The following is a 115,343-nucleotide window of genomic DNA, read 5'->3' on the forward strand; positions in this document are numbered from 1 at the left end:
TCGCGGGCGATGCCGCCGCCGTGGGCGTTGACGGAGACCGGCCCGATACCGCCTCGCGGGTCGCGGCAGGGAGCGACGAGCAGGACGCTGCGGAGGCGGAAGCTCCGGTCATGATCCACTGACCCGGGCCCGCGGCCGGTGCCGCACGGCGTCCTTCTAGCGCGGGTCCGCCCGCCCTCTTCTCCCAGAGGGCGGGCGGACCCGCGTCATGCGGCGGACGGCCTAACACGAACCGAGCGCGGCGAAGGCCTCGTCGAGCAGGCCGATGAGGTCGAGTGCGCCGTCGGAGGCGGTCCAGTGATCCAGGGCGATGTCGAGGCAGTCGAGAGCGGCGGCGGCTTTCACCGTCATGCCGACGGCGACGGAACCCGGGGATCCTCCACGCTCCGCCAGTGCCTGGGCCAGCGCCGGGCGCCAGCCGTGCTGCTTCTCCAGTTGCCGAGCGCACAGCGCGGGCGTGCTGCGGACCAGCTTGGTCGTCGCCAGGGCTGCGTCCGGGTCCTGACGGTACTGCTCGATGACCGTGTCCAAAGCACGGCGCAGCGCGGTCCAGTCGTCCTCGTCGGCGGGCCGGCTGCGCAGCGCGTCGGCAACCTGGGCGCCGTGCGCGTCGAAGACGCTGAGGACGGCCTCCTCCTTGGTACCGAAGTAGCGCAGGAACGTACTGCGGGACACCCCTGCGGCCGAAGCGAGATCGTCCAGGGTGACGTTGTCGAAACCGTTGCGCAGGAACAACTCGAAGGCCACCTGCGCCAGTTCGGCCCGGACGGCGGCCCGCGCGATGTCCCGCGTCCTGGTTCGTCCTGATGCTCGCATCTCGCGATCCTATCCTTCCCGCGGCCTTCGATTGCATCACTGAACTTCAGTAACTAGTCTGAAACTCAGTTTCACAAAAGGCTCTCTATACCGTCAGGATTCCTTGGTCCACGGGCGCCCGGTGTCCGACGCCGGATGCCCGGTTCCCGGTGCCCGTGCTCAGAAAGGCCCCCATGACCGTCTTGCGCAGCGTGGACGTCGACATCCCCACCCCGGACGGATCCGCCGACGCCTACCTGGTCCACCCCGACGACGGCGCCCGCCACCCGGCCGTCCTGCTCTACATGGACGCTTTCGGGCTGCGCCCGCATCTGCGGGCGATGGCGGACCGCCTTGCGTCGGCCGGCTACACCGTCCTGGTGCCCAACGTCTTCCACCGCTACGGGCGAGCACCTGTGGTGGAGCTGCCCGAGTTCATCAACCCCGCCGAACGCCCGGAGATCATCCAGAGCCTCCGCCCGGCAGCGCAGACACTGACCCCCGAGGCCGCCATGCGGGACGCCGGTGCCCACCTGGACTGGCTGGCGGCCTCCCCGCTGACCTCCGACGGCCTGGCCGGCGTGGTCGGCTACTGCATGGAGCGGGCCTGGCGCTGCGCACCGCCGGCTGTCACCGGGACCGGGTTGCCGCGGCGGCCGGCTTTCACGGCGCTCATCTAGCGACCGACGCCCCGGAGAGCCCTCACCTGCTCGCCGACCGCATCACGGCCGAGCTGTACTTCGGCCACGCGGACCAGGACTCCACCAATCCACCCGAACAGATCGACCGCCTGGACAAGGCGCTCACGGCCGCAGGCGTCCGCCACCGCACCGAGGTATACACCGGCGCCCACCACGGCTTCAGCCTGGCCGACACCGCCATGCACAACGCCGAGGCCACAGAACGGCACTGGACGGCCCTGCTGGACCTCTTCGGAAGCGCCCTCCCCGCCGCTTCCATCACGCCGTAGTCCCTGAGCCGGGCCGAGGGTCGCACCCGCGCCCACTCGTCACGATTTCGGCAGTCAAAAGAAACGGAGCCACCAAGCATGTCCACCAAGACCCTCGGCCTCATCGGCAGCGGAATGATCGGCAGTGCTCTGGCCAGACTGGCCGTCGCCGCCGGCCTGGACGTCGTCCTGAGCAACTCCCGGGGCCCCGAGACCCTCGCCGACCTGGTCGCGGAGCTCGGTGACCACGCCCGCGCTGCCACGCCGCAGGAGGCGGCGCGCGCCGGTGACCTCGTGGTGGCGACCATCCCGCTGAAGGCCTACGAGCAGCTGCCCGCCGCCGCTCTGGCCGACAAGACGGTGATCGACACGATGAACTACTACCCGGACCGCGACGGCGCCATCGCCGGCCTGGACACCGGCGACTCGACCTCAAGTGAACTCGTGCAGCGCCACCTCGCCGACTCCCGCGTCGTCAAGGCGTTCAACAACATCGACTTCCGCCGCCTGTCCACCGGCGCCCGCCCCTCCGGCGCCCCCGATCGCAGTGCCCTGCCCCTCGCCGGCGACGACCCGGCAGCCAAAGTGGAGGCGGCACGCTTGCTGGACGCCCTCGGCTACGACGCGGTCGACATCGGCACCCTCACCGACAGCTGGCGCAGCCAGCCGGGCACCCCTGTCTACGTCCAGCCGTACATGGCCGAGCGGCCGGAGGGGCTGAGCCAGGAAGAGGCTGAGCGCTGGTTCTTCCAGACGCCGGGTGTGCCGTTGCCTGCCGATCGGGTGAAGGAGCTGGTCGACGCCGCCACTCGCTGAACCGCAGTTGGTCGAATGGGAATGGGGTCTTTCAGGAGACCTGCCCGGCCCGGTTGGACAGAAGGGGCAAAGGCTGACAAGGGTCGACGGCAGTTGCGGGCTGCGTGGTCAAGGCTCGTCCATGGCGACACCCTGCCGAAGAGCCTGCACGGTCGTCGACATCTTCCCCCGGGCCACGCAGTACAAGGAGACCGCCGGGAGCCGGGGCCCGGTCTGCCACCACTGATGGACGTGGAGGCAGACCGGGGAACGCACGAGGCGTGAATCACTCAGTCCACAAGCTCGGCCTCTCACGGCCGAGATCGAAATGATGACCGTGATATCTCCGGAAGGCTCTGGAAGAACCCTCGGATGTCGGCGACCAGCAGATCGGGCTGCTCCATGGCGGGGAAGTGGCCGCCGCGGTCGAATTCGGACCAGTGTGTGATGGTGTTGGCGGCCTCTGCGAACCGGCGGACGGACAGGCTGAGATCCTTGGGGAAGACCGCGACACCGGTCGGGGTGGGGGAGGGCTCCACCGGCCGCACCCGGGCGGCCAGGGACTCGTAGTACAGGCGGGCTGCGGAGCCGGCCGTGCCGGTGAGCCAGTAGACCATGACGTTGGTGAGCATTTGGTCGCGGTCCACGGCGTCCTCGGGTATGTCGGCGGAGTCTGTCCAGTCCCTGAACTTCTCCACGATCCAGGCCAGTTGTCCGACCGGTGAGTCGTGCAGGGCGTAGGCGAGTGTCTGCGGCCGAGTGGACTGGATGGCTGCGTAGCCGAAGAGCTCACGCTGGTATCGCTGCCCGTGCTGGAGCCGCCGCTGCTCTTCCTCGGTGTAGGGCTCCAGGCCTGGCTGGGGAGGCATGCCGATCATGGTGACGTGTAGGGCCGCGGCATGTTCGGCGTCGATTCGGCCCAGTTCTCGCGTGATGGCCGAGCCCCAGTCACTGCTGTGGGCCCCGTAACGGGTGTAGCCGAGCCGGCTCATCAGCTCTGCCCAGGTCCGGGCGACGCGCTCGACGTTCCAGCCCTTCTCGCGGGTGGGGCCCGAGAAGCCGTAGCCGGGTATGGAGGGGACGACGACCTGGAAGTCCTCGCTCAACGGCTCGATGATGTTGAGGAGTTCGACGAGGGAGCCGGGCCAGCCGTGGGTGGCGATCAGCGGCAGGGCGTCGGGGTTCGCCGAACGAACGTGCAGGAAGTGCACGTTCTGGCCGTCGACTCGGTGGTGAACTGCGGGAAGGAGTTCAGGCGTTTTTCGTGGACGCGCCAGTCGTAGGGGTGCCGCCAGTAGTCTGCCAGCTCTTTGATGTAGTTGAGGGGGATGCCGTACTCCCAGCCGACGCCGGGGAGTTCGTCGGGCCAGCGGGTGCGGTCGAGGCGGTCGTGCAGGTCGTCCAGCTGGGATTGGGGGATGTCGATGCGGAAGGGGGTGATCGCGGTCATGTGGGGGGCCTTTCCTGGTTCGGGCCGGGCGGTGGCGAGGCCGGAGGCGCGACCGCCCGGCGACGGTGGCGGGTGGTGGTCCACAGTCAACGTCCGCGTCCGCTGAAGGCGGTTGCTGCCGAGGTGGCCCGGTGCTGGTCGGCGAGGGCGGGTACCCGGACGCCGACCCCGGTTTGTGGTCTTCCGTGATCCGCCCCGGTATGGCAGCGACGGGGCACATCGGCATCACGCGCTCGAACGCGTGCCCTGGTCGGGGTCGGGTGCCGCAGTCACCGCGTCGTCGGTCTTCTCAGGCAGGTCGAGGCTGCTGCGCAGGTTGACTGGTTTGAGCAGGACGGCGGCGATGACGGCGAGAAGGGCTGCGGCGGCCGCGAGGAGGAAGATGTGTGCTGTCGCGTCGCCGTACGCGAGGCGGATGATCTCCTGCACCGCGGCAGAGTTCGAGTCCGCGCCGGACAGCCCGGCGGAGGCAAGACCGCTTGCGGTTCCGTCCTCGACCTGCCGGGCCAGGATCGCGCCGAGGACGGCGACGCCGATCGTGCCGCCGAGGGAGCGGAAGAACGTCACCGTGGAGCTCGCCGCCCCGACGTCCTTCAGTGGCACGGTGTTCTGCACGGCGAGTACGAAGTTCTGCAGGGTCATGCCGACGCCCATCCCGACACACAGCATCGACACGGCCAGGAGGACCATGGGGGTCTTGTTGTCGATGACGCCGAGGCCCGCGCAGCCGACCGTGAGCAGTGCGGCGCCGGTGATGAGGAACGGCTTGATCTTCCCGCTCCGGCTGATCAGCCGGCCGGCGACGATGGAGGCGATCAGGATGCCGGCCATCATCGGAATGGTCAGCAGGCCGGCTTCGGTGGGGGTGCGGCCGCGGCTGAGCTGGAAGTACTGGCTGAGGAAGACCGAGGCGCCGAACATGGCCGTACCGACGGCCAGGCTGCCGAGAATCGCCAGTGCCGTGGTGTGCTGCCGCACGATGGCGAGCGGGACGATCGGTTCGGTGGCGTGCTTCTCCACCCACGCGGCGGCGGCGAGCAGGGCCAGCCCGCCGGACAGCATGGCGGCGGTCTGCCAGGAGGCCCAGGCAAAGGAGCCGTCGACGAAGGACACCCAGATGAGCAGGACACTGACCCCGGTAGCGATCAGGGTGGCCCCCAGATAGTCGATCCGCACGTTCTCCCGGCGCAGCACAGGAAGGTTCAGCGTCCGCTGGAGCAGGAGGAACGCGACGGCGGAGAGCGGAATGGCGATGAAAAAGCTCCACCGCCAGCCCAGCCACGAGGTGTCGACGATGACACCGCCGAGGAGCGGCCCACCGATGGTCGACGTCGAGGTGGTGCCGCTCAGGTAAGCGCTGTAACGGCCGCGTTCGCGAGGCGGGATGGTGGCGGCGATGGCGATCTGGACGAGCGCCTGGACACCTCCCACGCCGACGCCCTGGAGGGCCCGCGCGGCGATCAGCTGACCGCCCGTCTGGCTGATCCCGCACGCCACGGTACCGAGCACGAAGATGACAATGGAGACCTGGAGAAGGGTCTTCTTGCTGAAGAGGTCGGCGAGTTTGCCCCAGATCGGAGTCGTCGCCGTCGTGGTGAGGAGGGTCGCGGTGACGACCCACGTGTACTGGGTCTGTGTCCCGTGCACGTCTTCGATGATCTTCGGCAGCGCGCTGGAGACCACCGTACTGCTGAGTGTCGAGACGAAGAGCGCGAGGAGCAGGCCACTGAGCACCTTCAGTACCTGACGACGGGACGTGGGGGACGCCTCCGTGAGCGTCGACTCGTTCACTGTGCTCCTCGACGGGTTTCAGATCACCGGTTTGCTGTGTGTCGCGCTCGACGCGTGCAGGGAGGACATCGCAGCCGCGGCGCCGGAGAACAACAGGACGCTCACCTGACGTCAGGGCAGAGGGGTGCGCGGGCGAGGACGGGCGTCGACCTTCGCGCACCCCCGCGGCAGGCAGGCGTGCGGGGAATCAGGAGCGCGCGGCCTGCGCGTTCCCGATGAGCGGGCGGTCCAGCGCGTCGGCCGTGCGTCCGAGGAGCTGCAGGTTGCGGGCGCCGAAGTCGACCAGCAGCGGGTGCCCGGAGATGTACCGCGCCGCATGGGAGTTGAGGAACACGACGGCGTCCGCCATTTCCTCCGGCGTGGCCAGACGCTGGTTCAGGCCGGCACGCGACTCAAGCGATGCGCGTCCGCCGGCCATCACGGCGAAGTCCGACGTCAGACCGGTCTCGGTGCTCGTCGGGAGCACGGCGTTCACCCGGATGCCGCGGCTCCCGAGTGCGGTGGCGCTGTGCGCCATGAACAGGTTGAGCACCCGCTTCGAGAGGGGATAGGCGGCCGGCCCGGGCTGGTCCTTGAGACCGAGTCCCTCGATCGCCGCGACGATGGCGTCCCACCCGTCGACGTGGATCAGTCCTTCGAGTTCTTCCTGGTAGCGCTCCCAGTTGATGCCGCCCGTGGAGGTCACATAGACGATGGCGCCGCCGTCGCCCATCCGCGTCTCCAGGTACGCGTCCGAGATGTACTTGTTGGCGCCGAAGTTGATTAGCAGGGTCGTGTTGTAATCGTGCTGGAGACCCGAGACTCCGGCCACGCCGAAGAACGTGTCAATGTGCTCGGGGAGCTTCGCGAACGCCCGGTCGATGTCGTCGCGTACCGCCAGGTTCGCCTGGATCGCGGAGGCGAGACCTGGCAGCTCGGTCGGGGCGTAGTCGATGGCGTGGACATGCGCGCCCAGTTCGACGAGGCGCTTCGCCGTCGCTCTGCCGATCCCGGAGGCGGCGCCGGTCACGACCGCGGTCTTGCCGGTGTACTGAAGGTAGTCGTCCACGTTTCCGGTTCCTCTCATCCGCGCCTGGTGGCGGGCGCGGATCTGCCGTGTGTGGGGGAGGGGGTGGGTCAGGAAAGGGGGAGTGAAGGAGCAGACCCGATGGTCTTGGTCTCGGTGTAGGCCTCGAAGCCCTCGCGGCCGCCCTCGCGGCCGATGCCGCTGGCTTTGTAACCGCCGAAGGGGGCGTCCCCGCCGGAGAACGAGCCGCCGTTGATCATGAGACTGCCGGCTCGGACGGCGCGTGCGATGCGCAGAGCGCGCTCCGTCGAGGCCGACGCGACGTATCCGGCGAGGCCGTACCGGCTGGCGTTGGCCAGCCGGATCGCCTCTTCGTCGGTGTCGAACGGTGTCACGGTGAGCACCGGTCCGAAGATCTCCTCCTGCGCGATGGTGGAGTCGTTGTCGACGTCGACGAAGAGTGTCGGCTCCACCCAGAAGCCCGCGCGGTCGGGGACGCCGCCGCCGACGGCGAGCCTCGCGCCCTCTTCCCGGCCGATGCGGATGTAGTCGGCGACGCGGTCGCGCTGCCGGGCCGAGATGAGCGGGCCGGCCAGCGTGCCCTGGTCCTGAGGGTCACCCCAGGACACCTGCTGGAACGCCTGTGCAAGGCCGGCGACGACCTGGTCGTAGACCTTGCGGTGCACGAGCAATCGTGTCGGCAGTGCGCACCCCTGGCCCGAGTGTGCGAGCGCTCCGAGCGCCTGCGGGATGGCCTGCGTGAGGTCCGCGTCGTCGAGGATGATCGACGCGCTCTTTCCGCCGAGCTCCAGCATCGTGCGCTTGAAGGTGGGCGCGGCGAGTTCGAGGATGCGTTGCCCCGTGGCCGTGGAGCCGGTGAACGACACCATGTTGACGCGCGGGTCGGTCAGGAGGAGTTCGGCCGTGTCGAGGTTGCTGGTCGGCACCACGTTGACCACGCCGGCCGGGATGTCGGTGCGCTCGGCGACGATCCGGCCGATGCGGGTGGCGTTCCACGGTGTCTCGGGGGCGGGCTTCGCGATGACCGTGTTGCCGGTGGCGAGAGCGCCGGCGAGCTTGACGAGCATGAGCCCGAAGGGGAAGTTCCATGGGGTGATGGCGGCGACGACGCCGACGGGCTCCTTGACCACCCACCGCTCGCTGGGCTCGTTGGTGAACCGGTTGACGGCGTCGTCGAGTCGGCGCACCCACTCGAACCGGTCGATGTGGTCGATGTGCCATCGGAACTTCTGCAGAGGCTCCTCCAGCTGGGCACCATAGGTGAGCATGCGCGGAGCTCCGACCTCCGCGATGAGTTCCTCACGCAGCTCGTCCTTCTCCTCAACCAGCGCGTCGAGGAGCTGGGTCAGGCCGCGCTTGCGGAACTGCCGGTCGACTGCCCAGTCCGTCTCCTCGAACGCGCGCCGGGCCGCGGCGATCGCGTCGAGCATGTCCTCCCGGCCGGCGTCGGCGACCTTGCCCAGAACGGTGCCGTCCGCCGGGTTGAGCACCTCGAACGTGCCGCTGCCCGCAGCGCTACGGAGCTCTCCGTCGATCAGCAGGCGCTCCTCGTGCGGGGACGCTGTCGGCGGCGGACCTGATGGAGTAGTGGACATCGTCTATCTCCTCATGGGGGGGATGAAGTTTGTCGAGGTGCGGCACGAGGCGGCTCGGGAGGCCGAGAGTGGCCAGACGTCGTTGGACGGTGCGTGGGCGAGATACCGGCTTCGAGCCCGGCGTATGTGCTCTGATCAGGCACGAAGCGTCCCCCCGGCCGCCGCGCTCGCATGGATCGGAGGTCAGGACTCCATGGCGGGGACGGCGGTGCTCACGGTGTCGTGCCACGCCGCACCCGTCGCAATCGCCTGCCGCCACTGGCGGATCGCCTTGGGCGGCATTCCGACGGCGAGGGCGCCGGTGACGCGGTCGCCGGTGCGGTACGCGGCGACGAACTTCCGCTCGGCCAGGTCGCCCTCGACGAGGGCGACTTCGGCGTGGTCGCGGAGATAGCCGTAGGCCTGGATCTTCATGTCGTACTGGTCGGACCAGAAGTACGGCACCGGTGCGAAGGATTTGCCCGCCTCGGAGTGCAGCAGGTTGCGGGCGGCGGCCATGCCCTGTTCGGCGGCGGTGGTGCGGTGCTCGATGCGCATCGAAGTACCGAACAACGGGTTGTACCAGCGGGCGACGTCACCGGCCGCGTACACGTTCGGGGCGGCCTTGCAGTACTCGTCGCACATCACGCCGTCCCCGACGGTCAGGCTGCTGCCCGTGAGCCACTCGGTGTTGGGCAGGGAGCCGATGGCGACCAGCACCTCGTCGGCCTCGATCTCGGAGCCGTCCGCGAGCCGCACGCCGTCCTCGGTCACCTCGGTGACGGTGACTCCGCAGCGCAGGTCAACGCCCCGTTCCAGATGGGCGTTCGTCAGGACCTTGCCGACCTCCATGCCGACGGCGTGGGCCAGGGGCACCGGGGCGGGTTCGAGGAGGGTGACCTCGCAGCCGAGTCGCCAAGCGACGGCGGCGGCCTCCGCGCCGAGGAAGCCGGCGCCCACCACGACCAGCCGCCGTCCCGGGGTGAGCCGCTCCCGCAGGGTCAGCGCGTCGTCGAGCGTGCGTAGGACGTGCGCGCCCTCGCCGGGCAGTCGGCGCGGCCGGACCCCGGTGGCGATGACCAGTCCGTCGTACGGGACGGCGGATCCGTCGACCAACTCGACGGTGCGGTCGGCCGGTTGGAGGCCGGTGGCCGCCACGCCGAGCCGCAGGTCGAGGTCGAGCGCGGCCAGCGCGTCGGGGGTGCGCAGCGCCAGCCGCTCGGGCTCCCACTCCGCGGCCAGGATCTGCTTCGACAGGGGCGGGCGGTCGTACGGGGCGAGCGGTTCGTCGCCGACCAGGGTGATGATGCCTTCGTAGGCCTCCCGGCGGAGGGTCTCGGCCGCTGCGAGTCCGGCAGCCGAGGCACCGACGACGACGATCCGCCTCACTGCTCGACCAGCCGAATTGCGGCGGCCGGGCAGACCGAGACGGCCTCCTTGACGTCGTCGAGTCGGTCGTCGCCGACCTGCTCTTCCAGGAGGATGGCGATGCCGTCGTCGTCCTGGTCGAAGACGTCCATCGCGGCGAGCACGCACTGCCCGGAGGCGACGCACTTGTCGGCGTCCAGCTCCACCTTCATGGGATTCCCCTTATTTGCTTCGCTCGTGGTTCTTGGTTCGTTCGCGGGACGGGGAGCCGTCACCAGGAGACGGGCAGTTCGTGCACGCCGTAGATGAACGCGTCGTTCTTGAACTTCACGTCCTCCAGCGCGCAGGCCAGCTTCAGCGTGGGAATGCGCCGGTAGAGGGTGCCGTAGACCACCTGGAGTTCCATGCGGGCCAGCGGCTGGCCCAGGCACTGGTGGACGCCGAAGCCGAAGGCGACGTGGCGGCGGGCGTCGCGGGTGAGGTCGAGCCGGTCCGGGTCGGGGAACACCTCGGGGTCGCGGTTGGCGATCTCGTTGGCCATGATGACGCCGTCGCCGGCCATGACGACCTGCCCGGCGACCTCGATGTCCTCCGTCACCGCTCGGCGCCGTCCCAGGTGGGTGATGTGCAGGTAACGCAGGAGTTCCTCGACCGCGCCGGCGACGAACTTGGGGTCGTCGCTCGCGCGCAGCAGGGCGAGCTGGTCGGGGTTCTGGAGGAGGGCGAGGGTGCCGAGGGCGATCATGTTCGCGGTGGTCTCGTGGCCCGCGATCAGCAGGAGCAGGGCCATCTCGGTGGCCTGCTGGTGGTCGATCTCCCCGGCCGTGACCCGCCCGGCGATGCTGGAGAGCAGGTCGTCCTTCGGCTCGGCGAGCCGCTGGGCGATCTGACCGGCCAGGTATCCGGCCGTCTCCCGGGTCGCCACACCGCGCTCCTCGGGGGTCGCGGTCGTGCGGACCATCGTCTTGGTGTTCTCCTGGAACATCGCGTGGTCGTCGTAGGGCACGCCGAGCAGTTCGCAGATCACCAGGGAGGGGATCGGCAGGGCGAACTCCTCCACGAGGTCCACCGGGCCCGGCCGGCTCAGCATCCCGTCGATCAGGTCGTCGACGATCCTCTGCACGGCAGACCGCAGGGCCTCCACCTTCTTCACGGCGAACGGCGCCGTCACCATCCGGCGCAGCCGGGCGTGTTCGGGGTCGTCCATCATGATGAAACTGAGCTTGCCCTCGCCGCCCTCGGGCGAGGCCTTGGTCGGGTAGCCGGGGCTGTCGGGGTCGGCACTGACCCGCAGGTCGCCGAGAACGGCGCGCTGGTCGGCGTACCGGGTCACGAGCCACGGTTCGCTGCCGTCCCACAGCCGCACCTTCGTCAGGGGCGTCTTTTCCTGGAGGTCCTTCAGGGCAGGCGGCGGGTCGAAGGGGCAGCGGGCCTCCCGGGGCATCGGGAACTCGGGGGGCGAGTCCGGTGCCTCGGGTACGGGTCCGGCCAGGGTGTCGGCCATGGTTCTCCTCGGTGGTGGGGGCTCCACTCGACTGGCGGGAGCGCCGGGGTGAAGTGGTCGAGGCCTCGATGAGCACATGCAAACAGAGCAGGCTGACGCCTTCCGATCAGTTTCCTGACAGAGAGCTGACGTGACTCAGATCACAGCCACGTTGGGCGCCTAAACGGCTTGTTGTGTAAGGGAGTTGTGAGCGCAGGCGCCGTTTGGTGCGGCAGGTCAGTGCTCGGTGTCGACGTAGCCGAGCCAGTAGCCGAACCCTCGGCGTGTGTGAATCAGGCGGGGCGCGTCACGGTCGACCTTGCGCCGCAGCCGGGAGACGAGTTGCTCGATGGAGTTGTCGCCGTGGTGGTCGCCCCAGACGTACCGCCCGATCTGCTCCTTGGAGAGCACCCGGTGCGCGTTGACCAGGAGGTGGCGCAGCAGCCGGTACTCGGCGGGCGTCAGGTCGAGGGGACGGGTGCCGCGGCGCGCCTCGCACAGGGGTGCGTCCAGGACCAGGTCGCGGTAGCTTAGCGCGCCGTCCCGCGGATGCCCGGGGTGCGCGTCCCTCAGCAGGACCTGCACACGGGCCAGCACCTCGGCCACCCGGAAGGGCTTGGTGACGTAGTCCCGCTCCCCCGGGCCCAGTTCGGGCACGAGGTCGTCCAGCGAGTCGTACTCCGTGAGGACGAGCGCCGGTGGGCGATGGGGCACCACGGGCCGCTCCCGGCTGAGGCTCTCCATGTCCGGCAGTGACGTGTCGACGACCATCAGGTCGAACCGTTGCTCCACGAGCCGCTCCAGAGCCTCACCCCCGGTCCCGGCCAGGGTGGTGCGGTATCCCGCTAACTCCAGGGTGGTGGAGAGGAGTTCGGCGACGCCCGGCTCATGGACGATGAGCAGGAAGTGCTGACCGGCTCCCCGGGCGAGTGCCGGTTTCACTCGGGTGCCACTGCCGTGCATGTCTTTCACCCTACCGTTCAGTTTGCCTAACGCAACTAATTCCCGTGGGGGTTCGGGTTCGGGATCAGGGCGTCGGCGTGACCGGTGCCAGCCGCATGTCGACGACGGTGTCGACCACCGGGTGGCGGTGTCGATCAGCCTGTGTCCAGGACCTGACAGGTACCGGCATCCACGCCGACTTAGACGAGGCCACGTATGACACCGCTTCCTGACATTACGTCGGTGGGGTACGCAGGTAAGGGCTCCGACTCCGGAGTGGTTATGAGACCGACGTCAAACTTCGTCGACAGAGCACTCGTGGCGTTCAGGGACGGCCGACCCCAAGGTGTAGCGGACTACACCATCGGTTCGGGAGGCCGGTCCCTCGTGTCGACGAGCGGTCGGCGGGATCGTGGTCCCCAGAGATCACGACAGATCCGCACCTCGCAGTGCACCCCTCCGTCTCCCCCTCCATCGAAGGGCACTTCCATGAAGTCGCCACTTGTCACCGTGCGATCGTTCGTCGCCGACCTGTTGCTCTGGTCGTTCTTCGTGGGTGGCCTCGCCGCGGGTTCCGCGTCCGGCGCCGTTCTCGACGGCACGGCGAAGGAGGTGGTCACCTACGCCGGTATCGCCGTGTCGCTCGTGGCAGGCTGGCGCATCGCGAAGAAGCCGAAGATCAAGGCGTTCTTGTCGACTCCGCCAGTGCTGTAGTTCCTGTTCCTGTTCAACGGCGGTGTGGCCGCGGTGCATTACTTCACGATGGACGGAGCGAAGGGGGCCATGGCCGCTGCCGGGATGGGCCTGGTCTCGCTGGGAGCGGCAGGCGGCCTTGTCGCAAACCGCAGGAAACGGGCCGAGGCCGTGGCCGTGGCCCGGCCCAGGGTGTGACCCGCCGAGCGGCGGTTCGCCAGGACATCCACACGCGCCCTGAAGCGCCGCGCTCGTGACCACGTACGGGTCTTCCCGTATCCACCCGTCCGGTTCTCCGGACCCCCTCCGCATCACACCAGGCCTGAGCAGTGAGCCCGACGACTGAAAGGCAGGACCCCTCCATGACCGCTGACCGCCGACCCCGCCGTAGGACTGCCGTCGCCACCGCCGTAGCCGCCGTCATCCTCACCACAGGACTGGCCACCGGATGCGATGACGTGGACGGCTCGACAGCAGACAGCTCCTGGACTGCCTCCAGAACGCCGGGACGATCGCCGACAGCCTCAAGGCGATCCATGAGGCCGGCCTGGACGCGGCGAAGGATCCCGAGCGGACCGAGGAGTCCATTGACACCATCGAGAAGTACCTCGACAAGATCGACAACGTCGACGGCGGGACGGCCGACGACAAGGTCGGCAAGGCGGTCGACGACCTCAAGGACGCGATCGCGGACTACAACAAGGCCATCCTCGACGGTGACATCACCCCGGATGCCAGCCACATCGATGCCGCGACCGACGCACTGAAGAACGTCTGCACGCCGTAACGCAGCCCGGCCGCATCCCCACACGGCCTGCGGCGCGCCCGGCATGGACGCCGCAGGCGGTGGCTTCTTACGACAGGGCACGAGCCCATAAGCGGTGTACCCGCCGGACGGACGAGCGCGCGTCAGCATCGCGGCAGGTCGCCAGAGGGGTCACCGTCGTGTCGGTTGCCCCTCCCTCACACCCGTCACGTCCTCCAGGGCTGCCCCTCCACAGGCCCGCACCGAAGTGTCCGTTTCCCCTCGGACAGGACTCCCACCGATGATCAACAATCTGCTGAGGCGGTTCGGCGCCGCCGACGCAGCCGTCGCCGCCGCGGCCTTCGCCTGTTCCCTCCCCGGCACCCTGATCACGCTGCCGGGCCAGGCCCCGGAGGTTCCGTGGTGGCCCGGGGCGCTCCTGGCCGGCCTCTCCTGCATCGCGCTGATGTGGCGCCGTACTCGGCCCCGCATCACGGTAGCGGTGACCATCGCCTGCGCCACCGTGATGGCCGCTGTCGGTTACGTTCTCACCGTCATGCTGCTGGGACCGCTCATGGCCGCGCTCCACTCGCTGGCCGTGCGCACCGACCGCAAGACGGCCAACGCCTTCACCTTCACCGGCATAGCGGTACTCCTGCCCACGGCGCTGATCGCCGGCCCTGCCCACGAACCACTGATCCTCAAACTGATCGGCCCGGCCGCCTGGCTGCTGCTGCCCACCTCCCTCGGCACCGCCAGCCGGCTACGCGCGGCGCATCTGGAGGCCGTCCAGGCCCGCGCCGAGCACGCGGAACGCAGCCGGGAGCAGGAAGCGCGGAACCGCGTCACCGAAGAGCGCCTGCGCATCGCCCGCGACCTGCACGACGTCGTCGCCCATCACCTCGTCCTGGCCAACATGCAGGCCGCTGCCGTAGTCCGTGCCTTGGCCTCGCGCCCCGAGGAGGCGAAGAAGATCGCCGCAGAGCTCACCGGCACCACCGCGTCGGCCATGCGAGAACTCAAGGCGACCGTCGGCCTGCTGCGCCACGCGAGCGACCCGGACGAGCCCCCGCCCCCCACCGCCGGTCTCGCCCAGCTCCCCGACCTGGCCGCTTCGTTCCGGCACGCCGGGCTCACCGTCACCCTCACCTCCGAGGGAGAACCACGGCCCCTTCCCGCCGGGACGGACCTCACGGCGTACCGCATCGTGCAGGAGGCACTCACCAACGTCACCAAACACGCCCCCACCGGCACAGCCGAGGTACGGCTCACTTACGCCCACGATCTGCTGTCCATCACCATCACCAACAGTGCAGGCACGGCGTCGGCCGACCGGGCCTTCCCCCACAGTGGCTACGGGCTCATCGGCATGCGCGAGCGCGCCCACGCGGCCGGAGGCCGTCTGCGCGCAGGCCAACGGCCCCGGGGCGGATTCGAAGTCGTCGCGGAACTGCCGTTGCGCCCGATCCCCCTCGAAGAGCCCTCGGCGAAGCAGTACACGGTGCCATGAACCCGGTACGTCAGCGGCCCGCGCGCCCCCGAACGATCACGTCCGTTCCCCCAGGCCGTAGCCTTGCCGCCATGGGCAGAACGATCCGGCAGGCAGCGCGGGCCACGCTCCATCTGCTCGTGGCCGCGGCGCTCGCCTTCGGCCTGTACCTGTTCATCACCGTGCTGCTGATCACAGCCATCGGCACGGTCGCGGTGGTCGGGGCGTGGATGCTGCCCGAGACGGTGCTGCTGATCCGCCGGATCGCCGGAGCCAAACGCGCTCTGACGGCCGCCTGGACGGGCCGGCGGATCCCCGAGGCGTACCAGCCGATCACCGGCACCCTGCGTGAGCGTCTGCGCACCGCCGTCCGTGACCCGGGCACCCTCACCGACCTGCGCTGGATGGCCGCCTCCTACGTCTACGGCGCCCTGCTGTTCCTGGCGCTGCCGCTGTGGCCGCTGGGCCTGGTCGTCGACGGGGTGTGGTGCGGGCTGCTGCGCCGCGAGGCGGTCGTCCTGCCGCTGATCGGCCGCCTCACCGACCTGGAGGCTCGCTGGTCCCAGGCCTTGCTCAAGCCCTCGCCCCAGGCGCTGCTGGCCGCGCGGGTCGAGGAGCTGGCCGCCACGCGGGCGGACGCGATCGCCGCGCACGGGGCCGAGCTGCGCCGTATCGAGCGGGACCTGCACGACGGCGCACAGGCTCGCCTGGTTGCGCTGTCCATGCGGATCGGGCTCGCGCAACGGGCGTACGACCGCGATCCCGAAGCCGCGCGCAAGCTGCTGGCCGACGCTCAGGCCCAGGCCGAGGAGGCGCTGACCGAGCTGAGGCAGGTGGTACGCGGCATCCACCCGCCGATCCTCACCGACCGCGGTCTCGTCGGCGCTGTACGTGCGTTGGCGGCCAGCAGTGGGCTGGGAGTGACCGTGCGGGTGGACGGCGGACTGGAGGAGGGGCCGCGGGCTCCGGCGGCGGTGGAGGCGGCGGCGTACTTTGCCGTCGCCGAAGCGCTCACCAACGCCGCCAAACACAGCGGTTCGCGGCGCGCGACCGTTCAGCTGGAGCGCGTCCCCCGGGGATTGCGGGCCGTCGTCCAGGACGAGGGCCTGGGCGGGGCCGACGAGAAGAGTGGCACTGGACTGCTCGGTATCCGGCGGCGCGTCGCCGCTATGGACGGTGAGGTGACCGTGACCAGCCCCCAGGGGGGACCGACGATGATTGCTGTGGAGCTGCCGTGCGTGTGGTGACCGAGTCGGCGGGGACGAGACCGACGTGGAAATGGACGGGTCTGCCGTGCGAGTGATGATCGCCGAGGACAACGCCTTGCTCAGGGAAGGGCTCGTGCTGCTGCTGACCTCGGCCGGGCACGAGGTCGTGGCCGTGGCCGGCAGCGGGCCGGAGATCCTGCCCGCGCTGCTGCAGCACCGGCCGGACGTGGCCGTTCTGGACGTACGGATGCCCCCCGGCTTCCGCGACGAAGGACTGCGGGCAGCGCTGGATACCCGGCAGAAGATCCCCGGGCTGCCGGTGTTGGTCCTGTCCCAGTACGTCGAGGAGTCGTACGCCGCCGAGCTGCTGGGCGGCGGGGCGAGCGGGGTCGGCTACCTGCTCAAGGACCGGGTGGGCCGGGTCGACGAGTTCCTGGACGCACTGGAGCGGGTCGCCTCCGGCGGTACGGCGCTGGATCCGGAGGTGGTGACCGAGCTGCTGACGCGCCGCCGGGACTCACCGCTGGACTCCCTCACCCCGCGCGAGCGCGAGGTGCTGAAGCTGATGGCGGAGGGGCACGACAACGCCACCATCGCCAAGACGCTGGTCATCACCGAGCGGTCGGTCAGCAAACACATCGGCAACGTCTTCCTGAAGCTGCACCTGCCGCCCAGCGACAGCGGGCACCGCCGGGTGCTCGCTGTGCTGGCCTACCTCAACGACCATCAGCACAAGGGTGCTTGACCGGTCACCAGAGGACATCCAGCACGGCGTCCGCCATCCCGCGTTCGCCGCGCGCGTTGGGGTGCACGGCCGCGGCCGGGCTGCTGGGGACAAGGGGTTCGATCCAGCGGGTGGCCGCGTCCGAGCAGGCATCGCGGCCCTCGGACGGACGGTACGTGTCGACGTACACCGCTCCGGATGCCTGAGCCCGTTCCCGCAACTCGCTGTTGAGCTGCTGCTCCTTTTCCCGCAGGTAGCTCGTGTCGCCGGGCGCGAGGGGCAGTTCGCCGCCGCAGCTGGCGCCGTCGGCGGGCAGGATCGCCGGATAGCCGACGACATAGACCCGCGCCTGGGGCGCGCGCCTGTTGATCTCCGTCAGCGCGCCGGCCAGCCGTTCCCCCGCGGCCTCGATCTTCCGCGCCACCTCGTCGGTGCCGCGGTCGACGTAGTGCCGTTTGCAAGGGGTGTCCTCGGGGATGTACTTGCCGCTGCCGAGGGCCTCGTAGGCCACCCCCATCGTGACGCACCGCTTGATCATCGAGCCGAAACCGATGTCGTTGCCGCCGATACCGAGGGTGACCAGCCGGGTCTTCGGTGAAAGCGCCGCGAACTGGGACGGGTTGCTGCCCTGGTCCGTGAGCTGGGGTCTGGTGAGGTCGGCGATGGTGGCGCCACTGCAGCTGACATCGCGGAAGCCGGTGTCCTTCACGCCGAGCCGGGAAGCGACCAGTGCCGGGTAGTTGTGGTCGGAACGGTCGCAGCCGGCCGGAGTGCCGGTCTGGCCGGGAATCTTCGGGCCGGCGGTGTAGGAGTCGCCGAGGGCGACGTACGGGCCTTTAGCAGCGGGGGCGGCCTGGGCCTGGTCGTGCTCGCTGTGGGCGACGCCGACCACGGTGGCCAGAGTGCCGCAGGTGACGAGGACGCCGATCAGCACGGTCCGGAGATGGGTCGTCTTCAAAGGGTCCTGCCTTCCAGTTGGGTTACTCCCGCGAGGCGCGGGTACGTAAGGCGGCCAACTACCGGGGGCCGCAGGGCCGGAGCGGTACGGACGGGGCCGTGAGCGACGTGGGCTCGGGCGCCGTCCGCTGCGGGGAAGGCGGTGGTGGGGCGGGCGAGCAGGAAGATTCCGCGGCTGGCGAGCGCTGCGCCGGTGAGGGCCAGGGCGGTGCCGGGGAGGCCGCCGTGGATGCGCTCGCCGAGGAGGGTGAGGCCGATGGCCGATGCGGCCAGAGGGCTGGCCAGGGTGAGGGTGGCGAGGGGAGCGCCGAGCACGCCGGTGTAGGCGGTCTGGGACAGCAGCAGACCGGCCACGGCCAGGGCGACGGCCGGGACAGCCACCAGCGAGGTCTGCCAGGTCAGCAGACAGTCGGTGTGCAGGACCGTCTGGGTGAGCGCCGAGCCGGTGCCGGAGGCGATCCCGGAGGCCGCCGCCAGGGCCAGGGTACGCCGGGTACCGGTGCGGACCGAGAGAGCGAGCGGGATGACGAGGGAGGCGGTGACCGCGACGGCCGGGGCGGCGGGGGTGGTGAGGACGCCCGTGGAATCCTCGCCGGTCGCGGTGAGCGGGAGCAGGGCGGCGAACCCGGCGAGGGTGAGCGCCATGCCGTGCCATTCGCCGCGGCTGACGCGGCGTCCAGCACCGCGGGCGGCGAGCGGCATGGCGGCTGTGACGGTTAGCGCGCCGAGGCACTGGACCAGGGTGAGCGGACCGTACTTCAGGGCGGCGACGTGTAGCGCCGCGCCCGTGGCATTGGCGGCGTTCGACGCCCACCAGGCGGGGCTGGCCAACAGGCGTCGCAGCCCATTCCCGTCGGTGGAGGCGACGCGGTGCTGCGTCGCGGCCGCGGCGGCGTAGGCGGCGATGGAGGCGAGCGCCAGTACCACGGCGACCATGATGTTCATCGCGAGGGCTCCAGTCGGGGGCGTTGCGGCTGGCGAAGTCAGGCCTGCTCAGCGGGGCTTGCGGGGAGTCTTGCTGTGTCGTCCACGATTCCGTGGGCCGCCGGCCGGGACGAGGGAGCGCCCTCCCGAGGTGGGGGTGTAGCGGGCTACACCCCGCGCCTCCGGTCAAGTCCACGGGCCCGGCGGCCGGAGCAGGTGTAAAGCTCCCGCCGCCGGGCCCTGGATCGCGCCGCCTCTGTCCCCACGGGGGCGGCACGCCGGGCCGCCGCCGCTTCGGCGGCCCCGGTCGAGGGCGACCGCCCTCAGAGGTGGCCGAGCGGTTGCGGCTAGCGGATGGGGACGGGCTCTGCCAGCGGCCGGTCGTCCGGGCCGGCGGCGGGACCCGTCGGTGCGGGAACCTTGCGGCTGAGCTTCTCGCCCTCGACGTCGATGTCGGGCAGCAGCCGGTCAAGCCAGCGAGGCAGGTACCAGGCTTTGTCACCGAGGAGGGACAGGACGGCGGGGACGATCGCCATGCGGACGACGAAGGCGTCGAACAGGACCGCGATGGCCAGCCCGAACCCGATCATCTTGATCATCGACTCGCCCGCCCCGATGAAACCGGAGAAGACGGCCATCATGATCAGCGCGGCGGCCACGACAACCCGGGCACTGTGCTTGAACCCGGAGACGATCGCTGTCTTGGCCGCGTCCCCGTGAACGTAGGACTCGCGTACCCGCGAGACCAGGAACACCTCGTAGTCCATGGCGAGACCGAAGACGATGCCCACCAGGAAGATCGGCATCATGCTCATGATCGGCCCGGTGGACTCCACGCCCAGCAGGTCCGCGCCGTGCCCCTGCTGGAAGACCAGCACCACCGAACCCAGCGCCGCCAGCACGGACAGCAGGAACCCGAACGCGGCCTTCACCGGCACCAACAGAGACCGGAACACCACCAGCAGCAGGACGATGGCGAGTCCCACCACGACCGCCAGATAGGGCATCAGCGAGGCCTGCACCTTCTCGGCGACGTCGATGTCCAGCGCAGTCTTGCCGGTGACCTCGAAGGAGGCGCCGGCCTTGGACTCGATGCCGGGGCGTTCGTCGCGGATGGTGCTGACGAGACCCTTGGTCTTCTCGTCCGTCGGTGCGGTGGACGGGACCGCGGAGAAGACTGCGGTATCACCCGCGGAGTTGAAGCGGGCCAGCGAGACGGACACGACTCCCTCCGTGGCCCGGACGTCCTTCGCGATCGTTGCCACAGCCGCCTTCGGGTCCGCGGAGCCCTGGGCGTCCACAACGATCGTCAAGGGCCCGTTGAAGCCGGGACCGAAGCCCTCGGCCAGAGCGTCGTACGCGCGGCGCTCGGTGGTGGAGGTGGGCTTGGCCTCGTCGCCGGGCATGCCGAGTTGGAGGTCCAGGACGGGCGTGGCGACGGCACCCAGCCCCACGACGCCGAGCAGCAGAACCGGCAGCGGGTGGCGTACGACGATGCGCGCCCAGCGAGATCCGCCGTTGTCCTCCTTGCGCTGCTTCCTGCGGTAGCGCCGGGAGTTGCGGCGGGCGCCGCGCGAGAGAACGGCGTTCGGCCAGAAGCCGAGGACGGCCGGAACCAGTGTCAGGCACACCAGCACCGCGACCAGGACCGCGGCAGCGGCGGCGAGCCCCATCTTGGTGAGCAGCGGAATACCGACGACGGACAGGCCGGCCAGCGCAATGACGACCGTGAGGCCGGCGAAGACGACCGCCGAACCGGCCGTACCGGCGGCGAGACCTGCTGCCTCCCGCGGCGTGTGCCCCTTCGCGCGCTCCTCCCGATACCGGGAGAAGACGAACAGGGCGTAGTCGATGCCGCAGGCCAGACCGAGCATGGTGGCCAGCGTGCCGGTGCTCTCGGACAGGCCGAACGCCTCCGACACGGCCATGATCCCGGCCATGCTGAGGCCGACACCGAGGATCGCGGTCAGCAGCGGCAGCCCGGCGGCGGCCATCGACCCGAAGGTGATCAGCAGGACGAGGGCGGCCACCGCGATGCCGATCACCTCGGCCGCGCCGCCCGCCGCGGGCTGGGTGGCCAGCGCGTCGCCACCGACCTCGACGGTCAGGCCCGCGTCCCTGGCCCCGTCGATGGCCCGATCCAGGTGCTCCTTGCTCGCATCGGCCAGGTCGGCGGCGCCGGTCTTGAAGCTGACGGTCGCGTACGCCGTCCTACCGTCCGCGCTCACCGCCTTCGCCTGGAAGGGGTCAACGGCGTCGGCGACCTGGGAGCCGTCGGCAGCCTCGTCGACGAAATGCTCGATGGCCCTTCTGTTCTCGGTGGCCGTGACCTTCTCACCACTCGGTGCCACGAACACGATCCGGGCGCTCGCCGCGTCGGCCGCCGAGCCGGGGAAGCGCTGCTCCAGCAGGTCGAACGCCTTCTGCGACTCGATACCGGGCATGGTGAAGCCCTCGTCCGCAGCGGCGGGCGCCTTCGAGGCGGCGAAACCGGCGGCGCCCAGCACCGCCACCCACAACAAGGTGACGAACCAGCGCCACCGGAAGGACACACGGCCCAGGTGATGAAGGACAGTTGCCATGGCGGGATACGCCTCCACATCAGCGGTTCAGGAACGGCGAGAAGTCGAAGAACCGCCTCTGTGGGGGATGCGCACCCAGTTCATAAGGGAGCTGGGAGGGGTCCTTCCGTCGCCCTCCACGATTCCGTCGGCGGCGTGTCGCCACGAGGGAGCCCGCTCCCGAACCGGGGGTGTAGCCCACTACACCTGCCGAGATGGACCCGGTTCACAACCGAGCCCGGGCATCCGGCCGTCCGGTCCTCACGACGATGCCGTTGCCAGTCGCTTACGACGATCTCGCCGCTGCGGGGCGTGGCGGGGAGTTCGCGTGAGTGTGTGCCGGGTAAACGGGCGGCCGCCGACGTGTGGGGAGAGCGCGTCGGCGGCCGTTGGAGCGAGGAGGATCAGGCGTTCGGGTCGAAGCTGATGCCAGACGGCTTGGCACGGCTGAGTTCGGTGTTGAAGCGGCCGTCCTTCAGCGGGAAGTTCGCGTCCCCCCACGTCTTGCTCTGCATGAGGGTCTGGAGGTTCGCCGTCCAGGTGTTGCTGCCGCCCGGATAGCTGTTCCAGCTGACCAGGCGCGGGAAGTCCCAGCCGCCGTCGCCCCAGGCCTCCGCGACCTCACCCGACTTGGCGAAGCGGAAGGAGTGGGTGTCCCACACGTTGCCCCCCTTGTGGTAGACGACCTTGAGGCGGACCCCGTCCTTCTGCACGGAGCTCCAGCTTGAGGTCGTGTACTCGCCGTGCGCGGAGACGGACGCGTACTCGGGTGTGCTCGCGCCCTGCCGCACCCAGATGACGGCGGACTCCCAGTCGTGCCGGTGCGAAGTGGGGGTGCAGTCGCCGCAGCTCATGTCCTTCTCGAAGTACAGGCTGTAGACGATCCCGCACCAGCCGTTGTTGCACTTGACCCGGGAGTATGTCTGGGCCTTGCCGAGGTGTCCGGTCCGGCATTGGCCGGTGACGGACCCGCTGTCGTCGAGGCCGCCGTTGAACGTGCCGCTGCTGTCGATGGCGGTCGCCGGGAAGCAGCTGTTGCCATCGTAGTCGAAGACCGGCTGGAAGTTCTTCTGGAACGTGGTCGTGCTTTCGTTGAGGGGGTTCAGCACAGCGGCGTGTGCGCTGTTGGACATCGCGAAGGTCAGTGCGGTGGCGCTGCCCGCGACGAGCGCGGCCTTGCCGAGGCGGCCGAGACGCGACTTCAGGGATTTCGGCGACTTCTTCGGTGCGTGGGACATAAGCGGTTCTCCACTTGCTCTGCCTGGGGGAGTCCGGTGCTCCGGCTCCGCAGGAACAGACGCTGGCAGGCGAGGAGTTGATCGGCAGCTCCCTGATGCAGGGCAAACAACATGAGATCGATGACCCGCGTTGTTCGGTGGCACGTGCGGCTGCTGTCATCAACACCACACTTCACCTGCTTGGGGGTTTACTCCTGATCACGGCGGTCCGTATGTTGATCGCCGCCTGAACCGCCCATGGAACTGTCGAACCGTCATGTGTGCTCGGCAGCCCATGACTTAGAAGTGGGTGACCCCGTGGGACGTCCTGAAAGACCGCTGGACCCAAAGGCCGGGCCCGCGCAGCGCCTTGCCCACGAACTACGGGAGCTGCGCCGGGCCGCCGGATCCCCCTCATACCGGGCGATGGCCCAGGAAGCCGGGTTCTCGCCGACGACCCTGTCCCAGGCGGCGGCCGGGGAACGGCTGGCCTCACTCGCCGTCCTCCAGGCGTACGTCAGGGCCTGCGGCGGCGACCCGGCGGAATGGGAGGTGCGCTGGAAGGAGGCCGAAGCGGCGGTCACCGCGGCCGTGGTGGACGACAGTGGGGACGACCTGCCACCGTACCGGGGCCTTGCCCGCTTCGAAGCCGACGACCACGCCCTGTTCTTCGGCCGCGACCGGCTGGCGGAGGAGCTGTGCGAGCTGGTCTCAGCCCATCGCTTCGCGGCCCTTTACGGCGCCTCAGGCAGCGGCAAGTCCTCCCTGCTGCGCGCCGGATTTCTCCCCCGCGTCCGCGGGGACATCGCACGGCGGGAATGCGGCACGCTGCTGCGGCTGCTCACCCCGGGGCCCAGACCCGCCGAGACGTACGGGCGTCTGCTGGCCAACGCCGACACCGAACACGAGACCTTGGTGGTCGTCGACCAGTTCGAGGAGGTGTTCACCCTCTGCCGGAACGCGGCGGAACGGGCCCGCTTCATCAACCTGCTGCTCACCGCTCGCGATTCGGGCTCCCGGCTACGCGTCCTCATCGCCGTACGCGCCGACTTCCACGCACGCTGCGCCGAACACCCCGGCCTCGCCGACGTACTGCGCCACGCCGGACTCGCCGTCGGCCCGATGACCGCCGACGAACTGCGCGAGGCGGTGGTACGCCCCGCGCAGGCCGCCGGCCTGCGGGTGGAACGGTCCCTGACCGCGACCCTCGTCGAGGACGTTCTCGACCAGCCCGGCGCCCTGCCCATGCTGTCGCACGCCCTGCTGGAGACCTGGCGGCGCCGCAAAGGCCACATGCTGACCACCGCCGCTTACAAAGCGGCCGGCGGCCTGACCGGCGCGATCGCGGCGAGCGCCGAGGAGGTGTACGGCAGTTTGTCCCCCGCCCAGGCAGTCGCCGCCAGGCAGCTGTTGCTGCGGCTGGTCGAGCCCGGCCGCGGCATCATCGACACCGGGCGCCCCCTCACCCACGCCGAACTCCGGGAATGCCGTCACCCCGACTTGCTCGTGGTCGTGGAACGACTCGCCCGTGCCCGGCTCCTGTCCGTCGACGAGGAGGGCGTACGCCTCGCCCACGAGTCACTGCTCGGCTGCTGGCCCCGGCTGCACGGCTGGATCGACCAGGATCGCGAACGGCTGCACCACCACCGGCGGCTGACCGAGGCGGCCCACATATGGCTGGAGCACGACCGCGACCCCGATAGCGTCTACAGGGGCAGCCGGCTGGCTCGTACGGAAGAGGTCTTCTCCGACCACCAGCGTGACCTCGCGCTCACCGAAACCGAACGCGCCTTCCTCACCGCCGCGTTCGAGGCCCGTGACGCCGAGCGCCGGGCCGCCGTCCGCTCCACTCGCCGTTCCCGCACCCTGGTCGGTGCGCTCTCGGCGGTCCTCGCGGTGGCCCTCGTCGCGGGTCTCGCCGCGTGGCGGGAGCACAACGACAACCGGCTCCAGCGGACCCAGAACACAGCCCGCCGCATCGCCGCCGTCGCCGACGGACTGCGCACCACCGACCCCCGCGCGGCCCTCCTCCTTAGCGTCGCCGCCTGGCACATCGCCGCGCTCCCGGACACCCGCCGGGCCCTCCTCGGCTCCCTTGCCCAGCAGGAGACCGACGCATTCAGCGACCCCGCGTCCGGCCACCGCTCCCAACGCTTCCTTGCTGACTCTGGGCGCACCCTCCTCAGCGTCGACGACCACACCTGGCAGACCTGGAACCTCGACACTCGCCGCGTCACGGCCTCCGGCCGCCTGCCCGAGGGGGAGGTACTGGCCGCAGGCCCGGACGCCCGTGTCCTGGCGATCTCGGAGGCGGACGGTGACGAGCACGTGCGGTTGTGGGACGTGCTGGCGAGCCGTTGGACGGGGGGCGGGTCGCTGGCGCCGGGCTGGGAAGGGATCGCTTTCGGCGCGAGCGGGCGTAGTTATGTGGTCGGCGAACCGGGCACGGATGGCGACGGTGGTTCGGGCTCAGACGTCGATGCGGACGTCGTACGCGTGCACGCCGTGTCGGATGGCGCCGTATTGTTTCAGACTCGGGGGGCGACCGCCGCGAACGTCACGCCCAGCGGCGACAACCGGCTGGTGGCCGTCTGCCCGACAGGAAAAGCGCCGCAGGTCCGGGAGATGGGCCAAGGGCGGTTACGGCACGGCGCGTGGGAACGGGCCCGGGAGGTTTGCGGTGCCGATTCGCGTGTGGTGTTCGGGGCCAAGGGACGGTTCGCTGTTGTCACCGGGGACCGGGTGCGTGTGTGGGATGTCCGTACCGGTGACCGGGTCGCCGAGGTCCGTGACCCGGGTGTGCGGCATGCGTCGTTCAGCAGGGACGGGGCGTTCCTTGCGACGGCGGGGACGGGTGACGAGATCCGCGTCTGGCGCCTCTCGGCCCCGACAGCACCCGTCCTGCGGCACCCCCTCAACAATCAGCACCTGCACGGCGGTCTCGCCTGGGACCCAGGCTCGCCCGTCCTGCGCTATCTGGAGGGCGGCACCGTCCACACCCTCGACCTGACGACGACCGTCACCGCCGCCTGGCGCGACCGCCCCGTGGACGGCGTGCAGCTCAGCCCGGACGGCCGCCTGTTCGCCACGGCCCAACGCACCACCAGCGGCTACGGCTTCGAGCTACGTGCCACGGCCACCGGACGCCTCGTCCGCGCCCTGCCGCCGGCACCGCTGCCGGTCGCCGTCGAAGGCCAGGACGACGGCGAAGCAGAGGAAGGCGATGCGGTGCAGGTCGGCGGCGATACGGAGGACGCCCGACAGAGGCGTGGCAGTGCGGACGAGCGTGGTGGCCGGGAGGGGATGCGGGTCGCGCCCGCAGACACGGCCCCACAGATGGCGTTCAGCCCCGACGGCGGCAGGTTCGTGTACGGCGTGACTACGCCCGGCAGACAGGCCGGGCCGCAGCGGTTCACCGTCTGGGACCTGGCCCACGATCGCGAACAGAGCAACCTGGACTTGGGGGCGACGCAGTCAGGCAGGGCTGTGACCGCGCTCGCCCTCACCCCCGACGGCCGCACCCTCATCACCACCCGCGCCTCAGCCGGCGGCGAACCGAGCAACGAGGTCTGGGACACCGCGACCCGCCGCCGGACGAGGGTCCTCACCGGCCCGGACCTGGCCGGCGCGCGACTCGCGCTGAGCCCCCGTGCCGAACTGCTCGTCGGGGACAACTGGGTGGCCCGCAAGTCCACCGGCAGGAGCGCCGCCCTGGACCTGGTTCAGGGCGACCGCATCAGCGCGCTGGCGTTCAGTCCCGACGGCAGTCGCGTGGCGGCGGGAGACCGTACCGGACGGGTCGGCCTGTGGGACGGTGACCTGCGCCGCCGCGCCGGTGTCCTGCCCAACATCTTCCCAGCCCCGCTCGGCGACACCCCGGAAGCGGTGAGCGCCCTCGCCCTCAGCCCCGACGGCCACACTCTCGCCGTAGGCGGCGACGCGGGCACCGTCCAGCTCTGGGACACCGCCACCCAGCAGCCCCTGGGCGGCCCGCTCCTCACCCCCGGCGAGCGCATCGCGTCCCTCGCCTTCAGCCCCGACAACACCGCCCTCTATGTCGGCGGAAGCCACGTCCCTCTCCATCGCCATCCCATCGAGCCCACGCGCAGCATCACCCACGTCTGCGCCCGCGCCGGCTATGAAGACCTGACCAGGATGGAGTGGTCCGCATACGTGCCGGACGTGCCGTACAGGAGGGTGTGCGGCGACTGGGGAGCGTAATCGGTTGTGATCAACAGGTGGACCGGAAACACGGATGTGCGCCACGAGGCCTGCTGGCAGGCTGATGGGCGCGGGGTGCTCAACTACCAGCTGATCCCGCGTCCTGGCGAGCGCACGGCGCTGCCGGAGGAGCGATTCGAGCGCGGCTCTCGTGCGTCCCGGTCATGGCATGTCCAGCCGGGTCGAGGCTGGGTCGGGTGGGTAGCCCTTTGCGCGGAGCCAGGTGTCAAGGGCCAGGGCGACGATGTCGCCGTGGGGAATGTCCTGGTCGGCGTTGTAGCGGCGGATGCGTCGCTGGAGCTCCAGGATGTCGGGGACGGCGTAGTTGAGCTGTCCGCGTTTGATGTGGCGGTTGCCGATGACCGCGAGAGTGTCGGGATGAGGAGTGAGCGGATCGCCGGTGGGCTCGGAGTGGGCTTCGAGTGCGTCTGCGATGTCGCGCAGGCGACGGGCGTGGTGGGTGAGGTCGGGCACGAACGTTGCTCCGGTCGGTCCGGCTAGGCGGCTAGTTAGCCGCCTATTGGGCTATTGGAATAGTCGGCGGAAGGGGCGGCCGCGCACTCAGTGAGCTTTCCGGGCCGCAGCCGCCCCTGTGCCGTACGGTGGGTCAGAAGCCGCGGGTAGTAAGCCATTCGTCCAGCGCGACCGAGACGATGTCGCCCATGGGCAGGTGATCGAGTTCGTTGTCCAGCGCGAAGCGCTTAATCCGCTTCTTCAGCTTCAGCGCAGCGGGGACCGAGGCGTCGAGGCTCTCGCGGGCGATGATGCGCTGATTGAGGACGACCGCCGCCTCGGGGATGTCCTTGGGGCGCCCGGGCCCGTGTTCCCATGACGTCCCGTTGGTGGGTGCCGCATGCGAACCGGGGTGGTGCTCGTACTGCGGACCGGGCGTTCCGCTGCTTACCGGGAACGCCGTGCTGGTGGCAGGCGGCAGAACCGCATGGCGTACGGTCATCTCAGCTCCCTGAGTCGGCCCGTTCTGCGAATCGTGCTCGGCCGACTGTGCGGGCTGGACCGTACGTGCTGCGGGCTCGGGGGCCGGGACCGGAGGTGGCACCTGCCCCTCCATTGCCTCCCCAGCGGATTCCGTCCCCGCCTCGGGGGCGACGTCAGCGGGGCGAACCGGCTGACTGGTGGCCGGCTCCGGTACGGGGCCGCTCGGCGCTTCGGCAGTCGGCTGGGCTGAAGCCTGTGCCACTTCGGGCACCGCCTCGGTCCTGCCGTGCGCCGATGCCTCGGCGGGAACGGCGGAAGGTGCGGGCTGAACCTGCGCCTCGCCCGCATGGGGACGGCCTTGGCCCTGGGCAGTGGTCTGTTCGGCGGCGTACTGCTCGGGGGTGAGCTCGGCGGCGGGGGGAGGGGGCGGCGGGGTCGTCTTCTTGGCCCCGCCGCCCAGGGTGCGGCCGGTGCGGCGGGCTGGGGGCTTCATGCGCTCGCTCATGCCGTGAGCTCCTTCATCAGTTCGGCGTACTCGCTCAGCTCGGTGGGGATCTCGCCGAAGGCCTCCATGTAGTGCACCCAGGAGTGGATGACGGTTTCGGCGAGCGGGAACGGCTCGTCGCGGTCCGGGCCGATGCCCTCGCCCTCGGCGGGCTCCAGCAGCTTGTCCTTTGCGTTGCGGGGCAGGCTGGTGCGGTCGTCGGCCTTCACGAGGACTACGTGGGCGGTGACGTCGCGGGTGTTGCGGGCGGCGGCGCGCTCGGCCTCGTCGAAGGTGGCCACGAGCTTGCGGCGCTCGATCTTGGTGGGGGCGACCGGCACGAGCAGCAGGTTCGCCTCGGTGACAGCCTCGTGGAAGATGCGGGCGCTGCCGCCGCCGGCGTCGACCACGATCGCGCCGAACTCGGCACGCTTCTCACGGATGTACTCGGCGATGTCGTCGAACGGGTACCGCTCGACCACCAGGTTCTCGGGGATCTCGAAGCCCTCGGCCTGGGCGACCTTGAACCAGTCGTAGGCGGACTGGCTGGTTGCGTCGGCGTCCAGCAGCAGTGTCGGCAGCTCCAGGACGACGGCGTAGTAGAGGGCGATGAACCAGGCGGAGGTGGTCTTGCCGGTGCCGCCCTTGAGCATGCCGACAACGATCACGAAGGCGTCCGAGGCGCGGGCTGTGGCCGCCGCCAGGGTCTTGGTACGAGTGTTCTCACTCACGTGTGCTTGATCTCCTGAATCTGGAAAGGTGCGTTGACTTGCATGCGTCGGCGAGACGGCCGATCGGTGGCGGGTGTCGGCCGACGGCGGAGGGGCCCGTGCTGCCGTGCCGTGTCCGGGATGGCGCACCGTCGATCCCTTGTTCTGCGGGGCCCAGCCGTGAGCCCCTGCTGGCGCCCTCATGACCGCTTCCTCGGGGTGCGGGCCGGGCCGTGGTTGTGCTTGGGCCGCATGTGGGTGCCCGCCTGGTGCAGGAGCCGGTAGACGTTGGCGACGGAGTAGTTGCATTCCTGGGCGAGGTCCGGGACCGAGGCGCCCGCCTCATACCGGGCCCGCAAAGAGAGCGCGAGCTTGTGCCGTTCGGCGGCCCGGGCTGCGGCGCGCATCCGCAGCGTCTGCTGCGTGGTGCGCACGGTGCCACCAGCCTCGATCAGCAGATGCCGAGCAGCACGCCTCGTCCCTCCCGCGGCTGCGGCGAGCTCGGTGAGGGTCGCGCCATGCACCTCGTACAGGGTGCGCAGGCGGGCGGCGAGTCGTTGCCGTGCTTGGGGGTCCTGGCGCATCCGACGGGTCTGCCACGACGTACGCATCACCGTCCCGGCTTCGTGCAGCCGGTTGAGGACCGTGCCGTACGACAGGCCGCTGGCGGTGACGAGCTCGTCGACCGTGGCCCCGGACTCGTAGCGCTCGCGCAAGGCTTCCGGGGTTACCGGCTGGCTCTGAGCAGGGGTGGTTGGAGAGTGTTGTGGGTTCATGCGGCGGAGTTCCATTCTCTGAGGGCTTCGGCATGGGCGGCGGCCAGCTCGTCGTAACTGCGCTGGTCGGCTGGGGTGATGAGGATCAGGCGGCCGTCCGTGGCGACCCGCCAGTCGGGAGCGGCACGGCCGCTGGCCGGGTCGAGGACCCGCCCGTCGGGGGCATGCCACGCGGGCGGGATCTCGTCGGGACGTGGCGCGGGGATCAGGACCTGGCGGCCGTCGCGGACGATCACCACGGCGTTGCTGCGGTGCTCCGCAAGCCGGTCCAGCACTTCCCGGTAGGCGGCGCGTTGGGCCGCGTGCAGGCCCTTGCGCCGGGCGGCGAGGCCCGTGGTGCCGTAGTGCTCGGCCACCGTGTCCCAACCCTTGGCTGGCACGGCGTCGAGCCCGGTAACAGGGACAGGGAGACTGCTACCGAGGCCCTCCAGGGCACGTGGCGCGAGGGTCCAGGTCTCCCCGGTGTGCTGGACGAGGCCGTGGCCGGCCAGGCGGCGCAGAGTCCTATAGGCGGTGGCGCGGGAGACGGAGGAGGTACCGACGAGCTCGGCGACTGTCTGGTGGGGGCGTTGGTGCAGGGCGCTGATGAGCATGAGGGCGGCGCTGCCGAGGCCGTGGTGGGCGAAGGCGTCGTGGCCCATCAGTCGGCCGAGGACGGTGGAGTCGATGTCGGCCGTCGTGGCGGTCTCAGGGGTGGGCCACTCCTCAAGTGCCGGGTCGGGGGGGAACTGAGTGGTCCGGAAACGAGACAACGGAGCAGGGGCGCCGTGACTGGGGGCGCTGCCGTAGTCGAGGTACCAGGTGGAGCCCTCGCGGCCGTGGCCGACCCGCAGGCGGCGCAGCCAGCCCTGCGGCTTGAGGACGGTCTCGTAGACGGCCCGCAACGTCGTGCGGGAGATCCCGGCTTCCTCCGCCGTCTGCCGCTCACTGGCGTGGTGCAGTGGGCCGCCCGCGATCTCGGCGAAGGTCAGATGGGCCCGCAGCACCCGCAACGCGGTCCGTCCCCGCTCCCCGCGCCACGGCGTGGTCTCGATGTGGTCGCGCAGCCCGGCGAGAACCTCGTACGCGTCGTGCCGGGAGCCCAGCGCCCTGGTGGTGCTGACCACTTCCGTGGCGCTGGCCCAGACCCGGCGGATGTAGTCCAGGGCGCGCGACTGCCCGGAGCGCAGGGCGATGTTCCTCGCGTGCCATCCGCCTTCGTGGTCGGGGTGCAGCAGGAGCTGGGTCAGTTGGTCGACGGTGCCGCCGGCGCGGGCCACATGACATGCGATGGCCGCGGTGATCCGGTGCCCGTGCTCTGCCGCCCCCTGTCGGTCCGCACGCAGGGCCACGGTCCGGCCGTCGGAGGCGAGTCGGCTGTAACTGCCGGTGGCGTAGCGGCCGGTGAGGTCGCCGAGCAGAATGAGATCGGTAGCAGCCGACGGAAGTCGGGCGTGACTGAGAATGCCGCGGAATTCGGTGGAGTTCCGTTGAGAGAGGGCGTCATGGGTGCTGTGTGGCACGGTGGGGTCGTCTCGCAAAGACGTGGACGCCACCCAGGCCCGCTAAAACCACGGGTGGTGTCCGGAACCGACCTCCATCGGCGCCAGAAAGGTCTCCAGAATGGCCGTCCTGGAGGCCCTCGTAAGCCTGGCCCCGAGCGGAGGCAGGCGTCCCCATCGCAGCTCGACCGAGGTCGAACCAGAGCACCGCCAGAGAGGCCCACTGCTGATCCACACCGGTCAACTCAGGTCCCCGAAGGCCAGTTTCAGAGGTCGTTGCCTCTGACTGCCTCTGAACGACCCGGGTCGAACCGGGGTCGAATCAGAGCGGTTTCCTCTGACTGCCTCCGATCGCCTCCGCAACCCGTCCTAGCAGGTCACAGCCTCATCGCCCCCACACAAGCGCAGGTCAGAAAGGTGCGCTAGCTGTACCACTGGTTCCTGGCGAAGGCGGTCATGTGCGGCATGGTGATCCCGTCCCTGTCGGCGGGGCGCCCTCGCCCCGCGTGCCGTGGTTGGACCCAGATTCGCGACGCCCGCCACCGCTCGGCAAGGCGGCTTCTGCCAGGCGGAAGTCCTTCTGCGAATCCGCTGGTCAGTGGGGGCGTGTGCCTGCTGGCGAGCAGCGGTGCGCGGTGGTCCTGCCGGGGCCGGTAGTAAGGTGGAGGTAAGCGGACTGATGTCCGCTACAGGAATCGAGGAGGTTGGGGCGTGAGCCCGGAAGGAGGAGGGGGAGTGGAGTCCGGAAGCGGCGGGCCGCAGCGCTCGGACGCGCTGCGCAACCGGGAGCGGATCCTGGAGGTGGCGCTGGCCGAGTTGTCGCGCGCCGAGGACGTCCCGCTGAGTCTGATCGCCAAGAAGGCGGGTGTCGGGCAGGGCACGTTCTACCGCAACTTCCCCAACCGGGAAGCGCTCGTCCTGGAGGTCCACGGGCACGAGGTGCGGCTGCTCACCGACGCCGCGACGGAGCTGCTCCGGGACCGGGCGCCCGACGAGGCCCTGCGTGCCTGGATGGACCGGCTCGCCCGCTTCGCCGTCGCCAAGATCGGCCTGGCGGACGCGATGCGCCGGATCGTCGGCACGTCGGACGGTCCGGCGCAGCCGGGATACAAGCTGGTGGTCGAGGCGATCGGGACCCTGCTCGCGGCCAACCACGCGGCCGGCACCATCCGGCCGGGGGTGACCGTCGAGGACTTCGTCCTGCTCATCGCCGGTATCTGGGAGATCGACCCCGGCGGGGACTGGCGGACCCGGACCGCCCGGCTCCTGGACCTCGTCACGGACGGGCTGCGCACGGGAGCGCCCGCGCGGGGGTGACGCGGCGGAGCCGTGGCCCGGTGTCAGTCCGTGATGACGGCGTCGCGCCGGATCCACTCGGGGCTGCGGGCCGCCTTGTGGAGGAAGTCGGCGACATCCGCGCGGCTGATCGTCGGGTTGCCCTTCATCGGGAGACGCTCGCCGACGAGGTAGCCGCCCCGGGCGGGGGCCGTTGTCAGCTTGGTCGGGTAGACCAGGGTCCAGTCCAGGCCGCTGGAGCGGATCTCCTTCTCGGAGATCTCCTTGTCGGCGTAGACGTTCCGCAGGAGCGTGCTGTAGATGGCCTTCTGCACGGCACTCGCCGAGCGGTAGGTGTCGCCCACGCCGAACGAGGACAGCCACACCAGGCGGGAGACGCCCGTCTCCCTCGCCGCGCCGATCACGGCCGAGGCGGCGCCGGTGAACAGGTCGTCGGCGCGCACGGACGCGCCCCTGCCGAGCGCGGAGACGACGACGTCCTGCCCGGCCATGGCCCGGGCGACATCGGTCTGCGAGGTGGCGTCCCCGGCGACCACGGTGACCCGGTCCGCCAGGTCCCGCATCGCCTCCGGCCGGCGCGCCAGGACGGTGACCGTGTCGCCGGCCCGGACGGCCAGGTCGACGACGTGCCGACCGGTGGGGCCGGTCGCACCGAGGATGAGCAGCTTCATGGCGAGGGGGCCTTTCGTGCGCGTGACGGATGCGGGGAGAGTGCCCGCGAGACCTAAGCGGACAGCTGTCCGCTACGTTGGGAACGGTACCGGACTGCTGTCCGGTTAGCAATCGTGGGGTGTGATCGCGGGGTCTGTCGTGCGCTGGTGGCGGCCCTCCGCGGCGGACTCGCGCGGCTGCGGAGTCGCCTGGTCGCCTGGAGTGGCGTGGAGCCCTCTGGGGTCGCCTGGAGCCGCCGCCCCTCTGTGATGCGGACTCGCCTGAAGTCGCCGCCCCTCCGCGAGCTGCGCGCGGCCCCGCCCGCTCGCGCGTCACCCGGTGTATTGCCTGGTCGGAGGCACTCCCCCCGCCCCCGGACCGATTTCGCTACAAGTTCCGAAATTATTGAGCGCGGCACTCGCCACGTGGCCGAAACACACCCTTCCTAGCGTCGCTGTCGACCAGCAGGCCCGCATGGGACAGGAGCCCCGAGTGCCCGATCTCTCCCGACGCCACGCTCTGAGAATCACCGCCGGCATGGCGGTTCTCGGCACTCTCGGCCTCACCGGCTGCGGGCGCGAGAACGCCACCACGACCGCCAAGGCCTCCGCCCGGCCCGTGGACGACTCCCCGGCCACCGGCACCGTCAGCGTCTGGGCCGCCCAGGGCGACGCCGACGTGCTCGACAAGGTGATCAAGCCGTTCAGGGCCGCGAACCCCGACGCCACCGTGACCTTCACCCTGATCCCGAACGCCGAGTACTACACCAAGCTCCAGTCCGCGATCGCGGCAGGCAAGGGACCCGACCTCGCCCAGTTCTTCCCCGAGTCGCAGGCCCAGTTCCTCGACCCGGCGACCCTGCGGCCCGTGCCCGAGGGGCTCGTCGACCCGGCCCGGTTCTTCCCGAGCCTGTGGGACGCCGGAGTCGTCGGCGGCGTGGCCTACACGGTGCCCTGGTACGCGTACACGTACGCGCTCGTCTACCGATCGGATCTGGCCAGGAAGGCCGGTGTCGCGGCGCCCACCACCTGGGACGCCATGGTGCCGTTCCTGAAGGCGCTCCAGGACGCGGGCGCCGCGCGCGGACTCGGGGCCGACATCGGCTGGGACGTCTTCAACGGCCAGGACGTCGCCATGTACGCCTGGCAGGCCGGCGGTTCGCTGGTCTCCTCCGCCGGTAAGTGGACGCTGAACACGCCCGCGATGGTCGACGCCCTGGAGTACAACGCGTCCTTCTTCACCTCGAAGGCCGCCGACACCGCAGGGCCCACTTTCCTCGACGCCCAGCCGTACTTCGTCTCCGGGAAGACGGCCTCCATGATCACCGGCCCGTGGGTGATCGGCCAGCTCGACACCGCCGCCGGGAAGCGCGGCTGGACGGCCTCCCACGTCGCCACCGCCCCGCTGCCCGCCGGTGCCTCCGGCAGCGTCTCCTTCGCCGCCGGCGGCAGCTGGGGCGTACTCGCCGACAGCGACAACGCGGACGCCGCCTGGAAACTCGTCCGGCACCTCGCCCGGCCGGACACCCAGGTCGCCCAGTACGGGGCCTACGGCTCGCTGCCCGCCGTCTCCTCCGCCTGGAACGACCCCGCGATCAAGGGGCAGCCGCTCCTCGACGCCTACTTCACCCAGTTGAAGAACACCCGCGCCTTCCCCCGGGTGAGCACCTGGCAGCAGGTCGCGACCCGGCTGGGCAAGGAGACGGAGGCCGTCGCCAAGGGACAGCGGAGCGCGGCGAAGGCGGCGGCGAACATCCAGGCGTACGCCGAGAGCGTCGGCACCGGCACGAAGTGAGCGGCCGATGACCACCACCCTCGCCCCGCCGCCCCGGAAGACCGCGGTTCTCCCGGACGCGGCCCCGCGCACGTCGTCCCGCACCCGCCGCAGCGTCGTCGCCTGGCTCTTCCTCGCCCCGTTCACCCTCCTCTTCCTGCTCTACACGGCGATCCCCGCCGTCGCCGCCCTCGGCTTCAGCCTCACCGACCTGCGCGGCGCGGACCTGCGCACCCCGCTCGCGGTGAACTTCACCGGCCTCGACAACTACGTACGGCTCTTCCAGGACGACAGCTTCCTGCGGGACATCGGCAACACGGCCCTCTTCGTCGCCGTGGGCGTGCCGCTGACCATGGGCATCGGGTTCGCCCTGGCCCTCGCGCTCGACTCCGGCATCCAGCGGCTGCGCGGCGCCTTCCGCACGGTCTTCTTCGCACCGGTCGTCACCAACGTGGTGGCGTCCGCGCTGATCTGGCAGTACGCCTTCCATCCGAACGGCACCGTCAACCAGGCGCTGTCCATGGTCGGCCTCGCCGGACCGAACTGGCTGGACGATCCGGACCTGGCCATGCCGGTCGTGGTCCTGCTCGGCGTCTGGCGCAACTTCGGCACCGCGATGGTGCTGTTCCTCGCCGGGCTCCAGGCGATCCCGCGGGACGTGTACGAGGCCGCCGCCCTGGACGGGGCCGGCCGGTGGCGCCAACTGCGGCACATCACCCTGCCGTTGCTGCTGCCGACCACCCTCATGGTCTCGGTGCTGCTGACCGTCTTCTACCTCCAGGTCTTCGACGAGCCGTATCTCCTCACCGACGGCGGCCCGCTCGGCTCCACGGAGTCGGTCGCGCTGTACACCTACCACCAGTTCGGGGCCGGCCAGTTCGGGATGTCCTCGGCCGCGTCCTTCGTGATGCTGGTGCTGGTGGGCGTCGTGAGCGTCGTCCAGTTCAGGCTGCTGAGGTCCCGCACATGAGCACCCCCATGACGGCCGCGCCGAAACGCCCCGTCCTGTACGGCGCGTTGATCCTCTGCGCCCTGCTCACCCTGCTCCCCTTCGCCTGGGGCGTGAGCGGTTCGCTGCGCGGACTCGACGAGATCCGTTCCGACCCCGGCTCCCTGCTCCCGCACCACCCCACCCTCGGCAACTTCACCCGGCTGTTCGAGACCCGGGGCTTCGGCCGGTTCGCGGTCAACAGCGTCGTCGTCGCGGCGATGGTGGTCGCCGGGAACATCGTGGCCGCGTCGGCCGCCGGCTACGCCCTCGCCAAGCTCGACTTCGCGGGCCGGCGGCTCGCGTTCGGCACGGTCATGGCGGCCCTGATGGTGCCGTTCACCGCGGTGTTCGTCACGCAGTTCGTCATCACCGTCGACCTGGGTCTCGCCGACACCCTCGCGGGGATCGCCCTGCCCGGCGCCGCGCTGCCGATGTCCGTCTTCATCATGCGCCAGTACGCCCTGTCGGTCCCCGACGAACTCCTCGAAGCGGCCCGCATCGACGGCGCGGGGGAGTTCCGGATCTTCTTCGGGATCTTCCTGCCGCTGGCCGGACCCGCCGTCGCCACCATCACGATCATGTCGTTCCTCACCTCGTGGAACAACTTCATCTGGCCGCTGATCGTCGCCCAGAGCATGTCCACCTACACCCTCCCGGTCGGCCTCGCCGCCACCAGCCAGGCCGCGGCCCACGTCACCGACTACGGCCTGCTGCTCGCCGGCGCGATCGTCGTCATGCTGCCGGTGCTGGTGCTCTTCCTGTGCCTCCAGCGGTACTTCGTGCAGGGCATCGCGGGAACGGGGATGCGATGAGCGCGACGGTCACCGTCCGGACCCGGCCCGAGGCGCGGCCGTGCTGACGGCCGGGATGAACCAGAGTGCCGTACGACGGGTCAACACCTCCGTCGTCCTGCGGGCCCTCGCGGTGTCGGCCGGGCCGCGGAAACTGACCGAACTCGCCGAGCAGACCGGTCTGTCCCGCCGTACGATCGAACTGATCCTGGACTCGCTGGTCGAGGCCGGACGGGTGGCGGAGCTGGACCGGGTCCCCCTCGACGGCTCGGCCGGACGCCCCGCCCGCCGCTATGAACTGCGCGCCGAACACGCCCTGTTGGCCTCGGTCCGCATCACCACCGTGGACGTGTCCGCGCTCGTCGCCGATGTGCGGGGCCGCGTCCTCGGACGGGCGCGGCGCCCCTTGCGCGCCTACCAGGACCCGGGGGCGACACTGGACGACGCGGCCGAACTGGTCCTGCGCGCCCTCGACGACGCCGGTGGTTCGACGGACCGGCTGCGCGCCGGGTCGATCGCGGCCGGCGGCGCCATCGACGACGAGGGAGTCGTACGGCGTCTGGTGCACACCACCCGCTGGGAGGGCGTCCAGCTGCCCGGCGAACTCGGGCGGCGCCTGCCGGTGCCCTGGTTCGCCGACAACGACTCCAACCTCGGTGCGCTGGCGGAGCGTTGGCGTGGAGTGGCCGCCGACCACGACAACGTCGTCTGGGCCGTGCTCGGCAACCGCACCGGCCTCGGCATCCTCATCCGCGGTCACGTGCACCGCGGGCTCGACGGGGCCGCGGGCGAGATCGTCGAGGCGCGCTCGATACCCGCCGGTTCGGTCGAGGACCGGCAGGTCGCCTGGCTCACCTCGCCCCGGCCCGAGCGGCGTGCCGTCGCCCTCGCCCGGTACGAGGCGGCCCGCACGGGCGACGCCGACGCGCTCGCCGAGGTCGGCGAGTTCGTGGCGAACATCGCCTCCATCCTCACCACCCTCACCTGGACGATCGCCCCGTCGCTCATCGTGCTCGGCGGCGGCCTGGAGGACGCGGCCGACGTCCTGCTGCCCCGGGTGCGCGCCGCGCTGCGGGACGCCCGCACCCCGGCGGTCGAACTGCGGGCCACGGCCCTGGGCCACGACGGCCCGCTCGTCGGCGGCATCCGGCTCGCCCTCGACCGCATGGACACCGAACTGTTCGGCCCGCTGGTGACCCCCCACACCTCACGCTCACGGAGCCTTACTTGACGCACACCCCCCGCACCGACGTCCTGGTCGTCGGCAGCGGCATCATGGGGTCCCTCGTGGCCCGCCTGCTGCGCGACAGCGATCCGGCACTGCGTATCACCGTGGTCGACGGCGGCAGCCCCATCGGCCCGGCCCCCGGCGTGCACCTGCACGACGTCGACGACCCGGACCTGTGGTCGCGCTACAACGACCGGGTCGGCACCGGCGTCCAGGGCCTGTACACCGGGGCCGAGGTGGTGCGCGAGGTCGCGGGCGGCCTCACCGACCTGACCCCCGGCATGTTCCACGCGCTCGCCTTCGGGGAGGACGCCGAGGCGATGCCCGCGGCGGCCCTCGCCTGGAACGCGGGCGGCATGGGCGTGCACTGGACCGCCGCGACCCCCCGGCCCGCCGGGGACGAGGTGTTCGACCACGGAGACCCGGACCGCTGGGCGGCCGACCTGGACACCGCGTCCCGGCTGCTCGGGGTGGCACCCCGAGCCATCGGCCCGACCGAGGTCGGCCGGACCGTCCTCGACGTCCTGCGCCGCCGCTACGACGGCCTCGGACCGGACGACCGACGCCCGCAGGCCATGCCCATGGCGGTCACCACGACGGCCTCGGGCCCCATGCCCCGCACGGCCCCCGGGACGATCTTCCCCGCCCTCGCGACCGGCGGCGACCCGGCGTTCACCCTGCTGACCGGCACCCTCGTCACCTCGCTGGTACATGCCGGCGGCCGGGTCACCGGCGCCCGGCTGCGCCGCGTCCACGACGGCGCCGAGTCGGAACTCCACGCGGACTCCGTCGTGGTGTGCGCCGACGCCCTGCGCACCCCGCAGCTGCTGTACGCCTCCGGCGTCCGCCCCGAGGCCCTGGGCCGCCGCCTGAACGAGCACGCCTTCGTCAGCGCCCGCGTCCTGCTCGACCTGGACCGGTTCGCCGTCGGCCTGGCGGACCTGCCCCTGCCGCGCCCCGGCGAGTTCTGCACCGACTCGCTCTGGCTGCCGCACAACGGCCCGGCGCAGCCCTTCCACGGCCAGATCATGAACCGCACCTACGTCGACGCCTCCGGCCGCGCCCTCGCGCACTCCGTGGGCCTCTCGCTGTACGTGCCCGTCGAGTCCCGTCCCGAGAACCGGCTCGTGTTCTCGCCCACCGAGACCGACCTCGCCGGGATGCCGCGGATCCGGATCGAGTTCGCCCACTCCGCCGCCGACCGCGCCCTGATCCGCCGGGCGCTGGACGAAGTGCGGTCCCTGGCCGAGGAGTTCGGCCCCTTCGACCCCGCGACCGAGTGCGCGCTGCTGCCACCGGGTTCGTCCCTCCACCTGACGGGTACCGTCCGCTCCGGCCCCGCGGACGACGGCACCAGCGTGTGCGACCCGGACGGCCGGGTCTGGGGCTTCGACAACCTGTATCTCGCGGGCAACGGAGTCGTTCCCACCGCGATGGCCGCCAACGTCACCCTGACCGGCGCCGTCACCGCGGTACGGGCCGCCCGAGCCGTCACCGCACGCCCCGCACACGACAGCGCGCTCGTCGCGCAGGGAGAGGTCCGACCGTGATCGACATCGCCAGGGAGTACCACGTCGCGCTGCCCGCCTGGATCGACGACGAACTCGCCGGCACACCCGGCGTCCTGCCCGACCGCGAGGACCGGATGCGCCTGGTGCACCGCCTGGCCGACCGCAACTGGCGGGAGGGCAACGGCGGCCCGTTCGCGGCCCTCGTCGCCGAGCGCGAGAGCGGCCGTGTCGTCTCCGTCGGGGTGAACGTCGTCCTCGCCTCCGGCGTCTCCAGCGCGCACGCCGAGGTCGTCGCCCTCGGCCTGGCCCAGACCGCGCTCGGCGGCTGGGACCTCGGCGGCGAAGGCCTGCCGGCCCACGAACTGGTCGTCAACTGGCGTCCGTGCGTGCAGTGTTACGGCGCCACCCTGTGGTCCGGGGTGCGCGGCCTGGTGGTCGCGGGCGAGGGACCGGAACTGGAGGAGATCACCACCTTCGACGAGGGCCCCCTCGGCGCGGACTGGGCCGAACAGTTCGAGGCACGCGGGATCGACGTCGTGCACGACGTGCTGCGCGACGAGGCGCTCGCCGTGTTCCGCGCCTACCGCAAGGCGGTCGACACCGAGGACGGGGTCGTCGTCTACAACGCCCGCGGAGGCACCGCGTGACCCCGTCCTTCGCGACCGACGTCATCACCTTCTACCACCCGGGCTTCTGGGGCCTCGACTCCGCCGACGCGGTGCGCGAACGCGCCCTTCGGGACGCGCGGGGCTTCTGGGAACGGATCATGGACACGCTGGCCGCCACCGAGGTCACCGGCATCGAGCTGACCTTCGCGCCCGGGGACGTCGACTCGGCCCTGCGCGCCTACGGCAGTCCCGCCGCCTTCCGCCGCGCACTCGACACCCGGGGCCTCGCCGTCGTCAGCGCCTTCGTCGCGGGCGACGACGCCCCCGACTGGCTGGACGGCGACAACCTCCCCGCGATCGTCGCCGACGCCGAGCGCCGCGCCGCGTTCCTCGCCGAGGTGGGCGCCCCGCTGTTGGTCACCGGGCTCCCCATGCGGGCGACCTTCGGCACCCGCCCGCCCTTCTTCGTCGACGCCGCCTACATGGCCCGCATGGCCGACATCGCCCACGCGGTCGGCGAGGCGGTCTCCCGGCACGGCGTGAAGCTCGCCTTCCACACCGAGTCCCACAGCACCCTCTGGTACGAGCGGGACATCGACCTCTTCATGGCCCTCACCGACCCCCGCTACGTCTGGCTCTGCCCGGACTCCTGCCACATCACCCTCGCCGGCGGCGACCCGGCCGCGGTGGCCCGCCGCCACACCCCCCGCATCGCCCTGGCCCACTGGAAGGACGCCACCGCCCCGATCGACACCCACCTCACCATCGACGCCACGATCTACACCCGGCAGCAGGCCTACATGACCGAACTGGGCACCGGCGTCGTCGACTGGCCGGCCTGGGCCGAGGCGATGTCCCGCACCCCCGGCGCGGACACGGTGCTCATAGAACTGGACGAGGCGCCGGATCCCGTCGCAGCGCTGCGGGCAGGAACGGCACTGGCGAAGAAGGCGCTGAGCAGAACTCCCCAAGGGGCGCGGGGAACTGCGCGACCAGCCACGACGAACCAGCAGACGCACAACGACACATAGCGGCACCGCGGTGGGCGCTCAGCGACGCAGGTCCATCCGCGAGGTCTCCGGCAACCGCAGATACACCACCGACGACCCCAGACACAGCACAGCCACGTACCAGGGAAACACCCCGGCATGGCCGACGTCCTTGAGCAGCGTCCCCACATACGGCGCCGTCCCGCCGAACAGCGCCACCGTCAGCGAATACGGGAACCCGATCCCCGCCGCCCGCACCCGCGGCGGGAACACCTCCGCGTTGACGGCCGCGCTGATCGACGTGAACCCGGTGAGCAGCACCATCCCGGCGCACTGCACCAGGAGCAGCACCACGAACGAACCGTTCAGCAGGCCGAGCAGCGGCACGCTCAGCACCGCGAACCCCAGCCCGAAGAACAGCAGCAGGGGCCGCCGCCCGAACCGGTCCGACAGCAGCCCGCCCAACGGCTGGAGCAGGCCGAAGAAAGCGAGCGAGATCGTCCCGGCGAGCAGCGCGTCCGACTTGTCGACGCCCGCGTTGAGCTCGGCGTACGTGGGCAGATACGACGTCCAGGTGTAGTAGGCGATCGTGCCGCCCATCGTGATCCCGCAGATCAGCAGGGACTCACGGGGATGCCTGCGCACGGCCTCCAGAAGCCCCGGCCGGGGCGCCCGCCGCTGCTCCTCGCTGCGGGTCTCCTGCGCGCCCCGCCGGATCCAGAACCCGACCAGCGACAGCACCGCCCCGAGGACGAACGGGATCCGCCAGCCCCACCCGTTCATGTCCCCGTCGCTCAGCGTGTCCACGAGCAGGGTGGCGATGCCGGACGCGACGAGCTGCCCGGCGGTCGTCGAGACGTACTGGAAGCTGGAGAACAGCCCGCGCCGGCCCGGACCCGCCGACTCCACCAGGAAGGTGGTCGACGCGGCGAACTCCCCGCCCACGGACAGCCCCTGGAGCAGCCGCGCCAGGACCAGCACCACGGGGGCGAGCACACCGGCCGCCGCGTACGTCGGTGTCAGCCCGACCAGCAGGCTGCTGCCGCCCATCAGCAGGATGGTGACCGTCAGCGCGCTCCGCCGCCCGTGCCGGTCCGCGATCGCCCCCATCACCAGCCCGCCGACCGGCCGCATGAAGAACCCGACCGCGAACACCGCGAACGTCGACAGCAGGGGCACCAGCGAGTTGTCCGCGCCCTTGGGGAAGATCTCGGCCGCGATGTAGGTGGCCAGGAACGTGTAGGCGTACCAGTCGTACCACTCCACGGCGTTGCCCACGGAGGCGGCGAGGAGCTGGCGCACGGGCCGTTTCGTCGGTGGGGGAGGCGCGGAGTCCGCCCGGGTCGTCTCTGTCACGCCCGCGACCCTCCCCTGACCAGGGGCCCGGCACACCTCCCGTACCTCTGACTTTCACATCAACGCCACCAGACCCTTCCGTGACGTTTGGTGCTCTTGGAACACTCGCTCCGCACACAATTCGTCACGTTCCGGCCATCCGTACCCCCCAGGATGAGAGGCACCCCCCGTCATGCCCGAAGTAAACCGGCGTAGATTTCTCCAACTCGCAGGTGCCACGACCGCGTTCACCGCGCTGTCGAACAGCATCCAGCGGGCCGCCGCCCTCCCGGCGCACCACCGCACGGGGACCATCGAGGATGTCGAGCACATCGTCGTCCTCATGCAGGAGAACCGATCCTTCGACCACTACTTCGGCTCCCTGCGCGGTGTCCGCGGCTTCGGGGACCCGCGCCCGGTCACGGCGTCGGGATCCAAGCCGGTCTGGTACCAGTCCGACGGCACGAAGGACGTCCTGCCCTTCCGCCCGGACGCCGACGACCTGGGCATGCAGTTCATCCAGGACCTCCCGCACGGCTGGAACGACGGTCACGCCGCCTTCAACAAGGGCAAGTACGACAAGTGGGTCCCGTCCAAGGGCTCCACGACCATGGCGTACCTGAACCGCGAGGACATCCCCTTCCACTACGCGCTCGCCGACTCCTTCACCATCTGCGACGCCTACCACTGCTCGTTCATCGGCTCCACCGACCCGAACCGCTACTACATGTGGTCGGGCTACACGGGCAACGACGGCACCGGCGGCGGACCGGTCCTCGGCAACGACGAGAAGGGCTACGGCTGGACGACCTACCCCGAGCGCCTGGAGAAGGCCGGGATCTCCTGGAAGATCTACCAGGACATCGGCGACGGCCTGGACGCCAAGGGCTCCTGGGGCTGGATCGACGACGCCTACCGCGGCAACTACGGCGACAACTCGCTGCTCTACTTCAACCAGTACCGCGACGCCGAGCCCGGCGACCCGCTGTACGACAAGGCCCGCACCGGGACGGACTTCACCAAGGGCGAGGGCTACTTCGACCAGCTCAGGGCCGACGTCAAGGGCGGCAGGCTGCCGCAGATCTCCTGGGTCGTCGCCCCCGAGGCCTTCACCGAGCACCCCAACTGGCCCGCCAACTACGGCGCCTGGTACATCGCCCAGGTCCTGGACGCGCTCACCTCCGACCCGGCGGTGTGGGCGAAGACGGCCCTGTTCATCACCTACGACGAGAACGACGGCTTCTTCGACCACGTCGTCCCGCCCTTCCCGCCGGCCTCCGCCGACCAGGGCAGGTCCACGGTCGACGTCGGCCCGGACCTCTTCAAGGGCGACAGCAAGAACGTCGCAGGGCCCTACGGGCTCGGACAGCGGGTGCCGATGCTCGTCGTCTCGCCGTGGAGCAAGGGCGGTTACGTCTGCTCCGAGACGCTCGACCACACCTCGATCATCCGCTTCATGGAGCGCCGCTTCGGTGTGCACGAGCCCAACATCTCGCCCTGGCGGCGCGCGGTCTGCGGCGACCTCACGGCGGCCTTCGACTTCTCCCGCAAGGACACCAAGCCGGTCGCGCTGCCGGACACCGACGGCTACGAGCCGCCGGACCGCGAGCGCCACCCCGACTACGTGCCGACCCCGCCCGCCCACCCGGCCCTGCCCAAGCAGGAGCCCGGCCTGCGCCGCACCCGCCCGCTCCGCTACGCCCCGCACGTGGACGCCGCGGTGGACCCGGCGGCCGGGAAGCTCACGCTCACCTTCGCCTCGGGCCCGAAGGCGGCCGCCGCGTTCCTGGTGACCTCCGGCAACCGCGCCGACGGCCCCTGGAGCTACACCACCGAGGCCGGCAAGACGATCTCGGACACCTGGAACTCGGCGTACTCGAAGGGTTCCTACGACCTGAGCGTGCACGGTCCCAACGGGTTCCTGCGCACCTTCAAGGGCGTGAACAAGGCGGCCGGTCCCGAGGTCACCGCCCGCCACCACGGCGACGACGTCGAGCTCACCCTCACCAACAAGGGCTCCGGCGCGGTGCGGTTGAAGGTCACCGACGGATACGGCCGCAGGGCCAGGACCTTCACCGTGCGGCCGGGTGCCGTGGTCAGGCACGTCGTCGATCTCGCGGCGAGCCGGCGCTGGTACGACCTGACCGTCGTCTCCGAGTCCGACCCCGCCTTCCTGAGGCGATTCGCCGGACATGTCGAGAACGGGCGTCCCGGCGTCAGTGATCCCTCTGTAATCACCGGGTAAAGCCCCTAGGGGGGCCACCGACGAGGTGGCCGGATCGCGATGGTCCCGGGGTAGTGTGCCCCGGTGACCACGCATTCGAACACACCTGCAGGCTGGTACCCGGATCCGCACGGGGCGCCCCAGACGCTCCGTTACTGGGACGGCGCGCAGTGGACCCAGCACACCAACGACCAGCAGCAGGCGGCCGGGCAGGCCCCGCCGGTGCAGCAGGCGGCCCCGCAGATGCCGCAGCAGGCGGCCGGTCCCGACCCGCGCGTCCAGCGCCAGGTGCACCAGCAGGCCGGCGTCGCGCCGAGCGGTGCCGGCGGCGGCAGCCTGTTCTCCGAACCGGTGCTGGTGGTGAACCAGAAGGCCAAGCTGATCGAGCTGACCAACGAGTACAAGGTCATGGATCAGAACGGCAACCAGCTGGGCTCGGTCGTCCAGGTCGGGCAGAGTGCCTTCCGCAAGATCGTCCGGTTCCTCTACAGCATCGATCAGTTCATGAAGATCAGGCTGGAGATCCGTGACGCGTACGGGCAGCCGGTGATGCTGCTGACCCGGCCGGGGAAGATCTTCAAGTCACGGGTGATCGTGGAGCGTCCGGACGGCTCGCCGGTGGGTGAGATCGTCCAGCAGAACGTCTTCGGGAAGATCAACTTCGCGTTGAACGTCAACGGGCAGCAGGTCGGGGCGATCAAGGCGGAGAACTGGCGGGCCTGGAACTTCGCGATCGTCGATCACGCGGGGAACGAGGTCGCCCGGATCACGAAGACGTGGGAGGGGTTGGCCAAGACGATGTTCACTACCGCGGACAACTATGTCCTCCAGATCCACTATCAGCTGCCGGAGCCGTTGTTGAGCCTTGTCGTGGCCACGGCGTTGACGGTCGACACGGCGTTGAAGCAGGACGCGCGTGGGTTTGGGTGACGGGTCGCTCCACTGGGGTGCCGCGGGGGGTTGTCGGGCGGCTGCGGGTGGGTTGTGGCTTGTCGCGCAGTTCCCCGCGCCCCTATCGGGGCGCTGTTAGGTGCCCTGGTTCTGATGGGCGGGGCACCTTTACGTCCCGTAGTGAGGGTTCCAGGGCCAGGACCGCTGCCACCGGGTGGTCTTCCTCCACCGAGATCGGCGCCGGCGTCGGCGTCGGTACGCGGCTCAGCAGGAGCACGCCCCAGGACGCCAGGCCCGCTCCCGCCAGGGCCAGGAGGATGCCGGCCGCGCCCCCGCGCAGGCCCTCGCCCAGGAGGGAGAGGCCGATGATCGCGGCGGCGAGCGGGTTGGCGAGGGTGACGACCGCCAGGGGTGCGCCGAGGCCGTCGCGGTAGGCGGTCTGGGAGAGCAGGAGGCCGGCGGCCGCGAAGGCCGCGACCAGGAGCGCGACGCCGACGACCTGGAGGCTGAGGAGGGACTCGGAGCGGTCCGTCGCGGCGACCGTCACCGTCTGGGTGAGCGCCGAGGCCACGCCCGAGGCGAAGCCGGAGGCCGACGCGTGGCGCAGGCCGGGCCGGGTGCCGGGCCGGGCCAGGACGCCGATCAGGGCCGCCGTCACCGCCGCCACGGTCACCGCCTCGGACGTGCTCAGGACGTTCCCGGGCGCGGAGCCGGACGCGACGAGCAGGATCGCGGACAGGCCGAGCAGGGTGTAGGCGGTGCCCCGCCACTCCGTCGCGCCGACGCGCCGCCCGGCGATGCGCGCGCCCATGGGCACCGCGGCGACGAGGGTGAGCGCGCCGAGCGGCTGGACCACGGTGAGCGGTCCGTACTTGAGGGCGACGACGTGCAGCAGTGCCGCCGAGGCGTTGAGCAGGACCGAGCTCCACCAGGCGCCGGAGCGCAGCATCCGCAGCAGGCCCGCGCCGGGGTTTCGGGAGGCCAGCCGTTCCTGGGCGACGGCCGCGGCCGCGTAGGCGACGGCGGAGAACAGGGACAGGACGACGGCGAGCAGGGTGGCGTTCATCGGCCCGCTCCCACGAGGACCTGCTCGTCGGCCTGCTCGCCGGTGGGCGCGGCCTTCTCCCGGACGCGTCCGGCCGTGGTGGCCGTCCGGCGGGGCAGGTGGATCACGGCGAGGGCGAGGCCCAGCACGGCGGCCGCCACGATCGCGTCCAGCCAGTAGTGGTTGGCGGTCCCGACGATCACCAGCAGGGTCAGCAGCGGGTGCAGCAGCCACAGCCAGCGCCAGCGGGACCGGGTCGCCACGATCAGGCCGATCGCCACCATCAGCGCCCACCCGAAGTGCAGCGACGGCATCGCCGCGAACTGGTTGGAGAGGTGGTCGGTCTGCGGCGGGCCGTACACGGAGGGGCCGTAGACCCGGGCGGTGTCGACGAGACCGGCGGCGGCGAGCATCCGGGGCGGGGCGAGCGGGCACACCAGGTGCACCACCAGGGCGGTGGCGGTGACCACGGCCAGCACCCGGCGGGCCCACACGTAGTGCGCCGGGCGCCGCAGGTACAGCCAGACCAGGAAGGCCACGGTGGCCGGGAAGTGCACGGTGGCGTAGTAGGTGTTCGCGAGGTGCACCAGGGTGTCGCCGTGCAGCAGCAGGGACTGCACGGAGCCCTCGCCGGGGAGATGGAGCGTCCGTTCCCAGTCCCACACGCGGTGCGCGTTGCGGAAGGCCTCGGCGGTGTGGCCGGTCGCCAGCTGGCGACCGAACTTGTAGACGAGGAAGAGCCCTGCGACGAGCAGGAGCTCACGGACGATCGGCGGTCGCGCTATCGCGGCCGGCTTCTCTTGTGAAGGCTCGGTGCGGGCATTCATCCCCCGGCCCTTTCGCTGGCGGTGGTGCGTGCGGTCGTACACGGCTGAGCTTGTGACTGTCCGAGTACGCGAAACTCATCGATACGAATGCGTTCCGATACGACACTGTACCGATACGGTCGGGTACCGGTACAGTGGCGTATCGATAGACGTACGCCACACTGGAATGCGAGCCCCTGGCCGCAGGGGCAGCGAGGAGAGAGAGCCGATGACGTCGCAGGCCGCGGACGGACCGGTCACGGTCGCCGCCTCGCGCCGCTCCAAGATCTCGCGCGAACGTGAGCAGGAGTTGTTCGACGCCGTCCTCGAACAGATTCAGGAGTGCGGATACGAGGCCGTCACCATGGAGGGCGTGGCCGCCAGCGCGCGGTGCAGCAAGTCCACGCTCTACCGGCAGTGGAAGACCAAGCCGCAGTTCGTGGTGGCCGCCCTGCGCTCCTGCCGGCAGTCGCGGCTGGCCGGGATCGACACCGGATCACTCGCCGACGACCTGCGCGAGGCCGCCCGGGCCACCGCCCGGTGGTCGACGACCGACACCAAGCTCCTCCAGGCGCTCGGTCACGCCGCGACCCAGGACGCGGAGCTCGCGCAGGCGCTGCGCGAGGCACTGGTGAACCCGGCGGTCGCCGCGCTGCGGGAGATCCTGCGGCGCGGGGTCGAGCGGGGCGAGGTCGACGCCGACCATCCGGCGCTGGAGTACATCCCCGCGCAGATTTTCGGTGTCGTGCGGGCCCGGCCCGTCATGGACGGCGAGTACGCCGACCAGGACTACCTGGTCCGCTTCGTGGACGCGGTCGTGCTGCCCGCACTCGGCCTCACCTGAGACCGGGCCGCCGTACCGGGACGACCGGACGGCGACCCGTCCGCGCCGCACCGTGGGGACGGGGGCGGCGCGCACCCCCCGGCCGGGTGGGGCTCCTCTTGAGCGGAGAGGAGCCCCACCCGGCCGACTCGCGCCCCGGGGCGTGAGCTCAGACGTCCTGGCCGCTTCCGCTGCCCCGCGCCGCCTTGATGCCCTGGGTGATCTCGTCGATGACCGCCTGCGACTCCCCGACGTCGACCCCGAAGCGGACGACGACGATCTGCTGGGGGTTCGCGGGGGAGGGGAAGGCGAGCGACTGGACGTAGCCGTCGGAGCCCTGCTTGGTGACCGCCTTCCAGCGGACCAGGTAGCCCTTCTGCCCGGCGACGGTCACCGCCTTGGAGGCCAGCACGTCGTGCGAGGTGATCCCGCCGTAGCCCTCGACGCCGTAGGACTGCTCGGCGGCGGTGGAGATGTCCGCCTTCGCGACCGCCTCGGGCGTGGACCCCTGGGTGCCGAGCGCCATCGCGGGCGCCGAGTAGGCGCCGCCCTTGGTGCAGGTCTGGGAGGTGTCGGCCGGGCACTTGTAGGAGGCGTTCGACGTGACCGAGGCGCCGACCGAGATCTCCTGGCCGTACCAGTCCTCCGGGATGGGCAGGCTGATCCCGTCGATCGCGTCGGTCACCGCACCGCTCTCGATCTTCGGCGCCTGTGAGCCCTCGGGCGCCGGCGACTGACCGCCCGTACCGCCGCCGGGGCCGCCCTGACCGCCGTCGCCGCCCTGGCCGCCCGAGTTGCCACCGGGTCCGTCCTGGCCCCCGCTGCCGCCCTGACCGTCCGGTCCCGGCTGCGAGTTGGACGTGTTGGAGCTGGAGTCGTCGCCGCTGGTCAGGGCGTACACGCCCACGCCTATGCAGGCCAGGACGACGACGGCCGCGCCCACGGCGATGCCCGTGCGCAGACCGCGCCGCGGGCTCGCCGGAGGCTGCGCGGGATACGCCGGATAACCCGGGGGCGACGGATACCCCGGAGGTCCCGGATGGGCCCCGCCGGGTGGTCCCTCGGGCGCCGCCTGCTGTGCCCCGTCGGCCGGCGGTGCCGGGGGACCCCATGCGGCGGCGGAACCCGCGGGCCGGGTCCGGTCGGTCCACGCCGTACCGTCCCACCACCGTTCGGTCGCGGGAGCGTCTTCTGTCTGCCCGGGGTCGGGGTACCAGCCGGGAGGAGTCACCTGCGTCATGTCCCCACCGTATGAGGCCTCGGTGAAAGAGGCATGAGAGCGAGCACACCGAATCGGGCCGTTCCGGGGCGCACCGGCCCAGGAGCGCGCCGGCACCTTCCTGTACGGGCCGCGCGAACGCCCCGTTCATTCCAGTACCAGCCGCACCGGTCGGTCCCGCGCGGGCGGCGGCAGCCGCAGCCCGTCCCGCCCGGGGGTGAGGGAGCCGAGCACGCTCGGGTGCCGGGCCCCGGTGCTCACCGGGTCGGTGCCCGGCAGCCCGTGCGCCGTCAGGAACCCCAGCACGGCGAACGCGTACGCCTCCTTCGCCGCCGACGGCAGCCCCAGCTCGTCGGAGGTCCGCAGCGCCACCCCCGGCAACTCCCGCCCCAACGCGCCCATCAGGGCGGGATTACGGGTCCCGCCGCCCGAGGCGATCACCTCCGTCGCGCCCACCGCCCGCACCGCGTCGGCGACCGTGCGGGCGGTCAGTGCCGTCAGGGTCGCCACCACGTCCTCGGCGGGCAGCGTGCCCGCGCCCGCCAGCGCGTCGCGCAGATGGCCGAGATGGAACAGCTCCTTGCCGGTCGTCTTGGGCGCGGGCAGCGCGTAGTACGGCTCGGTGAGCAGCCGATCGAGCAGCTCCGGCCGGACCCGGCCGCGCGCGGCCAGCGCGCCGTCGACGTCGTACGACAGCCGTCCGCCGCTGAAGCCCCGGGCCGCCGCGTCGATCAGCGCGCAGCCGGGTCCGGTGTCGAAGGCGGTCCCGTCGGGCGCGGTGAGGTTGGCGATGCCGCCGAGGTTCAGCGCGACGGGCGTGCCCGGCCGGCCGCGCAGCCACAAGAGGTCGACCAGGCTGACCAGGGGAGCGCCCTGGCCGTCCGCGGCGACGTCCCGGGGCCGGAAGTCGGCCACCACGGTCAGCCCGGTCGCCTCGGCGATCCACGCGGGCTGCCCGAGCTGGAGGGTGCCGTGCACCCGGCCCTGGGTCGCCCAGTGATAGACGGTCTGCCCGTGCGAGGCGACCAACTCCGCCCGCCCGTCGCACAGTTCCCGGTCGGCCCGGACGGCCGCCGCTGCGAACGCCTGCCCGATCCGGGTGTCGAGGCGGCACACCTCCGCCATCGTGACCCGACCCGGTGGCAGCGCCGCCGCGAGCGCCTCGCGCACCTCCTCGTCGTAGCGCTCGCTCACCGTCCCCAGCGGTTTCAGTACGACACTGTCGCCGGCCAGGCGCAGTTCGGCCGCCGCCGCGTCGATGGCGTCGTACGACGTGCCCGACATCAGGCCGATCACCCACATCCGCTCAACCCGCCTTCCTCGCCGGTGCCTTGACCAGTGCGAGCGCGCTCACCGCGCACGTCGCCGCCGCGTAGTACGCGGGAATGTCCACGTTCTGTGTGCGCCGCACCGTCTCGGTGATGATGAGCCCGGCGCAGCCCGAGAACACGGCGTTCGACAGGGAGTAGGCGAGTCCGAGGCCGGTGTAGCGCACGGTCGTCGGAAAGAGTTCGGCGAGCATCGCGGGGCCGGGCCCCGCCATCAGCCCCACCACCGCGCCCGCGCCGAACACCGCCGCACCCTTCGCCGCCTCGGAAGTCCCGGGATCCTGCAGCAGGTTGAGCAACGGCACCGCGAGGACCACCACGAGCAGCGCCCCCGTCAGCATCACCGCGTGCCGCCCGGCCAGGTCGCTCAGCAGACCCGCCGGCAGGATCACCGCCGCGAACCCCAGATTGGCCAGCACCGTGGCCACCAGCGCCTGCTGGAAGCTCGCGTTCAGCGTGCTCTGGAGATACGAGGGCAGCACGACCAGGAAGGTGTACCCCGCCGCCGCCCAGCCCATCACCCGCGCAGCCCCCAGGGCCACGGTCCGCGCGACCGCACCGGCGGGCGGTGCCGGGCGCGCCCCCTCCTCCCGGAAGGCCGGCGTCTCCTCCAGCCGCAGCCTCAGCCACAGCGCCCCCAGCCCCAGCGGCAGCGTCAGCAGGAACGGCATCCGCCAGCCCCAGTCGCCCACCTGCTCCTCGGACAGCGCCGTGGCGAGCAGCGCCGCCACCCCCGCACCGGCCAACAGCCCCAGCGCCACCGTGAACGACTGCCACGCCCCGTACAGCCCGCGCCGCCCGGGTGGCGCGAACTCGGTCATCACCGACACCGCGCCCCCGAACTCCCCGCCCGCCGACAGCCCCTGAAGGATCCTCAGGAAGGTCAGCAGCCAGGGCGCGAGGGCGCCGATCTGCGCGTACGTCGGCAGCACACCGATCAGCGTGGTCGCGACCGTCATCAGCACGATCACCAGGACCAGCACCGGGCGTCGGCCGATCCGGTCGCCGAGCCGCCCGAACAGGACCGCGCCCAGCGGCCGGAAGAAGAACGCCAGCGCGAAGGAGGCGTACGTCCGCACCAGCGCCTCGACCTCCCCGCCGCCCTCGGGGGTGAAGAAGCGGGCCGCGATGATCGTCGCGAAGTAGCCGTAGACGCCGAACTCGTACCACTCGATGAAGTTGCCCACCGAGCCGGCGGCCAGCGCCCGGCGGGAGCGCGGCGCGCCCCGCTCGCGGACGGTGAGACTCTCCCCAGTACCGATGGGCCTCTCCTCTGCTGTCCCGGCCATTCCTGACCGATGGTCACGTTTCATGACCGCTGGTCGTGGGCACCGCGCGTCGACCGCCCGTACCCGACATCACCCGTCACGGCAACAGGTACCCGGACCGGCCTCCGCTTCGGCACCCGGACGGCTACGCTCAAGTTCTGTACGTCGTTCGGGCGACTATGGGGAGGTAGCGGGATGACGGAGGTACGGCCCCCGGTGGCCGCCTCGGCTTCCCTGTGGGAGCGCGAGCGGGAAGTCGACGCCGTCGTACGGGCGGTGGAGGCCCTGCGGGCGGACAGCTCCTCCTCGGGCAGCCTGCTGGTGATCCGGGGCGAGGCCGGCTTCGGCAAGACCGCCCTGCTGGCCGAGATCCGCCGCATCGCGGAGGCGACCGGCTGCACGGTGTGGTCGGCCCGCGGCGGCGAGACCCTCAGGTCCGTCCCCTTCAACGTGGTGCGGCACCTCCTCCAGCCCGCCCTGGTCTCGTTGATGCCGGAGGAGGCCCGCGAGTACTTCGGCGACTGGTACGACATCGCCGGCCCCGCCCTCGGCCTCACCGACCCCGGCGAGCGGCAGGCCGACCCGCAGGGTGTCACCGACGGCCTGGTCGCCGCGGTGCGCCGGCTGGCCCGCCGCGACTGGCCGCTGGTGCTGATGATCGACGACGCGCACTGGGCCGACCAGGAGACCCTGCGCTGGCTCGCCGCGTTCGCCGAGCGACTCGCCGACCTGTCCGTGCTGGTCGTGGTGGCCCGTCGCCCCGGCGAGGTGACCGGCGAGAGCGCCCGCCTCCTCGACGCGGCCGCCGCCACCGCCGGACACCCCGACACCACCCTGAGCGCGCTGACCCCCGAGGCCACCGCGGGCCTGACCCGCGCCACCCTGGGCGACCACGCCGACGCCGCGTTCTGCCGCGAGGTCTGGGCCGTCACCGCCGGCAACCCCTACGAGACCGTCGAACTCCTCGCCAAGGTCCGCGACAGCGCGCTGGAGCCCTCCGAGGGCTCGGCCGTCGAACTGCGCGATCTCAACCGCGCGGCCCGCGGCGGCGGCCTCGTCGCCCGCCTGGAGGATCTCGGCATCGACGCCACCCGGTTCGCCTGGGCGGCCGCCATCCTCGGCACCGGCATCTCCGTCGACCTGGTCGCCCAACTCGCCACCCTGGGCCGGGACGAGGCGGGGCGCTGCGCCGAACTGCTGCGCAGCGCCCGCATCCTGACCGCCCCCGACCCCGCGAACCCCCAGGCGGGCGGCGGCGACCTGGAGTTCGTCCACCCGCTGATCGCCACCGCCGTCTACGACTCCATCCCGCCCGCCCTGTGCACCGCCATGCACGGCATCGCCGCCCAGGTCGTCACCGAATCCGGGTACGGCGCCGCCGCGGCCTCCCGCCACCTGCTCCAGGTCCACCCGGACGACGACGAGGAACTCGTCGAGCAGCTGCGCGAGGCCGCCCGCGACCATCTCGCCGTCGGTGCCCCCGACGCGGCCCGCCGCTGCCTCGAACGCGCCCTCCTGGAGCCCCCGCCCCCGGAGGTCCACCCGCACGTCCTCTACGAACTCGGCTGCGCCACCCTGCTGACCGCGCCCGCCAAGACCATCGACCACCTCCAGACCGCCCTGGCCATGCCGGGCCTCGACGGCGACCAGCGCGTCGACGCGATCATCCGCCTCTCCCAGGCCCTGCTGCACAACAACCAGCTGGAGGAGGCCGTCCGCACCGTCGAGACGGAAGCCGCCCGGCACGAGGCCGGACCCGCCCGGATGCGCCTCCAGGCCGTGCAGTACATGTGGGAGGGCATCCACGCCGGCGAGGCGACCTCCCCGGGCCGCTCCGCGCGCCTGGCCGCCCTCGCCCGCCCCTGCACCGGTCGCGACAACGCCGAGCGCGCCCTGCTCATCCTGCGCGGCTTCGACGCCACGACCCACGGCGAGAACGCCGAGGAGATCGTCGAGGTGTGCGACCGCGCCCTGGTCAACGGCCGCCTCGCGCCCGGGCTCGGCTGGACCGACAACGAGTGGGGCGTCGAACTGCCCCTGATGCTCGCCTCGTCGTACGCCTACACCGACCGGCTGGACCGCGCGGAGAGCCTGTTCAGCGAGGCCCTGCGCGCCTTCGAGACGGCCGGCTGGAGCGGCGGCCACCTCGCCCTGGCGCACGCCTACGTCGGTCTCGCGCACCGCAGGCGCGGCCGGCTGAGGGAGGCGGAGACCTCCCTGCGCGAGTCGCTGCGCATCGCCGAGCGCGTCGGCCGCGGACTGCCCCTGTACTGGTCGGCCACCTGCAACCTCGTCGACACGCTGCTCGCCCGCGGTCACGTCGAGGAGGCCTGGTCGATCGCCGAACAGTACGGGTTCGCTCCGCCGTATCCGTCCACCATCGTGCTGCCCGATCCGCGCTCCGTGCGCGGTCGTCTGCTGCTCGCCGTCGGCCGCACCAAGGACGCCGTGAACGAACTGGAGGCCGCCGAGAAGGCCGCGGCGGTGCGCGGCCACCACAATCCGGTGATCGTCCCGTGGGCCGTCGACCTCGCCCGCGCCCTGGCCGTCGAGGACCCGGTGCGGGCCGCGCAGCTCGCCACGGACGTCCGTCGGCACGCCGAACGCCTCGGCACCGACACGGCCATCGGCGAGGCCCTGCGGTGTGCCGCCGCGCTGGAGACGGGACAGCGGGCGGTGCGGCTGGCCGAGCGGGCGGTGACCTACCTGGAGTCCTCGCCCTGCCAGTACGAGCACGCGGCGGCGCGGGTGGAGTACGGGATCGCCGCGCGGTCCGTGGCCGAGCTCGAGCGTGGGCTGGCACTGGCTCGTTCGTGCGGGGCGGACGGGCTGGTCAGGCAGGCCCGCGAGGCGCTGGAGACGGGGCACGGGGTGCGCTGAAGGACGCGCGGCGCGGCGCTGTGCGGCCGTGTCGCGGCCGTGGGCGGGGACGAGACGGGAATCACCCCCGTGCCCCGTCCTCAGCCCGCTTCCTCCTCCAGCACCCGCTGGGCCGCCGCGAACGCCGAGTTCGCCGCGGGCACCCCGCAGTACACGGCCGTCTGGAGCAGCACCGCTCCGATCTCCTCCGGGGTGAGCCCGTTGCGCCGGGCCGCCCGGACGTGCATGGCCAGCTCGTCGTAGTGGCCGTGTGCCACCAGCGCGGTCAGTGTGATCATGCTGCGCTCGCGGCGGCTGAGCGTCGGGTCGGTCCAGATCTCGCCCCAGGCGTAGCGCGAGATGAAGTCCTGGAAGCGGGCGGTGAAGGGCGTCTGACGGGCCTGCGCCCGGTCCACGTGCGCGTCGCCCAGCACCGCGCGCCGCACTTCCATGCCCCGCCCGGCGGTGCCGTTCAGATGGGCCCGCAGCGCCGTCAGGACGGCCTCGGGACACTGCGCGGGCGCCAGATGGGAGGCGCCGGGGATCTCCACGAGCGTGGCCGACGGCACCGCGTCCGCGATCTCCCGCAGATGCGCCGGGGGAGTCGCCGGATCGTCCCGGCCGGCGATCAGCAGCGTGGGTACGGAGATCTCCGCCAGCCGGTCCCGCAGATCGAACGCGGCCAGCGCGTCACAGCAGGCGGCGTACGCCTCGGGGTCGGCGCCCCGGTGGTCCCGGACGAGCCGCGGCACGGTGAACCCGGCCGTGAACCAGCGCGCGTCCGCGCTCTGCGCCAGCTGCTCCAGGCCCTCGGCGCGGACCCGCGCGGCCCGCTCCCGCCACGGCTTCGAGCCGTTGAAGTGGGCCGAGGAACAGATCGCAGCCAGCGACGCGACCCGCTCCGGGTGGTGCACGGCGAGATGCAGTCCGACCGCACCGCCCAGCGACACCCCCGCGTACGCGAACCGCTCGACGCCGAGCGAGTCGGCCAGCGCCAGCACCAGACCGGCGAGATCACCGACGGTGGCGCCGGGGCCGATCAGGTCGGCCGCGCTGCCCCCGTGCCCCGGCAGGTCCCAGCGGACCACCCGGTGGGTGACGGACAGTTCGGGCGCCACCGTGTCCCACAGGGCGTACGAGGTCCCGAGCGACGGCCCGAGCAGCAGCGGGGGAGCGGAAACGGGCCCCTCGGCACGGTGGTTGAGGAGTGTCTCGGTCAACGTCGCTCCAGGGCACGGTCGGTGAGGGCTCCGGCGGAGCCGGTGTAACGGGCGGGGTCGGTGAGCTCGTCGAGATCGACGTCCTTCAACTCGGGCTCCTCGGCTAGGAGTTCGGCCAACGGGCGGCCCTCGGCGTATGTCCGCCTCGCCAGTTCCGTGAGCAGCGCCTTGGCCCGGGCCCGGCCCAGGACCGGGGCCAGCGCGGCCGACAGCCGCTCGGAGACCACCAACCCGTGGGTGAGGTCCAGGTGTTCCCGCATGGCCTCCGCGTTCACCCGCAGTCCCCCGACGAGTTCGACGGCGTCGTGCGCCGCCCCGCCGACCAGCCGGAGCAGGTCCCTGAGCGGCTCCCACTCGGCGTGCCAGGCGCCGGCCGGCCGCTCGTCCTCGGCGGCCATCGAGCCGTACAGCGTGGCGGCGAGCTGCGGCGCCCGCCGGGCGGCGGCAGCGATCAGCGTGGACCGTACGGGGTTGGCCTTGTGCGGCATGGCCGACGAACCGCCCCCGCTGCCCTCCGCCAGCTCGGCGATCTCGGTCCGGGCAAGGGTGAGGACATCGGTGGCGATCTTGCCGAGTGCCCCGGCCGTGAAGGCGAGACAGCAGGCGAGGTCGGCGATCGGGGTGCGCAGAGTGTGCCAGGGCAGGAGCGGTGCGTCGAGTCCGAGTTCCCGGGCGAAGGCTCCCGTGAGGGCCACGGTGTTCCGCGCGCCGTACGCCGTGAAGGCCGCCAGGGTCCCGGCGGCGCCGCCGAGTTGGGCGGGGAGGTCGTCCCGCACCTCGATGACCCGGTCCCGCGCGTCCAGCACCAGTGAGCGCCAGCCGGCCGCCTTCAGCCCGAAGGTCGTCGGTACGGCGTGCTGGGTCAGCGTCCGCCCCGGCAGCACGGTGTCCCGGTGCTCGGCGGCCAGCCGGGCCAGTGCCATCTGGACGCGATGCAGGTCTTCCAGGACGAGGTAGAGCGTGCGGGTCGCCACCAGCATCGTCGCCGTGTCCAGGATGTCCTGGCTGGTCGCGCCCCGGTGCACGTACGGGCCGTACTCCTCGCCGACCGCCGCGGTGAGGTCGGTGACCAGCGGGATGACGGGGTTGCCACCGGCCCGCGCCCGCTCGGCGAGGGACCGGACGTCGAAGCGCTCCGCGCGGGCGGCCTCGGTCACCGCCTCACCCGCCCCGTCCGGGGCGAGCCCCAGCCGGGCCTGCACCCGGGTCAGCGCGGCCTCCGCGTCCAGCAGGGCCTGGAGATAGGCGCCGTCGGCGGTCGCGGCGGCGGCGGGGGAGAGGGCCCACCCGGGCGCGAGCAGACCGGCGTCGGAACCGGCGGAATCGGTGGGACTGGTGGGACCGGCGGAAGCGTTGGTGCCGGCGGAATCGGCAGAAGTCACTGGAACTCCAGGAAGACCGTCTCGCCTTCGCCCTGAAGGCGGATGTCGAAACGGTAGGTGCCGTTGCCCTGATCCTCGGCGATCAGCGTGCCGCGCCGCTCCGGGTCCACCCGGGTGAGCAGCGGATCCGCGGCGAGCGCCGCCTCGTCGCCCGGCAGGTAGATCCGCGTGTACAGATGCACCAGCAGTCCGCGGGCGAACACGCACACGCTGATGTACGGCGCGCTCCGCCCGCGCGCCCCGGGCCGCAGCGTCCGCGCGCTCCAGTGGCCGCTCATGTCCGTCTGGCTCCGCCCCCAGCCGGTGAACTCCACGCCGTTGCGCCCCAGGAAGCCGCCGCTGGCCGTGTCCCGCCGCATCGAGCCGTCCACCCGCGACACCTGGCCGTCCGGGTCGGGGCCCCACAGCTCCACGAAGGCGTCCGGCAGCGGCCTGCCCTCGCCGTCGAGGACGTGCCCGTGCAGCGTGATCGTGTCGGGGTGGCCGACCGGGGCGATGTCCCCGCCGCCGGGGAACGGCAGGGCGTGGCCGTAGAAGGGGCCGACCGTGTGCGACGGGGTCGGGAGCACCGTCTCCGGACGGTTCGTGTCGATCTTCGTCATGGCAGGTCAGCGCCCTTCTTCGATCCAGGTGGCCTGCGGGCCGTCGAGCACGATGTCCCAGTGGTAGCCCATCGAGAACTCCGGCACCGACAGACTGTGGTCGTACGTCGCGATCAGCCGCTGCCGGGCCGCGTCGTCCGTCACCGACTGGATGATCGGGTCGTACGGGAACAGCGGGTCGCTCGGGAAGTACATCTGCGTCACGAGCCGCTGGGTGAACGCCGTGCCGAACAGCGAGAAGTGGATGTGGGCCGGCCGCCAGGCGTTGAGGTGCTGGCGCCACGGGTACGGGCCGGGCTGAACGGTGGTGAACTCGTAGCACCCGCTGTCGTCCGTGAGCGTGCGGCCCACGCCCGTGAAGTTCGGGTCCAGCGGGGCGTCGTGCTGCTCCCGCTGGTGCGCGTACCGCCCGGCCGCGTTCGCCTGCCAGATCTCGATCAGCTGACCGCGGATCGGCCGCCCGTCCCGGTCCAGCAACCGCCCGGACACGGTGATCCGCTCCCCGATCGGCTCACCGTCGTGCTGCCGGGTGAGGTCGTTGTCGATCTCGGTGATGTCCCGCTCCCCGAAGGCCGGCGAGTGCAGCTCCACCAGCTCCGGGTCCTGCGACACGTCGATCGTGACCGGCGGCTGCTTCGGATGCCGCAGCACCGACGACCGGTACGGCGCGTAGTCCCGCCGCGGCTGATGCTCCACGGGCGCCCCGTCGGCAAGACGCTTCTCATAGGCGGCGTGCTCGGCCGCGATCTCCTGATCGATGTCAGCTTGGGTGAGAGTCATTGGGGGTCCTTGGGTTTCCTGACGTTCCAGTCGAAGTTGAGGGGAGGTGTAGCGCCCCTTCAGGGGCGCGGGGAACTGCGCGACCAGCCACATGCGGCCTACAGCCGCCATCCGGCATTCCGCGGCAGGGCCTACCGCTCCAAAACAAGGGCCAGCCCTTGCCCCACGCCAATACACAACGTGGCGACCCCGACCCCACCCCCCTGCCGAGCAAGCTGATGAGCCACCGTCCCCGCAAGCCGCGCACCGGACGCCCCAAGCGGATGCCCCAGCGCAATCGCCCCACCCTGCGGATTGAGAATCGCCGGATCAAACTCGGGCCATTCGGCCACACACCCCAACACCTGCGCGGCAAAAGCCTCGTTCAACTCCAACACCGACAGATCACCAAACCCCCTCCCCGCCTTGGCCAGCGCACGCGCCACCGCTTCGACGGGCGCGAGCCCGAAGTAGTGCGGGTCCACGGCATGCACACCGGTCGCGGAGATCCGGGCCAGCGGCTCGCGCCCGGTCGCGGCGAGGCCGTCCTCGTCGACCAGCAACAGCGCCGCCGCCCCGTCGTTCAACGGCGACGCGTTGCCCGCGGTGACCGTCCCCCCGTCCGCACGGAAGGACGGCTTGAGCTTGGCCATCGCGGCCAGGGAGGCGTCCGCGCGGACGGACTCGTCGGCGCCGAAGAGGACCGGCTCACCCTTGCGCCGCGGGATCGGCACGGGGGCCAACTCGACGTCGAACAGGCCCTCGGCCTGCGCCTTCGCCGCCTTCTGATGAGAGGCCAGGGCGAACTCGTCCTGCTGCTCCCGGCTGATCTTGTGCTTGTCGGCGATCAACTCCGCGCTCTCGCCCAGCGGGACGGTCCACTGCGGCTCCATCCTCGGGTTGACCATGCGCCAGCCCAGCGTGGTGGAGTACAGCTCGGTGTGCCCGGCCGGGAACGGCCGGTCCGACTTCGGCAGTACGTACGGCGCCCGGGTCATCGACTCCACCCCGCCGGCCACGGCGATGGAGGCGTCCCCGACGGCGATCGCGCGGGCCGCCTGGATCACCGCCTCCAGCCCGGAGGCGCACAGCCGGTTGACCGTCACCCCCGGCACACTCGTCGGCAGGCCGGCCAGCAGCGCCGCCATCCGGCCTACGTTCCGGTTCTCCTCACCGGCGCCGTTGGCGTTGCCGAAGTACACGTCCTCGATCCGCGCCGGATCCAACTCCGGCGTGCGGGCCAGGAGTTCACGGATGGCGTGGGCGGCCAGGTCGTCCGGACGCACCGCCGCGAGACCGCCGTTGTAGCGGCCGATCGGGGTGCGTACCGCGTCCACGAGGTACACCGGGTTCACAGCAGGTCCTCCGCAACGGTCAGTTTCGCGTCCGTCCCGGCGATGACGTCGTCGACGCTCACCCCGGGCGCGACCTCGGTCAGCAGCAGTCCGTCGGCGGTCACGTCCAGCACGCCGAGATCGGTGATGATCCGGTTCACGCACGCCTTGCCCGTGAGCGGCAGCGCACACTCGGAGAGGATCTTGGGCGAGCCGTCCTTGGCGGTGTGCGTCATCACCACGATGACCGTGCGGGCCCCGTGCACCAGGTCCATGGCCCCGCCGATCCCGGTGATCAGCTTCCCCGGGATCGCCCAGTTCGCCAGGTCCCCCCGCTCCGAGACCTGCATCGCGCCCAGTACGGCGACATCGATGTGTCCACCCCGGATCATGCCGAAGGACAGCGCCGAGTCGAAGAAGGAGGCGCCCGGCAGCACCGTGACGGTCTCCTTGCCCGCGTTGATCAGATCCGGGTCCACCTGGTCCTCGCGGGGGTACGGGCCGGTGCCCAGGATGCCGTTCTCCGACTCCAGGACCACCTCCACACCCTCCGGCAGGTAGTTCGGGATCAGCGTCGGCAGACCGATGCCGAGATTGACGTAGCTCCCGTCGGGCAGTTCCCGCGCGGCCCGCGCGGCCATCTGCTCCCGCGTCCAGGCCATCAGCTGCTCACCGTCCGCTGCTCGATCCGCTTGTCCGCCGCCTGCTCCGCCGTCAGCGCGACGACCCGCTGCACGAAGATCCCCGGCAGATGCACCGCGTCCGGCTCGATCTCCCCGGGTTCCACCAGCTCCTCCACCTCGGCGACGGTCACCCGGCCCGCCATCGCGGCGAGGGGGTTGAAGTTCCGGGAGGACTTGTTGAACACCAGGTTGCCGTGCCGGTCGCCCTTCCGGGCCCGCACCAGCGCGAAGTCGGTGCGGATGCCGCGCTCCAGGACGTACTCGGTGCCGTCGAACTCCCGGACCTCCTTGGGCGGCGAGGCCAGCGCCACCCCGCCGGAACCGTCGTAGCGCCACGGCAGCCCGCCGTCCGCGACCTGTGTGCCCACGCCCGCGGGCGTGTAGAAGGCGGGGATCCCGGCCCCGCCGGCCCGCAGCCGCTCCGCCAGCGTGCCCTGCGGGATCATCTCGACCTCCAGTTCCCCGGCCAGGTACTGCCGCGCGAACTCCTTGTTCGCCCCGATGTAGGAACCGGTCACCCGGGCGATCCGCCCGGCCGCCAGCAGCACCGCGAGCCCGGACTCCATCGCCCCGCAGTTGTTGGAGACCACCCTCAGACCGGAGACCCCCCGCTCGAACAGCGCCTGGATCAGCACGTTCGGCACACCGCTCAGCCCGAAACCGCCCACCGCCAGCGACGCGCCCCGCGGCACATCGGCCACCGCCTCCAGGGCCGTGGCGACCACCTTGTCCATCCGTGAAGCCCCATCCCGTCCGAGCACCCCAGTGCGAGCAACTACGACCAACCACGAGCAACTACGCGCAATTACTCAGGGCACTGATTAATTTAACGAGGTGTTCCTCACGCTGCCACCGGAGCAGCGGGGCGTCAAGACCCGGGAGAAAAGCAAGGTCAGATCGGATGTGAGTCCTCGGAGACACCGCAGACAGCCGTGATCCCGCCCGGTAGTGTTCAGTACACCAACGAATTCGACCTCGGGAGCGCACATGGCCGCGGTGGACCTCACCACGCACCCCGGGCACCTGGCCCGGCGGCTCCAGCAGGCCCACTATCTGCTGTGGAACACGATGGTCTCAGAGGAGATCACCTCCCCGCAGTTCGCGGTCCTGAACACGCTCGTCGCCGAGCCCGGTCTCGACCAGCGCACGGTGGGGGAGCGGGTGGGGCTCGACCGGTCCACCATCGCCGAGGTGATCAGCCGCCTCGGCCGGCGGGGGCTGCTGGACAAGGTGCGTGATCCGCAGGACGGCCGCCGCTTCCTGCTGCGCCTCACCGACGAGGGGCTGCGCACCCACCGCAAGCTCACCGTGCGCACGGCCCGGATGAACCAGGTCTTCCTGGCCCCGCTCTCCGCCGAGGAGCAGTCCGTCTTCTTCGACCTCCTCCGCCGGGTCTCGGACGCGGCGGAGGGACTCCGCAATCCCACGGGACGTCCCGCGGAGCCCCTCGCCGCCCGTTCCTGACCGGTGCTCACGCCTTCGCGAACACCACCCACACCTGCCCCCGCGCGAAGTTCAGCGGAGCGCCGTCCGCCGTCGTGAACCTGGTGCCGTCCTCGGCCGTCGCGCGGTCCCAGGTCGCGTCGTAGGACCGCCCGCCGCGCAGCACCTCGGCCCGGCCCGAGCCGACGGTCTCGGTGTACGGCGTGTTGTTGCCGAGGAAGTCGTGGAAGGCGGACTTGCGCACCTTCACGTACTGCACCACGACCGTCGCGGGCGCCACCCGCTTCCCGCCGGTCGTCACGGTCGGCCTGCCGTCCTGCGAGACCAGCCAGCGGCTCCGGTCGGCGGACCAGGTGAAGGTGAAGCGGGCGGCCGGGTAGCGCACGGTCCGCGAGCTCCTCGGCTCCCCGCCCTCGGGCGCCGCGCCGTAGCGGAAGCCGTTCGTCAGCGCGTCGGCGCCCGGCGCGGTGGGCAGCAGCTTGTTCGGGCGCAGGTAGAGGTTGTGCGGGGTGGGCTTGTCGGTGCCCCGGAAGTAGGCGTCGGCCACCTTCTCGGGTGTCTGCACGTCCAGGGGCGCCTTGTTGATCAGCGGCATCAGCTTGCCCTGGGCGCCGGAGAAGGCGAGGACCGGCCGCTCGAACTGGCGCAGCAGCTCCAGGTCCGACTCGCGAGCGCTGCGCACCGGCCCGACGACCTTCGGGAGCTTGGTCGCGTACACCGCCATCAGCCGGCTGAGCCCGCCCTCGACCTGCTCGGCGTAGACGACGTCCGCCGCGTCGATGCCCGTCTGCGGCCGGGCCGCGCGCACGTTGTCGATCTTCACGGCGAGCACGGACCCGGCGGCCGGGGCGGTCGTGCCGTCGGCACTCCGGCTCGCCTCGGGGGTGCCCGGCCGTCCGCGCCCGTCGTCGGCGGGGGTGCGCCCGCCGGAGCAGCCCGCCACCAGCGCGGCCGTCGTCGCGGCAGCCACCAGCACCGCCGTAGTCGTGGCGCGTCGCGTGCGCGCCGTCTGTCCCATGCCCACCGTTGGCCACCCGTCTCGTGTCATTGATTGTGCGCTTATCAGTTCATTGATGGCCATACCCGGTCGGTTCTGATTGAGCGCGACGGATGGGCCGATCGGCCCAGGGAGAGCGGTTCGTCGGGTGGCGCCCGGGTACCCGGGCGCCACCGCGGACCCGACCCGTCGACATGACCGAGGGAGTGGGCGATGAAGGCAGTGACCTGGCAGGGCAAGCGGGACGTACGGGTGGAGAGCGTGCCCGATCCGGAGATCCAGGAGCCGACGGACGCCGTCATCCGCGTCACCTCCACCGGCCTGTGCGGCTCCGACCTGCATCTCTACGAGGTGCTCACCCCGTTCATGACACCGGGCGACATCCTCGGGCACGAGCCCATGGGCATCGTCGAGGAGGTCGGCGCGGCAGTGCCCGACCTGGCGGTGGGCGACCGGGTCGTGGTGCCGTTCCAGATCGCGTGCGGCAACTGCTGGATGTGCCTGACCGGCCTGCCCACGCAGTGCGAGACCACCCAGGTCACCAGCGAGGGCATGGGGGCCGCACTGTTCGGCTACACCCGTCTGTACGGCTCCGTACCGGGCGCCCAGGCCGAGTACCTGCGCGTGCCGCAGGCCCAGTACGGCCCGATCAAGGTCCCCGAGGGCCCGCCCGACGACCGGTTCGTCTACCTCTCCGACGTGCTGCCCACCGCCTGGCAGGCCGTCGCCTACGCCGATGTCCCCAAGGGTGGCAGCGTGGCCGTCCTCGGACTCGGCCCCATCGGCGACATGGCCTGCCGTATCGCCCAGGTCAAGGGCGCCGGCCGGGTGTTCGGCGTGGACCTGGTGGGCGAGCGGCTGCGCCGGGCCCGGTCCCGGGGCGTCGAGACGTACGACCTCAGGGGCTTCGGCAACGAGAAGGAGCTGGTCCAGGCGATCCGCGACGAGACGGACGGGCGCGGCCCGGACGCCGTGATCGACGCCGTCGGCACCGAGGCCCACGGCAGCGCCGCCGCCAAGCTCGCCCAGACCGCCTCGGCGCTGCTGCCGCGGAAGATCAGCGGACCGTTCGCGGAACGCTTCAGCGTCGACCGGCTCGCCGCCCTCTACACCGCCATCGAACTGGTGCGCAGGGGCGGCACGATCTCACTGTCCGGGGTCTACGGCGGGATGGCCGACCCGCTGCCCATGCTCACGATGTTCGACAAGCAGATCCAGATCCGGATGGGCCAGGCCAACGTGCGCCGCTGGAGCGACGAGATCATCCCGTACCTCACCGACGAGGACCCGCTCGGCGTCGACGACTTCGCCACCCACCGGCTGCCGCTGAGCGAGGCCCCGCACGCGTACGAGATGTTCCAGCGCAAGCGGGAGGGCGCGGTCAAGGTGCTGATGACGCCCTGACCCGGCGTCGGCTCAGGGCCCCGACAGGATCTCCTGGAGGTCGTAGCGGACCGGCTCCTCCAGCTGCGCGTACGTGCAGCTCTCCGGCGTCCGGTCCGGGCGCCAGCGGCGGAAGCGGGCCGTGTGCCGGAACCGTGCGCCGTTCTCCATGTGGTCGTAGGCCACCTCGGCCACCCGCTCCGGCCGGATCGGCACCCACGACAGGTCCTTCTTGCCCGACCAGCGGCTCGGGGCGCCCGGCAGCCGGGCCGTCTCGTGCGCCGCCGCCTCGGCCCAGGCCGCCCACGGGTGCCCGGCGGCGTCCGGCATGCGCAGCGGCTCCAGCTCCTCGACCAGCTCGGCGCGCCGCTTCATGGAGAAGGCCGCGGACACGCCGACGTGCTGGAGGGCGCCCTGGTCGTCGTAGAGCCCGAGAAGGAGCGAGCCGACCACCGGGCCGCTCTTGTGGAAGCGGTACCCGGCCACGACGACGTCCGCCGTGCGCTCGTGCTTGATCTTGAACATGGCGCGCTCGTCCTGGAGGTACCGCCCGGTGAGCGGTTTGGCGACGACCCCGTCCAGGCCGGCCCCCTCGTACTGCTCGAACCACCGGGTCGCGAGCTCGATGTCGGTGGTCGCCGGTGCCACGTGCACGGGCGCGCCCACCCCGTCCAGGGCCCGGGTGAGCAGCGCCCGCCGGTCGGTCAGCGGTACGTCGAGGAGCGACTCGTCCGCCAGGGCCAGCAGGTCGAAGGCGACGAACGAGGCGGGCGTCCGCTCCGCGAGCGTGCGCACCCGGGAGTCCGCCGGGTGGATGCGCTCGGTCAGCGCGTCGAAGTCCAGCCGCCCGTCCCGTGCGATGACGATCTCCCCGTCCAGCACACAGCGCTCGGGCACCCGCTCCGTCAGCGCCTCGACCAGCTCGGGGAAGTACCTGGTCAGCGGCTTTCCGGTACGGCTGCCCACCTCGACCTCGGCGCCGTCACGGAACACGATCGCCCGGAACCCGTCCCACTTGGCCTCGTAGTGCATGCCCGGCGGGATCTTCGCGACCGACTTGGCGAGCATGGGCTTCACGGGCGGCATCACCGGCAGATCCATGGTCCGATTCTGCGCCCACACGGCCCGAAATGCCTGATATGCGAGGTACACCTACCGTGGCTCGCATGGGCGAAGCGGTGGAACTTCAGGCGGGCGGCCGGACCGTACGGCTGTCCAGTCCGGGCAAGATCTTCTTCCCGGAGCGCGGCTTCACCAAGCTGGACCTCGCCCGGTACTACCAGGCCGTCGGCCCCGGCATCCTGCGCGCCCTGCACGACCGTCCCACCACCCTGGAGCGCTACCCGGAGGGCGTCACCGGCGAGTCCTTCTTCCAGAAGCGGGCGCCCAAGAACATGCCCGACTGGATCCCCACCGCCCACATCACCTTCCCCAGCGGCCGCAGCGCCGACGAGATGTGCCCCACCGAGGAGGCCGCCGTCCTGTGGGCCGCCCAGTTCGGCACCCTCACCTTCCACCCCTGGCCGGTGCGCCGCGACGACGTGGACCGCCCCGACGAACTCCGCATCGACCTCGACCCGCAGCCCGGCACGGACTACGACGACGCCGTGCGCGCGGCGCACGAACTGAGGGCGGTGCTGGAGGAGTTCGGCGGCCTGCGCGGCTGGCCCAAGACCTCCGGCGGGCGCGGCCTGCACGTCTTCGTGCCGATCGAACCCCGCTGGACCTTCACCCAGGTCCGGCGCGCCGCGATCGCCGTGGGCCGCGAGATGGAACGCCGGATGCCGGAGCAGGTGACCATCAAGTGGTGGAAGGAGGAAAGGGGCGAACGTATCTTCATCGATTACAACCAGACGGCCAGGGACCGCACGATCGCCTCCGCCTACTCGGTACGCCCCCGCCCGCACGCCCCGGTCTCCGCACCCCTGCGCTGGGAGGAGGTGGGCCAGGCGCACCCCCGGGACTTCGACATCGCGACCATGCCCGCGCGCTTCGCCGAACTCGGCGACGTGCACGCGGACATGGACGATCACGCCTTCTCGCTGGACGCCCTCCTGGACCTCGCCCGCCGCGACGAGCACGACCACGGACTCGGCGACCTGCCGTACCCGCCCGAGTATCCGAAGATGCCGGGGGAACCCACGCGGGTACAGCCGAGCCGGGCGAGGAAAGCGGGACCTACAGCTCCTTGATCCTGATGTCCCGGTAGGAGATCACATCCGTCGTGCCGTGGACCTGGAGTCCGATGTAGCCGGAGGCGAACCGCCGCCCGTCCGTGCCCGGGTCGTCCGAGCGGGGCGGGGCGAAGTCCTGGCCGCCGGTGTTGTCGAACTCGTTGATCAGGACGCCGTTGCGGTAGACCGAGTAGTGCTGGTCGACCACCCGGATCTCGTAGTCGTTCCAGGTGCCCTTCTGGGTGACGCCCGCGCCCGCGAGTCCCACCCGGTCGAAGCCGTAGACCGAACCGGTCTTGTACATGTCGCCGTCGGGCCGGTCGAGCACCTGCACCTCGTGGCCGTACTTGATGGCGACCCACTCGGGACGCGTCTCCTCGGGGTGGTCGTGGATCCACGGGAAGCGCACGAACACACCGGCGTTGGCGTTGCCGGTGCCCGGGGCGTCGTCGCGCCACTGGAGCTTGAGCGAGAAGTCGCCGTACTTGCGCTGCGGGAACCACAGCATGCCGAGGCCGGCCTTCGTGGTGCCGCTGGTGATCGACCCGTCGCCGTTGGGCGCGAACGAACCGCTGCCCACCTGCTGCCACTTGGCGAAGGACGCGGCGCTGCCGTCGAGGATCGTGGTGTAGCCCTCGGTCTGGCCGGGCTTGCCGATCCCGGACTCACGGGCCGCCGCGTCGATGGCGTCGTACTCGCGCTCGTCGATCACGCCGTCCTTGAAGAGCTTGTCCAGGACGGTGGTCACGTGCTTGAGGAACAGCGCGTGCGAGGTCCACTCCTTCTCGTCCTCGATCAACTCGTTGATCATGCACCGGCTGTTGGTGATCCGGTTCGGGACGCCCGAGTCGACCGTGCCGACGATCACCGTCAACCGCTCGTCGAACTCGGGGCAGTTGGGCGCCGGGACCTGGCTCGACACCACCGTGAAGGTCACCGTGCGGGCGGCGGCGGTGTTGCCCGCCCTGTCGCTCGCCCGGTACGCCATCGTGTGCACACCCGCCCGGTCGACCACCACCGGGGCGGTGTAGGCCAGGTACGGCCCGCCGTCGAGCGAGTACTCGATCCGCTCGACACCCGTACCGCCGTGGTCGGTGGCGCTCACCGTCACCTTCGCGGTGCCGACGTAGGCCCCGTCGGAGTTCCGGGTGCCGTCCAGGGTCACCCCGGTCACCGGGGGAGTGGTGTCCTTCGGGGGCGCCGCCACGACCGTGAAGCCCACGCTCTTCTCGGGCGTGACGTTGCCCGCCTTGTCGGTGGCCCGGTAGCGCACGGTGTGCGTGCCGACCTGGTGCACCATCACGGGGGCGGTGTACGGCTGCCAGGCGCCGGTGCCCACGGCGTACTCGATCGTGTTGACGCCGGTGCCGGTGTCGGAGGCCGACACGGTCACCGTCGCCATGTCGATGTACGCGCCGTCGGGGTTGCGCTCCCCGCTCACCGTCGCCGAGGTCTCCGGCGCGGTCGTGTCCTCCGAGGACGGGGCCACGACCGTGAACGCGGTGCTCTTCTCCGCCGAGACATTGCCGGCCTTGTCGACCGCCCGGTGACGCACCGTGTGGTCGCCTACCTGGTCCACGACGACCGGGGCGGTGTACGGCTGCCAGGCGCCGGTGTCGTCGACCGCGTACTCGATCCGGTCGACGCCGGAGCCGCCCTCCTCGTCGGTCGCGCTGATCGCCACGCTCGCCGAACCGACGTACTGGCCCTGCGTGTTCTGCGTGCCGGTCACCTGCGCGGCCGTCACGGGCGCGGTGGTGTCCTCGCCGGTGCCCTCGGTCACCACCAGGATGCCCTGCATCATCCCGTGGCCGGGAATCGTGCAGTGGTAGAAGTAGCGGCCCGGGGTGAGGGTGACCTCGGCGGTGTGCCGGCCGCCCATGGAGTCGTTCGGGTTGGCGAGGATGTTGAGCTGGACGTCGTTGTTGAACTCGGGGTCCGAGGTGACGAACGTCAACGTGTGCGGCATTCCCATGGTGTTGCCGGTGGCCACGCTGTTCTCGAAGACGATCGTCGCCGTGCCCGCCTCGGCGGTCGCGGGCGCGGACGTGTACGTGGCGATGTCGTTGCCGGCGGTCCAGGTCAGGACCTGCGCGGCGGCCGCCGCCCGGCCCTCGGGCTGCCCGGTGGCGGGCATGGCCTGGAGACCGAGTATCACGAGTACGGCGGCCAGGACGGCCGTCCAGAGTCTTCGGTCCAGACTGCGGTGCCGTGTCACGCGTGTGGTCACTGTGCCCCCCTCACCAGCTGGTCCGCGGCCGGCGTCGGCCCGCCGCCCTTGTAGGTGACCCGCCACAGCGCCGACTTGGCGTCCGAGGTGAAGAAGCCACGGCCGTAGTCGAGGACGTAGAGCGCGCCGTCCGGACCGAACTTCCAGTCCATGAGGTTCTTGATGCCGTCGTTGCCGATCGGCACGATCCTCTTCAACGACTCGGAGTGGACGGGCAGTCCGCCCTCGCCGTGGTTCCTCGGATCGGTGATGACCGCGTTGCGCGGCTGGTCGGCGTCGTAGAAGTCGCCGACGAACCACTTGCCGTCCCAGTAGGCCGGCCACTTCACGGTGCTGGTGGCCGAGGCGGTGTCGTAGCGGTAGACCGGCCCGTTCATCGCGGCCTGGCCGCCGCCCTTGAGCCAGGGCAGCAGATAGGTGGCTTCCTCCTGCTTGTACGAGGGGATGCCGTTCGCGTCGCGCGGGTAGTCCGGCGCGCCGCCCTGCGGGGAGTACCAGATGTTGTTGCCGGTCACCGGCGGCAGGTTGACCAGGCCGTCGTTGTTCGGCGACTCGTTCTTCGGGCGGTCGCAGTCGTACCAGCCCAGGGGCTGCGAGGGGTCCGGCAGGTTGCGGTCCCGGTAGGGCTGCTTGTTGCCCATGCAGTACGGCCAGCCCCGGTTGCCCGCCTTGGTGATCACGGCGAACGTGTCGTACTTGGCGGGGCCCCAGGTCGTCGACGGCGCGCTCGCGTCCGGGCCGACCCAGCCGGCGTAGAGGACGTCGGTCTTTTTGTCGACGAAGATCCGGGCCGGGTTCCTGACCCCCATCACATAGATCTCGCCGCGCGTCTTGCCGCCGCCCTCGTCGGTCTCCCTGCCGGTGAAGAGGTTCCCCTCGGGGAGCGTGTACGTCCCGTCGGCCTCCGGGTGGATGCGCAGGATCTTGCCGTTGAGGTTGTTGGTGTTGCCGGCGGTGCGGCGCGCGTCCGCGAAGGAGACGCCCTTGTAGTTGGGCTGCGGGTTGTTGCCGGAGTAACCGGCGCTGAAACCGCTGGAGTTGTTGTCACCGGTCGCGATGTACAGGTTGCCCTTGGAGTCCCAGGCCATCCCGCCGCCCGAGTGGCAGCAACTGTGCACCTGAACCGGCCACTTGAGCAGCACCTTCTCGCTGTTCAGGTCCAGCTTGTTCGTGGCGAGGTCGAGCGTGAAGCGGGAGACGCGGCGCTCGGCCATGCGGGTGTCGCGGTCGAGCCCGGAGTGCGGGGTGTAGTGCAGGTACACCCAGCCGTTCTGCTCGAAGCGCGGGTCGAGCTCGATGCCGAGCAGGCCCTCCTCGACCTTGACCAGCTCGTCGCCGCCGCCCTTGTTGCCGAAGACCGTCAAGGCCCCCGCCGGGGTGACCTTCTTGGTCGCCGGGTCGTAGACGTGGATCTCGCCCTTGCCCTTGCCGATGTCCGGGTTGTTCCAGTCGGTGATCACCGGCTGGGAGGAGTCGGCGCCACCCCGGCCGATGTAGAGCACGCGTCCGTCGGGGGCGGTGACCAGGCCGTGCGGCTCGCCGATCTGGTCGTTCTGGCCGGGCTGGTTGGGCCGGGTCAGGCGCTCCGCCGTGTAGTTGCCGTTGATCGTCGCCTTGCAGTCGGCCTGCGCCATCCGGGTCGTCCACAGCAGAGCGCCGCGCAGATGCGTACGGAACTCCGTCTCGTCGTACGACGACACCGTGCCGCCCATGCCGGTGTAGAAGGAGCGGCCGCCGTCGTAGTCCCGGCACCAACTCACCGGATGGTCCCAGCCGTTGGCGCTCGCTCCGGGCTTGTAGGTCGACTCCCGCAGCCGGGCGACGGTGTGCACCTCGCCGGAGGGGTTCTTCGTCCAGTTGAACCACTGGTCGGGCCGCTTCCACTGGACGGGAAGGTCCTTGGTGGCCGGATGCCGGCGGTCGCCCACCTCGACGGTGGCCCGCTGCACGCCCGTCGGGCTCGACGCGGCGGGACGGGCACCGACGAGACCGGTGAACCAGTCCGAGTACGGCTCCGCGCGGGCCGCGTCATGGATGCCGACGAACCCGCCGCCCGCCTCCATGTAGGCCTCCAGGCCCGCCTCCTGGTCCGGGTCGAGGACATCGCCCCCGCCGGTCAGGAACACGATCGCGTTGTACGTGCCGAGCCGGGCCCCGTCGGTGAACACCCGGGCGTCGCCCGTGGCCTCGACGGCGAAACGCTGGTTCGTGGGCCCGGACAGCCCGATCCGCTCGATCGCCTCGATACCGGCGTTGACGACCGGTGACTCCTCCCCGGCCGCGGCCGACCCGTGGAAGATCAGCACCTGTACGTCGGAGCCGCCCGGTGGCGACTTCACGGACATCGTTGTCGGCAACGGTCCGGGGTCCGGACCCGCCGTGGCGGTGGTCCCCGACAGCATCCCCGCGGCCACCACACCGGCCGTCACGGTCGCCGTCCAGACCCGTCTTCTTCCGCTTCTCGCGCTCAACCCTCGTAAGTGCATGGGCACCTCCTCGGTCACAGCAACAGCGCCATGGAAGCTAGACCTCTTTGCCCAACTCGCCAATACCTATGGCCGCGTTGGCACGAACTTTGTCCTGGGTGTGGATAAACAGCCCCGTTACCGCTACGGTCTCACAGGTTCATCACAGGTGCGTCTCCGCAAGTTCCGTATCAGGGTGGGGAGTTCCGCATGTTCCGCATGGACAGACGTGGGTTCAACCGGCGGGTGCTGCTCGGCGGCGCGGTCGCCGCGACATCGATGTCGCTGGGGTCCGAGGCCGTGAGCGCGGACGCCCCGCAGCTCGCCCCCGGCGGGGGCGAGGTCAGGCGTATCAAGATGTACGCCGAGAGGCTGCCCGGCGGGCAGATGGGCTACGGCCTGGAGAAGGGCAAGGCGACCATTCCCGGGCCGCTGATCGAGCTCAACGAGGGCGACACCCTCCACATCGAGTTCGAGAACACCATGGACGTGGCGGCGAGCCTGCACACGCACGGCCTGGACTACGAGATCTCCAGCGACGGCACCAAGCAGAACAAGAGCGACGTCGAGCCCGGCGGCACCCGCACCTACACCTGGCGCACCCACCTGCCGGGCCGCCGGGCGGACGGCACCTGGCGGTCGGGCAGCGCGGGCTACTGGCACTACCACGACCACGTGGTCGGCACCCCGCACGGCACGATCGGACTCCAGAACGGCCTGTACGGCCCGGTGATCGTGCGCCGCAAGGGCGATGTCCTGCCGGACGCGACCCACACGATCGTCTTCAACGACATGCTCATCAACAACAAACCCGCGCACTCCGGGCCCAACTTCGAGGCCACGGTGGGGGATCGTGTCGAGTTCGTGATGATCACGCACGGCGAGTTCTACCACACCTTCCACATGCACGGTCATCGCTGGGCCGACAACCGCACGGGCATGCTCACCGGCCCCGACGACCCCAGCCAGGTCATCGACAACAAGATCGTCGGCCCTGCGGACTCCTTCGGCTTCCAGGTGATCGCCGGCGAGGGGGTCGGAGCGGGCGCCTGGATGTACCACTGCCACGTCCAGAGCCACTCCGACATGGGCATGGTCGGCCTGTTCCTGGTGAAGAAGGCCGACGGGACGATTCCCGGGTACGAGCCGGACGAGGGCGGATCGCACGCGGCGGGCGGGCACGGCCACTGACGCTCACGAGATGTCCAGTACCGACCACTCCAGGCCCGCTTCCCCCAGGACGTAGAGGCGCGGCCCTCGGGAGACGACCTGGCGGCGGCCGAGTGCGCTCCCGTCCGGAAGGACCAGTCGGCCCTCCGCGACGGGTTCGACGGTCTCGGCCGTGAGCCGGCACTCCACGATCCGGTCGCGCTCGTCCTCGTGCCCCCCGAAGAACACCAGGTGGTCGCCGTGCACGGCGAGCCCTCGTGCCCCGTGGACGCCCGTCCGCCGCACCCGTATGCTCCGGTCGCGGTGGATCTCCAGCAGGGGGAAGTCGGCGTAGGGGTACGCCCAGGCGGTCCGGCCGTGGATGTTGAGGGCGTAGCAGGCGGAGATCTCCCCCGCCCCGGGAACCGGCCCGAACGTCCACAGGGCCTCGCCGGTACTGGTCCAGCAGCGCAGGCCCGGCCGGCTCAAGGGGGCGTCGCCGTAGATGCCCTCGTCGAAGTACTCCACCCACAGCTCGCCCGCCTCGTCCGCCTGAAGGTGCTCGATGGCGTCCCCCACGCGGAAGGCGGCGATGCCTCGCCCGAACGCGTCGAAGAGCTGGACGTGTTGCTCGTCCGTCCGTGAGCGACGGCCCGCGACGACGAAACCGCCGTCCGGCAGGGGTTCCAGGGCGGGGAAACGAGCCAGTACGGCGAGCAGGTGCGTCTCGGAGACGGAGCCGTCCCCGACGGTGACCACCACCGCGTCGTACGGATCGGGGAGCCTACGCGGCATGGGCCTCTCCTGTCGTCATACGGTGCCTCTTGCCGGGGCGGTAGCGCACGCGCAAGCGTCTTTCGCCGTCCGCGAGAGCGCTCTCACCGAGTGTCCCTACCCGGCGTTATCCTGATCCGCACCCCGCCGACGAGGAGCCCCGACGTGACCGACACAGCGCCGCGCCCCACCCTGGAGGCCGTGGCCGCGCGGGCCGGGGTGTCCCGGGCCACCGTGTCGCGGGTGGTCAACGGCGGGGACGGGGTGCGCGAACCGCTGGTCGAGCGGGTCCGGCGGGCGGTCGAGGAACTCGGGTACGTGCCCAACCAGGCCGCCCGGAGTCTGGTCACCCGGCGGCACGACGCCGTCGCCGTCGTGGTCGCCGAACCGGAGACCCGGGTCTTCGCCGACCCCTTCTTCGCCCTGCAACTGCGGGGGATCAGCAAGGAGTTGACGGCCCACGACAACCAACTCGTCCTGCTGCTCACCGAAGGGCGGGACGACCACGCCCGGGTCGGCCGTTATCTGGCCGGCGGGCATGTCGACGGGGCGCTGGTGTTCTCGCTGCACCTGGACGACCCGCTGCCCGGACTGATCCAACGGGCCGGTGTGCCCACCGTGTTCGGCGGGCGGCCCGGGTGGAGCGACGGCCTGCGGGACGTCGTGTACGTCGACAGCGACAACCGCGGCGGTGCCCGCGACGCCGTGCGCCATCTCGTCGGCCTCGGACGTACCCGGGTCGCGCACATCACCGGTGCCCTGGACCAGACCTCGGCCGTGGACCGTCTGGAGGGCTTCAAGGACGTCATGGGCGACGCCGGTCGGGAGCTGGTCGTGCGCGGCGACTTCACGCCGGCCGGGGGCGAGCGGGCGATGCGTGAACTCCTCGACCGCTGCCCGGACGTCGACGCCGTCTTCGCCGCCAACGACCTCACCGCCGCCGGTGCCCTGCGCGTGCTGCGCGAACGGGGGCGACGGGTGCCCGAGGACGTCGCCGTGATCGGCTTCGACGACATGCTCCCGATCGCCGAACAGACCGACCCGCCCCTCACGACCGTCCGCCAGGACATCGAGGAGATGGGCCGGTTGATGGCCCGCCTGCTGCTGCACGGCGACGAGGAGACGCCGCCGGGCACGCCCGCCGGGGTCGTCCTGCCGACGACACTGGTCCGCCGCGCCTCGGCCTGACGGCGCCGCATCCTGGCCTGTCGCTCGGATCACGCCGGCGCCACGCTCCGAGCGGCGCACCACCCTCGCCCCGCTCGGGGCGCCTGCGCGGCGCGGTGCGGTCTCTCGCAGCCGACCTGATCGGTGAGCGGAACGGCAAGCCCTCGCGGTCGCCTACGCCTGCGGCGGCGCGCTCTTGATCACCGCGAAGCGGGCGCCGTACGGATCCGCCAGTTCGGCGATCCTGCCCACGCCCTCCAGGTCGGTCGCCGGCAGCCGGACCGTGCCGCCCCGCTCCTGTGCCGCGGCCACGACGGCGTCCGTGTCCGGGACTTCGAAGTACGGCAGCCAGGCCCCGGTGGAGGCCTGGGTCGGGTCGTCCTCCAGCGGGACGATCCCGCCGAACATGGCGTCCGGCTCGGTGCCCTCCGGGTGGACGGTGGTGTAGCTCTCCCCGGCGAACGTGACGGCGGTGGTCTCCCAGCCGAACAGGGCGTTGTAGAACCCGGCGGCCGCGGGCAGGTCCGGGGCGTACAGCTCCAGCCAGCACAGCGAGCCCTGCTCCTGCACGACGTCGAGCCCCTTGGTGGCCGCGGGCTGCCAGATGCCGAAGTGCACGCCGGCCTGGTCGGCGAGGATCGCCATGCGGCCCCGGTCCAGGACGTCCATGGGCTGGACGAGCACCGAGCCGTGCTTCTGCTCGGCCGCCTTCGCGGTGGCGTCCGCGTCCGGGGACTGGAAGTACACGGTCCAGGAGGGCGGGCCCTGGTCCGCGGTGGTCTGCATGCCGCCCGCCACCGTCTGGCCGTCGAGCTGGAAGAAGCCGTAGCCGCCGGTCTCGGCGCCGCCCGGCCGGAACCGCCAGCCGAAGAGCGCGCCGTAGAAGGAGGCGGCGCCGTCGATGTCGGGGGTGCCGAGGTCGACCCAGCTCGGAGCGCCGGTGACATAACGGGTGGTGAGCATCTCGTGCCCTCCTTCGAGGGGTCCCGTTGCCTGTACTGCCGAGTCTTGCACCGCCCACCGACAATCGCGCGGTGTTCCGCGCGCCGCCGTGCGTTCGAGCACGTGTGCGGGTCATCATCGGTGGGCCGGAGGCCGTGGAGGCGGCGTTGATCGGGCGTTGATGGAATGTTTTTCGCCGCCCGGCACGATCTCGGACATGCACATCGACACCATCACCCCGGCCGACCTCGCCTGGCAGGCGCAGGCGCTGTGTGCGCAGACCGGGGCGGACTTCTTCTTTCCCGAGCCGGGCAGCTCGGTCCGGGAGGCGAAGCGCATCTGCGGCATGTGCGAGATGCGTTCCGCCTGCCTGGAGTACGCGCTGTCCAACGACGAGCGATTCGGCGTCTGGGGCGGCCTGTCCGAGAAGGAACGGCTGCACCTGAGACGGACCACCAACTGACCGCGGGCGCCGGACACCGTCCCGCGCCCGCGGAGACGACGAAGTGGCCGGTCCCGCGCGCGGGACCGGCCACTTCGTCAGGAACGGGTCAGCCCGCGGCCCGCGCCGCCATCCGCGCCTTGCGCGCGGCCAGCTTCTCGTCGAACTTGGACGCCTCCGTGTCCAGGGCGCCCATGTACAGGCCGAGCTCCTCCTGCGCCTTGAGGCCCTCCGGGCCGAGCCCGTCGATCTCCAGGACCTTCAGGAAGCGCAGGACGGGCTGGATGACGTCGTCGTGGTGGATGCGCATGTTGTAGATCTCGCCGATCGCCATCTGCGCCGCGGCCCGCTCGAAGCCGGGCATGCCGTGGCCGGGCATCCGGAAGTTCACGATCACGTCGCGGACCGCCTGCATCGTCAGGTCGGGCGCGAGGTCGAAGGCCGCCTTGAGCAGGTTCCGGTAGAAGACCATGTGCAGGTTCTCGTCGGTCGCGATGCGGGCCAGCATGCGGTCGCAGACCGGGTCGCCGGACTGGTGGCCGGTGTTGCGGTGCGAGACCCGGGTCGCCAGCTCCTGGAAGGCGACGTAGGCCACCGAGTGCAGCATCGAGTGGCGGTTGTCCGACTCGAAGCCCTCGCTCATGTGGGCCATGCGGAACTGCTCCAGCTTGTCCGGGTCGACCGCGCGCGAGGCGAGCAGGTAGTCCCGCATCACGATGCCGTGGCGGCCCTCCTCGGCGGTCCAGCGGTGCACCCAGGTCCCCCAGGCGCCGTCACGGCCGAACAGGGAGGCGATCTCGTGGTGGTAGCTGGGGAGGTTGTCCTCGGTGAGGAGGTTCACGACCAGCGCGATCCGGCCGATCTCGGTGACCTTGGACTGCTCCTTCTCCCAGGCCTGGCCGTCCTCGAAGAACCCGGGGAAGTTGCGGCCGTCGCTCCACGGCACGTACTCGTGCGGCATCCAGTCCTTGGTGACCTTCAGGTGCCGGTTGAGTTCCTTCTCGACCACTTCCTCCAGCGCGTACAGCAGTCGCGCGTCGGTCCAGTTGGAGGACGGGCTGCCGAGGTGAGGGGAAGTGATCGTCACGGGTACTCCAGGGGGACGTGGAACAACAGCGGAAAGGCATCCGGGCGAGCGGCACCGGGGCGTACCTACGGAATCGTAGGCTACGTCTCCGTAGGTTACGAGACCGTAGGTTAAGGTCGCGGTAAAGATCCCTGATCAGCAGTGTTCCCTGGGCATGACAAACAGCCCCGGGAAGCGCAGGTCCGGGGCCGAAAGGGTGAGACGATCACCCGGTCAGGCGTAGAGCTCCCGCATGCGCACCGAGAGGCACGTCACACACCCTTCGAGCTTCTCGAACTCGCTGATGTCGACCAGGGTGGGCTCGAACCCGAGATCGGCGAGCAGCTCCGCCGTCTTCGGCGCGCTCGCCGACATCAGCAGCGCGGGGCCGCCGAGCAGCACCACGTGCGATCCGGTCTCCTCCGGCACCGACAGGAAGCGCGGGAACAGCGAGGGCTTGTCCACCTTGGGGATGTGTCCGATCACGGTCCCGTCGGGCAGCGCGGTGACCGAGGACTTCAGGTGCAGCACCTTGCTCACCGGTACGGCGACGACCCGCGCCCCGAGCGGTTCGAAAGCGGCGCGCAGCTGCTGGACGCCGGCCGCGTTGGTGCGCCCGCCCCGCCCGACGTAGATCGTGTCGTCGATCTTCAGCACGTCTCCGCCGTCCAGCGTGCCCGGCTCCCAGATCCAGTTGACCGAGCAGCCCAGCCGCGCCACGGCCTCCTCGACCCCGACGGTCTCGTCCCGCCGGGACTCCGCGCCGGGCCGGGTGATCAGCGCGACGTTCTTGTACATGACGACCGTGTCCTCGACGAACACCGAGTCCGGGCAGTCGTCCTCCGGATCCACCTCGACGGTCTCCCAGCCGTGCGCCCGCAGGGCCTCGACGTACGCGTCCCACTGTTCGAGGGCGAGGCCGAGGTCGACCTTCTCCCGCTCGATGTGCGTCACCAGACCGTCGGCGAGGCGCGGGCTGGGGCGGCGGACGAGGGCCTTCTTGCTGGGCACGAGGAACTCCGGATCGGCGGGAAAAGGACCGGCGCCCGCGAGGGGCACCGGTCAGCCATCATGCAGCGCCGTCGGGCGAGGGCAAAACCCCCGTTGTCAGGCTGTGGCCCTCCTGAGATGCTCCGCGGTGAACGAGTCCGGTGCCGCGAGGAGCTCCCGAGGGGTCCCCTCGAAGATCACCCGGCCGCCGTCCCGGCCCCCGTCCGGACCCAGGTCGACCACGTGGTCGGCGTGCGCCACCACGTCCAGTTGGTGCTCGACCACCAGGACCGTGTTCCCCGCGTCGACCAGCCGGTCCAGCAGCGCGAGCAGCCCGTCCACGTCCGACATGTGCAGCCCCGTCGTCGGCTCGTCCAGCACGTACACGGCTCCCGTCCGGTGCAGCCGGGTCGCCAGCTTGATGCGCTGCCGCTCGCCGCCGGAGAGCGTGGACAGCGGCTGGCCGAGCGTGAGGTAGGTGAGGCCGACGTCACGCAGGGCGCTCAGCCGGCGCCGTACGCCGGAGTCGTCGAAGAACTCCAGGGCCTGGTCGGCCGTCATCCCCAGGACGTCGGCGACGGAGTGGCCGCCGACGGTCAGCCGCAGCACCTCGTCCTTGAAGCGGCGTCCCTCGCAGTCGTGGCAGGTCGTCGTCACCGGGTCCATGAAGGCGAGGTCGGTGTAGATGGTCCCGCGCCCCTCGCAGGTGGCGCAGGCGCCGGTGGAGTTGAAGCTGAAGAACCCCGGCTCGGCCCCCGTCTCGCGCGCGAAGATCTTCCGTACCGTGTCCATGATCCCGACGTAGGTCGCCGGGGTGGACCGCGCCGAGATCCCGATCGAGGACTGGTCCACGACCACCGCGTCCGGGTGCGCGGCGGTGAACTCCCGCACCAGCGTGCTCTTTCCGGACCCGGCGACACCGGTCACCGCCGTCAGCACCCCGGTCGGGAACTCCACGGTCACCTCCCGCAGGTTGTGCCGGTCGGCGCCCTTCACCCACAGCCCCCCGACGGGCCGCCGCACCCGCTCCTTGACCGCTGTACGGCGGCGCAGGCAGCGACCGGTCGGCGTGTCCGTCCCGGCCAGTTCCTCCGGCGTCCCCTCGAACACCACCTGTCCGCCCTCGGCGCCGGCCCCCGGGCCCATGTCGACCACGTGGTCGGCGAGCGAGATGACGTCCGGGTCGTGCTCCACCACCAGCACGGTGTTGCCCTTGTCGCGCAGCCGCAGCAGCAGATCACCGAGCCGGCCGACGTCCCGCGGGTGCAGGCCGACGCTGGGCTCGTCGAAGATGTACGTCATCCCGGTCAGGCTGGAGCCCAGGTGGCGCACGGTCTTCAGCCGCTGCCCCTCGCCGCCGGACAGGGTGGAGGTCTCGCGGTCGAGGCTGAGATAGCCGAGCCCGATCGCGTCGATGCGTTCGAGAGCGGTGACCGCGGCGGCGGCGATCGGTCCCGCGACCGGGTCGTCGATCTCCTTCAGTACGCCGACGAGGTCGGTGACCTGCATGCGCGTGCAGTCGGCGATGGAACGGCCGTTGATCCGGGTGGCGAGCGCGGCCGCGTTCAGCCGGGCGCCCCGGCAGTCCGGGCAGGTGCCCTCGGTCAGGAACTCCCGGACCAGGTCACGGGTCTTCTGGCTCATGGCGGACAGATCGCGCTTGAGGTACAGCCGCTCGAACCGGTCGGCCAGTCCCTCGTAGTCGGTGATCCAGGTGCCGCCGGAGCCGGTGACGGTGACCTTGCTGCCGGGCCGGCCGCGCATCAGGAACTTTCGCTCGGTGGCGGTGAACCGGCCGACGGGCTTGTCCGGGTCGAGCTCGTCGCTGTTGGTGTATGTCTGCCCCTGCCAGGTGCCCGCCGCGAACGGCGGGAACCGCACCGCCCCGTCCGCCAGCGACCGCTCCGGGTCCAGGATCTGGTCCCAGTCGGGCCCTACGGTCCGGCCGAGGCCGTCGCAGCGCGGGCACATGCCCGCCGGGTCGTTGAACGAGTACGCCGTCGCCGGCCCGGCGCTCGGGGTGCCGTGCCGGGAGAACAGCACCCGGATCACCGAGTAGACGTCGGTCATCGTGCCGACCGTGGACCGCGAGTGGCCCCCGATCGGCCGCTGGTCGACGACGATCGCGGGGGAGAGGTCCTCCAGCGCGTCGGCGTGCGGCCGCTCGTACTTGGGCAGCCGGTTGCGCACGAACCAGGTGAACGTCTCGTTGAGCTGGCGCTGCGACTCCACGGCGATGGTGTCGAAGACGACGGACGACTTCCCCGACCCCGAAACGCCGGTGAACACGGTCAGCCGGCCTTTCGGGATGCGGAGCGTGACGTCCTTGAGGTTGTTCTCCCGGGCTCCGACGAGCGTGATGAACCCGGGACCGACGCGTGCGGGGGTGACGTGTGCGGGGGCGGTGCGTGCGGGCTTGTTGGAATCGGGCATGCCTCCGACGCTAGGCGGGATACCCGACAGCCTCTGGCGTGATTTCCCTGAGTTCTCCCTCCTCCATCAGTAGCCAGCGGGTGATGCCGATCGACTCCAGGAACGGCAGGTCGTGACTGGCCACGATCAGTGCCCCCTCGTACGACTCCAGGGCCGTGGTCAGCTGCCGCACACTCGCCATGTCCAGGTTGTTCGTCGGCTCGTCCAGCATCAGCAGCTGCGGGGCCGGCTCCGCCAGCATCAGCGCGGCCAGCGTCGCCCGGAAGCGTTCACCGCCGGACAGCGTCGCCGCCGGCTGGTCGGCCCGGGCGCCCCGGAACAGGAAGCGGGCCAGCCGCGCCCGGACCCGGTTGTTGGTGGCGCCCGGTGCGAACCGGGCCACGTTCTCCGCGACGCTCAGTTCACCGTCCAGCACGTCCAGCCGCTGCGGCAGGAACCGCAGGGGCACATGCACCCGCGCCTCGCCGGAGACCGGTTCCAGCTCCCCGGCGATCGTGCGCAGCAGCGTGGTCTTGCCCGCGCCGTTGCGCCCGATCAGCGCGATCCGCTCCGGACCGCGCAGGTCGAGGCCGCCGGCCACGCGTGCGCCGTAGGCCATCTCCAGATCCAGGAGCATGAGGACCTCCCGGCCCAGCGGTACGGCCGTGTAGGGCAGGTCGACGCGGATCTCGTCGTCGTCCCGCACGGCCTCCACCGCCTCGTCGAGCCGCTCCCTGGCCTCGGTGAGCTTCTCCTCGTGCATGATCCGGTGCTTGCCCGCGGACACCTCCGCCGAGCGCTTCTTCAGCTTCATCACCGCCCGGGGTTCGCGCTTGGTGTCGTACATCTTCTGGGCGTACCGCCTGCGCCGGGCCAGCTTGACGTGGGCGTCGGTCAGTTCGCGCTTCTGCTTCTTCAGGTCGGCCTCCGCGACCCGCACCATCCGCTCGGCCGCCTCCTGCTCGGTGGCCAGCGCCTCCTCGTAGGCCGAGAAGTTGCCGCCGTACCAGGTGACCTCGCCCGAGCGCAGGTCGGCGATCTGGTCGACCAGGTCCAGGAGTTCACGGTCGTGGCTGACCACGACCAGGACCCCGGACCAGGACTCCACGGCCGCGTACAGCCGCCGACGCGCGTACAGGTCCAGGTTGTTGGTCGGCTCGTCGAGCAGCAGGACGTCCGGGCGGCGCAGCAGGAGTGCCGCGAGCCGCAGCAGCACCGACTCGCCGCCCGACACCTCGCCGATCGTGCGGTCCAACTCGATGTGCCCGAGCCCGAGTTCGCCGAGGGTGGCGAGGGCGCGCTCCTCCACGTCCCAGTCGTCGCCGACCGTCTCGAAGTGCTCCTCGCTCACGTCACCGGCCTCGATGGCGTGCAGCGCGGCCCGCTTCGCGGCGATGTCGAGCGCCTCGTCCACCCGCAGACCGGTGTCCAGCGTGACGTTCTGCGGGAGGTGGCCGACCGGGCCGGCCACCCGGACGGTGCCGTCGACCGGGGCGAGTTCCCCGGCGATCAGCTTCAACAGGGTTGATTTTCCTGACCCGTTGACGCCGACGAGCCCGGTCCTGCCGGGGCCGAAGGCGATGTCGAGGCCCTCGAAGACGGGGGTGCCGTCGGGCCACGCGTAGGCGAGGGAGGTGCAGGTGATGGACACGGACATAAGGGCCTCCACGGTTGCTCGGGACGATCAGGGGCACACGTGTGTCGAGACACCGGGGCGACGGCCCGAGAACCTGAGAGGGAGGCCCGGGAAACCCGGGGCATGAGAAAGGCCCTGCTCGTCGGGACGGCTCGAACGCCGAGGTCGCACGCTACGTACACACAGCTGTGGTGTGACGCGGTGTCTCAGGACCTCAGACGAGCAACGTCCTTCTCCAATCGACGGCAACAGGACCGTCACACACGCTACGAGCGGCCCTTCCGGGCTGTCAACGGATTAACGTGAGGCCCGGCCTCACAGCTGATCTCCGGGCCCGAACCCGCGGCCCGGTCGCACCGTCCGAAGGAGGCCCCCGTGCCCAACGGCCCGCTCTCGCTCCCGGTCCGGCTCTACCTGCTGGCCTGGGACAGCACGCGGTCGGAGGCCACCGGCGCTCCCCAGCCGCACCACCTCGTCCGGGCCGGCGCCCTCCTCGACCTGGCCCGGCGCGGTCTGCTCACCGACGACGACGGCATCGCCACGCCGGTCGACCTGGACGCCCGAGCCGGTGACGCCGTCCTGGACGGCCTCCTGGAGCTGGTCCGCGAGTCCCGGCCGCACGGATGGCGGACCTGGGTGACACTGCGGGCGCGGGTCACCCTGGACGCCGTACGGGAGCAGTTGACCGCGGACGGCTACCTGCGGGCGGAGAAGCACCGGGTGCTGGGGGTCTTCCCGACGGTGGAGTACACGCTCGACCGGGAGGCCGTGGTCGAGACCCTGCGGGAGGAGACCCGGCAGGTGCTCCGGGGGCCGCTGCCGGTCGCTGAGGTCTCCGAGCGGGACGCCGCCGTCGCCGTGCTCATGGACGCCCTCGAGCCGCGCACCGTGGCGCCCGACAAGGGCCGTGCCCCAGGCCACGGGCAGCGGGTGGACGAGCTGACGGACCGGGCCGCGGCGGCCGCTCCGGCGCTCGGGAAGGTCGTCCGGGAGGTGCGGGCGGCGCTGGCCGCGGCGGTGCCGTCGGTGCCGACGGCGTCTTCGTCCCCGGGGCCGTCGACCCGGGGGTGGTGAAGGCGCGCGTCGACGAGGTCGACGGTCGGTGGGGCGTCATGGCCGGCCCAGGCGTACCCCGTCGCCGCGCACGCCCTGGCCCGCCGTGCCACGCGGGAGCTGCTGGGCACGGGGACGGACGAGGTGTCGGCGCGGGGGCCCGACTACGGCGCGCCGGGCGCGCCGCCGGGCCGGGCGACCTGTCGGCGGGGCGTCAGCAGGCGTCCCGCATCAGCTCGGCCAGATCGTGGTCCAGGTCGAGCTGGAGGTGTTCGAGACCGACCGGGACCAGCTCGTCGGTCGCGTCGAGGAACTGCTGGAGCTCGCCCGTGCGCACGTGCACGACGGCCGTCCCCTCGGGGGCGTGGAACTCCAGGACGGTGCGTTCGTACCCGTAGGGACGCACCCGCACGTCGCCGTGGCCCTCCGGGCCCTCCAGGCCGGCCGCGAGCAGCTCGCGGCTGAAGGTCCAGCAGACCTCGACGCCCTCCAGCGTGGCCGGGGCGGGGAAGGTCATGCGGACGGCGAACGGGTCGGTTCGGTCGTAGTGCAGCGTGGCGGGAATGCTCGGCATCCGCGGCGCGGCGGCGACGAGGCGGGCCTCGACTGGCTGCTCGATGACGATGGACAACGCCTTGCTCCCTTGTGACGGCGGGATGGACTTCCGGGCACGAGGCCAGGCAATGGAAGAGACGCCGGAACGAGTCAATCCGTGCACCCGCAAATCGAGTGACCTCTGTCACCGTCTTCATTCACGGAAGTGGCCCAGCTCTCCTCCCGGGATGTGAAAGACGGGTGGGGCGACAGCGGCGGGGCGACGGGGTCCTCTGGACGGCGTCCGGGCCGTGGGCTAGCTTCGCCCGCCATGAGGCGCTTGGGGAACACGCGACGCACGAGACGAACGAGACGTACGGCCCGGGCGGTTGCCGCCACGGCGGCCTGCGCGGCGGCACTGGCCGCCCTGACCGCCGCCCCGGCGCAGGCACGGCCGCAGACACCGCCGGGCCCGTCCCCGCACTGGGAGCTGAAGGACACCGCCCTCGCCGATGTCCGGTTCCGCGGGCTGGCGGCCGTCGACCGGCGGACCGCGTGGGTCGCCGGCACCCGGGGCACCGTGCTGCGCACCACGGACGGCGGGGCGAGCTGGCGGAACGTCTCGCCGCCGGGCGGGGCCGAACTCCAGTTCCGGGACGTCGAGGCGTTCGACGCGCGCCGGGCGGTGGTCCTGGCCATCGGCGAGGGCGAGGCGTCCCGCGTCTACCGCACCGACGACGGCGGGCGGACCTGGACCGAGTCCTTCCGCAACACCGACGCCAAGGCGTTCTACGACTGCCTCACCTTCTTCGACGGCCGCCACGGCCTCGCGATGAGCGACCCGGTCGACGGAAAGTTCCGCATCCTGTCCACCGGCGACGGCGGACGCACCTGGAAGGTCCTGCCGAACACCGGGATGCCGCCCGCGCTGGAGGGCGAGGCGGGCTTCGCGGCGAGCGGCCAGTGCCTGGTCTCCTCGGGCCCCCGGGACGTCTGGCTGGCCACCGGCGGGGCCGCACGCGCGCGCGTGCTCCACTCCGCAGACCGCGGACTGACCTGGACGGTCTCCGACACCCCCGTCCCGGCGGGCGATCCGGCCCGCGGCGTCTTCGCCCTCGCCTTCCGCGACCGCGCCCACGGCCTCGCCGTCGGGGGCGACTACCGCGCCGACCAGCCCTCCCCGCGGGCGGCCGCGCGCACCGGCGACGGCGGTGCCGACTGGCAGCCCGCCACCGGGCCGGTCCCCGCCTACCGCTCCGGCGTCGCCTGGCTCCCGCACAGCCGCACCACGGCCCTCGCGGTCGGCCCGACCGGCACGGACCTGACCACGGACGCCGGCCGCACCTGGCGGACCGTCGACGAGGGCTCGTACGACACCGTGGACTGCACGCCCGACCTGAGCTGCTGGGCGGCGGGCGAACAGGGCCGGGTGGCACGCCTGGAGCGGTGACGTACCGGAATGTGGGTACCCGGTCGCCGTCTGCGAAAGGAGTGAGCGACCATGCCCGCAGGTTCGAGCTCCAAGCGGGAGCGCCAGTACGAGCACATCAAGAAGAGCGCCCAGGACCGGGGCGAGAGCACCGGGCGCGCCAAGGAGATCGCGGCACGCACGGTCAACAAGGAACGCGCCCGGTCCGGCGAGTCCAAGACCGCCAGCCGCACCTCGACCCAGGACATGTCGTCCGGCAGGCGGGGCGGACAGCGCTCCGGCAAGGGCTCGCAGGGCCAGACGTACGACCAGCTCTACGAGGAGGCCAAGCGGCGGGGTGTGAAGGGCCGTTCGGACATGAACAAGAGCCAGCTCCAGCGCGCCCTGGGCGGCAAGAGCTGACGGGCCCCACGGCAGGAACATGATCGCGGGGGCCGGCCCGCGGGCCGTACGCTCGTCCCCATCATGACGACCGTACGCATTCCCGCGGGCTGGCCCGCGACGGAGGAGCGGGCCCGCGCGGTCCAGGACGAACTGCGGGGCCTGGTGGTCCTCGACGAGCCCGGACCCCCGCCCGGTACCGGCCGTGTGACCGGCGTCGACGTGGCCTACGACGACGAACGGGACCTGGTCGCCGCCGCGGCCGTCGTGCTGGACGCGGCGAGCCTCACGGTCGTCGCCGAGGCCACCGCCGTCGGCCGGATCTCCTTCCCGTACGTCCCCGGCCTGCTCGCCTTCCGGGAACTCCCCACCGTCCTGGCAGCCCTGGAGGCCCTGCCCGGCCCGCCGGGCCTGGTCGTGTGCGACGGCTACGGCCTCGCCCACCCACGCCGCTTCGGCCTCGCCAGCCACCTCGGCGTCCTCACCGGCCTGCCCACCATCGGCGTCGCCAAGAACCCCTTCACCTTCGCCCACGACGATCCCGACGCCCCGCGCGGCAGCACCTCACCCCTGCTCGCCGGCACCGAGGAGGTCGGCCGCGCCCTGCGCACCCGGGACGGCGTCAAACCCGTCTTCGTCTCGGTCGGCCACCGCGTGAGCCTCGACAACGCCTGCGCCCACACGCTCGCGCTCAGCCCCGCCCACCGGCTCCCGGAGACGACCCGCAGGGCGGACGCGCTGTGCCGGCGGGCACTGCGCGAGGCGGCGGCCCAGGTCTGACGACCTCCGTGCCGGCCCGGTACGCCGTCGGTTCCCGGGCCGACTGAGTACGTCGTCTGAGTATCTGTACGGATGTGGCGCCCACGGCGTGATCGGCAGGCTGTGCCCATGACTTCGCACCGTGCCCCCAAGCCCCTCGCCGACCCGAACCGCCCCGTCGAGCGTGCCGTGACCGCGGCGCTGATCGCCGCCACGCTGGCGGGACTCGGCTGGATCGTGGGGATGATCTACACCCTCGTGCAGTGGCCGCTGTAGCACCGGGTCACGCGGGGGAGCGGGTCACCGCTCCGACGCCACCCGGAAGGTGATCCCCGCCCGGCGCAGCCGTTCGATCAGCGCGTCGCCCATCGCGATGGCCGTCGTGACCTGACCGGCGGTGGGCGGGAGGTCGTCGAGGGCGAGGGACAGCGCCGACTCGGCGAACATCTTCGCCGTATCGCCGTAGCCGGGGTCGCCGCCCGCCACCTCGGTGCACACGCGCCGCCCGCCGCCCTCGCCGACGAAACGCACCCGGAACCAGCTCTTCGCCCGCTTCTCGGGCCCCGGCCCCTCGCCCGGCCGGAGCCGGCCGGACAACCAGCGCCGCGCGGGCGGCACCTGGGCGGCGGCGACGAGCGCGCCGACGGCCGCGACCCCGCCCACGGCGACCGGCAGATGCCGTACGGCCGCGTAGTGGCGGTAGCGGAAGTCCGGGCCGTAGCGCTCCAGGGCCCGCGCGGACCGGCGCACGATCTGGGCGTCGATCGTCGGCAGGGGCAGCGCCCAGGCGCCGACCTCCGGGGCGAAGCGCGGCGTGCCGGTCGGGGCGGTGGCCCGGCGCCCCACCAGGCGCGGTTCGTGGCGCCCGCGGTCCCGCGCGGCGGCCAGCATCTGCCGCCCGCGCGCGAACTGGCCCAGCGCCGAGGCGAACGTACCGCCGGAGAGCGTCGCGTCGGCCGTCACGAACCCGTCGATCCTGAGGGGCACCCCCTCCGGCAGGTGCCGGACCGTGAAGTACGCGCCCAGGTCGTGCGGCACCGAGTCGAAGCCGCACGCGTGCACCAGCCGGGCGCCGGTCTCCCGCGCGCGGGTGTCGTGGCGGATGTAGGTCAGGTCCACGAACTCCGGCTCTCCCGTGAGGTCGAGATAGTCCGTACCGGTGTCCGCGCACACGGCGACCAGGTCGTCCCCGTAGGCCACATAGGGCCCGACGGTCGTGGCCACCACGCGCGCGTGCTCGGCGAGAGCGCGCAGCGAGGCCGGGTCGGACACGTCGGCCGTCAGCACACCGATCTTCGAGTCGCCGGACGACTCGCGGGACAGCCGCTCCCGCAGCCGCTCCAGCTTCTCCCCGCTCCGGCCGGCGATCGCCCAGCGCAGTCCTTCGGGCGCGTGGGCGGCGAGGTACTCCGCGGTGAGCGTCCCGACGAAGCCGGTGGCCCCGAAGAGCACGATGTCGTACGGACGGTCCGCCCTGTTCGGCCTGTTCATGACACCTCTGTATCTCTTCGCGTGTCTCTCGTCGCGCGAGCCGTTGTCGGTGGCCGAGGCTAGCGTGAGGGGTGCGGAGCCCGACGACGACCCCGGAGGTGACGTGGTGGCCGTACCGAAGAACGCCCTGCGGAAGTGGGAGAAGGTGCGCGAGTTCGCCCTCGGGATGCCCGGCGCCACGGAGGAGTTCCCCTGGGCGAGACGGTCGCCAAGGTCAACAAGAAGGTGTTCGTCTTCCTGGGCGTCGACGACGGCAGCTATCCGCTGGGCGTCACCGTGAAGCTCAGGGACGAGGCCGCCCACGCCCACGCGCTCACCTGCCCCGGCGCCGAGCCCGCCGGATACGGCCTCGGGAAGTCCGGCTGGGTGAGCATCCCGCTGGAGCAGAAGGGCGCCCCGGCCGCCGAGTTGCTGTGCGACTGGGTGGAGGAGAGCTACCGCGCCATCGCCACGAAACGGTTCATAGCCGAGCTGGACGCGCGCTGAACCGGCCGGAGCGCACGCTGAACCGGCCGGCGCCGGGGACAATGGGCTAAGCGTTTGCTTTCCCGGGGCTTGTGCCCGATGGAACACGTTCTTAGCATCATCGGTGTTACAGCAGTTGTGTCACGACCATGGGGGCCGCATGGCAACGACGCCGGGGCAGGGTCCGCTCAGCGGCGTGCGCGTGGTCGAGCTGGCCGGTATCGGGCCCGGCCCGTTCGCCGCCATGCTCCTGGCCGACCTGGGCGCCGACGTGGTCCGGGTGGACCGGCCCGGCGGACCCGGACTGGCCATCGACCCGCGCTTCGACGTCACCAACCGCAACAAACGCTCGGTCGTCGTCGACCTCAAGGCGCCCGAGGGCCCCGCCCGCGTCCTCGACCTCGCCGCCCGCGCGGACATCCTGGTCGAGGGCTACCGCCCCGGCGTCGCCGAGCGCCTCGGTGTCGGCCCCGAGGCCTGCCACGCCCGCAATCCGAGGCTGGTCTACGGCCGGATGACCGGCTGGGGCCAGCAGGGGCCGCTCGCCGAGCGCGCCGGCCACGACATCGCCTACATCGCCCTCACCGGCACCCTCGGCATGGTCGGCGAACCCGACCGGCCCCCCGCCGCCCCGGCCAACCTGCTCGGCGACTACGCGGGCGGCTCCCTCTACCTCGTCGTCGGCGTCCTCGCCGCCCTCCACCACGCGCGCGCGAGCGGCACCGGCCAGGTCGTCGACGCCGCCATCGTCGACGGCACCGCCCACCTCTCCGCGATGCTCCACGGCATGATGGCCGCCGGCGGCTGGCAGGACCGGCGCGCCGCCAACCTCCTCGACGGCGGCTGCCCCTACTACGGCACCTACGAGACCGCGGACGGCCGGTACATGGCGGTCGGCGCCCTGGAACCGCAGTTCTACGACGAGTTCCTCACCCTCCTGGACCTGACGGCCTTCACGGACGCCCGCAAGGACTGGACCCGCTGGGGCGAACTGCGCGAGGCCGTCAGCGCCCGCTTCAGGTCCCGGACGAGGGACGAGTGGACGGCCGTCTTCGAGGGCACCGACGCCTGCGTGGCCCCCGTCCTGTCGCTGCGCGAGGCTCCGCACCACCCGCACCTCGCCGCGCGCGGCACCTTCACCGACCACGGCGGCATCACCCAGCCCGCCCCCGCGCCCCGCTTCTCCGCCACCCCCACCACGGTGCGCGGCGACCCCGCCCTGCCCGGCGCCGACACCGCCGACGTGGCCCGCGACTGGGACGTACCCGACCTGACGGAGGGCCTCGCATGAAGCGGCAGATCTTCGCCCCCGAGCACGACGCGTTCCGCGAGACCGTGCGCTCCTTCCTGGCCAGGGAGGTGCTGCCGTACTACGAGCAGTGGGAGAAGGACGGCATCGTCTCCCGCGAGGCCTGGCGGGCGGCGGGCAAGCAGGGCCTCCTCGGACTCGCAGTTCCCGAGGAGTACGGCGGGGGCGGCACCCGCGACTTCCGTTTCAGCGCCGTCCTCGCCGAGGAGTTCACCCGCGCTGGCACCCCCGGGCTCGCCCTCGGCCTGCACAACGACATCATCGGCCCCTACCTGACGGACCTGGCCACCGACGAGCAGAAGCGCCGCTGGCTGCCGGGCTTCTGCGACGGCTCGCTGATCACCGCCATCGCCATGACCGAACCCGGCGCCGGCTCCGACCTCCAGGGCATCCGCACCCACGCCGAGGACCGGGGCGACCACTGGCTGCTCAACGGCTCCAAGACGTTCATCTCCAACGGGATCCTCGCCGACCTGGTGATCGTGGTCGCGAGGACCACCCCCGAGGGCGGCGCGCGCGGCCTGTCCCTGCTCGTCGTCGAGCGTGACACGGCCGGCTTCGAACGCGGCCGCAACCTCGACAAGATCGGCCAGAAGGCGCAGGACACGGCCGAGTTGTTCTTCCACGACGTGCGCGTGCCCGAGGAGAACCTGCTCGGCGAGCCCAACGGCGCCTTCGTCCACCTGATGACGAACCTCGCCCAGGAACGCCTGAGCATCGCCGTCTCCGCGATCGCCGCCGCCGAACACCTGCTGGAGATCACCACCGAGTACGTCAAGGAGCGCGAGGCCTTCGGCCGGCCGCTGGCCGCCAAGCAGCACATCCGCTTCGAGGTGGCCGAGATGGCCACCGAGTGCGCGGTCACCCGCACCTTCCTCGACCGCTGCATAGCGGACCACTCCGACGGCACGCTCGACGCCGTGCACGCCTCCATGGCCAAGTGGTGGGCGACCGAGCTCCAGAAGCGGGTCGCCGACCGCTGCCTCCAACTGCACGGCGGCTACGGCTACATGACCGAGCACCCCGTCGCCCGGGCCTTCACCGATGGCCGCATCCAGACCATCTACGGCGGCACCACCGAGATCATGAAGGAGATCATCGGCCGTTCCCTGCTGGGATAGAGACCTTTTGCCCGGCTGACCCTCACCCTCGAAAGGCTTCCTCGTGAGCACCGAAGCGTACGTGTACGACGCGATCCGCACCCCGCGCGGCCGCGGCAAGGCGAACGGCGCCCTGCACGGCACCAAGCCCATCGACCTGGTCGTAGGACTCATCCACGAGATCCGCGACCGCTTCCCGGGCCTGGACCCGGCGGCCGTCGACGACATCGTGCTCGGCGTCGTCGGCCCGGTCGGCGACCAGGGCTCCGACATCGCCCGGATCGCCGCGATCGCCGCCGGACTGCCGGACACGGTCGCCGGTGTGCAGGAGAACCGCTTCTGTGCCTCGGGCCTGGAGGCGGTCAACATGGCCGCCGCCAAGGTGCGTTCGGGCTGGGAGGACCTCGTCCTCGCGGGCGGCGTCGAGTCGATGTCCCGGGTGCCGATGGCCTCGGACGGCGGCGCCTGGTTCAACGACCCGATGACCAACCTGGCCGTCAACTTCGTGCCCCAGGGCATCGGTGCCGACCTCATCGCCACCATCGAGGGCTTCTCCCGCCGGGACGTCGACGAGTACGCGGCCCTGAGCCAGGAGCGGGCCGCCACCGCCTGGAAGGAGGGCCGCTTCGACCGGTCCGTCGTCCCGGTCAGGGACCGCGCGGGCCTGGTCGTCCTCGACCACGACGAGCACATGCGCCCCGGCACCACCGCCGACTCCCTCGCCAAGCTCAAGCCCTCCTTCGCCGACATCGGCGACCTGGGCGGCTTCGACGCCGTGGCGCTCCAGACGTACCACTGGGTCGAGAAGATCGACCACGTCCACCACGCGGGCAACTCCTCCGGCATCGTGGACGGTGCCTCGCTGGTAGCCATCGGCTCGAAGGAGATCGGCGAGCGCTACGGCCTCACCCCGCGCGCGCGGATCGTCTCCGCCGCCGTCTCCGGCTCCGAGCCCACCATCATGCTCACCGGACCCGCGCCCGCCACCCGCAAGGCCCTCGCCCGGGCCGGACTGACCATCGACGACATCGACCTGGTCGAGATCAACGAGGCGTTCGCGGCGGTCGTCCTGCGCTTCGTCAAGGACATGGGCCTGTCCCTGGACAAGGTCAACGTCAACGGCGGCGCCATCGCGCTCGGCCACCCGCTCGGCGCGACCGGCGCCATGATCCTCGGCTCGCTCGTCGACGAACTGGAGCGCCAGGACAAGCGGTACGGCCTCGCGACGCTCTGCGTGGGCGGCGGCATGGGCATCGCCACGATCATCGAGCGCGTCTGAACCCAGCGGAATTCACAAGGCTGCGGAATTCACAAGACTTCAGACTTCTACGGAGATCCCCGTCATGACACAGAGCACCACCATCCGCTGGGAACAGGACCGCGCCGGCGTCGTCACCCTCGTCCTCGACGACCCGAACCAGTCCGCGAACACCATGAACCAGGCGTTCCGCGACTCCCTCGCGGTGATCACCGACCGCCTGGAGGCGGAGAAGGACACCATCCGCGGTGTCATCATCACCTCCGCCAAGAAGACCTTCTTCGCCGGCGGCGACCTGCGCGACCTGATCCGCGTCACACCGGAGACCGCCCAGGACCTCTTCGACGGCGGTCTCGCCATCAAGCGGAACCTGCGCCGCATCGAGACCCTCGGCAAGCCGGTCGTCGCGGCGCTCAACGGCGCGGCCCTCGGCGGCGGTTACGAGATCGCCCTGGCCTGCCACCACCGGATCGCCCTCGACGCGCCCGGCTCGAAGATCGGCTGCCCCGAGGTGACCCTCGGCCTGCTGCCGGGCGGAGGCGGCGTCGTCCGCACCGTCCGCCTCCTCGGCATCGCCGACGCCCTGCTGAAGGTCCTCCTCCAGGGCACCCAGTACAACCCGCAGCGCGCCCTGCAGAACGGCCTGATCGACGACGTGGCCGCCACCCAGGAGGAGCTGCTCGCCAAGGCCCGCGCCTTCATCGAGGCCAACCCCGAGTCGTCGCAGCCCTGGGACAAGCCCGGCTACCGCATCCCCGGCGGCACGCCCGCCCACCCCAAGTTCGCGGCCAACCTGCCCGCCTTCCCGGCCACCCTGCGCAAGCAGACCAACGGCGCCCCTTATCCGGCCCCGCGCAACATCCTCGCGGCCGCCGTCGAGGGAGCCCAGGTCGACTTCGAGACCGCGCAGGTCATCGAGGCGCGCTATTTCGTGGAGCTGGCGGCCGGCCGGACGTCCAAGAACATGATCCAGGCGTTCTTCTTCGACCTCCAGGCCGTCAACTCCGGCGCCAACCGCCCCAAGGGCATCGAGCCCCGCCCGGTCCGCAAGGTCGCCGTCCTCGGCGCCGGCATGATGGGCGCCGGCATCGCCTACTCCTGCGCCCGCGCGGGCATCGACGTCGTCCTGAAGGACGTGTCGCTGGAAGCGGCCGCCAAGGGCAAGGGCTACTCCCAGAAGCTCTGCGCCAAGGCGGTCTCGCGCGGCCGTACGACCCAGGAGAAGGCGGACGCCCTACTGGCCCGCATCACCCCGGCCGCCGATCCCACCGACCTCGCGGGCTGCGACGCGGTGATCGAGGCCGTCTTCGAGAACCCGGAGCTGAAGCACAAGGTCTTCCAGGAGATCCAGCACATCGTCGAGCCGGACGCGCTGCTGTGCTCCAACACCTCCACGCTTCCCATCACCGCCCTCGCCGAAGGCGTCGAGCGCCAGACGGACTTCATCGGCCTGCACTTCTTCTCACCGGTCGACAAGATGCCCCTGGTGGAGATCATCAAGGGCGAACGCACCGGCGACGAGGCCCTCGCCCGCGCCTTCGACCTGGTCCGCCAGATCAAGAAGACACCCATCGTCGTGAACGACTCCCGGGGCTTCTTCACCTCCCGCGTCATCGGCCACTTCCTCAACGAGGGCGTCGCCATGGTCGGCGAGGGCATCGAGCCCGCCTCCGTCGAACAGGCCGCCGCCCAGGCGGGCTACCCGGCCAAGGTCCTCTCCCTGATGGACGAACTCACCCTCACCCTCCCGCGCAAGATCCGCCGCGAGACCAGGCGGGCCGTCGAAGAGGCCGGCGGCACCTGGACGGCCCACCCCGCCGAGGCCGTCATCGACCGCATGGTCGACGAGTTCGACCGCCCCGGCCGCAGCGGCGGCGCCGGCTTCTACGACTACGACGACTCCGGCAGGCGCACCGCCCTCTGGCCGGGCCTGCGCGAGCACTTCACGCGCGCGGACGCGCGGATCCCCTTCCGGGACATGCAGGAACGCATGCTCTTCTCCGAGGCACTCGACACGGTCAAACTCCTGCAGGAAGGCGTCCTCACCTCCGTCGCCGACGCCAACATCGGCTCCATCTTCGGCATCGGCTTCCCCGGCTGGACCGGCGGCGTCCTCCAGTACATCAACGGCTACGACGGCGGCCTCCCCGGCTTCGTCACCCGGTCCCGCGAACTCGCAGCCCGCTACGGCGACCGCTTCACCCCACCCGCACTACTGCTGGAGAAGGCGGAGAAGGGGGAGACCTTCAAGGACGCGTAACCGGCACGGCATTTTCAGCCCGTCCGGCGTGTGAGGCCGCGGGCTTGGCCGTCCCGGGCACTGTCAGCCCGTCCGGCGTTTGAGGACGAGGCCCCTTCAGGGCCGATCGGGGGTCCAGGGGGCGGAGCCCCCTGGGCGGGGTCGAAGGGGCGGCAGCCCCTGGTGATGGGACGGGTAGGGGCGGCGGGGGCGAGAAAAAGGCGGGGCGAGAAAACCCCGCCGCACCCTCCCTCCCGCATACCGCTGAGCGACACACTCCCCTTGCGCCCCCGCCACCCCCACCCCCACGCTGACCGGCGAAGAACAAGCTCCCTCCCGCGCCCGAGGAGCCCCGCATGGGACACCGCCCAGCCTCCGCCGTCCTGGACATCCTCCGCGACGAGGGAGTGGACCGCGTCTTCGGCAACCCCGGCACCACAGAACTCCCCTTCCTGGCCTCCCTCGCGACCGCCCACACCACCCCGGAGTACATCCTCGGCATCCACGAGGGCTCCGTCGTAGCCATGGCGGACGGCTACGCCCGCGCCACGCACCGCCCCGCATTCGTCAGCCTCCACATCGCCGCCGGCCTCGCCAACGGCCTCATCGGCCTGCTCAACGCCCGCCGCTCCCGCACCCCCCTCGTCGTGACGGCAGGCCAGCAGGACCGCCGCCACCTCCAGCAGGACCCCATGCTCTCCGGCGACCTCATCGCCCTCGCGACCCCGGCGGTGAAGGCGGCGTACGACATCCAGCACGCCCACGACCTCCCCCTCGCCCTGCGCCGCGCCTTCGCCCTCGCCGCACGACCCCCCGCGGGCCCGGTCTTCCTCTCCGTCCCCATGGACCTGCTCGACGAGGACACCGAGGTCGAGATCCCGGCCCGCACCCCACCACCCCCACAGGGCCCGGCCCCAGGCATCGAAAGGGCCGCCGTACTCCTCGGCGCGGCCACCCGCCCCGCGATCGTCGCCGGTGACGGAGTGGGCCGCGAGGACGCGCTCGGCGCGCTCGTCCGCACCGCGGAGGCGTGTGGCGCGACCGTCCACCACCAACCGATGGCCGACTGCCTGAACTTCCCGACCACGCACCCCCTGTACGCCGGGATGCTGCCGCCGCGCCACAACGCCATCAGGGAGACGCTCGCCGCGTACGACACCGTCCTGATCGCCGGCGCGCACGCTTTCACGCCCCACCACTACACTCCCGGCCCCGCCCTCCCACCCGGCCTCACCGTCGTACAGCTCGACTCGGACCCGCACGAGATCGGCCGCAACTTCCCCGCCACCGCGGGACTCGTCGGCGCACTCGCCCCCTCCCTGCACCGCCTCGCCGACCTGCTGCGCGACCAGGTGCCCGCCCACACCGCCAAGAGCCGCACGCTCCACGCCGGGGAACGGCACACCGCCGACCGCGACCGCGCCGAGTCCGCGGCCCGCGCCGCCTACTCCCCGGCCCCGCTCGCCCCCTGGGCCGCCGCCCACGCGGTGGCCCGCGGCCTGCCGCCGGACGCCGTGGTCGTGGAGGAGGCCATCACCGTGGGCCTGCTGCTGCGCCGCATGGTGCGCCTCGACGCCCCCGGCAGCTACACCCACACCGTCGGCGGCGGCCTCGGCTGGGGGATCGGCGCCGCCGTGGGCCGCGCCCTCGCCGAGCCGGGCCGGCCCGTGGTCGCCGTACTGGGCGACGGCTGCACGCTGTTCGGCCTCCAGGGACTGTGGAGCGCCGCCCGGCAGTCCACCCCCGTCCTGTTCGTGGTGATGAACAACGGCGCCTACCGCACCCTCCAGGACACCTACGCGGCCAGGGGCGGCGAGGGCGTCTGCCCCGGCACCGACCTCGGCCCCCTGGACTTCACCCAGGCGGCCCGCTTCTTCGGCGTCGACGCGGTCCGGGCGGAGAGCGCGGACCATCTGCGCCAACTGGTCGGGGGAGCAGGTGAGTTGACGGGACCGCTCCTGGTCGACGTGCCGCTGCGCGAGTAGGAGACCCACCGCGCCCCGCACCTTGTCACCCCCGCACCCCTGCCACCACCATCGACCCATGACGGACGGTCCGCTGCCCAAGTCGGTGCTCGCCCGCGGTGCGGCACTGCTGCACGCCTGCGGTGACGCCGGGACCGCGCTCACCCTCGCCGAACTGGCCGGGCGCACCGGCCTGCCCAAACCCACCGCGCACCGCCTGCTCGCCGAACTGGTCCGCCTCGGGCTGGTCGAGCGCACCCCCGACGGCGGCTACCGCATCGGGATCGGGCTGTTCGCGCTGGGCCAGTCGGCGCCGTCCGTACGGGAACTCAGGGACGCCGCGCTGCCCTACCTGGGCGACCTGCACGAGGCGACGCACGAGAACGTGCATCTGGCCGTCCCGGACGGCACCGACACGCTCTTCCTGGAGAAGGTCACCGGCCTCCGTGCCACCCCGATCGTCTCGCGCAGCGGAGGCCGCCTGCCCGCCCACTGCACGGCCACGGGCAAGGTGTTCCTCGCCCTCGACCCCCGCCCGCAGCACCGGGCGCCGACCCGCCTGCCCCGGCTGACCCCGCGCACCCTGGTCCTGCCGGGACAGCTCGCCCGCGACCTGGCGCTGACCCGGGCCCGCGGCTACGGCGTCAACCTGGAGGAGGCCGAGATCGGCGTCTCGGCCGTCGCCGTCCCCGTCTACGCCCACGGCCACGGCTCCCGCCCCGTCGCCGCGATCTCCGTCACCGGCGGCACCCGCCGTCTCGACATGGACCGTATGGGAGCACGCCTGCGTGCGGTGGCCCGGGAACTGACCAGAACCCTGTCGGCCTGACCCCGCAACGCCCCCGTGCTCGAACACCCCGTGCAGGAACGCCCCCTTGTCCGTGGCCTGACGGGTCGTCACACTCGCCGCATGGAGACGCGTACCGCCCTGGTGACCGGAGCGGCGCAGGGCCTCGGACAGGAGTTCGCGATCGCGCTCGCCGCGCGCGGCTACCGGGTCGCCGGCCTCGATCTCGTCCCGCAGCCGGAGACCGCCGCGAGGATCCTGGACTACGTCGAACTCGTCGGCGACGCGGGCGACGAGACGCAGATGGAGGAGGGGCTGGAGCGTGTCATCGACCGGTTCGGCACCCTGCACGTCGTCGTGAACAACGCGGGCGTGCACCCCGCGAAACCCTTCGAGGAGACGACCGTCGAGGACTGGCGCCGGGTCATGAGGGCCAATCTGGAGGGGCCCTTCGTGGTGACGAGGGCCGCGCTGCCGTACCTCAAGGCCGCCCGCCGGGGCCGGATCGTCAACATCGCCTCGTCGGCCGTGTTCACCGCGCCGCCCACGATGGTCCCCTCCGTCGCCTCGAAGGCGGGCCTGATCGGCTTCACCCGTGCCCTGGCGGCGGCCCTCCGCCCCTACGACATCACCGTCAACGCGATCGCGCCCGGCCCGGGGTGCGGCGCCGCCGACCAGCGGGCCCAGGAGCCGTCCGACCTGGTCTCGACGCTGCTGTACGTGGTCGACGAGGGGAGCGGATTCCTGACCGGCCAGACGCTCAACGTGTCAGGCGGATCCGTCTGCCTGTGACGACCACTCCCGCAGTTCCTCCTTCAGGGACCGCTGAAAGGTCGTCAACAGGGCCTGCACGACCAGCGGTTCCATGTCGGCGGAGAGCGACTTCACGTCCCGCGCGTCCCGTTCGGACACCTCGCCGCGGAAGAGCCGCGCCAGCTCGTGGGCGGCGGCCCGCGAGTGCTCGATGAGGACCTTGCGCGAGGCGAGGATCGCCTCCTGCGACAGCGGCATGTCGAGCAGCCGGACGCCGAGCCGGAGCAGCCCGAGATCCACGCGGTAGGCCGCGTCCTCCCGCCGGACGACGTCCATCGCGGCGAGCCGCTCCACGTCGTCGTCGCTCAGGGCCCGTCCCGCCCGCCGCTGGAGCTCCTCGCGCGTCATCGTCTCCATCACGTCCGGCGCCCAGGAGGCGACCACGGCCCGGTGGATGGCGAGGTCGTGGGCGCTGAGGTCGGCCGGCAGCTGCTGGAGGTAGCGCTCGATGGCCGCCAGCGTCATGCCCTGGTGCTGAAGCTCCTCGATCAGGGCCAGCCGGGCCAGGTGCTCCCCGCCGTAGTGCCCCACGCGGCGCGGGCCGATCACCGGCGGGGGCAGCAGGCCCTTGGTGCCGTAGAAGCGGACCGTGCGGACCGTGACACCGGCCCGCGCGGCCAGCTCGTCGATCGTGAGGGCGGGCTCCCCGGCGGCGGTGGCGTCGGTCGTCATGTGCAGCAGTATCGCTGTCTCACCAATGGTGTGAAACCTCTCGGGCACCGTCGTCGATCACGGGGTCCGCTCCTGTGAGATGTGCCCCGCTGTGACCTCCGCCACCGCATACGGGGTGTTTTCCGGGGAAGGTGGGCCCCTGGCCTGTGCCTTCCACCGAGGGCACGGGCCTTGGCACGTCCGGAGACCCGAGCGCGACCCGCCGGGGCGCACCAGAGAGTGGAACCACCCGTGAGCAAGGACGCCGTGGAATCGGCACAGGCCGCCGCACGCACCGAGGCGGCCCGGGTGCCCGCGGACGCGGGCGACGCCGGTTACAGCAAGGACCTCAAGGCCCGCCACGTCAACATGATCGCCATCGGCGGCGCCATCGGCACCGGCCTCTTCCTGGGCGCCGGAGGACGCCTCCACAGCGCGGGACCGGCGCTCGCGCTCGCCTACCTCGTCTGCGGGATCTTCGCCTTCTTCGTGGTCCGCGCCCTCGGCGAGCTGGTCCTGTACCGCCCGTCCTCCGGCTCCTTCGTGTCGTACGCCCGCGAGTTCCTGGGCGAGAAGGGCGCCTATGTCGCCGGCTGGATGTACTTCCTGAACTGGTCCACGACCGGTATCGCCGACATCACCGCGATCGCCCTCTACACCCACTACTGGAGCCTGTTCACCGACATCCCCCAGTGGACGCTGGCCCTGATCGCGCTGGCCGTCGTCCTGGCCGTGAACCTCATCTCCGTCAGGATCTTCGGCGAGATGGAGTTCTGGTTCGCGATCATCAAGGTCGCCACGCTGGTCGGCTTCATGCTGATCGGTATCTTCCTGCTCGCCACCCGGCACGAGGTGGACGGGCGGACCCCCGGCCTGTCGGTGATCACGGACAACGGCGGAGTCCTCCCGCACGGCGTGCTGCCGGTCGTCCTCGTCATGCAGGGCGTGATCTTCGCGTACGCCGCCCTGGAACTGGTCGGTGTCGCCGCGGGCGAGACGGCCGAACCGGAGAAGGTCGTCCCGCGCGCGGTGAACTCGATCATGTGGCGCGTCGGCCTCTTCTACGTCGGCTCGGTCGTCCTCCTGGCCCTGCTGCTCCCCGGCTCGGTCTACTCGGCCGACGAGAGCCCCTTCGTCACGGTCCTGTCGAGGATCGGCGTCCCGGCGGCGGGCGACGTGATGAACCTGGTGGTCCTCACGGCCGCGATGTCCTCCCTCAACTCCGGCCTGTACTCCACGGGCCGCATCCTGCGCTCCATGGCGATGGCCGGCTCGGCCCCGCGGTTCACGGCCCGCATGAACCGCAGCCAGGTCCCCTACGGCGGCATCCTGCTCACCTGCGCGGTGTGCGTCCTCGGCGTCGGCCTGAACTACCTCGTTCCCGGCCAGGCCTTCGAGATCGTCCTGAACGTGGCCTCCCTCGGCATCATCTCCACCTGGGTGATCATCATGATCTGCCACCTCGTCTTCGTCCGCCGCGCCAAGGCCGGCCTGCTCGCCCGTCCCTCCTTCCGCCTCCCCGGCAGCCCGGTCACCGAGATCACCACGATCGCCTTCCTGCTGGCCGTCCTCGCCCTCATGGGCAACGACCCGGACGTCGGCCGCAAGACCCTCCTCCTCATCCCCCTCATCGCCCTGATGCTCACCGCGGGCTGGTTCGCCGTCCGCCGCCGCGTCGCCCGCACCACGGACCAGGAACTCACCAGGCTCACCGGCTGACCAGGGGCCACTGTCAGTGGCGACCTCTACGGTGGCGTCATGGGGGAGATCGAGTACATCCGAGGCGACGCCACCGTTCCGTCGGTGAAGGGCGTCAAGGTGATCGCCCATGTCTGCCGGCCGTGTGCTTGTCGGCATACGGCGGGGGATGCGCCCCGAAGGGGCGCGGGGAACTGCGCGACCAGCCACGTGCTGCCTGCAGACGCCCACGGTCAGGACGTCCTACGGCGAGGTGCCTGCCCCACCCAGCGGAGCGCCACGCCACGGATAGGGTGCGGTCTGGCCAGGGGCAAGTGGTCCCGCGTCGAGCCGCTGATCATCGAGCGGCTGACCCGACAGGGGATCACAGTCACGGTCTACGACCATGAAGGAGGCGGCAGTTGAACCGGGACATCGACGTGCTGGTGCTGGGCGGCGCGGGCGTGGACACCATCGTGTACGTGCCGGAGCTGCCGCTGCCCTACGCCGACAGCTACATGATCGACTCGGGGATCCGCACCCGGGCCGGACAGACCGGTGACTTCGTCGCCGTCGGCCTGAGCGCCCTGGGCCTGCGCACCCACCACCTCGACCTGATCGGCGACGACCCCGAGGGCGACCTGGTCCGCGCACTGCACCGCGACCACGGCATCGGGCTGACCGAGATCTCCCAGCCCGCGGGCACCAAGCGCGCGGTCAACCTGGTGGGCCCCGACGGCCGCCGCCTCTCGCTCTACGACACCAGCCGCTCCCACCCCGACGACCGCCTGCCGGAGGCGACCGTCCGGGCCCTCGCCAGCGCCGGCCGCCACGCCCACGTCTCGATCACCCAACCCTGCGCCCACGCCCTGCCCGTCCTGCGCGAGACAGGCGTGACCATCTCCACCGACCTCCACGACTGGGACGGCGAGAACGACTACCACGAGCCCTTCGCCCACACGGCCGACCTCGTCTTCCTCTCCGCCGCCGCCCTGCCCGACCCCGAGCGGACCATGCGCCGCATCGTGGAGCGGGGCAGGGCACGGACGGTCGTCGCGACGGCCGGCGCCGAGGGCGCATACCTCCTGACCGACGACACCCTCACCCACATCCCACCCGCCACGCCCCCCTCCCCGGTGATCGACACCAACGGAGCGGGAGACGCTTTCGCGGCCGCATACCTCTACGGCATGCTCACCGGCCAACCCCCGCACCAGTGCGCCCGATACGGCACCCTGGCAGGCGCCCACGCCTGCACCATCCCGTCCACAGAAACGAACGCGATCAACAGCACAGAACTCCTAAGGCTCACCGCAACCCCCTAAAGGGGCGCGGGGAACTGCGCGACCAACCACAACGAACTCGCAGCCGCAAGCGGACAAATCGAGGCACAACCATCCGCGCCCCTAATGCTCGTGCACGTCATTCGTCGCAGCGATCTTCTTCCACGACTTCGGCTGCACAACCTCCTCGGAGGCCCCGGCGATCGAAGCCGCCCTTGCCGCGGGAGCGCCCGGCTTCACCGGCTGGAACAACCACGTGTCGAACAGCCCCGCCAACGCCTGCCCCGACACCTCCTCCGCGTACTTCTGGAAGTCACCCACCGACGCGTTGCCGTGCGCGTACTTCTGCGGCCACCCCTTGAGAATCGCGAAGAACGCCGCGTCCCCGATCTCGTTCCGCAGGGCCTGCAGCGCCAGCGCCCCCCGGTCGTACACCGCGAGGTGGAACTGGTTCTCCGGACCGGGATCCCCGGGCTTCACCGTCCAGAACGGATCGTCGGCAGGCCGCGAGGCGTACACGTAGTCGGCGATCTCCTGCGCCGTCCCCTCGTTCTCGTGCTCGGACCACAGCCACTGGGCGTAGCGCGCGAAGCCCTCGTTGATCCAGATGTCCTTCCAGTGCCTGACCGACACCTCGTCGCCGTACCACTGGTGGGCCAGCTCATGGACGACGACGGACACGTTCGACCCTCGCGCGAACTGCTGCGGGCTGTAGAACGGCCGGGTCTGTGTCTCCAGCGCGTACCCCACCTGCGGGGTGTTCGGCACGTACCCGCCGAGCGCGTTGTAGGGATACGGCCCGAAGTACTCGGTCAGCCAGTCGGCGATCTCCCCGGTCCGCTCGACGCTCGCCCGCGCCGCGCCGTCGTTGTCGCCGAGGTCCTTGCTGTAGGCGTTGATGACCGGAATACCGCTCTCGCTCGTGCCGGTCGTGACGTCGAACCGCCCGACGGCCAGGGTCGCGAGATAGGTGGTCTGCGGCTTGTTGGAGCGCCAGTTGTAGCGGGTCCAGCCGGCCCGCGAACTCGTGGACTGGAGCGTGCCGTTGGAGATGGCCTGGTGCCCGTCGGGCACCTGCACCGACACGTCGAAGGTGGCCTTGTCGAGCGGGTGGTCGTTGCTCGGGAACCACCACCAGGCCCCCTCGGGCTCGCCCGCCGCGACCCCGCCGTCGGGGGTGCGCAGCCAGGCGTTGAACCCGTACGCCTCCTTGGCCGACGGCACCCCGCTGTAGCGCACCACCACGGTGACGGCCGTGCCCTTGGCCAGCGGCGTCTTCGGCGTGATCTCCAGCTCGTGTTCGCCGGAGGTCGTGAAGGACGCCTTCGCGCCGTTGACCCGTACCTCGCTGACGTCCAGCAGGAAGTCCAGGTTGAACCGCGACAGGTCCTGGGTGGTGCGGGCCAGGAGGGTCGTCGTGCCCTCCAGACGGTCCGTGGCCGGCTGGTACTTCAGCCGGAGGTCGTAGTGGGAGACGTCGTATCCGCCGTTGCCGTAGGCCGGGTAGTAGGGATCGCCGATGCCCGGAGCGCCGGGGGCGAAGCTCGCGGCCGATGCCGGGATCGCCAGCAACAAGGAGGCCGCGGCGAGTGCGCCCGGCGCGAGGATTCTGCGATGCACGAAAACTCCAAGTCGTTGGGGCACGAAGTCTGTTCGCAGCCTATTGAGTCCCTGTGAGCCCGGGCCTGTCCATGGCCACCCCTGTCACACACATGCCATTCGGCCGACATGAGCCCGCCGTTCCGCATCCCGCCCGCCCCTCGCGTGCCCGATCGCCCTCTTCTGCACGGGAGTTGACCGATGTACCGTCCGCGCATGCCCACACGCATGCGCTTCACGACCTGGAGACAGCTCGCCGTGGTCGCCGTCGCAGCCCTGACGGCCGCCCTCCTCACCCCGGCCGCGGCCCACGGCACACCCCGCGAGAGCAAGCCGGTGTACTCGTACGACAAGGCCGTCCGCGAAGCGGTCTGGGTGGACACCGGCCTCGACGGCGACGGCGACGGGAAGACCGACCGCGTCGCCGCCGACATCGTCCGGCCCCGCGAACCCGCCCTGCAGGGCCGGAAGATCCCCGTGATCATGGACGCCAGCCCGTACTACTCCTGCTGCGGACGCGGCAACGAGAGCCAGCTGAAGACGTACGACGCCGACGGCGACGTCGTGCAGATGCCGCTGTTCTACGACAACTACTTCGTGCCCCGCGGCTACGCCTTCGTCGGCGTCGACCTCGCCGGCACCAACCGCTCCGACGGCTGCGTGGACGTCGGCGGACGCTCCGACATCCAGTCCGCGAAGGCCGTGGTCGACTGGCTGAACGGCCGCGCCAAGGCCTACACCACCCGCACCGGCGACAAGCGGGCCAAGGCCACCTGGACCAACGGCCGGACCGGCATGATCGGCAAGAGCTGGGACGGCACCATCGCCAACGGCGTCGCCGCCACAGGCGTCAGGGGACTGGAGACGATCGTCCCGATCAGCGCCATCTCCACCTGGTACGACTACTACTTCTCCGAGGGCGCCCCGCTCTACGACTCCGGCCCCGACTGGCTGTCGAACTACGTCGACAGCCCCGACGCCCGCGCCAAGTGCGCGGCCGTCCAGCAGCGGATCGTCGACGGCGCCCCGCGCACCGGCGACCTGACGCCCTTCTGGAGCGAGCGGGACTACGTCGAGGCCGCCTCGAAGGTGAGGGCGAGCGTCTTCCTGATCCACGGTATGCAGGACCTCAACGTCCGGATGCAGCACGTCGGCCCGTGGTGGGACGCCCTCGCGAAGAACGGCGTCGAGCGCAAGATCTGGCTCTCCCAGACCGGCCACGTCGACCCCTTCGACTTCCGCCGCGCGGACTGGGTCGAGACCCTGCACCGCTGGTTCGACCACGAACTCCTCGGCTACGACAACGGCATCGACCGCGAGCCGATGGCCGACGTCGAGCGCCACCCCGACCAATGGGTCACCTCGAAGGTCTGGCCCCCGGCCGGCACCGCCGCCACCACGCTGCGCCCCGCCGAGGGCACCCAGGAGGGCGTCGGCAGGCTCGGTCTGCGCCCGGGCACCGGCACCGAGACCTTCACCGACGACCCGAAGCTGAGCGAGACCGACTGGGCCGCGCGGATCGACACGGCCACACCCGACAAGGCGGGCTTCACCACCGGCCCGCTCACCAAGGACCTCCGCCTGTCCGGCTCCTCCAAGGTCACGGTGACCGCCACGCCCACCACCTCGACGGCCCACCTGTCCGCCGTCCTCGTGGACCTCGGCCCCGACACCATCCGGGACTACGGCGCGAGCGGCGAGGGCATCACCACCCTCACCGACCGCACCTGCTGGGGCGCGAGCACCACCGGGGACAGCGCCTGCTTCAAGGGGACCGCGGCGAAGACCGCCGACGTCGACTTCACGGTCGTCAGCCGCGGCTGGGCCGACCTGGGCAACCACGCCGACCCGCGCAAGGGCGTCCCGCTCACGCCGGGCAAGGCGTACACCATCACCCTGGACCTCGGCGCCACCGACCACGTCGTCCCGGCCGGCCACCGTCTCGCGCTGATCGTCGCGGGCACCGACAAGGACCTCATCGACCCGCCGTCGACCACCCCGACGCTGACCCTCGACCTCACCCGCACCTCGGCCCGCGTCCCCTTCGTCGGCGGCACCGCCGCCTTCGCCCGCGCCACCGCCGGCTCCCCGGCCGTAACCGGACAAGACCCGCACCTCGACGGCGTGACGACACCGCGCACCACCCAGCGCATACCGGGGGAGAGCCGATGATCCGCGCCCTGACCCTCACCACCGCGGCTCTGGCCGCCTCCCTGGTCGCGGTGCCCGCCGCCGCCACGGAGGCCCCGCCCCGCACCGGCTTCGAACAGACGAACGGCGCCCGCTGGACGACCCAGCCCGAGGAACAGGACTTCCTCGCGGCCGTCGACCGGGCAAGCACCCGCGTCTCCGTAGGGTCCATCGGTACGACGAAACAGGGCCGCCCGCTCCAACTCGTCCGGATCGGCGCCCGGCACGCCCCGAACACGGTGCTCCTGGTGTGCAGCCAGCACGGGGACGAACCCTCCGGCCGCGAGGCGTGTCTGACCACGATCCGCGACCTGGCGTACGCGAAGGACCGGCCCACCCGCCGCCTCCTGGAGCGCACCACCCTGCTCGTCGTGCCCACCGCCAACCCCGACGGCCGCGCCGCCGACACCCGGGGCAACAGCGACGGCGTCGACGTCAACCGCGACCACCTCGCCCTCCAGACCGCCGAGGGGCGCGCCCTGGCCGCGGTGATCCGCGACCGGCGCCCCGACCTCATCTACGACCTGCACGAATACGGCTCCACGCCCCCGTACTACGACAAGGACCTCTTCGACCTCTGGCCCCGCAACCTCAACACGGCCCCGGCCGTCCACGACGAGGCCGAGACCCTCTCCCGCGCCTACGTGCGCCCGGCCGCCCGCGGCGCCGGGTACACCACCGGCACCTACGGCATCTGGACCGACCCCGTCACCGGCGAGCCGATCCGGCAGGTCGCCGGGGACGGCCAGGAACGCATCCTGCGGAACATGTCCGGAATCAAGCACGCGCTCGGCCTGCTCATCGAGAGCCGCGTCGAACCCCTGACCGACGTAAGCGAACCGGCGAACAACCGACGCCGGGTGGACTCCCAACTGGCCGCGCTCAAGGGCCTGTTCACCTTCACCGACGACCGCCGTGCCCAGGTCGAGAAGGCGACGGACGCGGCCCGCCGGGCCGGCTGGGCCGACACCGGACCCGTCTACGTCGGCGGCGCCGACAACGACCCGCCCGAACCCGCCGAGGTGATCCAGGACCCGCCCTGCGGCTACCGCCTGACCGCCGAGCAGTACACGGAGGTCAAGGACGAACTCGCCCTGCACGGAGTGCGCACCCACGGCACCTACGTCCCGCTCCGCCAGCCGCTGCGCGCCCTCGTCCCGCTGCTCCTCGACGAGCGCGCGCCGTACCACCTGACGGTCGCGGAGCCCGACACCGCTTGCTGAAGTGAAGAAGATCTGCACCACCTGTGGTAGGTCCTAGGGCACGACACGGAACAGGCGTACGCACGGCCTCCACGGGAAGGTGCCGCTGATGACGGAAGACCTGAAGAAGAGAGGGGGCCGGGAAGGCGCTGCGGGCCGACCCGGCCACTCCACGGACCGGGTGGTGTTCGGTGTCACCGCCGCCATCACCGTCGCCTTCGTGATCTGGGGCGCGGCGGGCACGGACTCCCTGGAGAGCGTCTCCACGAAGATGCTCAACGGCCTGATCCACAACGGCGGCTGGGCCTTCATGCTGGCCGCCTCGTGTTTCGTGGTCTTCGCCCTGTGGCTCGCCGCCAGCCGCTACGGCCGGATCCACCTCGGCGCCGAGGGCGAGGAGCCCGAGTTCAAGACCGTGTCCTGGGTCGCGATGATGTTCAGCGCCGGCATGGGCATCGGCCTGATGTTCTACGGCGTGAGCGAGCCGCTCTCGCACTACACGACCCCGCCCCCGGGCACGACCCCCGCCAACTCCGGTGAACGCATGGAGACGGCGATGGCCACCACCCTCTTCCACTGGACGCTGCACCCCTGGGCGATCTACGCGGTGGTCGGCCTCGCCATCGCCTACAGCACCTACCGCAAGCGCCGCCGCCAGACCATCAGCGCGGTGTTCACGCCGCTCATCGGGGAGAAGCACGCCAACGGCGCCGGGGGCCGGGTGATCGACATCCTCGCGATCATCGCCACCGTCTTCGGCTCCGCCGCCTCCCTGGGCCTGGGCGCGCTCCAGATCGGCTCCGGCTTCCAGGAGCTGGACTGGATGGACGACGTGAGCACCGGACTGCTCGTCACCATCATCGCGGTGCTGACCCTGGCCTTCGTCGCCTCGGCCGTCTCCGGCATCGAGCGGGGCATCCAGTGGCTGTCCAACACCAACATGGTCCTCGCCCTGGTCCTGGCGCTGTTCGTGTTCGTGGCCGGCCCCACGATCATCGTCCTCGATCTGCTGCCCACCTCGGTCTTCGCCTACCTGGGCGACCTGCCGCAGCTCGCCGGGCGTACCGAGGCCAGCGGCGGCAAGGGGGTCGCGGACTGGCTGGGCAGCTGGACCGTCTTCTACTGGGCCTGGTGGATCTCCTGGACGCCCTTCGTCGGCATGTTCATCGCCCGGATCAGCCGCGGCCGTACCATCCGCCAGTTCGTCGGCGGCGTCATCCTGGTGCCCAGCACCGTCAGCCTCGTCTGGTTCGCGGTCTTCGGCGGTTCGGCGATGAAGCTGCGGGAGGGCGGCGGGCTCGGCGGTGAGGACACCCCCGAGGGCCAGCTCTTCGGCCTCCTCCAGGAGTTCCCCATCGAGACCGTCACCAGCCTGCTGGTGATGATCCTGGTCGGCATCTTCTTCGTGTCGGGAGCCGACGCCGCGTCCATCGTGATGGGCACGCTCTCCCAGAAGGGCGCGCTCGAACCCGGCCGCTTCGTCGTGGTGTTCTGGGGCGTGGTGACCGGAGCCGTCGCCGCGATCATGCTGCTCGTCGGCAGCGGCCAGGGCGACGCGCTCACCGGCCTGCAGAACCTCACGATCCTGGCCGCCGCGCCCTTCGTCCTCGTGATGATCGGCATGTGCGTCGCCCTCATGCGCGACCTGCGCCGGGACCCGGTCATCGTGCGGGGCGAGATGGGCTCCGAGGCCGTCGAGCTCGCCGTGATCGAGGGGCACAAGAAGTACGACGGCGAGTTCGAGATCAGGGTCGGCCCCGGCGCGGGCACGGAGACGGAGGGCGACCCGCTCGGCCACGACCACAGCTGAGGACGAGGCCGGTTCAGGGGGTGGCGGCGAGTTCCGCCGCCACCCCCGCGCACCCCCACGCCACCGTGACCCCGCCGCCGCCGTGACCGTAGTTGTGCACCAGCACCCGCCCGCCGGACAGCGGTTCGCGCTCCAGCCGGACCGTGTCCCGGGCGGGCCGCAGCCCCACCCGGTGCCCCAGCACCCGCGCCCCGGCGATCTCCGGCCGCAGCGCCGCGCACCGCCGTACGATCGCCTCCGCCACGGCCGGATCCGGCTCGGTGGACCAGTCGTCCTCGACCGCCGTGCCGCCCAGCAGGAGCCGGCCGGGCTGCGGGAAGAAGTACGCCATCTCCCCGTCCGCGTCCGTGGAGACCACGAAGGTACGGATCCCGGGGTTCTCCACGACGACCAACTGCCCGCGCACCGGCCGCACGGAGGGGTCGGGCACGAGCTCGCGGGCGGCCAGCCCGGTGCAGTTGACCACGACCGGCGCGTCGACCTCGGCGAGATCCGCCACCGCACGCGCCTCGAAGGTCCCGCCCGCCGCCACGAACCGGTCCCGCAGCCACGGCAGATGGGCCGGCATGTCGATCAGCGGCAGCCGCGCCCACGTCCCGGTGCCGGCGGCGTACTCCTCGGCCGTCGTCGCCCGCAGACCGGGCAGCCGGTCCGTCACCCAGGCGTCGGCCTCGTCCGGATCGGCCTCGCCCAGTACCCCTTCGACCATGCGTACGCCGGTCTCCTCGGGCCGCGCCGCCAGCTCCTCGTACACGTCGAGCGAGCGCAGCGCCCACGTCCGCGCGAGCGCGACCGGCTCGATGTGGTACGGCCACCACAGCGCCCCGGCAACGGCCGAGGTGGTCCCCTCGACCGGGTCCCGCGACCACACCCGCACCCGTCGGCCCCGCTCGGCCAGGACGAGGGCCGTCGTCAGCCCGACGACCCCGCCTCCGACCACCACGACCTCGTCGCCCAGCGCTCTGTTCATGCGGGGACGTTAGCGGAATGGGTCATGCCGTGCTCAGACCGCCCGCACTGCGGGAATACTCACAGCATGTCTGCCGAGTATGCGACCTTCGGCCTGGCACCGGCGATGCGTGCCGGTGGAGTCCTCGCCAACGGTGACTACCAGGTGCACCGGGACTTCGTGGACTTCATCGTCGACGGACGCCCGCTGCTCTTCCAGCTCTCCGACCTCGACGCCGTCTCCCCACTCGCCTCCGACGTCCCACCCGCGATCTTCACCGCCCAGGTCCGCAGCCTCCTGCTCGAGACGGACGCCCCGCTTCCGGGCGGCCGCTTCGTCGTCTACGGCTGTCCCGAATGCGAGGACCTGATGTGCGGAGCCGTCACCGCCGTCATCGAACGGGAGGGCGAGGACTTCATCTGGCGGGACTTCGCCTGGCAGACCGACGAACACGCCGACCTGGAGCTCAACGGCTACCACGGCATCGGGCCCTTCCGCTTCCGCGGCCCCGAGTACCGGCAGGCACTGGCCGGCCTGCTCGGCGACACCGTCGGCACCCGCCGCCGGGTCCTGCTGATCGGCTCCCGGGTCGCCCTGCTGGGCAAGCTCGCCGCCGCCCTGCGCACCATCGGCATCGGCGCCGACATCACCGACGACGCCCAGGACGTCCCCGCCGACGAACTGCGTGGCTACGGCGCCGTCGCCTTCGGCCGCGCGGTCACCGAGGAGCAGCGGTCCGCCGTACGCCGCTCCTTCGACCGCGCGGGAGTCGAGGTGGCCTATGTCGAGGGCCTCGCCCCGATCGTGCCGCTGCTCGTAGCCCAGATCGAGCACGCCCTCGACCGCAGCCCCGTCGAACAGCGCCGCCTGACCCGGCTGGTGGCCGCCGACGGCGAGGCGGGCGTCGAGATCACCTCCCCGTGCCGGGTCCGCCTCACCGCCTACCGCCTCGACCGCCTCTACCGCACCCACGTCCACGAACTCTTCGACGGCGTCCTGGAACCGGGCCGCCACCGCATCGCCCTCGACGGGAAGGCGGTGAAGGGGGAGGCGTTCGTCGTGGCACGGACCACGGGGAGTGTCCTGGTCGAGGCGATGGCGCGGTGAGAAACCCGGGCGCCGCCCGCCCCGCACGGCCAGGCCCTGTCGTCACATTCCCGCCTGCCCCGCGACGCCACGCACGCTCCCCCACTGCCTTAAGGGCGTGGGAGGTGCCCCCACTCGCCGCACCGGGCACAGGCCCACGTACAACCAGTACGAGGGCCTGCGCCCGGCACGCCGAGAGCACGCACCTGACGCCGCGGGGCCCGCCCTTCGGGCGGACGACGGGAATGTGACGACAGGGCCTAGGATCGGCACCCTGATGACTGCCACCCTCGTCGCCAAGAACCTCGCCGCCGGCCACGGCGACCGCTCCCTGTTCGCCGGGCTCGACCTCGTCGTCGCGCCCGGTGACGTGATCGGGCTGGTCGGAGCCAACGGCGCGGGCAAGTCCACCCTGCTGCGCATGCTCGCCGGACTGAGCACACCGGAGGAGGGCGAGCTCAGGCTGTCCCCGCCGACCGCGACCGTCGGCCACCTCCCGCAGGAGCCCGAGCGCCGCCCCGGCGAGACCGTGCGGGACTTCCTGGCCCGCCGCACCGGCGTGGCCGAGGCCCAGCGGGCGATGGACGAGGCCACCCAGGCCCTGGTCGACGGCGCGCCCGGCGCCGACGACGCCTACGCCACCAGCCTGGAGCGCTGGCTCGACCTCGGCGGCGCCGACCTCGACGAACGGGCCGAGGAGGTCGCCGACTCGCTCGGCCTGGCGGTGGACCTGGACCAGCCGATGACCTCCCTGTCCGGCGGCCAGGCGGCCCGCGCGGGCCTCGCCTCCCTCCTGCTCTCCCGCTACGACGTCTTCCTCCTCGATGAGCCGACCAACGACCTCGACCTGGACGGCCTGGAGCGCCTGGAGCGGTTCGTCTCCGGCCTGCGCGCCGGCACCGTCGTCGTCAGCCACGACCGCGAGTTCCTCACCCGCACCGTCACCAAGGTCCTCGAACTCGACCTCGCCCAGCAGCGGATCAACCTCTACGGCGGCGGCTACGACGCCTATCTGGAGGAGCGCGAGGTCGCCCGCCGGCACGCCCGGGACGACTACGAGGAGTACGCCGACAAGAAGTCCGCCCTCCAGGAACGGGCCCAGATCCAGCGTTCCTGGATGGACAAGGGCGTGAAGAACGCGCGCCGCAAGGCGGGCAACGACAACGACAAGATCGGACGCAAGTTCCGCAGCGAGGCCAGCGAGAAGCAGGCCGCGAAGGCCCGCCAGACGCAGCGCATGATCGAGCGCCTCGACGCCGTCGAGGAACCGCGCAAGGAGTGGGAACTGCGCATGGAGATCGCCTCGGCCCCGCGCTCCGGCGCGGTCGTGGCGACCCTGCGGGACGCCGAGGTGCGGCGCGGTGACTTCGCGCTCGGCCCGGTGAGCCTCCAGATCGACTGGGCGGACCGGATCGCGGTCACCGGTGCCAACGGCGCCGGCAAGTCGACCCTCCTCGGCGCCCTGCTGGGCCGCGTCCCGCTCGACGCGGGCAGCGCCTCCCTCGGCTCGGGCGTGCTGATCGGCGAGGTCGACCAGGCCCGCAAGCTCTTCCACGGCCCCGAACCCCTGCTCGACGCCTTCTGCGCGGCGGTTCCCGACACGGAACCGGCCGAGGTCCGCACCCTCCTGGCCAAGTTCGGCCTCAAGGCGGACCACGTCCTGCGCCCGGCGGCGACCCTCTCCCCGGGCGAACGCACCCGGGCCGCGCTCTCCCTGCTCCAGGGCCGGGGCGTCAACCTCCTGGTCCTGGACGAGCCCACCAACCACCTGGACCTGCCCGCCATCGAGCAACTGGAGTCCGCCCTCGACGCCTACGAGGGCACCCTGCTCCTGGTCACCCATGACCGCCGCATGCTCGACGCGGTCCACGTGAACCGTCGCCTGGAGGTCGCGGACGGCAAGGTGACCGAACGCTAGGCGGAGGCCAGCCGGGTCGCCAGCCCCGGATAGTCCACGACGAAGCCGTCCCCGTCGACGACGAGATCGGCCCGGAAGTCGCCGGACGTGAAGCGCACCAGCCCGTCGCCGAGCGGGGTGTAGGTCTGCCGCGACACCTCCACGGTCAGCTCGGGCACCCGCACCCAGGCCATGAGGAACTCCCGCTCTCCTGAGGCCCGGTGCAGAGCGTGCCGCAGCACGGGCATGGTGTTGGTGAGCGGACACAGCCCCAGGTCGCAGTCGAGAGCACCGTCGACCCGGGCGATCCGCTCCCCGTCCGCCGTCCAGCGCCCCGCGCCGTCGTGGCGCAGATCGAGCACCCGGGTGCCGCGCTCGGTGGCGGCCTCCACGAGCAGCCGCCGCGTCACGAAACCGTCGGCGGTGTCGAGCGCGTAGGAGATCCAGTACGGCTCCGGCGTCGTCCCGACCGCCCGTCCGTGCCCCCTCAGGGTGTCGTCGCCGAGATCGACCCAGGCGGTCTCGAACCCCTTGCTCGCCGACACTTCCCAGCTGATGACATGCGACGCGGTCATGCCGTCACTGTAGGTCCGAACGGTCGCGCGAGCGCCCCCGCAGGGGTGTGGGCACCCGCGTGACCGGCCACGACCGGCCCGCGGGTGCCCACGACCCGATGCCCCTACCGCTTCTTGGGATCGAGCAGCCCGGCCTTGCGCAGGGCGTCGGCCATGGCGCTGTTGGCCGGCGGCGGAGCCTGACGCGACCCACCGCCCTGACCCTGACCGCGCTGACCCTGACCGCCCTGGCGCTGCTGCCGCTGCTGAGGCGGACGCCCGCCACGCTGCCGACGGTCGCCCCCCGCGCCCTGCTGACCCGGCTCCTTCGGAGCCGCCTCGTCGTCCAGCCGCAGCGTCAACGAGATCCGCTTGCGCGGAATGTCGACGTCCAGCACCTTCACCTTGACGATGTCGCCGGGCTTGACCACATCGCGCGGATCCTTCACGAACGTCTTCGACAGCGCGGACACATGCGCCAGCCCGTCCTGGTGGACGCCGACGTCGATGAAGGCCCCGAAGGCGGCCACGTTCGTCACGACCCCCTCCAGGACCATCCCGGACGACAGGTCGGAGATCTTCTCGACGCCCTCCTTGAAGGTGGCCGTCTTGAAGGCGGGCCGCGGGTCGCGCCCGGGCTTCTCCAGCTCCTTGAGGATGTCCGTCACGGTCGGCAGACCGAACGTCTCGTCCACGAACTCCTGCGGCCTCAGCGAGCGCAGCACCCCGGTGTTGCCGATCAGCGAGGCCACTTCCTGCCCCGCGCTCTTCACCATGCGCCGGACGACCGGATAGGCCTCGGGGTGCACGCTGGAGGAGTCCAGCGGATCGTCACCGCCGCGGATCCGGAGGAAGCCCGCACACTGCTCGTACGCCTTCGGACCGAGACGCGCCACGGCCTTGAGCTGCGTGCGCGACTTGAAGGGGCCGTTGGCGTCGCGGTGCGCCACGATGTTCTCCGCGAGCCCGGAGGTGATGCCGGAGACCCGGGTGAGCAGCGGGGCGGACGCCGTGTTCACGTCGACGCCCACGCCGTTCACACAGTCCTCGACCACCGCGTCCAGCGAACGCGACAGCTTCACCTCGGACAGGTCGTGCTGGTACTGGCCGACGCCGATCGACTTCGGGTCGATCTTGACCAGTTCGGCGAGCGGGTCCTGGAGCCGGCGCGCGATCGAGACGGCGCCGCGCAGCGACACGTCCATGTCGGGCAGCTCCTGCGAGGCGAACGCGGACGCGGAGTACACGGAGGCGCCCGCCTCGGACACCATCACCTTGGTGAGCTTCAACTCGGGGTGCCGGGTGATGAGTTCACCGGCCAGCTTGTCCGTCTCGCGGGACGCGGTGCCGTTGCCGATCGCGATCAGCTCGACCGCGTGCTCCTTGGCCAGCCGCGCCAGCTTGGCGATCGCCTCGTCCCACCGGTTGGCCGGCACGTGCGGGTGGATGACGTCCGTCGCGACGACCTTGCCGGTGGCGTCGACCACGGCGACCTTCACGCCCGTACGGAAGCCCGGGTCCAGGCCCAGCGTCGCGCGCGTGCCGGCCGGGGCGGCGAGCAGCAGGTCGCGGAGGTTGGCGGCGAACACCTGGACGGCGTCGTCCTCGGCGGCCGTGCGCAGCCGCATCCTCAGGTCGATGCCGAGGTGCACCAGGATGCGGGTGCGCCAGGCCCAGCGGACGGTGTCCTGGAGCCACTTGTCGGCCGGGCGGCCGCGGTCGGTGATCCCGAACCGGTGGGCCACCATCCCCTCGTAGGACGAGGGGCCCTCGGTCGCCTCCTCCGGCTCCAGGACGAGGTCGAGGACCTCCTCCTTCTCGCCGCGCAGCATCGCGAGAACGCGGTGCGAGGGCAGCGCGGTGAAGGGCTCGGCGAAGTCGAAGTAGTCGGCGAACTTGGCGCCCGCCTCCTCCTTGCCCTCCCGCACCTTGGCGGCCAGCCGGCCGCGGACCCACATCCGCTCGCGCAGCTCGCCGATCAGATCGGCGTCCTCCGAGAACCGCTCGGTGAGGATCGCCCGGGCGCCGTCCAGCGCGGCCTGGGGGTCGGCGACCCCCTTGTCGGCGTCCACGAAGGCGGCCGCCGCGGCGAGCGGCTCCACCGTCGGGTCGGTGAGCAGGCCCTCGGCCAGCGGTTCCAGACCGGCCTCACGGGCGATCTGCGCCTTGGTGCGCCGCTTGGGCTTGTACGGCAGGTAGATGTCCTCCAGGCGCGCCTTGGTCTCCGCGGCCAGGATCCGCGCCCGAAGCTCCTCGGTGAGCTTGCCCTGCTCACGCACCGAGTCGAGGATCGCCGTCCGCCGCTCCTCCAGCTCCCGCAGATAGCGCAGCCGCTCCTCGATCGTGCGCAGCTGCGCGTCGTCGAGCATCTCGGTCGCTTCCTTGCGGTAGCGCGCGACGAACGGGACCGTGGAACCGCCGTCGAGCAACTCCACGGCAGCCTTGACCTGCCGCTCCCGTACGCCGAGTTCCTCGGCGATCCTGCCTTCGATGGACCCTACTTCGATGGATCCGGGTGTCGTCACGATCCCGTACCGCCTTCTCCACTGGGGTTGCGCGGCAATTGTGGCAGGTGGCACCGACAGTCGGGGATCAGGGCGGCTCCCGGCGGGCCGGAACGGGCACCCCGCCCGCGGCACGAGGCCGCGGCCGGGCGAACGTCCCGAAGGTCAGGCCC

At 71.4% G+C, this 115,343-nt stretch carries 93 protein-coding genes and 3 pseudogenes (1 of these 96 running past the window's edge); 46 read left to right on the plus strand and 50 right to left on the minus strand.

Annotated features, from left to right (window positions below):
* Positions 1-222: 222 nt before the first annotated feature.
* Positions 223-816, minus strand: a complete 594-nt coding sequence (locus K4B79_RS34075; RefSeq protein ID WP_232031195.1) for a TetR family transcriptional regulator — start codon at positions 814-816, stop codon at positions 223-225.
* Between the two features lie 173 nt (positions 817-989).
* On the opposite strand from K4B79_RS34075, the pseudogene K4B79_RS34080 reads away from it, so the two are divergent.
* A pseudogene (locus K4B79_RS34080) lies at positions 990-1,765 on the plus strand (dienelactone hydrolase family protein).
* A 3-nt stretch (positions 1,766-1,768) separates the two neighbouring features.
* Complete coding sequence (locus tag K4B79_RS34085) at positions 1,769-2,560, plus strand: NADPH-dependent F420 reductase (RefSeq protein ID WP_269464317.1); 792 nt, start codon at positions 1,769-1,771, stop codon at positions 2,558-2,560.
* A 290-nt stretch (positions 2,561-2,850) separates the two neighbouring features.
* Here the strand turns inward: K4B79_RS34085 and K4B79_RS34090 are convergent.
* Together K4B79_RS34090 and K4B79_RS34095 are read right to left on the minus strand one after the other, a co-directional pair.
* Positions 2,851-3,989, minus strand: a pseudogene (locus K4B79_RS34090) (epoxide hydrolase family protein).
* Between the two features lie 225 nt (positions 3,990-4,214).
* Positions 4,215-5,780, minus strand: coding sequence for an MFS transporter (locus K4B79_RS34095; protein WP_232031198.1), 1,566 nt, complete (start codon positions 5,778-5,780; stop codon positions 4,215-4,217).
* Here K4B79_RS34095 and K4B79_RS47990 point away from each other — a divergent pair.
* Positions 5,761-5,889: a hypothetical protein gene (locus K4B79_RS47990; RefSeq protein ID WP_269464306.1), complete on the plus strand. Its 129-nt coding sequence runs from the start codon at positions 5,761-5,763 to the stop codon at positions 5,887-5,889. The two genes, K4B79_RS34095 and K4B79_RS47990, sit on opposite strands and share 20 nt — an antisense overlap.
* Before the next feature lie 78 nt (positions 5,890-5,967).
* On the opposite strand, the gene K4B79_RS34100 is transcribed toward K4B79_RS47990, so the two are convergent.
* From K4B79_RS34100 to K4B79_RS34125, 6 genes are all read right to left on the minus strand, one after another.
* Positions 5,968-6,828 carry an SDR family oxidoreductase gene (locus K4B79_RS34100; RefSeq protein WP_232031199.1) on the minus strand — a complete coding sequence of 287 codons (861 nt, stop codon included), beginning with the start codon at positions 6,826-6,828 and terminating at the stop codon, positions 5,968-5,970.
* Between the two features lie 68 nt (positions 6,829-6,896).
* Positions 6,897-8,402 carry an aldehyde dehydrogenase family protein gene (locus K4B79_RS34105; protein ID WP_232031200.1) on the minus strand — a complete coding sequence of 502 codons (1,506 nt, stop codon included), beginning with the start codon at positions 8,400-8,402 and terminating at the stop codon, positions 6,897-6,899.
* Between the two features lie 183 nt (positions 8,403-8,585).
* The gene (locus tag K4B79_RS34110) at positions 8,586-9,770 is read right to left on the minus strand and encodes an NAD(P)/FAD-dependent oxidoreductase (protein ID WP_232031201.1); all 1,185 of its coding nucleotides are present in this window, start codon (positions 9,768-9,770) and stop codon (positions 8,586-8,588) included.
* Entirely contained in the window at positions 9,767-9,961 is a 195-nt protein-coding gene (locus tag K4B79_RS34115; protein WP_232031202.1) for a ferredoxin, read from the minus strand. The genes K4B79_RS34110 and K4B79_RS34115 overlap by 4 nt, the downstream gene beginning before the upstream one ends.
* Before the next feature lie 59 nt (positions 9,962-10,020).
* Complete coding sequence (locus K4B79_RS34120; RefSeq protein ID WP_232031203.1) at positions 10,021-11,253, minus strand: cytochrome P450; 1,233 nt, start codon at positions 11,251-11,253, stop codon at positions 10,021-10,023.
* A 216-nt stretch (positions 11,254-11,469) separates the two neighbouring features.
* Positions 11,470-12,195, minus strand: a complete 726-nt coding sequence (locus K4B79_RS34125; protein WP_232031204.1) for a response regulator transcription factor — start codon at positions 12,193-12,195, stop codon at positions 11,470-11,472.
* A 468-nt stretch (positions 12,196-12,663) separates the two neighbouring features.
* On the opposite strand from K4B79_RS34125, the gene K4B79_RS34130 reads away from it, so the two are divergent.
* The 4 genes from K4B79_RS34130 to K4B79_RS34150 all read left to right on the plus strand — a co-directional run bounded on the left by K4B79_RS34130 (position 12,664) and on the right by K4B79_RS34150 (position 17,054).
* Entirely contained in the window at positions 12,664-12,888 is a 225-nt protein-coding gene (locus K4B79_RS34130) for a hypothetical protein (protein ID WP_232031205.1), read from the plus strand.
* A gap of 1,025 nt (positions 12,889-13,913) precedes the next feature.
* The gene (locus tag K4B79_RS34140; protein ID WP_232031206.1) at positions 13,914-15,122 is read left to right on the plus strand and encodes a sensor histidine kinase; all 1,209 of its coding nucleotides are present in this window, start codon (positions 13,914-13,916) and stop codon (positions 15,120-15,122) included.
* Between the two features lie 71 nt (positions 15,123-15,193).
* Complete coding sequence (locus K4B79_RS34145) at positions 15,194-16,348, plus strand: sensor histidine kinase (RefSeq protein WP_232031207.1); 1,155 nt, start codon at positions 15,194-15,196, stop codon at positions 16,346-16,348.
* Positions 16,349-16,394: 46 nt separating this feature from the next.
* Positions 16,395-17,054 carry a response regulator gene (locus K4B79_RS34150; protein WP_232031209.1) on the plus strand — a complete coding sequence of 220 codons (660 nt, stop codon included), beginning with the start codon at positions 16,395-16,397 and terminating at the stop codon, positions 17,052-17,054.
* Positions 17,055-17,058: 4 nt separating this feature from the next.
* Here K4B79_RS34150 and K4B79_RS34155 read toward each other — a convergent pair whose 3' ends face one another.
* The 4 genes from K4B79_RS34155 to K4B79_RS34170 all read right to left on the minus strand — a co-directional run bounded on the left by K4B79_RS34155 (position 17,059) and on the right by K4B79_RS34170 (position 22,713).
* Complete coding sequence (locus K4B79_RS34155; RefSeq protein WP_232031210.1) at positions 17,059-17,991, minus strand: SGNH/GDSL hydrolase family protein; 933 nt, start codon at positions 17,989-17,991, stop codon at positions 17,059-17,061.
* Positions 17,988-18,935: a DMT family transporter gene (locus tag K4B79_RS34160; protein ID WP_232031211.1), complete on the minus strand. Its 948-nt coding sequence runs from the start codon at positions 18,933-18,935 to the stop codon at positions 17,988-17,990. The genes K4B79_RS34155 and K4B79_RS34160 overlap by 4 nt, the downstream gene beginning before the upstream one ends.
* Before the next feature lie 326 nt (positions 18,936-19,261).
* Positions 19,262-21,496 (minus strand): MMPL family transporter, encoded by a 2,235-nt coding sequence (locus K4B79_RS34165; protein ID WP_232031213.1) that lies wholly within the window; start codon positions 21,494-21,496, stop codon positions 19,262-19,264.
* A 383-nt stretch (positions 21,497-21,879) separates the two neighbouring features.
* Positions 21,880-22,713 carry an NPP1 family protein gene (locus K4B79_RS34170; protein ID WP_232031214.1) on the minus strand — a complete coding sequence of 278 codons (834 nt, stop codon included), beginning with the start codon at positions 22,711-22,713 and terminating at the stop codon, positions 21,880-21,882.
* 237 nt (positions 22,714-22,950) lie between these two features.
* Between K4B79_RS34170 and K4B79_RS34175 the strand changes: the two genes are divergently transcribed.
* Positions 22,951-26,913, plus strand: coding sequence for an nSTAND1 domain-containing NTPase (locus tag K4B79_RS34175; protein ID WP_374208538.1), 3,963 nt, complete (start codon positions 22,951-22,953; stop codon positions 26,911-26,913).
* A gap of 162 nt (positions 26,914-27,075) precedes the next feature.
* Here the strand turns inward: K4B79_RS34175 and K4B79_RS34180 are convergent, their stop codons facing one another.
* The 5 genes from K4B79_RS34180 to K4B79_RS34200 all read right to left on the minus strand — a co-directional run bounded on the left by K4B79_RS34180 (position 27,076) and on the right by K4B79_RS34200 (position 31,321).
* On the minus strand, positions 27,076-27,387 hold the full coding sequence (locus K4B79_RS34180; protein ID WP_232031216.1) for a hypothetical protein: 312 nt from the start codon (positions 27,385-27,387) through the stop codon (positions 27,076-27,078).
* Between the two features lie 133 nt (positions 27,388-27,520).
* Positions 27,521-28,354: a hypothetical protein gene (locus tag K4B79_RS34185; protein ID WP_232031218.1), complete on the minus strand. Its 834-nt coding sequence runs from the start codon at positions 28,352-28,354 to the stop codon at positions 27,521-27,523.
* A complete protein-coding gene (locus K4B79_RS34190; RefSeq protein ID WP_232031220.1) occupies positions 28,351-29,064 on the minus strand; it encodes a ParA family protein in 714 nt (237 codons plus the stop codon). The genes K4B79_RS34185 and K4B79_RS34190 overlap by 4 nt, the downstream gene beginning before the upstream one ends.
* Before the next feature lie 179 nt (positions 29,065-29,243).
* Complete coding sequence (locus K4B79_RS34195; RefSeq protein WP_232031222.1) at positions 29,244-29,834, minus strand: helix-turn-helix domain-containing protein; 591 nt, start codon at positions 29,832-29,834, stop codon at positions 29,244-29,246.
* Positions 29,816-31,321 (minus strand): transcriptional regulator, encoded by a 1,506-nt coding sequence (locus tag K4B79_RS34200; RefSeq protein WP_232031224.1) that lies wholly within the window; start codon positions 31,319-31,321, stop codon positions 29,816-29,818. The genes K4B79_RS34195 and K4B79_RS34200 overlap by 19 nt, the downstream gene beginning before the upstream one ends.
* 714 nt (positions 31,322-32,035) lie before the next feature.
* Between K4B79_RS34200 and K4B79_RS34205 the strand changes: the two genes are divergently transcribed.
* Positions 32,036-32,617, plus strand: coding sequence for a TetR/AcrR family transcriptional regulator (locus tag K4B79_RS34205; protein ID WP_232031226.1), 582 nt, complete (start codon positions 32,036-32,038; stop codon positions 32,615-32,617).
* A gap of 23 nt (positions 32,618-32,640) precedes the next feature.
* On the opposite strand, the gene K4B79_RS34210 is transcribed toward K4B79_RS34205, so the two are convergent.
* Positions 32,641-33,267 (minus strand): NAD(P)-dependent oxidoreductase, encoded by a 627-nt coding sequence (locus K4B79_RS34210; protein WP_232031228.1) that lies wholly within the window; start codon positions 33,265-33,267, stop codon positions 32,641-32,643.
* 472 nt (positions 33,268-33,739) lie between these two features.
* On the opposite strand from K4B79_RS34210, the gene K4B79_RS34215 reads away from it, so the two are divergent.
* From K4B79_RS34215 to K4B79_RS34245, 7 genes are read left to right on the plus strand one after another with little or no spacing between them, the layout of a single operon-like run.
* The gene (locus K4B79_RS34215) at positions 33,740-35,041 is read left to right on the plus strand and encodes an extracellular solute-binding protein (protein WP_232031230.1); all 1,302 of its coding nucleotides are present in this window, start codon (positions 33,740-33,742) and stop codon (positions 35,039-35,041) included.
* Between the two features lie 7 nt (positions 35,042-35,048).
* Entirely contained in the window at positions 35,049-35,990 is a 942-nt protein-coding gene (locus K4B79_RS34220) for a carbohydrate ABC transporter permease (RefSeq protein WP_232031232.1), read from the plus strand.
* The gene (locus K4B79_RS34225) at positions 35,987-36,823 is read left to right on the plus strand and encodes a carbohydrate ABC transporter permease (RefSeq protein ID WP_232031234.1); all 837 of its coding nucleotides are present in this window, start codon (positions 35,987-35,989) and stop codon (positions 36,821-36,823) included. The genes K4B79_RS34220 and K4B79_RS34225 overlap by 4 nt, the downstream gene beginning before the upstream one ends.
* Before the next feature lie 40 nt (positions 36,824-36,863).
* Complete coding sequence (locus K4B79_RS34230) at positions 36,864-38,033, plus strand: ROK family transcriptional regulator (protein WP_232031236.1); 1,170 nt, start codon at positions 36,864-36,866, stop codon at positions 38,031-38,033.
* Positions 38,030-39,580 (plus strand): GMC oxidoreductase, encoded by a 1,551-nt coding sequence (locus tag K4B79_RS34235; RefSeq protein WP_232031238.1) that lies wholly within the window; start codon positions 38,030-38,032, stop codon positions 39,578-39,580. The genes K4B79_RS34230 and K4B79_RS34235 overlap by 4 nt, the downstream gene beginning before the upstream one ends.
* On the plus strand, positions 39,577-40,188 hold the full coding sequence (locus K4B79_RS34240) for a nucleoside deaminase (RefSeq protein ID WP_232031240.1): 612 nt from the start codon (positions 39,577-39,579) through the stop codon (positions 40,186-40,188). The genes K4B79_RS34235 and K4B79_RS34240 overlap by 4 nt, the downstream gene beginning before the upstream one ends.
* The gene (locus K4B79_RS34245) at positions 40,185-41,180 is read left to right on the plus strand and encodes a sugar phosphate isomerase/epimerase family protein (protein WP_232031242.1); all 996 of its coding nucleotides are present in this window, start codon (positions 40,185-40,187) and stop codon (positions 41,178-41,180) included. The genes K4B79_RS34240 and K4B79_RS34245 overlap by 4 nt, the downstream gene beginning before the upstream one ends.
* Positions 41,181-41,198: 18 nt before the next feature.
* Here the strand turns inward: K4B79_RS34245 and K4B79_RS34250 are convergent, their stop codons facing one another.
* Positions 41,199-42,494 (minus strand): MFS transporter, encoded by a 1,296-nt coding sequence (locus tag K4B79_RS34250; protein WP_232031244.1) that lies wholly within the window; start codon positions 42,492-42,494, stop codon positions 41,199-41,201.
* A gap of 172 nt (positions 42,495-42,666) precedes the next feature.
* On the opposite strand from K4B79_RS34250, the gene K4B79_RS34255 reads away from it, so the two are divergent.
* Both K4B79_RS34255 and K4B79_RS34260 read left to right on the plus strand, forming a co-directional pair.
* On the plus strand, positions 42,667-44,718 hold the full coding sequence (locus K4B79_RS34255) for a phosphocholine-specific phospholipase C (protein WP_232031246.1): 2,052 nt from the start codon (positions 42,667-42,669) through the stop codon (positions 44,716-44,718).
* Positions 44,719-44,781: 63 nt separating this feature from the next.
* Positions 44,782-45,627, plus strand: coding sequence for a phospholipid scramblase-related protein (locus K4B79_RS34260; protein WP_232031248.1), 846 nt, complete (start codon positions 44,782-44,784; stop codon positions 45,625-45,627).
* Positions 45,628-45,709: 82 nt separating this feature from the next.
* Here the strand turns inward: K4B79_RS34260 and K4B79_RS34265 are convergent, their stop codons facing one another.
* Both K4B79_RS34265 and K4B79_RS34270 read right to left on the minus strand, forming a co-directional pair.
* Positions 45,710-46,654: a hypothetical protein gene (locus K4B79_RS34265; RefSeq protein ID WP_232031250.1), complete on the minus strand. Its 945-nt coding sequence runs from the start codon at positions 46,652-46,654 to the stop codon at positions 45,710-45,712.
* Entirely contained in the window at positions 46,651-47,460 is an 810-nt protein-coding gene (locus tag K4B79_RS34270; RefSeq protein WP_232031252.1) for a phosphatase PAP2 family protein, read from the minus strand. Before K4B79_RS34270 ends, K4B79_RS34265 begins: the two co-directional genes overlap by 4 nt.
* A 208-nt stretch (positions 47,461-47,668) precedes the next feature.
* Between K4B79_RS34270 and K4B79_RS34275 the strand changes: the two genes are divergently transcribed.
* Positions 47,669-48,283, plus strand: a complete 615-nt coding sequence (locus tag K4B79_RS34275) for a TetR/AcrR family transcriptional regulator (RefSeq protein ID WP_232031253.1) — start codon at positions 47,669-47,671, stop codon at positions 48,281-48,283.
* 148 nt (positions 48,284-48,431) lie between these two features.
* On the opposite strand, the gene K4B79_RS34280 is transcribed toward K4B79_RS34275, so the two are convergent.
* The 3 genes from K4B79_RS34280 to K4B79_RS34290 all read right to left on the minus strand — a co-directional run bounded on the left by K4B79_RS34280 (position 48,432) and on the right by K4B79_RS34290 (position 52,098).
* On the minus strand, positions 48,432-49,502 hold the full coding sequence (locus K4B79_RS34280) for a DUF2510 domain-containing protein (protein WP_232031255.1): 1,071 nt from the start codon (positions 49,500-49,502) through the stop codon (positions 48,432-48,434).
* Between the two features lie 126 nt (positions 49,503-49,628).
* Positions 49,629-50,783, minus strand: coding sequence for an anhydro-N-acetylmuramic acid kinase (locus K4B79_RS34285; RefSeq protein WP_232031256.1), 1,155 nt, complete (start codon positions 50,781-50,783; stop codon positions 49,629-49,631).
* A gap of 4 nt (positions 50,784-50,787) precedes the next feature.
* Positions 50,788-52,098: an MFS transporter gene (locus K4B79_RS34290; protein ID WP_232031257.1), complete on the minus strand. Its 1,311-nt coding sequence runs from the start codon at positions 52,096-52,098 to the stop codon at positions 50,788-50,790.
* 174 nt (positions 52,099-52,272) lie between these two features.
* On the opposite strand from K4B79_RS34290, the gene K4B79_RS34295 reads away from it, so the two are divergent.
* Positions 52,273-54,957 carry an ATP-binding protein gene (locus K4B79_RS34295; RefSeq protein WP_232031258.1) on the plus strand — a complete coding sequence of 895 codons (2,685 nt, stop codon included), beginning with the start codon at positions 52,273-52,275 and terminating at the stop codon, positions 54,955-54,957.
* Positions 54,958-55,037: 80 nt separating this feature from the next.
* Here K4B79_RS34295 and pcaDC read toward each other — a convergent pair whose 3' ends face one another.
* From pcaDC to K4B79_RS34330, 7 genes are all read right to left on the minus strand, one after another.
* Positions 55,038-56,156 (minus strand): bifunctional 3-oxoadipate enol-lactonase/4-carboxymuconolactone decarboxylase PcaDC, encoded by a 1,119-nt coding sequence (gene pcaDC / locus K4B79_RS34300; protein ID WP_232031259.1) that lies wholly within the window; start codon positions 56,154-56,156, stop codon positions 55,038-55,040.
* Positions 56,153-57,457, minus strand: a complete 1,305-nt coding sequence (gene pcaB, locus K4B79_RS34305) for a 3-carboxy-cis,cis-muconate cycloisomerase (RefSeq protein WP_232031524.1) — start codon at positions 57,455-57,457, stop codon at positions 56,153-56,155. Before pcaB ends, pcaDC begins: the two co-directional genes overlap by 4 nt.
* Positions 57,458-57,534: 77 nt before the next feature.
* The gene (gene pcaG, locus K4B79_RS34310) at positions 57,535-58,140 is read right to left on the minus strand and encodes a protocatechuate 3,4-dioxygenase subunit alpha (RefSeq protein WP_232031260.1); all 606 of its coding nucleotides are present in this window, start codon (positions 58,138-58,140) and stop codon (positions 57,535-57,537) included.
* 6 nt (positions 58,141-58,146) lie between these two features.
* Positions 58,147-58,920 carry a protocatechuate 3,4-dioxygenase subunit beta gene (gene pcaH / locus K4B79_RS34315; protein WP_232031261.1) on the minus strand — a complete coding sequence of 258 codons (774 nt, stop codon included), beginning with the start codon at positions 58,918-58,920 and terminating at the stop codon, positions 58,147-58,149.
* 131 nt (positions 58,921-59,051) lie between these two features.
* Positions 59,052-60,254, minus strand: a complete 1,203-nt coding sequence (locus K4B79_RS34320; protein WP_232031262.1) for a thiolase family protein — start codon at positions 60,252-60,254, stop codon at positions 59,052-59,054.
* Positions 60,251-60,895, minus strand: coding sequence for a CoA transferase subunit B (locus K4B79_RS34325; protein WP_232031263.1), 645 nt, complete (start codon positions 60,893-60,895; stop codon positions 60,251-60,253). The genes K4B79_RS34320 and K4B79_RS34325 overlap by 4 nt, the downstream gene beginning before the upstream one ends.
* Positions 60,895-61,650, minus strand: coding sequence for a CoA transferase subunit A (locus tag K4B79_RS34330; protein WP_232031264.1), 756 nt, complete (start codon positions 61,648-61,650; stop codon positions 60,895-60,897). Before K4B79_RS34330 ends, K4B79_RS34325 begins: the two co-directional genes overlap by 1 nt.
* 253 nt (positions 61,651-61,903) lie before the next feature.
* Between K4B79_RS34330 and K4B79_RS34335 the strand changes: the two genes are divergently transcribed.
* Complete coding sequence (locus tag K4B79_RS34335; RefSeq protein ID WP_232031265.1) at positions 61,904-62,380, plus strand: MarR family winged helix-turn-helix transcriptional regulator; 477 nt, start codon at positions 61,904-61,906, stop codon at positions 62,378-62,380.
* 7 nt (positions 62,381-62,387) lie between these two features.
* Here the strand turns inward: K4B79_RS34335 and K4B79_RS34340 are convergent, their stop codons facing one another.
* Entirely contained in the window at positions 62,388-63,377 is a 990-nt protein-coding gene (locus K4B79_RS34340) for a DUF3048 domain-containing protein (protein WP_232031266.1), read from the minus strand.
* Between the two features lie 192 nt (positions 63,378-63,569).
* On the opposite strand from K4B79_RS34340, the gene K4B79_RS34345 reads away from it, so the two are divergent.
* Entirely contained in the window at positions 63,570-64,760 is a 1,191-nt protein-coding gene (locus K4B79_RS34345) for a zinc-dependent alcohol dehydrogenase (protein WP_232031268.1), read from the plus strand.
* Positions 64,761-64,772: 12 nt separating this feature from the next.
* Here the strand turns inward: K4B79_RS34345 and K4B79_RS34350 are convergent, their stop codons facing one another.
* A complete protein-coding gene (locus tag K4B79_RS34350; protein WP_232031269.1) occupies positions 64,773-65,840 on the minus strand; it encodes an ATP-dependent DNA ligase in 1,068 nt (355 codons plus the stop codon).
* Between the two features lie 65 nt (positions 65,841-65,905).
* Between K4B79_RS34350 and ligD the strand changes: the two genes are divergently transcribed.
* Positions 65,906-66,931 carry a non-homologous end-joining DNA ligase gene (ligD, locus tag K4B79_RS34355; protein WP_232031270.1) on the plus strand — a complete coding sequence of 342 codons (1,026 nt, stop codon included), beginning with the start codon at positions 65,906-65,908 and terminating at the stop codon, positions 66,929-66,931.
* Here the strand turns inward: ligD and K4B79_RS34360 are convergent.
* Both K4B79_RS34360 and K4B79_RS34365 read right to left on the minus strand, forming a co-directional pair.
* Positions 66,918-69,143 carry an OmpL47-type beta-barrel domain-containing protein gene (locus K4B79_RS34360; RefSeq protein WP_374208539.1) on the minus strand — a complete coding sequence of 742 codons (2,226 nt, stop codon included), beginning with the start codon at positions 69,141-69,143 and terminating at the stop codon, positions 66,918-66,920. The two genes, ligD and K4B79_RS34360, sit on opposite strands and share 14 nt — an antisense overlap.
* Positions 69,140-71,629, minus strand: a complete 2,490-nt coding sequence (locus K4B79_RS34365; protein ID WP_232031271.1) for a ThuA domain-containing protein — start codon at positions 71,627-71,629, stop codon at positions 69,140-69,142. The genes K4B79_RS34360 and K4B79_RS34365 overlap by 4 nt, the downstream gene beginning before the upstream one ends.
* 198 nt (positions 71,630-71,827) lie before the next feature.
* On the opposite strand from K4B79_RS34365, the gene K4B79_RS34370 reads away from it, so the two are divergent.
* On the plus strand, positions 71,828-72,799 hold the full coding sequence (locus K4B79_RS34370; protein ID WP_232031272.1) for a multicopper oxidase domain-containing protein: 972 nt from the start codon (positions 71,828-71,830) through the stop codon (positions 72,797-72,799).
* 3 nt (positions 72,800-72,802) lie between these two features.
* Here K4B79_RS34370 and K4B79_RS34375 read toward each other — a convergent pair whose 3' ends face one another.
* Complete coding sequence (locus K4B79_RS34375; protein ID WP_232031273.1) at positions 72,803-73,552, minus strand: hypothetical protein; 750 nt, start codon at positions 73,550-73,552, stop codon at positions 72,803-72,805.
* 144 nt (positions 73,553-73,696) lie between these two features.
* On the opposite strand from K4B79_RS34375, the gene K4B79_RS34380 reads away from it, so the two are divergent.
* Positions 73,697-74,719, plus strand: a complete 1,023-nt coding sequence (locus K4B79_RS34380) for a LacI family DNA-binding transcriptional regulator (protein ID WP_232031275.1) — start codon at positions 73,697-73,699, stop codon at positions 74,717-74,719.
* Positions 74,720-74,872: 153 nt separating this feature from the next.
* On the opposite strand, the gene K4B79_RS34385 is transcribed toward K4B79_RS34380, so the two are convergent.
* Entirely contained in the window at positions 74,873-75,661 is a 789-nt protein-coding gene (locus K4B79_RS34385) for a VOC family protein (RefSeq protein WP_232031276.1), read from the minus strand.
* A gap of 196 nt (positions 75,662-75,857) precedes the next feature.
* Here K4B79_RS34385 and K4B79_RS34390 point away from each other — a divergent pair, with 196 nt between their 5' ends.
* Positions 75,858-76,103 (plus strand): WhiB family transcriptional regulator, encoded by a 246-nt coding sequence (locus K4B79_RS34390; protein WP_232031277.1) that lies wholly within the window; start codon positions 75,858-75,860, stop codon positions 76,101-76,103.
* Between the two features lie 88 nt (positions 76,104-76,191).
* Here K4B79_RS34390 and K4B79_RS34395 read toward each other — a convergent pair whose 3' ends face one another.
* The 4 genes from K4B79_RS34395 to K4B79_RS34410 form a co-directional block, all read right to left on the minus strand.
* On the minus strand, positions 76,192-77,169 hold the full coding sequence (locus K4B79_RS34395) for an acyl-ACP desaturase (RefSeq protein WP_232031279.1): 978 nt from the start codon (positions 77,167-77,169) through the stop codon (positions 76,192-76,194).
* A gap of 213 nt (positions 77,170-77,382) precedes the next feature.
* Complete coding sequence (gene ddaH, locus K4B79_RS34400; protein WP_232031280.1) at positions 77,383-78,159, minus strand: dimethylargininase; 777 nt, start codon at positions 78,157-78,159, stop codon at positions 77,383-77,385.
* Between the two features lie 96 nt (positions 78,160-78,255).
* Positions 78,256-80,571 carry an ATP-binding cassette domain-containing protein gene (locus K4B79_RS34405; protein WP_232031281.1) on the minus strand — a complete coding sequence of 772 codons (2,316 nt, stop codon included), beginning with the start codon at positions 80,569-80,571 and terminating at the stop codon, positions 78,256-78,258.
* Between the two features lie 10 nt (positions 80,572-80,581).
* Positions 80,582-82,207: an ABC-F family ATP-binding cassette domain-containing protein gene (locus tag K4B79_RS34410; protein WP_232031282.1), complete on the minus strand. Its 1,626-nt coding sequence runs from the start codon at positions 82,205-82,207 to the stop codon at positions 80,582-80,584.
* 354 nt (positions 82,208-82,561) lie between these two features.
* Here K4B79_RS34410 and K4B79_RS34415 point away from each other — a divergent pair, with 354 nt between their 5' ends.
* Complete coding sequence (locus tag K4B79_RS34415) at positions 82,562-83,260, plus strand: GOLPH3/VPS74 family protein (RefSeq protein ID WP_232031283.1); 699 nt, start codon at positions 82,562-82,564, stop codon at positions 83,258-83,260.
* A gap of 193 nt (positions 83,261-83,453) precedes the next feature.
* Here the strand turns inward: K4B79_RS34415 and K4B79_RS34420 are convergent, their stop codons facing one another.
* On the minus strand, positions 83,454-83,870 hold the full coding sequence (locus K4B79_RS34420) for an SsgA family sporulation/cell division regulator (RefSeq protein ID WP_232031284.1): 417 nt from the start codon (positions 83,868-83,870) through the stop codon (positions 83,454-83,456).
* A 234-nt stretch (positions 83,871-84,104) separates the two neighbouring features.
* Between K4B79_RS34420 and K4B79_RS34425 the strand changes: the two genes are divergently transcribed.
* From K4B79_RS34425 to mmpA, 4 genes are all read left to right on the plus strand, one after another.
* A complete protein-coding gene (locus K4B79_RS34425; RefSeq protein ID WP_232031285.1) occupies positions 84,105-85,223 on the plus strand; it encodes a WD40/YVTN/BNR-like repeat-containing protein in 1,119 nt (372 codons plus the stop codon).
* A gap of 51 nt (positions 85,224-85,274) precedes the next feature.
* The gene (locus tag K4B79_RS34430; RefSeq protein WP_232031286.1) at positions 85,275-85,604 is read left to right on the plus strand and encodes a plasmid stabilization protein; all 330 of its coding nucleotides are present in this window, start codon (positions 85,275-85,277) and stop codon (positions 85,602-85,604) included.
* Positions 85,605-85,667: 63 nt separating this feature from the next.
* Positions 85,668-86,363 (plus strand): endonuclease V, encoded by a 696-nt coding sequence (locus K4B79_RS34435; RefSeq protein WP_232031288.1) that lies wholly within the window; start codon positions 85,668-85,670, stop codon positions 86,361-86,363.
* 108 nt (positions 86,364-86,471) lie between these two features.
* Positions 86,472-86,618: a morphogenic membrane protein MmpA gene (gene mmpA, locus K4B79_RS34440; RefSeq protein ID WP_232031289.1), complete on the plus strand. Its 147-nt coding sequence runs from the start codon at positions 86,472-86,474 to the stop codon at positions 86,616-86,618.
* A gap of 24 nt (positions 86,619-86,642) precedes the next feature.
* On the opposite strand, the gene K4B79_RS34445 is transcribed toward mmpA, so the two are convergent.
* On the minus strand, positions 86,643-87,833 hold the full coding sequence (locus K4B79_RS34445; RefSeq protein WP_232031290.1) for a saccharopine dehydrogenase family protein: 1,191 nt from the start codon (positions 87,831-87,833) through the stop codon (positions 86,643-86,645).
* Between the two features lie 106 nt (positions 87,834-87,939).
* Here K4B79_RS34445 and K4B79_RS34450 point away from each other — a divergent pair.
* The 8 genes and pseudogenes from K4B79_RS34450 to K4B79_RS34485 all read left to right on the plus strand — a co-directional run bounded on the left by K4B79_RS34450 (position 87,940) and on the right by K4B79_RS34485 (position 97,747).
* A pseudogene (locus tag K4B79_RS34450) lies at positions 87,940-88,319 on the plus strand (MmcQ/YjbR family DNA-binding protein).
* A gap of 139 nt (positions 88,320-88,458) precedes the next feature.
* Entirely contained in the window at positions 88,459-89,589 is a 1,131-nt protein-coding gene (locus tag K4B79_RS34455; RefSeq protein ID WP_232031291.1) for a CaiB/BaiF CoA transferase family protein, read from the plus strand.
* Positions 89,586-90,728, plus strand: coding sequence for an acyl-CoA dehydrogenase family protein (locus K4B79_RS34460; RefSeq protein ID WP_232031292.1), 1,143 nt, complete (start codon positions 89,586-89,588; stop codon positions 90,726-90,728). Before K4B79_RS34455 ends, K4B79_RS34460 begins: the two co-directional genes overlap by 4 nt.
* A gap of 43 nt (positions 90,729-90,771) precedes the next feature.
* A complete protein-coding gene (locus tag K4B79_RS34465) occupies positions 90,772-91,986 on the plus strand; it encodes an acetyl-CoA C-acetyltransferase (RefSeq protein WP_232031293.1) in 1,215 nt (404 codons plus the stop codon).
* A gap of 64 nt (positions 91,987-92,050) precedes the next feature.
* On the plus strand, positions 92,051-94,225 hold the full coding sequence (locus K4B79_RS34470) for a 3-hydroxyacyl-CoA dehydrogenase NAD-binding domain-containing protein (protein ID WP_232031294.1): 2,175 nt from the start codon (positions 92,051-92,053) through the stop codon (positions 94,223-94,225).
* Positions 94,226-94,560: 335 nt separating this feature from the next.
* Positions 94,561-96,189: a thiamine pyrophosphate-binding protein gene (locus K4B79_RS34475; protein WP_232031295.1), complete on the plus strand. Its 1,629-nt coding sequence runs from the start codon at positions 94,561-94,563 to the stop codon at positions 96,187-96,189.
* A gap of 58 nt (positions 96,190-96,247) precedes the next feature.
* Positions 96,248-96,997 carry an IclR family transcriptional regulator gene (locus tag K4B79_RS34480; protein WP_232031296.1) on the plus strand — a complete coding sequence of 250 codons (750 nt, stop codon included), beginning with the start codon at positions 96,248-96,250 and terminating at the stop codon, positions 96,995-96,997.
* Between the two features lie 81 nt (positions 96,998-97,078).
* Entirely contained in the window at positions 97,079-97,747 is a 669-nt protein-coding gene (locus K4B79_RS34485) for an SDR family NAD(P)-dependent oxidoreductase (RefSeq protein ID WP_232031297.1), read from the plus strand.
* Here K4B79_RS34485 and K4B79_RS34490 read toward each other — a convergent pair.
* Positions 97,724-98,440 carry a MerR family transcriptional regulator gene (locus K4B79_RS34490; protein WP_232031298.1) on the minus strand — a complete coding sequence of 239 codons (717 nt, stop codon included), beginning with the start codon at positions 98,438-98,440 and terminating at the stop codon, positions 97,724-97,726. The genes K4B79_RS34485 and K4B79_RS34490 overlap by 24 nt on opposite strands.
* A gap of 231 nt (positions 98,441-98,671) precedes the next feature.
* Between K4B79_RS34490 and K4B79_RS34495 the strand changes: the two genes are divergently transcribed.
* A complete protein-coding gene (locus tag K4B79_RS34495) occupies positions 98,672-100,138 on the plus strand; it encodes an amino acid permease (protein ID WP_232031299.1) in 1,467 nt (488 codons plus the stop codon).
* Positions 100,139-100,518: 380 nt separating this feature from the next.
* A complete protein-coding gene (locus K4B79_RS34510; protein WP_232031300.1) occupies positions 100,519-101,421 on the plus strand; it encodes an adenosine kinase in 903 nt (300 codons plus the stop codon).
* Between the two features lie 81 nt (positions 101,422-101,502).
* Here the strand turns inward: K4B79_RS34510 and K4B79_RS34515 are convergent, their stop codons facing one another.
* The gene (locus K4B79_RS34515; RefSeq protein WP_232031301.1) at positions 101,503-102,999 is read right to left on the minus strand and encodes a M1 family metallopeptidase; all 1,497 of its coding nucleotides are present in this window, start codon (positions 102,997-102,999) and stop codon (positions 101,503-101,505) included.
* 195 nt (positions 103,000-103,194) lie between these two features.
* Here K4B79_RS34515 and K4B79_RS34520 point away from each other — a divergent pair, with 195 nt between their 5' ends.
* From K4B79_RS34520 to K4B79_RS34530, 3 genes are all read left to right on the plus strand, one after another.
* The gene (locus K4B79_RS34520; protein ID WP_232031302.1) at positions 103,195-105,150 is read left to right on the plus strand and encodes a Xaa-Pro dipeptidyl-peptidase; all 1,956 of its coding nucleotides are present in this window, start codon (positions 103,195-103,197) and stop codon (positions 105,148-105,150) included.
* Complete coding sequence (locus K4B79_RS34525) at positions 105,147-106,391, plus strand: M14 family metallopeptidase (protein ID WP_232031303.1); 1,245 nt, start codon at positions 105,147-105,149, stop codon at positions 106,389-106,391. The genes K4B79_RS34520 and K4B79_RS34525 overlap by 4 nt, the downstream gene beginning before the upstream one ends.
* An 88-nt stretch (positions 106,392-106,479) precedes the next feature.
* Positions 106,480-108,180, plus strand: coding sequence for a BCCT family transporter (locus K4B79_RS34530; RefSeq protein ID WP_232031304.1), 1,701 nt, complete (start codon positions 106,480-106,482; stop codon positions 108,178-108,180).
* Positions 108,181-108,193: 13 nt separating this feature from the next.
* On the opposite strand, the gene K4B79_RS34535 is transcribed toward K4B79_RS34530, so the two are convergent.
* The gene (locus tag K4B79_RS34535) at positions 108,194-109,150 is read right to left on the minus strand and encodes an FAD-dependent oxidoreductase (protein ID WP_232031305.1); all 957 of its coding nucleotides are present in this window, start codon (positions 109,148-109,150) and stop codon (positions 108,194-108,196) included.
* Positions 109,151-109,216: 66 nt separating this feature from the next.
* Here K4B79_RS34535 and K4B79_RS34540 point away from each other — a divergent pair, with 66 nt between their 5' ends.
* Together K4B79_RS34540 and K4B79_RS34545 are read left to right on the plus strand one after the other, a co-directional pair.
* On the plus strand, positions 109,217-110,236 hold the full coding sequence (locus K4B79_RS34540) for an oxidoreductase (RefSeq protein WP_232031306.1): 1,020 nt from the start codon (positions 109,217-109,219) through the stop codon (positions 110,234-110,236).
* A 256-nt stretch (positions 110,237-110,492) separates the two neighbouring features.
* Positions 110,493-112,133 carry an ABC-F family ATP-binding cassette domain-containing protein gene (locus K4B79_RS34545; RefSeq protein ID WP_232031307.1) on the plus strand — a complete coding sequence of 547 codons (1,641 nt, stop codon included), beginning with the start codon at positions 110,493-110,495 and terminating at the stop codon, positions 112,131-112,133.
* Here the strand turns inward: K4B79_RS34545 and K4B79_RS34550 are convergent.
* The 3 genes from K4B79_RS34550 to K4B79_RS47995 form a co-directional block, all read right to left on the minus strand.
* Complete coding sequence (locus K4B79_RS34550) at positions 112,130-112,687, minus strand: putative glycolipid-binding domain-containing protein (protein WP_232031308.1); 558 nt, start codon at positions 112,685-112,687, stop codon at positions 112,130-112,132. The genes K4B79_RS34545 and K4B79_RS34550 overlap by 4 nt on opposite strands.
* Before the next feature lie 104 nt (positions 112,688-112,791).
* Positions 112,792-115,191 (minus strand): Tex family protein, encoded by a 2,400-nt coding sequence (locus K4B79_RS34555; RefSeq protein ID WP_232031309.1) that lies wholly within the window; start codon positions 115,189-115,191, stop codon positions 112,792-112,794.
* A 144-nt stretch (positions 115,192-115,335) separates the two neighbouring features.
* A protein-coding gene (locus K4B79_RS47995; protein ID WP_252100555.1) for an LPFR motif small protein crosses the window boundary here: on the minus strand, positions 115,336-115,343 show its final stretch. The gene runs 124 nt beyond the window's last position; 8 of the gene's 132 nt are visible here — the last part of the coding sequence; its start codon lies off the right edge, out of view — the gene reads right to left on this strand; it ends in the stop codon at positions 115,336-115,338.

The organism is Streptomyces lincolnensis, assembly GCF_021173675.1.
Taxonomy (GTDB): domain Bacteria; phylum Actinomycetota; class Actinomycetes; order Streptomycetales; family Streptomycetaceae; genus Streptomyces; species Streptomyces lincolnensis_B.

Bases quoted from the DNA above. Each gene is read 5' to 3' on its own strand.
- K4B79_RS34075 (WP_232031195.1), bottom strand. From the start codon at position 816: ATGCGAGCATCAGGACGAACCAGGACGCGGGACATCGCGCGGGCCGCC.
- K4B79_RS34105 (WP_232031200.1), bottom strand. From the start codon at position 8,402: ATGTCCACTACTCCATCAGGTCCGCCGCCGACAGCGTCCCCGCACGAG.
- K4B79_RS34115 (WP_232031202.1), bottom strand. From the start codon at position 9,961: ATGAAGGTGGAGCTGGACGCCGACAAGTGCGTCGCCTCCGGGCAGTGC.
- K4B79_RS34120 (WP_232031203.1), bottom strand. From the start codon at position 11,253: ATGGCCGACACCCTGGCCGGACCCGTACCCGAGGCACCGGACTCGCCC.
- K4B79_RS34125 (WP_232031204.1), bottom strand. From the start codon at position 12,195: ATGCACGGCAGTGGCACCCGAGTGAAACCGGCACTCGCCCGGGGAGCC.
- K4B79_RS34130 (WP_232031205.1), top strand. From the start codon at position 12,664: ATGAAGTCGCCACTTGTCACCGTGCGATCGTTCGTCGCCGACCTGTTG.
- K4B79_RS34140 (WP_232031206.1), top strand. From the start codon at position 13,914: ATGATCAACAATCTGCTGAGGCGGTTCGGCGCCGCCGACGCAGCCGTC.
- K4B79_RS34145 (WP_232031207.1), top strand. From the start codon at position 15,194: ATGGGCAGAACGATCCGGCAGGCAGCGCGGGCCACGCTCCATCTGCTC.
- K4B79_RS34160 (WP_232031211.1), bottom strand. From the start codon at position 18,935: ATGAACATCATGGTCGCCGTGGTACTGGCGCTCGCCTCCATCGCCGCC.
- K4B79_RS34165 (WP_232031213.1), bottom strand. From the start codon at position 21,496: ATGGCAACTGTCCTTCATCACCTGGGCCGTGTGTCCTTCCGGTGGCGC.
- K4B79_RS34170 (WP_232031214.1), bottom strand. From the start codon at position 22,713: ATGTCCCACGCACCGAAGAAGTCGCCGAAATCCCTGAAGTCGCGTCTC.
- K4B79_RS34175 (WP_374208538.1), top strand. From the start codon at position 22,951: ATGGAACTGTCGAACCGTCATGTGTGCTCGGCAGCCCATGACTTAGAA.
- K4B79_RS34185 (WP_232031218.1), bottom strand. From the start codon at position 28,354: ATGAGCGAGCGCATGAAGCCCCCAGCCCGCCGCACCGGCCGCACCCTG.
- K4B79_RS34195 (WP_232031222.1), bottom strand. From the start codon at position 29,834: ATGGAACTCCGCCGCATGAACCCACAACACTCTCCAACCACCCCTGCT.
- K4B79_RS34210 (WP_232031228.1), bottom strand. From the start codon at position 33,267: ATGAAGCTGCTCATCCTCGGTGCGACCGGCCCCACCGGTCGGCACGTC.
- K4B79_RS34220 (WP_232031232.1), top strand. From the start codon at position 35,049: ATGACCACCACCCTCGCCCCGCCGCCCCGGAAGACCGCGGTTCTCCCG.
- K4B79_RS34225 (WP_232031234.1), top strand. From the start codon at position 35,987: ATGAGCACCCCCATGACGGCCGCGCCGAAACGCCCCGTCCTGTACGGC.
- K4B79_RS34255 (WP_232031246.1), top strand. From the start codon at position 42,667: ATGCCCGAAGTAAACCGGCGTAGATTTCTCCAACTCGCAGGTGCCACG.
- K4B79_RS34265 (WP_232031250.1), bottom strand. From the start codon at position 46,654: ATGAACGCCACCCTGCTCGCCGTCGTCCTGTCCCTGTTCTCCGCCGTC.
- K4B79_RS34270 (WP_232031252.1), bottom strand. From the start codon at position 47,460: ATGAATGCCCGCACCGAGCCTTCACAAGAGAAGCCGGCCGCGATAGCG.
- K4B79_RS34275 (WP_232031253.1), top strand. From the start codon at position 47,669: ATGACGTCGCAGGCCGCGGACGGACCGGTCACGGTCGCCGCCTCGCGC.
- K4B79_RS34280 (WP_232031255.1), bottom strand. From the start codon at position 49,502: ATGACGCAGGTGACTCCTCCCGGCTGGTACCCCGACCCCGGGCAGACA.
- K4B79_RS34285 (WP_232031256.1), bottom strand. From the start codon at position 50,783: ATGTGGGTGATCGGCCTGATGTCGGGCACGTCGTACGACGCCATCGAC.
- K4B79_RS34290 (WP_232031257.1), bottom strand. From the start codon at position 52,098: ATGGCCGGGACAGCAGAGGAGAGGCCCATCGGTACTGGGGAGAGTCTC.
- K4B79_RS34295 (WP_232031258.1), top strand. From the start codon at position 52,273: ATGACGGAGGTACGGCCCCCGGTGGCCGCCTCGGCTTCCCTGTGGGAG.
- pcaG (WP_232031260.1), bottom strand. From the start codon at position 58,140: ATGACGAAGATCGACACGAACCGTCCGGAGACGGTGCTCCCGACCCCG.
- pcaH (WP_232031261.1), bottom strand. From the start codon at position 58,920: ATGACTCTCACCCAAGCTGACATCGATCAGGAGATCGCGGCCGAGCAC.
- K4B79_RS34325 (WP_232031263.1), bottom strand. From the start codon at position 60,895: ATGGCCTGGACGCGGGAGCAGATGGCCGCGCGGGCCGCGCGGGAACTG.
- K4B79_RS34330 (WP_232031264.1), bottom strand. From the start codon at position 61,650: ATGGACAAGGTGGTCGCCACGGCCCTGGAGGCGGTGGCCGATGTGCCG.
- K4B79_RS34335 (WP_232031265.1), top strand. From the start codon at position 61,904: ATGGCCGCGGTGGACCTCACCACGCACCCCGGGCACCTGGCCCGGCGG.
- K4B79_RS34340 (WP_232031266.1), bottom strand. From the start codon at position 63,377: ATGGGACAGACGGCGCGCACGCGACGCGCCACGACTACGGCGGTGCTG.
- K4B79_RS34345 (WP_232031268.1), top strand. From the start codon at position 63,570: ATGAAGGCAGTGACCTGGCAGGGCAAGCGGGACGTACGGGTGGAGAGC.
- K4B79_RS34350 (WP_232031269.1), bottom strand. From the start codon at position 65,840: ATGGATCTGCCGGTGATGCCGCCCGTGAAGCCCATGCTCGCCAAGTCG.
- ligD (WP_232031270.1), top strand. From the start codon at position 65,906: ATGGGCGAAGCGGTGGAACTTCAGGCGGGCGGCCGGACCGTACGGCTG.
- K4B79_RS34365 (WP_232031271.1), bottom strand. From the start codon at position 71,629: ATGCACTTACGAGGGTTGAGCGCGAGAAGCGGAAGAAGACGGGTCTGG.
- K4B79_RS34370 (WP_232031272.1), top strand. From the start codon at position 71,828: ATGGACAGACGTGGGTTCAACCGGCGGGTGCTGCTCGGCGGCGCGGTC.
- K4B79_RS34375 (WP_232031273.1), bottom strand. From the start codon at position 73,552: ATGCCGCGTAGGCTCCCCGATCCGTACGACGCGGTGGTGGTCACCGTC.
- K4B79_RS34385 (WP_232031276.1), bottom strand. From the start codon at position 75,661: ATGCTCACCACCCGTTATGTCACCGGCGCTCCGAGCTGGGTCGACCTC.
- K4B79_RS34390 (WP_232031277.1), top strand. From the start codon at position 75,858: ATGCACATCGACACCATCACCCCGGCCGACCTCGCCTGGCAGGCGCAG.
- K4B79_RS34405 (WP_232031281.1), bottom strand. From the start codon at position 80,571: ATGCCCGATTCCAACAAGCCCGCACGCACCGCCCCCGCACACGTCACC.
- K4B79_RS34410 (WP_232031282.1), bottom strand. From the start codon at position 82,207: ATGTCCGTGTCCATCACCTGCACCTCCCTCGCCTACGCGTGGCCCGAC.
- K4B79_RS34425 (WP_232031285.1), top strand. From the start codon at position 84,105: ATGAGGCGCTTGGGGAACACGCGACGCACGAGACGAACGAGACGTACG.
- K4B79_RS34430 (WP_232031286.1), top strand. From the start codon at position 85,275: ATGCCCGCAGGTTCGAGCTCCAAGCGGGAGCGCCAGTACGAGCACATC.
- K4B79_RS34435 (WP_232031288.1), top strand. From the start codon at position 85,668: ATGACGACCGTACGCATTCCCGCGGGCTGGCCCGCGACGGAGGAGCGG.
- mmpA (WP_232031289.1), top strand. From the start codon at position 86,472: ATGACTTCGCACCGTGCCCCCAAGCCCCTCGCCGACCCGAACCGCCCC.
- K4B79_RS34445 (WP_232031290.1), bottom strand. From the start codon at position 87,833: ATGAACAGGCCGAACAGGGCGGACCGTCCGTACGACATCGTGCTCTTC.
- K4B79_RS34455 (WP_232031291.1), top strand. From the start codon at position 88,459: ATGGCAACGACGCCGGGGCAGGGTCCGCTCAGCGGCGTGCGCGTGGTC.
- K4B79_RS34460 (WP_232031292.1), top strand. From the start codon at position 89,586: ATGAAGCGGCAGATCTTCGCCCCCGAGCACGACGCGTTCCGCGAGACC.
- K4B79_RS34470 (WP_232031294.1), top strand. From the start codon at position 92,051: ATGACACAGAGCACCACCATCCGCTGGGAACAGGACCGCGCCGGCGTC.
- K4B79_RS34475 (WP_232031295.1), top strand. From the start codon at position 94,561: ATGGGACACCGCCCAGCCTCCGCCGTCCTGGACATCCTCCGCGACGAG.
- K4B79_RS34480 (WP_232031296.1), top strand. From the start codon at position 96,248: ATGACGGACGGTCCGCTGCCCAAGTCGGTGCTCGCCCGCGGTGCGGCA.
- K4B79_RS34485 (WP_232031297.1), top strand. From the start codon at position 97,079: ATGGAGACGCGTACCGCCCTGGTGACCGGAGCGGCGCAGGGCCTCGGA.
- K4B79_RS34490 (WP_232031298.1), bottom strand. From the start codon at position 98,440: ATGACGACCGACGCCACCGCCGCCGGGGAGCCCGCCCTCACGATCGAC.
- K4B79_RS34520 (WP_232031302.1), top strand. From the start codon at position 103,195: ATGCCCACACGCATGCGCTTCACGACCTGGAGACAGCTCGCCGTGGTC.
- K4B79_RS34525 (WP_232031303.1), top strand. From the start codon at position 105,147: ATGATCCGCGCCCTGACCCTCACCACCGCGGCTCTGGCCGCCTCCCTG.
- K4B79_RS34530 (WP_232031304.1), top strand. From the start codon at position 106,480: ATGACGGAAGACCTGAAGAAGAGAGGGGGCCGGGAAGGCGCTGCGGGC.
- K4B79_RS34535 (WP_232031305.1), bottom strand. From the start codon at position 109,150: ATGAACAGAGCGCTGGGCGACGAGGTCGTGGTGGTCGGAGGCGGGGTC.
- K4B79_RS34540 (WP_232031306.1), top strand. From the start codon at position 109,217: ATGTCTGCCGAGTATGCGACCTTCGGCCTGGCACCGGCGATGCGTGCC.
- K4B79_RS34545 (WP_232031307.1), top strand. From the start codon at position 110,493: ATGACTGCCACCCTCGTCGCCAAGAACCTCGCCGCCGGCCACGGCGAC.
- K4B79_RS34550 (WP_232031308.1), bottom strand. From the start codon at position 112,687: ATGACCGCGTCGCATGTCATCAGCTGGGAAGTGTCGGCGAGCAAGGGG.